Below are 115343 nucleotides of genomic sequence, written 5' to 3' on the forward strand. Positions count from 1 at the left end.
CTCCTGGTCACGCACGCACTTGAACTTCAACCAATTCCTCGAGCGGCCACCGTCATACCTCGATTCGGCGAGCTTGGCGATCACCCCTTCGTCGCCACGTTCGCACGCCGCGCGGTAGGCGGCCAGACCGTCCCCCACCCGATGCGGGGTATACCGCAGCGGATCGCCGAACTCGATCGCCTTGCGCAGCAGCCGCTTACGCCACCGCAGCGGCGCATCCACGGTGGACTTGCCGTCGAGGTGCAGCAGGTCGAAGACGTAGTAGAAGACGCGCACCGGCGACGCCCGGGCCACCGCGGGGTCGGTGATGCCCAGGCGGGCCTGCAACCGGGCGAAGCTGGTGCGCCGCCCCTCGAAAGCCACCACCTCGCCGTCCAGCACGAAGCGCGTGCTGTGCTGGGCGGCGACCGCGTCGACCAGTTCCGGATAGGTTCCGTTGAGCGGCTGGCGGTTCCGCGACAACAGCCGCACCCGGTCGCCGTCGCGAAACGCCAGGCAACGCATGCCGTCGAACTTGCGCTCGAAGATCCAGCCCGGATCGGAGAACCGCTTGTCGGTCAGGGTGGCCAGCGTGGGGGACCGCCAGTCGGGCACCGGCTCGTCGTGCAGCGCCCGGCGCACCGCCTCGGGCAGATCCGCCCCTACGTCGCGCGCCACGTCAGCTCCATCCCCTGGCCCGCCAGCCAGCGGGAAAGGTCGTAGCCGTGGCCGGCCAGGCCCGCCACCGCGGCCACGGCGCACCGCACCGCCCGCTCGGCGACCTCCGGCGTCAGCAAGCCGTGGCGGACGGCCTCCAGCAGTTCGTCGACGTCGGCCAGCTCCGCGCCGTCGCCGGTGCGGACCTCGATGTCGAGGTAGTGGTCTTCCGAACGCCAGACATCGCGACCGGGGGTGTATTCACCCACGTCCAGGTAGTAGTCGAGTTGACGTTCATGGCCGGGATTGAAGTGAAAGACCGTGGCGCGCAAGCCGAGCGACGGCAGCAGCCACGACTCGAGGTAGTGGAACTGCACGCGGCCGGGCGTGGGCCTTGCCACGTACAGGCCCCACGGGCGGACCGCATAGTCGTCCACGGCCCGCACGATGCCCTTGGGATCGGTGTTGGTGCGGGCGAGGAGGTCGAACGTCTCGCGCTTGGGTGGATGGATGAGGCAATCCTAGCGTCGCAGCCGGATTCTCCAGCGCACAAAAGCGGCATAGAACAGCGATAACGCCGCCAGCATGCCCATGTCGAGCAGCCAGACCTTCGACGTGTGCCGCCAGAACCGGTCCTGGGACAGCAGCGAATCGGGCACCAGGTGCCGCAGGTCGACCGTCGACGCCGCCGCGGCGTAGCCCCAGCGCGCGGGCATCGCGAAGGACAGCTGGTCCAGCCCCAGCCGGCCGGTGACCGGGACCATGCCGCCGCAGAGCACCAGCTGGGCCATCACCGTCACCACGAACAACGGCATGATCTGCTCGCTGGAACGGACCAGCGACGAAATCGCCAGGCCCAGAACCGCCGAGGGCACACAGGTCGCCGCGACGGTCGCGAACAGTTCGGCGGTCGCCCCGACGGCCGAATGGCCGAGCAGCACGGCGCCCCGCGTGGGTGCGCTCTTGCCGATCACCACGATCGCGGTGACGACCGCCGACTGCAGGATCGCGAACCCGCAGAACACCGCCGTCTTCGCGAGCAGATACGCCGTGGTCGACAACCCGACCGCCTGCTCGCGCTGGAAGACGGGCCGTTCGCCGACCAGGTCGCGAATGGTCAGCGCGGTGCCCATGAACGCCGCGGCGGGCATCAGCAGGGCCAGGATCTGCGCTGCTTCGTCGGGAGTCCCGGCGTTCGCGCCCGGCAGGTGGAATCCGTTGGCGCCCGGGACGGTCAGCGACAGCGAACCCAGGATGAACGGCAACAGCGCCAGGAAGGCGAAGTAGGCACGGTCGGCGATTACCAGGCGGACCTGCCGCCGGGCGACCGTCGAAATCTGGCGCCGCACACTGGTATGCACCGGCTCGCCCAGGGCGCCCGGCTCACCGGCCTTGTCCGGCAACGGCTTCGACGGCCGCTTCTCGGCGTCCCGCCGCTCCACGAAGCGCCGGTTGGCCTCCTCGGGATCGGCGCCCACCCGGGTGAAGATCTTCGCCCAGTTGGTGGTGCCCATCGCCGCGCCGATCTGGTCGGGCGGGCCGCAGTAGGCCGTCTTGCCGCCCGGGGCCACCAGCAGCAGCTGGTCACAGGTGTCGAGGTAGGACAGCATGTGCGTCACCACGATCACCACCCGACCGGCGTCGGCCAGCTGCCGCAGCATGGTCATGACCTGGTGGTCGAGCGCCGGGTCCAGGCCCGAGGTGGGCTCGTCGAGGATCAGCAGCGACGGGCCGGTGAGCAGCTCCAGCGCCACCGACGCGCGTTTGCGCTGACCACCGGACAGCTTGTCCACCCGGGTGTCGGCGTGTTTGCTCAGGTCGAGCTCCTCGAGGACCTGCGCGACGACCTTCGCCCGGTCGGATTTGCCGGTGTCGGGCGGCAGGCGCAGTTCGGCGGCGTAGCCGAGCGCCTGGTTGATCGTCAGCTGCCGGTGCACCACGTCGTCTTGCGGGACCATGCCGATGCGGCTGCGCAGCGACGCGTACTCGGCGTGAATGTCGTGGCCCTCGAACGTGACCGAGCCGGAGCTGGGCGTGGTGTAGCCGGTGATGAGCCTGGCCAGTGTGCTCTTTCCGGCGCCCGACCCGCCGATGACGGCGGTCAGCGTGCCGGGGCGCGCGATCAGCGAGATGTCGTCGAGCAGTTGTTTGCCGTTGTCGACGACGTACTTGACGTTGCGCACCTCCAGGCCGCCGCCGCGCGTCGCGGCCTCGCTGCGTTCGGCCAGGGTGCCGTCGCGGAAAACGAGGTCGACGTTGCCGATGGTGACGACGTCGTCGTCGGTCAGGATCGCCGACCCGACGCGGGTGCCGTTGACGAAGGTTCCGTTGATGCTGTTGTCCCGGATCTCGGTGCCCAGCGGCGTCTGCACCAACGTCGCGTGCCGGCGGGAGGCCAGCACGTCGGGGACGACGATGTCGCACTCGGCCGCGCGGCCGATCGTCAGGGCGCGGGTGCCCGCGGCCGCCGACGAGCGCGGGGAGAGCAGCTTGACGAAGCGCGTCGACAGGGTCGACACGTCGGCCGTCTCGGCGTCGACCACGGTGAATTCGGCGGGCGGCGTCGAGCCCGGCGGGGACGGCGGTCCGGCGTGCACGACGGTGGTCCGCTCGTCGGGGGGCGCGGCGCGCAGCGGGCTGTGCGGCGCCTGGCGGGCCGGTGAAATGCGCTGCCTGCGCGGGGGATCCGGCGGCCCGGCCGGCTCTGGCCGGCGGGTGCGATTCGTTTGCTCGGGCAACGCCGACCACGCCAGCGTCGGCGGCCCGGGCTGCGGGACCGGCCGGGTCCGGCCCGGCCGGTCGGTGTAGCCCTGTTGCGGCCCGACGGCGAAGGTCAGCCGCGGTCCCCGCGGATTGCCGACGTGAATGCTCTGACCGTCGTGGACGTCGATGACCGGCATCCGATAACCGTTGAGGTAGGTGCCGTTCAGCGAGCCGTTGTCAATCGCCAACCAGCGGCCCTGATCGAAACGCACGATCAGGTGGGCACGCGAGATGCGCGGATCGTCGATGCGCATGTCGGCCTGCATGTCGCGGCCGACGACCACTTCGTGGCCGGCGGCGAAGGATCGTTGGTACCCGTCGTGCCGGATCGTCAGGATGGGCGGGGCGGGGCGGGTCACTATTCAAGTATCGGTGCGCGCGTGGGTGCTTTCCGTTGAGGCGCCTGTGATTTCGCTATGTTTCGGCGGCGGGCACTCATAGCCGTTTCATAGCTTGGTGAGGCGAAGCCCCCACCGGGATCCGGCATGATCTTGAACGTAGGGGGAGACTGCCCGCGCGCCGGGGCGGCTAAGAGGGGGTGAAGTGATCGATGGACGAGGACAAGGACGCCACCCGGCGCATCGGCGCCGGGCGCCGGTTGTTGAGCAACCCGGGTCAGGCCCGCGCGGCGCTGCGCGCGGGCCTTCACTCCGTGCCCGCGGTCACCCTCGCCCACCTGTTTCGTCGCATCCCGCCGGTCAGTTCGGCCCCGAGCGCGCCGGCCGAGGCGGCGTCGCGGCCCGGCAAGGGCGACGGTTCCCGCCCGGCGATCACCGGCGGGGCGCCGTTCGCGGGGTACACGATCTTGCGCCAGCTGGGCGCCGGGGGCATGGCCGAGGTGTATCTGGCGCTGCATCCCCGGTTACCCCGTCGTGACGTCATCAAGGTCCTGGCCGAGGCGGTCACGGCCGACCCCGAGTTTCGCGAAAGGTTCAACCGGGAGGCCGATCTCGCCGCGACGCTGTGGCATCCCCACGTCGTAGGCGTGCACGACCGGGGGGAATTCAACGGTCACCTCTGGATTTCCATGGACTACGTCGAGGGCACCGACGCCTCCCGCCTGGTGAAGGAGCGCCACCGCGACGGGATGCCGATCGACGAGGTGCGCGCCATCGTGCACGCCGTCGCGGGCGCACTCGATTACGCCCACGACCGGGGGCTGCTGCACCGTGACGTCAAACCGGCCAACATCCTGCTCACCCACCCCGATGACGGTGACCGCCGAATCCTGTTGGCCGACTTCGGTGTCGCACGCCACCTCGGTGACATCAGCGGGATCACCGAGACGAACGTCGCCGTCGGAACGGTGGCCTACGCCGCGCCGGAACAGTTGACGGGGTCCAACATCGACGGGCGCGCGGACCAATACGCTTTGGCCGCAACGGCTTTTCATCTGCTCACCGGTGCGCCGCCGTTTCAGCATTCGAATCCGATCGCGGTGATCGGCCAGCACCTGCACGAGGAGCCGCCCCGGCTCAGCGATTGCCGACCGGAGCTGGCCCACCTCGACGGGGTGTTCGCCAGGGCCCTGGCCAAACACCCCGAAGAACGGTTCGAGCGGTGCCGCGCGTTCGCCGCCGCCGTCTGCGAGCCATTCGACGACCTCGCCGCAGCCGGCCCGCGCGGGATGTCGCCGGCGTCGCGGCGCGGCGTCGTGGCGACGATGCACCACCGGCTGTCCGCGCGGACGCGGTGGGCGGTCGGGCTGGTGTGCGCGATGCTCATCGCCGTGGCGGCCACCTGGTCGGCGCTGTACTCATTCGAGCCGGACACGCCGCCGAGCACCCCCGCGCTCGCGTCCAAACCGTCCGTCCCCGCGCCCAGCGCCGCGCCGGCCGGCTCCGGCGGACCCGTGCTCAACGGGACCTACAAGCTGGACTACGACCAGAGCAGGCGCACCACCAACGGCGTCGCGATCCGCCACGACGGCCCGGCCACCGGGTGGTGGGCCTTCCGTTCCGCGTGCACCGCCAACGGGTGCGCGGCCACCGCGGGACGGCTGGACAACGCCACCCATCAGACGGCCGCCGGCCAGACGGACACCTTGCGTTTCGTCGGGAGCTACTGGCAGGGCGCCCCGCAACTGGACCGGCTGGGCTGCACCCCGCCCGACGGGCAGGCCCAGGCCAGCCAGCAGGAGACCCTGGCGCGGTCGCTGGCGCCGCAGGCCGACGGCAGCCTGCGCGGCACCGTGACCGAGACCGTGCTGACCAACGAGTGCGGCGCGCAGGGCGCGGTGGTGCGGGTGCCCGTGGTGGCCACCCGGGTCGGCGACGTGCCGGCCGGGGTGAACCTGGGCGACCCCGCCCAGGCCGTCAGCGCGTCGACGGCGGCAGCGGCCCCGGCGCCGCCCATCCTCGGCGCGGTGTGCGGCGACGTCGGCAAGCTGGCCTACGACCCCACCAACAGCGAGCAGATCGTCTGCGAGGGCAACAGCTGGGCCAAGGCCCCGATCACGATGGGCGTGCACGCCGCCGGCAGCTCCTGCGACCGGCCGGGCACCTCGGTGTTCGCCATGACCACCTCGAACGACGGTTATCTGCTGCAGTGCGATCCCGTCACCCGGACCTGGACCCGTCCGGGGGGATAGGCGGCGGAGTTGGCTACCAATAGGTGACTCGCGAACGTGATATCGGCCGCGCTATCACGTTCGACGGTCGTCTTGTCCTTCTGAACCGGTACTCATGTGACGGGTGTGGCTGCCGCGGCCAGCTCCCGACACTTGTCGGTACACGGCTCTACCCTGGTGGCATGGCTTTCGCCACGGAACATCCGGTGGTCGCACATTCGGAATACCGCGCGGTCGACGAGGTCGTGCGGGTCGGCGGCCACTTCGAGGTCGTCAGCCCGTACGCGCCCGCCGGCGACCAGCCGGCCGCCATCGACGAGCTGGAACGCCGCATCAGGGCGGGTGAGCGCGACGTGGTGCTGCTGGGCGCGACCGGCACGGGGAAGTCGGCCACCACCGCCTGGCTCATCGAGCGGCTGCAGCGGCCCACGCTGGTCATGGCGCCGAACAAGACGCTGGCCGCACAGCTGGCCAACGAACTGCGAGAGATGTTGCCGCACAACGCGGTCGAGTACTTCGTGTCGTACTACGACTACTACCAGCCGGAGGCGTACATCGCGCAGACCGACACCTACATCGAGAAGGACAGCTCGATCAACGACGACGTGGAGCGGCTGCGGCACTCCGCGACGTCGTCGCTGCTCTCCCGGCGCGACGTGGTCGTGGTGGCCTCGGTGTCGTGCATCTACGGTCTGGGCACGCCGCAGTCGTATCTGGACCGGTCCGTGGAACTCGGCGTGGGCACCGAGGTGCCCCGCGACGCGCTGCTGCGGCTGCTGGTCGACGTGCAGTACACCCGCAACGACCTGTCCTTCACCCGGGGCTCGTTCCGGGTGCGCGGTGACACGGTCGAGATCATCCCGTCCTACGAAGAGCTGGCGGTCCGTATCGAGTTCTTCGGCGACGAGATCGAGGCGCTGTACTACCTGCACCCGCTGACCGGCGACGTGATCCGCCAGGTCGACTCGCTGCGCATCTTCCCGGCCACCCACTACGTCGCCGGTCCGGAGCGGATGGCCCACGCCATCTCGACGATCGAGGAGGAGCTGGCGGGGCGGCTGGCCGAGCTGGAGGGCCAGGGCAAGCTGCTGGAGGCGCAGCGGCTGCGGATGCGCACCAACTACGACATCGAGATGATGCGCCAGGTGGGCTTCTGCTCGGGCATCGAGAACTACTCGCGCCACATCGACGGCCGTGGCCCCGGCTCGCCGCCGGCGACCCTGCTCGACTACTTCCCGGAGGACTTCCTGCTCGTCATCGACGAGTCCCACGTCACGGTGCCGCAGATCGGCGGCATGTACGAGGGCGACATGTCCCGCAAGCGCAACCTGGTCGAATACGGGTTCCGGCTGCCGTCCGCCTGCGACAACCGCCCGCTGACCTGGGAGGAGTTCGCCGACCGGATCGGGCAGACGGTGTACCTGTCGGCCACCCCGGGGCCCTACGAACTCAGCCAGGCCGGCGGCGAGTTCGTCGAGCAGGTCATCCGGCCGACCGGCCTGGTGGACCCGAAAGTCGTGGTCAAGCCGACCAAGGGCCAGATCGACGACCTGATCGGCGAGATCCGCAAGCGCACCGACGCCGACGAGCGGGTGCTGGTCACCACTTTGACCAAGAAGATGGCCGAGGACCTCACCGACTACCTGCTGGAGATGGGCGTTCGGGTGCGCTACCTGCACTCAGAGGTCGACACGCTACGTCGCGTGGAACTGCTCCGCCAGCTACGCCTGGGCGAGTACGACGTGCTCGTCGGCATCAACTTGCTGCGCGAGGGCCTGGACCTTCCGGAGGTGTCGCTGGTGGCGATCCTGGACGCCGACAAGGAGGGCTTCCTGCGGTCCTCGCGCAGCCTGATCCAGACCATCGGCCGCGCCGCCCGCAACGTGTCCGGCGAAGTGCACATGTACGCCGACTCGATCACCGACTCGATGAAGGAGGCGATCGACGAGACCGAACGGCGCCGGGCCAAGCAGATCGCCTACAACGAGGCCCACGGCATCGACCCGCAGCCGCTGCGCAAGAAGATCGCCGACATCCTCGACCAGGTCTATCGCGAGGCAGACGACACGGAAACGGTCGGGATCGGCGGGTCCGGGCGCAACGCCTCCCGGGGCCGGCGCGCCCAGGGCGAACCGGGCCGCGCCGTCAGCGCCGGCGTCTTCGAGGGCCGCGACACGACCAGCATGCCGCGCGCCGAACTGGCCGACCTGATCAAGGACCTGACCGAGCAGATGATGGCCGCCGCGCGTGACTTGCAGTTCGAGCTGGCCGCGCGCTTCCGCGACGAGATCGCCGACCTGAAGAAGGAACTGCGGGGGATGGACGCCGCCGGCCTGAAATGAGTTTGCTGGCAGCACATCTCGGATTGGCGGCCCCGAAGACACCCCATACGGTAGAAGGGTGACCGACACCGTGACCGTCACCGGCGGCTGGAATGAGCTGCTGGGGCCGAGGTATCTGCGGACCTCCATCCTGCTGGCCGGTGGGGTGGCGCTGTATGCCACCAACGAGTTCCTGACCACCAGCTTGTTGCCCAACACCATCGCCGAAATCGGCGGGAGCCGGCTCTACGCCTGGGTGACGACCCTGTACCTGGTCGGGTCGGTGGTGGCGGCGGCGATGGTCAATCCAATGCTGCTGCGTGCCGGGGCGAGGTCGTCCTACCTGACCGGACTGGCCGTGTTCGGGGTGTCCAGCCTGGTTTGCGCGTCGGCGCCGAACATGCAGGTTTTGATAGCTGGGCGCGCCCTGCAGGGGGTGGCCGGTGGTCTGCTGGCCGGCCTCGGCTACGCGGTCATCAATTCCGCCCTGCCGCGTACCCTGTGGACCCGCGGGTCGGCGCTGGTGTCGGCGATGTGGGGCGTGGCCACGGTGGTCGGGCCCACGACGGGCGGCCTGTTCGCCCAGCTCGGCTTGTGGCGATGGGCCTTCGTGGCGATGGCGGCGCTGACCGGCTTGATGGCCATGCTGGTGCCCGTCGCACTGACCCGTTTCACGCCCAGCGCCGCCATGCCGCCGATGAAGGTGCCGGTGCGCTCGCTGCTGCTGATCGGCGCCGCCGCGCTCGCGGTCAGCGTCGCCCAGATCCCGCGCAACACCCTGGCGACGTTCGCGCTGCTCGCCGCCGGCATCGCGCTGGTGGGCGTGTTCGTGGTCGTCGACTGGCGCATGCACACGGCGATCCTGCCGCCCAGCGTGTTCGGCCCCGGGCCGCTGAAGTGGATCTATCTGACCATGGGCGCACTGATGGGCGCCGCGATGGTCAACACCTACGTGCCGCTGTTCGGCCAGCGGCTGGCGCATCTGACCCCGATCGCGGCCGGGTTCCTGGGGGCCACGCTCGCGCTCGGCTGGACGGTCAGCGAGATCCTCAGCGCTTCGCTGGAGAGCCCGCGCACGATCGGGCGGGTGATCGTGGCCGCGCCGATCGTCGCCGCCTCGGGGCTCGCCCTGGCCGCGGTCGCACGGCGCGGCGACGCCTCGACCTGGACGGCCGCGCTCTGGGCGGTGGCGCTGCTGGTGGCCGGGACCGGGATCGGGATGGCCTGGCCGCATCTGTCGGCGCGCGCGATGGCCTCGGTCGACGACCCCGCCGAAGGGAGCGCCGCCTCGGCGGCGATCAACACCGTGCAGCTGATCTCCGCGGCGATCGCCGCCGGGCTGGCCGGGGTGGTGGTCAACACCGCCAAGGGCGGCGACGGGATGGCGGCGCACTGGCTGTTCACGGTGTTCACCGCCCTGAGCGCCGCCGGTGTCGCGGTGTCCTACGGCGCGACCCGCGGCGTGCGCGAGACGCAGCCGGTCGGCTAGCCAGCTCTGCATACCCGTCAACTACCCGGGAAATGGCGGTTCACGCCGTCGGCAAAGCCGCAAATCAGCGCGTGGACTTCACCACCTGCGAGTAATGGAACTGCCAACGTTCGACAATGTGGAACCCGAGGTAACTCGGGAATCGATAAGCGGGTGCGCGCCCGAAAGCGGGACCCGGCGGCAATGACGGCCCGGATTGGTGGTCGGGCAGCGACGATTCTTTATTGGTGATGGTCCAGATTGCGGGGCATTTGTTGATTTTTGCGGTCGTCAGCCACACGGCGACGTGGCCGTCCCACAGGGTCCCAACCTTGGGCCCGTACGCCCCGCGCTCGACGTCGATCAGCGACCGGAAGGCCGCCGGCCGGGTGGCCAGCAGGGCGCGGATCGGCCCGGGTCGCCACGGCACGGTGTTGTCCACCATCAGGCAGTCGCCGGGGGCGGCGTGGGAGCCGATCAGGTCGGCCACCTGGCTGTAGTCCCAGCCCTCCTTGGCGTACGGCCAGCGCTGGATGAACAGGTAGTTCGGCACCGCGGCAAGGGCGCAGGCCAGCACCACGCCGGTGATCGGCCAGGGCCTGCGGGCGAGGGTGACGATGCAGACGGCCAGGACGACGGCCATCGCGGGCGCGGTGAAGATCAGGTAGCGCGGGTAGTAGATCGGCTCGTTGACGGCCGAATAGATCACCACGAGCGCGGTGGGGATGACCAGCCACGCCGCGCAGACGATCAGCAGCGTGCGCACGTCGCCGGCCGGGGGGCGAACCCCGGCCAGCCGGGCCGCGGCCGCCGCCACGATGAGGACGGCGGCGCAGATGGCGAACGGAACGCTGTGGTCGAAATACTGGCGCAGGATGATGTCGAACGCGTAATGCCAGCTGACCGGGTAAATCCAATTCACCTGCCACACCTGGCCATGCGCGAACACGATGAACGGCGTCATGGCGGCGACGGCCACGGCGGAACTGATCGCCCACCGAATCACCGGAGCTTTCCGCGCTTTCCGCGGCGCCAGCAGCGGCACCATTACGGCGTAAACGGGCACCAACAGCACCATGTTCAGGTTGAGCAGAATCGAGAGCATCAGCGCCAGCGCATAGCAAACCCACAAGCGCGTGCTGTTGCGCCGGACGGCGGCGACCAGCAATACGGTGAGCCAGATCGCCGCGGCGGCCGCGAAGGCGTACGGTCGCGCCTCCATGCCCGCCCAGGTGGTGCGCGGCAGGATGGCGAACAGCACACCTGCGCAGACCGCGACCGGCCGGGTCGAGAACTGCCGGGTGAACACCGTGACGCCGGCGGCGGCGGCGCCGATCGCCAGGGCGCTGGGCGCCCGCGACCAGAATTCGGTCGGCGGAAACAGCGCGAACCACCCGTGCATCACCACGTAGTACAGCCCGTGGACGGCGTCGATGTGGCCCAGCAGGCGCCACAGCTCCGCCAGCGTCCGGCTCGCCGCGGCGGAGATGGTCGCGCCCTCGTCGAACCACAAGGAGGGCCGACAGGCCCAGGCGCCGCTGACCACAGCCGCGAACGCGGCGATCGCCCACGGGTCGAGCAACCGGCCGGCCGGACGCGGGGGCGCCGGCTCCTCGACTCGGTCCGCGACGCGCTGTTCGACGGTGGGCATGGACATGATGATTGTCACTGTAAAGCTGAATCGCGGAGCCGCGTCACGAATCGTGGGCGGCCAATTTGTCCCCGGCGTCCCCAATCCGCGAAAAACCGCGTTATGCAACGCTTTCCGCCCCGGACCCGCACATTTGAATGTTTTGTCACAGGCGATATTGTCCGTTGACGCGGCGTTGCCCCGCAAATTGTGGACACGCCGCGCCACGCGGTGTCGCTAATCTGTTCCCTCTGCAACGGGCAAACGCGATACTGTCTTGGGTTGGCTGACCAACCGAAACTGGGAGGGTAAATGGGCGCCTATCAGACTGTGGTGGTGGGAACCGACGGCTCGGACTCGTCAATGCGTGCGGTGGACAGGGCGGCGCAGATCGCCGGGCCGGACGCCAAGCTCATCGTCGCCTCGGCGTACCTGCCCCAGCATGAGGACACCCGGGCCGCCGACGTCCTGCGCGACGAGAGCTACAAGGTGTCCGGCACCGCGCCGATTTACGCGATCCTGCAGGACGCCAAGGAGCGTGCGCACAAGGCCGGGGCCAAGAACGTCGAGGAGCGCCCGATCGAAGGCGCCCCGGTGGATGCGCTGGTCAAGCTGGCCGAGGACGAGAAGGCCGACCTGCTGGTCGTCGGCAACGTCGGGCTCAGCACGATCGCCGGCCGGCTGCTCGGCTCGGTGCCGGCCAACGTCTCACGCCGCGCCAAGGTCGACGTGCTGATCGTGCACACCACGTCCTAGCTCGAGGCCCGGTGGTGGCGACCCGCGTCGCCCGGCTACGCCGCGCTCGCGATCGCCACGGGCCCGGCCTCACCAACCCCGCTCGCGCCACTCGCCCAGGTGCGGGCGCTCCGCGCCGAGCGCCGTGTCGTCGCCGTGGCCGGGGTAGATGACGGTGGAGTCGTCGTACACGTCGAACACCCGGGTGGTGACGTCGTCGAGCAGCTGGGTGAAATCGCCCGCCTGCCAGGTCTTCCCGACGCCGCCGGGGAACAGGCAGTCGCCGGTGAACAGCTGGGTGACCCCACCCGTCGCGGGGCCGTCGAGGGCGAGGGCGATCGAGCCGGGCGTGTGTCCGCGCAGGTGGATGACGTCGAACCGCAGCTCGCCGATTTCCACGGTGTCGCCCTGGGCCAGCAAACGGTCCGGTTTGACCGGCAGCCCCTGGGCGTCGATCTCGTTCGCGGCCGTCGGGGCGCCGGTGGCCGCCGCCACGGCCTCCAGCGCCTGCCAGTGGTCGAAGTGCTGATGGCTGGTCACGATCAGCGACAGCTTGGGCGCGTACTCACGGATCAGGCCGATCAGGGTGTCCGCGTCGTTGGCGGCGTCGATCAGCAAGGTCTGCCCGGTCGCGGAACATGTCACCAGATACGCGTTGTTGTCCACAGGGCCCACGGATGCCTTTAGGATCGTGGCGCCGGGTAGGGTCCGGCGCGCCGCGGTACCGGGGTCGACGTGTCCGGTGTAGTTGTCGCTCACCTTGTCGGGGGCAGTCATAGCGGCCACGTTACTGGTCAAACGTTGCTTGTCGGTATGGGCACCTAGCATGGAATGCGCCGTGCGCATCAACGGCTGCAGCACCTAGAAGATCCACTGAGAGAGGGCAGCGTGGCTGACCGCCTGATCGTCAAGGGCGCCCGCGAACACAACCTGCGGGGCGTCGACCTCGACCTGCCGCGCGACGCGCTGATCGTCTTCACCGGGCTGTCGGGATCGGGGAAATCGTCGCTGGCGTTCGACACGATTTTCGCCGAGGGGCAGCGCCGGTACGTGGAGTCACTGTCGGCCTATGCCCGCCAGTTCCTCGGGCAGATGGACAAGCCGGACGTCGACTTCATCGAGGGCCTGTCGCCGGCGGTGTCCATCGACCAGAAGTCGACCAACCGCAACCCGCGTTCGACCGTCGGGACCATCACCGAGGTGTACGACTACCTCCGGTTGCTCTACGCGCGCGCCGGCACGCCGCACTGCCCGGTCTGTGGCGAGCGGATCGCCCGTCAGACGCCCCAGCAAATCGTCGACCAGGTGCTGGCGATGCCGGAGGGCACCAGGTTCCTGGTGCTCGCCCCGGTGGTGCGCACGCGCAAGGGCGAGTTCGCCGACCTGTTCGAGAAGCTGAACGCGCAGGGCTACAGCCGGGTGCGGGTCGACGGCGTGGTGCACCCGCTCACCGACCCGCCCAAGCTGAAGAAGCAGGAGAAGCACGACATCGAGGTGGTGGTGGACCGCCTGACCGTCAAGGCCTCGGCCAAGCAGCGGCTCACCGATTCGGTGGAGACCGCGCTGAACCTCGCCGACGGGATCGTGGTGCTGGAGTTCGTCGATCACGAACACGACGCCCACAACCGCGAGCAGCGCTTCTCCGAGAAGCTGGCCTGCCCCAACGGGCATGCGCTGGCGGTCGACGACCTGGAGCCGCGGTCGTTCTCGTTCAACTCGCCCTACGGCGCATGCCCCGAGTGCACCGGCCTGGGCATCCGCAAGGAGGTCGACCCCGACCTGGTGGTGCCCGACCCGGAGCGCACGCTGGCCGAGGGCGCGGTGGCGCCCTGGTCGACCGGTCACACCGCGGAGTACTTCACCCGGATGATGGCCGGACTCGGCGACGAGATGGGCTTCGACGTCAACACCCCGTGGCGCAAGCTGCCGGCCAAGGCGCGCAAGGCGATTCTCGAGGGCTCCGACCACCAGGTGCACGTGCGCTACCGCAACCGCTACGGCCGAACCCGTTCCTATTACGCCGATTTCGAGGGCGTGCTGGCGTTCCTGCAGCGCAAGATGGCGCAGACCGAATCCGAGCAGATGAAGGAGCGCTACGAGGGCTTCATGCGCGACGTGCCGTGCCCCGAATGCGAGGGGACCCGGCTCAAGCCGGAGATCCTGGCGGTGACGCTGGCCGCGGGGGACAGAGGCGCGAAGTCCATCGCGGAGGTGTCCGAGCTCTCGATCTCGGACTGCGCGGACTTCTTGAACGCGCTCACCCTGGGGCCGCGCGAGCAGGCGATCGCCGGGCAGGTGCTCAAGGAGATCCAGTCGCGGCTGGGCTTTCTGCTCGACGTGGGGCTGGATTACCTGTCGCTCTCGCGCGCGGCGGCCACGCTGTCCGGCGGCGAGGCGCAGCGCATCCGGCTGGCCACCCAGATCGGGTCCGGCCTGGTGGGCGTGCTGTACGTGCTCGACGAGCCGTCCATCGGGCTGCATCAGCGCGACAACCGTCGGCTCATCGAAACCCTCACGCGGCTAAGGGATTTGGGCAACACGCTGATCGTCGTCGAACACGACGAGGACACCATCGCGCACGCCGACTGGATCGTCGACATCGGCCCGCGCGCCGGTGAGCACGGCGGGCGGATCGTGCACAGCGGAACCTACAGCGAGTTGCTGGCCAACACGGAGTCGATCACCGGCGCCTTCCTGTCGGGCAAGGAGTCCATCGCGATGCCGGCGATCCGGCGTCCCGTCGACCGCAAGCGCCAGCTCACGGTCGTCGGCGCCCGCGAGCACAACCTGCGCGGCATCGACGTCTCGTTCCCGCTGGGCGTGCTCACCTCGGTGACCGGGGTGTCCGGCTCCGGCAAGTCGACGCTGGTCAACGACATCCTGGCCACGGTGCTGGCCAACCGGCTGAACGGTGCCCGGCTGGTCCCAGGGCGCCACACCCGGGTGACGGGTCTGGACCACCTGGACAAGCTGGTGCGGGTCGACCAGTCGCCGATCGGCCGCACGCCGCGGTCCAACCCGGCCACCTACACCGGAGTATTCGACAAGATCCGCACCCTGTTCGCGGCCACCACGGAGGCCAAAGTCCGTGGCTACCAACCGGGCCGGTTCTCGTTCAACGTCAAGGGCGGTCGCTGCGAGGCGTGCACGGGCGACGGCACCATCAAGATCGAGATGAACTTCCTGCCCGACGTGTACGTGCCCTGCGAGGTCTGCCACGGCGCGCGCTACAACCGCGAAACCCTGGAAGTGCACTACAAGGGCAAGACCATCTCCGAGGTGCTGGACATGTCGATCGAGGAGGCGGCGGAGTTCTTCGAGCCGATCACCGGCATCCACCGCTACCTGCGCACGCTCGTCGACGTCGGCCTGGGCTACGTCCGGCTGGGCCAGCCGGCCCCGACCCTGTCGGGCGGCGAGGCCCAGCGGGTCAAGCTGGCCGCCGAACTGCAGAAGCGCTCGACGGGGCGGACCATCTACATCCTGGACGAGCCCACCACCGGGCTGCACTTCGACGACATCCGCAAGCTGCTGACCGTCATCAACGGCCTGGTCGACAAGGGCAATACGGTCATCGTCATCGAACACAACCTGGACGTCATCAAGACGTCGGACTGGATCGTCGACATGGGGCCCGAGGGCGGCGCCGAGGGCGGAACCGTGGTGGCCGAGGGCGCGCCGGAGGACATCGCCGCGGTGCCCGAGAGCTACACCGGGAAGTTCCTGGCCGAGGTCATCGGCCGCGCCGCGCCGCCGCAGCGGTCCGGCCGGCGGCGCAAAGTCACCGCCTGAGCCCGGCGTCCGTCGCGACACTGAAACGTCGTACACGACACGCCGAAAAGTGCTGCCGCCGTTTATGTTTCGTGGCCGTCGCGCCGCATGGATTCGCGGATCTGGGCCAAGCGCTCGGCGGCCGCGCGTTCGCGTTCCTCGTACTGTTCCTCGACCGTCCGGCCCTCCGCGGACTCGGCATCGAGCTCGGCGGCACCCTCCGCCGTGGCGTAGCGGCCTTCGATCTTCTCTCGGACGGATTCGAAGGTCGGCACGCCGTCGGCGTCGTACCCGTCATCGGGTGTGCTCGGTTTCTCAGGCGTCGGCACGCTGGCGCTACCGCCGGGCGGGGGAATGGTCGGCCCGGACGACGACCGGGGTGGGCGGCGCGGGCGGGGGAGTGCCGGGCAGTGCGGTCCGTGCGATTCCGGGCGTGCCCAGCCGGCCCGCCAGCCACGGCAGCGCGGCGGTGAACGCCCGGTCCGCGAACGGCCAATCGTGCTTGCCGGGCTGGGGCACCACCGCGCAGTCGATCCCGTTCGCCCGCCCGAGCGCACACAGCGAATAGGCGGCCGCCGTCTGGTTGCCGGGGTCGGCGGCGGCCTCCCGGCCGGCGAGACGGATCGCGCCGATGTCGGCGCCGGGCAGGTCGCGGCGCGGCGCCGGCGGCCCCTCGGAGGAGATCGCGAACCAGCCGGCCACATCGCTGTACGGACCGTGCCGGCTGATCACCGTGGTCGGGTCGAAGGCCGCCCACGCGTCGGCGTTTCCGCCGAAGAGCCGGGCGATGCTCTGGGCCTTGTTCCCGGCATTCGGGAAGAAGTCGCCGGCGACGTCGACGAAAGCGCTGAACATGTCGGGGTGCATGACGGTCAGGTCAAGGGCGCAGGTTCCGCCCATCGACCAACCGGCGATGCCCCAATGGGTCCGGTCACCGCTGACGCCGAATTTGGAAACCATATACGGCACAACGTCTTTGGTCAGATGGTCGGCGGCGTTGCCGCGGACGCCGTTGACGCATTCGGTGTCGTTGTTGAAGGCGCCACCCGAGTCGACGAACACCAGGACCGGCGCCTTGCCGTCGTGGGCGGACGCGAAGTCGTCGATCGTCTTCACGGCGTTGCCCGCGCGCATCCAGTCGGCGGGGGTGTTGAACTGGCCGCCGATCATCATTACCGTGGGCAGCGCCGGCGGCGGGCTGCTGGTGAACCATTCGGGCGGCAGGTAGACCAACTCGCCGCGGTGTTTGAAATGGGATGCGTCGGAAGGGATCACGACGGGCACCACGCTGCCGTGCGGCGGTCGGGCCCGTTTGGCGGCCATGGCGGTGACGGTGGCCGGGTCCGTCTGATCGGGCAGCGGTCCGGAGGTGACCTGGTTCCACGCCGCCTGCACGGTGGGGAAGTAGCCGACCCACAGGTTGAGCACCAGCGCGGCGCACAGGGCGCACAACGGGACGGCCAGCAGCCCGGCCCCGCGCCGCCAGCCCGCAGCGCCGCGCCACCCCAGGACCAGGACCGCGAGGGCCGCACCGGTCAACGTGATCCACAGCCACAGCGAGGGCGGCGCGGGATCGTCGGACAAGCCGCGGTCCACGACGTACCAGTGCGCCAGGTAGGCGACGACGGCACCGGCCAGCGCAGCCGCCGGCAACCACACCGTCCGCCACCGCCGGGTCCGCCAGCCGACGGCCAGCGTCAGCACCACCGCGGTCACCACCTGGATCGTGGTGGGCAGCCAGCCGTGCATGAGGGACGTGTGACTACTTGCCAGCAACTGCGTCGTGGGGTCGGTCGTCGGCGCGGTCACGGCATTCATTGTGAGGCATCGTTAACCGGCCCGGAACACGTTCACCCAATGTTCTCCGTGGACACGGCGCGCGCCCGGGGCCGGCTAGTGGGGCTTGGCCAGCGGGAATGGCAGCGTCTCGCGGATGCTGCGGCCGGTGATGAGCATGACGACCCGATCGATGCCCATCCCGAGCCCCCCGGTGGGCGGCATCGCGTACTCCATGGCTTGCAGAAAATCCTCGTCGAGCTCCATCGCCTCGGGGTCGCCGCCCGCGGCCAGCAGCGACTGCTCCTGCAGGCGGCGCCGTTGCTCCACCGGATCGGTGAGCTCGCTGTAGGCGGTTCCCAGCTCGATCCCCCAAGCCACCAGGTCCCACCGCTCGGCCACGCCGCGCCGGCTGCGATGCGGACGGGTCAGCGGCGAAACGGACGTGGGGAAGTCGATGTAGAACGTCGGCCGCTCGGTCCGGTCCTCGACGAGGTGCTCGTACAGCTCCAGCACCACGGCGCCGGCGTCCCACTGCGCCCGATACGGGATGTGGGCGGCGTCGGAGAGCTTGCGCAACACGGGCAACGGGGTGTCGGGATCGATGTGCTCCCCGAGGGCTTCGGACACCGCGTCGTGCACGGTCTTCACCGGCCAGTCGCCGGAGATGTCGACCGGGCTGAGGTGGCCGCCGTCGGTGCGGGGCCGCAGCACCACCTGCTCACCGTGGGCGGCCTGCGCGGCGTTTTGGATGAGCTCCCGGCAGCCGTCGATCCAGACCATGTAGTCGGCGTGCGCCTGGTAGGCCTCCAGCAGCGTGAACTCCGGGTTGTGGCTGAAGTCGACGCCTTCGTTGCGGAAGGCCCGGCCCAGCTCGAACACCCGCTCCACGCCCCCGACGCACAACCGCTTCAGGTACAGCTCCGGAGCGATGCGCAGGAACAGGTCCATGTCGTAGGTGTTGATGTGGGTGACGAATGGCCGGGCGGTCGCCCCGCCGTGGATCTGCTGCAGGATCGGCGTCTCGACCTCGATGAACCCCTTGGCGAACAGCGTTTCGCGGACCGACCGCAGGACGCTGCTGCGGGCGGTGATCAGCTCGTGGGACTCGGGGTTGACCGCCAGGTCGACATAGCGCGTCCGCACCCGCGCCTCCGGGTCGGTCAATCCTTTCCACTTGTTCGGCAGCGGCCGCAGGCACTTGCCGATCATCCGCCAGTCGCGCACGATCAGCGAGCGGGTGCCGTTCTTGGAAAAGCCCATGTGCCCGGTCATCTCGACGAGGTCACCCAGGTCGATGGCCGCGGTGAAATCCGCGGTGCGGCAATGCTCCAGACGTGAATTGTCAAGCAGCACCTGCAATTCGCCCGACCAGTCCCGCAGCTGCGCGAACAACACCCCGCCGTAGTCGCGGATCCGCAGGATCCGGCCCGATACCGAGATGGTTTCCTGGTCGTCGGCCTCCAGCGCCCGGGCGATGGTGTGGCTGGGCGGCGACCCCACCGGATAGGCGTCGATGCCCTTGCGCCGCAGCACTTTCAGCTTGGCCAGCCGCACCCGCACCTGTTCGGGCAGCCGGGCTCTCGACTCTTCGAGCTCCGCGGCGTCGCGTCGCTGTTGCAACTCGCTCACGTCCGGCGCCGAGCCGTCGTGGTGCAGCAGGCCCGACTCCGCCAGCCTGGGCGGCACGGCGGGGTGGTGGCCGGTGTGCACCCGGTCGCGGCGGGTGAACGGCAATACCAGGAAGCCCTCCGCGATCACCGAGGCGACCCCGACCCGGGGGATCAGTCGCGCGTCCTCGTAGCAGGCGTAGCGCGGAACCCATTCGGGTTGGTACTTCATGTTCGAGCGGTACAGCGTCTCCAGCTGCCACCACCGCGAGAAGAACAACAGCAGCCCGCGCCACAACCGGGCGACCGGTCCGGCGCCGAGCTGGGCGCCCTGCTCGAAGGCCGAGCGGAACATCGCGAAGTTCAGCGAAATGCGGCTGATCCCCAGCTTTTCGGCGGTCAGGGCGAGCTCGCTGACCATGAGCTCGATGGTGCCGTTGGGCGATTGCGGGGAGCGGCGCATCAAATCCAGGGAGACGCCGGTGGTTCCCCAGGGGACCAGCGACAGCATCGCCACCACGGTGCCCTCGCGGTCCATCGCCTCGACCAGCAGGCAATCCCCGTCCGCGGGATCGCCGAGCCGGCCCAGCGCCATGGAGAAGCCGCGCTCGGTCTGGGTGTCGCGCCAGGCGTCGGCGCGGGTGGTCGTCTGGGCCATCTCGTCGGCCGAGATGTCCCGGTGTCTCCGGATGCGCACGGTCAGCCCGGCCCGCCGGGCCCGGGTCACGGCCTGGCGCACGGCGCGCATGTCGGGCCCGGACAGCCGGAAGTCCGCGGTCCGCAGAATCGCCTCGTCGCCCAGCTCGAGCGCGTTCAGCCCGGCCTCCCGATACACCCGCGCTCCCTGCGTGCTGGCGCCCATGACGCCCGGCGCCCAGCCGTAGGTCTGGCACAACGCCAGCCAGGCGTCAATGGCCTGCGGCCACGCCCGGGGGTCACCGATCGGGTCGCCGCTGGCCAGGCACACCCCGACCTCGACGCGGTAGGTGATGGCGGCGCGCCCGCTGCGCGCGAACACCACCGACTTGTCGCGCCGCGTCGCGAAGTAGCCGAGCGAGTCGTTCTTGCCGTACAGCTCGAGGAGCCCGCGGATGGCCGACTCGTCCTCACCCGTGAGCGCGTTTTCCGCGCGCTGGGACTGGAACAGCACGATGGTCGCCATGATCAGCGCCAGCGCGCCGAAAAGGCCGAAGATCGCGTTGAGGAACACGTGCGGCCTGCCGGTGAACAGGTCCGGGTCGGCCAGGGCGAACCCGACCACCCGGTTGGCCACGTAGGGCAGGCGGTCCTGGCGGGTCAGCGTCCCCGGCCACAGCTCCACCAGGCCCCAGGACACCAGGATGCCGATCACGTCCCCGGCGACCAGCACCGCGGCGGCTTTGACCAGCGCGCCTTTGCGGACCTTGGCCCAGAATTCCCGGTAGGCCAGCACCAGCAGGACGATCGCGACGATGTGCACCGCGAATCCGAGGTTCTCCCCGAAGGTCTCTGCCGCGGTGTTGTCCCCGGCGGCCATGTCGGCAGCGTTGACCCCCGCGGCCAGGATCATCTGGCCGAGCAAAAGCAGCCAGGCGACCCGCTTGCGCGCGCTCAGGGCCGCCGCCAGCAACGCCAGCACGAACGACCACGCGATGCTGGTGTCGGGGAAGTTGAACAGGTAGCTGTTGATGAACTCGCGGGGGACCCTGATCAGAAACCGGATCAGCGGGGACACGCTCGCCAGCAACGACACCGTGGCGATGACGCCCACGATCCACCCGGCCGCCGCCGGTACCCAGCGATACCGGGACTGCGACCGGCCGCGGGGTCCCGAACGCGACCCCGAACGAGAGGAAGCGAGTGTCACAGACCGCGAGGATATGCCCTCAGTCCGTGAAAAGCTTGGCGAAGCGCTAAGAGCGGCGAGCAATAATTCGCCCGGTGGCGGGCGTGGGCCGGCGCCGGACGAACGAGGGCGGGGGCTAAGTACGAAAAGCCGCCCCGTGGCTGCTAAACTGACGTCCGCGACCATCCCGGCGAAGGCCAGGAACAGTTAAGTGGAGTCCCACTCCCACCGCGGGCCACGAATTTCTTCAAGGCTTTGCGGTCCGGTCACAGACATCGCGTGTGTCTGTTCCGCGAGCGACGCGGGCGGCTTGACCAATGGCAGGCCGTGATCGGTCGGCATTGGGCCCTGCTACGTGCAGGGCTTTTCTGCTGGTGGTGTGGTGTTTCCGCCGCTGCATTCCGAATCGGACCCAGGCGCTGGCCGTGATGGCACGACACGTATAAGCCCAACAAGGGAGGCCCCATCAGCACTGAGACCCGCGTCAACGAGCGCATCCGCGTACCTGAAGTCAGACTGATCGGCCCCGGGGGAGAGCAGGTAGGCATAGTGCGCATCGAAGACGCACTGCGCGTCGCCGCGGACGCCGATCTCGACCTTGTCGAAGTCGCCCCCAACGCCAGACCCCCGGTCTGCAAGATCATGGACTACGGCAAGTTCAAATACGAGGCGGCGCAAAAGGCGCGCGAATCCCGCCGCAACCAGCAGCAGACCGTCGTCAAAGAGCAGAAGCTGCGACCGAAGATCGACGATCACGATTACGAGACCAAGAAGGGTCACGTGATCCGCTTCCTGGAGGCGGGTTCGAAGGTGAAGGTCACCATCATGTTCCGCGGACGCGAGCAGTCGCGGCCCGAACTGGGCTACCGCCTGTTGCAGCGGCTGGGCGCCGACGTGGCCGAATACGGCTTCGTCGAAACGTCCGCCAAGCAGGACGGCCGCAACATGACGATGGTGCTGGCCCCGCACCGCGGCGCGAAGACCCGCGCCAGGGCGCGGCACCCCGAGGGACCCGGGGACGGCACGGCGCCGGACACCGACGCCTCCGCCGACACCACCCCTTCACCCAACTGACCGGCACGACACAGAACTGATGAAGCAGAAGTAGAGGAAACATGCCCAAGGCCAAGACCCACAGCGGGGCTTCGAAGCGGTTCCGGCGCACCGGAACCGGCAAGATCGTCCGCCAGAAAGCCAATCGCCGGCACCTGTTGGAGCACAAGCCGTCCACCCGGACCCGTCGTCTCGAAGGCCGCACCACCGTGGCGGCCAACGACACCAAGCGGGTCAACGCGCTGCTGAACGGCTGACCATCGCGCCGGACCCGGCGCCCCACCATTTTCTTTTCAACGAGAGTAGGAAACCCCCATGGCACGCGTGAAGCGGGCGGTCAACGCCCAGAAGAAGAGGCGCAGCATTCTCAAGGCCTCGAAGGGCTACCGCGGCCAGCGATCGCGGCTGTACCGCAAAGCCAAAGAGCAGCAGCTGCATTCGCTGAACTACGCCTACCGCGACCGTCGCGCGCGTAAGGGCGAGTTCCGCAAGCTGTGGATCTCGCGGATCAACGCGGCGGCACGCGCCAACGACATCACCTACAACCGGCTGATCCAGGGGCTCAAGGCCGCGGGCGTCGAGGTGGACCGCAAGAACCTCGCCGACATCGCGATCTCCGATCCCGCGGCGTTCACGGCGCTGGTCGACGTCGCCCGGGCGGCGCTGCCCGAGGACGTCAACGCCCCGTCGGATTCCGGAGAGGCCGCCTAGCCCCTGCTGACCGAACGTTCGGCCCGGGTCGCCGCGGCGGTAAAACTGCATCGCCACGTCGGCCGCCGCCGCGCGGGGCGGTTCCTCGCCGAAGGCCCCAACCTGGTCGAGGCTGCCGCCGCCCGCGGCCTCGTTCGCGACGTCTTCGTCACCGAAGCCGCCGGGCAGCGGTATGCCTCCTTGCTCGGCGGGCAGCAGGCGCCGGTCCATCTGGTCAGTGAGCGGGCCGCGAAGGCGCTGTCGGACACCGTCACCCCCGCCGGGTTGGTGGCGGTCTGCGAGATGCCGGCGCCGCGGCTGGCGGACGTGCTGGCCGGTTCGCCACGGCTGATCGCCGTCGCCGTCGAGATCGGTGAGCCGGGTAACGCGGGCACGCTCATTCGCATCGCCGACGCCATGGGCGCGCGGGGCGTGATCCTCGGCGGCCACAGTGTGGACCCGTACAACGGCAAGTGCCTGCGCGCCTCGACCGGCAGCATCTTCTCGATCCCGGTGGTCGAGGAGCCGGACACGCCCGCCGCGCTGCGAGCCGTGCGCGATGCGGGGCTGCAGGTGCTGGCCAGCACCGTGGACGGCGAGACGCGCCTCGACGAGGCCGGCGGGCTGCTCGGGAAGCCGACGGCATGGTTGTTCGGGCCCGAATCACGGGGGCTGCCAACCGAAATCGCGGCGGCGGCCGACCATCGCATGCGCATCCCGATGTCCGGCGGCGCGGAGAGCCTGAACGTGGCCTCCGCTGCGGCCATCTGCCTCTACCAGAGCGCCGCGGCGCTGGGCGTGTTCAAGCGGCCCTGACTCGCCCCCGGGCGGGGCGCAGGCCCGCCAGCGACAGCGTCCCGTGCACCAGCGAGCCGGCGCGCTCCATCAGCGCCTTGGCCGGGTCGAGAGCCGAGCGGGGAGCGAGGCGGGAACGGGGAGGGAAATAGTGCATGGGCAGCCCGCGGCGGTCGCGGGGCGGTGCCATGAACGTCGGCGCCTCCACCAACGGCGCGTCGCTGGGCAGCCGACCCTCGGCGCGGCGGTAGGCGGCCAGCGCGCGCGGGTGCAGCCGGATCTCGTCGGGCACCGCCAGGAAGGCCAGTTCCACGAGCTTGCCGAACAGGCGCAGCAACACCTCGTCGCCCGGCGTCCAGCGCATGCCCGCCTTCTCGCGGACCGCCGGCTCGAACAGGCCCGCGGCGATCCAGCGCTGGCCGGCGACCAGCGGCTTGAACATCTGGTCCCAGACCGGCGTGGGCATCAGCACGAACCTGGGCTTGGGGATCCGGATCTGGAAGATGTCCAGGGTCGCCTGGTTGATCTCCAGTTGCTCGCGGCAGACCCGGTCCCAATAGTTGCAGAACTCCTCCCAGGAGCCGGGCACCGGCCGCATGCTCACCCCGTACATCCGGTACCACCGCACGTGCTCGTCGAACAGCTGCCGCTTCTCGGCCTCGGTCAGGCCGCCGCAGAAGTACTCGGCCACCTTGATCACCAGCATGAAGAAGGTGGCGTGCGCCCAGTAGAACGTTTCGGGATTCAGCGCGTGGTACCGGCGCCCGGACGCGTCGATGCCCTTGATGGTGTGGTGGTAACTGGTGATCTGCCGCCCGGTCGACGCGGCCCGGTCACCGTCGTAGACGACGCCCATGATCGGGTACACCGAGCGGGCCACCCGCTGCAGGGGCTCGCGCAGCAGGATCGAATGCTCTTCGACGCCCGCTCCCAGCTCCGGATACATGTTCTGGATCGCGCCGATCCAGACGCCCATCATTCCGGTGCGCAGATCGCCGAAGTACTTCCAGGTCAGGGAATCTGGCCCGAGCGGATCGTCGGATTTCGCTGGAGTGACAGTCATCTCGGCCTCCTGCGCTCACGATAACTTTGACAACGTGCGTTGTCTACGATTTCGGGCCCGCGCGCCGGTGGGTGTTATCGAGCGTGAACACCGGTGTGGCGCCCCCGTGATCAGGCGATACGTGCGAGCTCCGACACACAGCGGGTGGCCTTCATTGCCCGCCTCCGGCGGGAGGAAATAACCTGGCCGGGTGGAACTCGCGCGTCGCGGTTCGGACTCGGGCGAGCCCGAAGAGCCGACGGTGACGGCATCCGATTCGCCGGGGCGCTCCCCGGTCTCGGTGCACAACGCGACGCAGTGGTTGCACAGCCGGAACCACAGCCCCGGCGCGGTGGCCTTCATCCGCCGGGCGCGACGGCTGCTACCCGGCGACCCCGAGTTCGGCGACCCGCTCTCCACGGCCGGCGACGGGGGCCCGCGCGCGGCCGCCCGGGCGGCCGACCGGCTGCTGGGGGACCGCGACGCGGTGTCGCGGGAGGTCAGTCTCGGGGTGTTGCAGGTGTGGCAGGCGTTGACCGAGTCGGTTGCCCGGCGGCCGGCGAATCCCGAAGTGACGCTGGTCTTCACCGACCTGGTCGGGTTCTCGTCGTGGTCCCTGCAGGCCGGGGACGACGCGGCGCTCAGCCTGCTGCGTCAGGTGGCCCGGGCCGTCGAGCCGCCGCTGCTGGACGCCGGGGGACACATCGTCAAGCGGATGGGCGACGGCCTGATGGCCGTCTTCGGCGATCCGACGGTCGCGGTGCGCGCCGTCCTGGCCGCCAAGGAGGCGCTGAAGTCGGTCGAGGTGGCCGGCTACACGCCGCGGATGCGGGCCGGCATCCACACCGGTCGGCCCCAGCGGCTGGCGGCGGACTGGCTCGGTGTCGACGTCAATATCGCCGCGCGGGTGATGGAGCGCGCCACCAAGGGCGGGGTCATGGTGTCAGGTTCGACACTCGACCAGATCGCCCAGAGCGAACTGGATGCGATGGGGGTCGTCGCCAAACGCGCACGTAAACCCGTGTTTTCGGGAAAGACCACGGGCGTGCCGGCCGACTTGGCGATATATCGTTTGCGGACTCATAGGGAGTTGACAGCGCCGGATCACGGCGCGGAAACAAACCAGCCGACATAATGGATGCAATGTTTGGGGGCATCCTCGCCCGGCTGGCCCGGGTCCAGTTCACGTTGGGTTACGTGGCTGCGCTGCTTGCCGTCAGTTGCGCCATCCTGGTGCTCGGACCGCACGCCCATGACGTGCTTGTCGAGCGCGCCAGCACCAACCTGCACAACCTGGCCCACGGCCACGTGGGCACCCTGCTGGGCAGCGCGCTGGTCGTCGACGCCGGTCCGCTCTACTTCTGGCTGCCCTTCCTGACCTGCCTGCTCGCGCTCGGCGAACTGCACCTGCGCACCATCAGGCTGGTGGTGGCCTTCCTCGTCGGGCACATCGGCGCGACGCTGGTGGTGGCCGCCGCCCTGGCCGCCGCGGTCGAGTTCGGCTGGCTGCCGCTGTCGATCACCCGGGCCAGCGACGTCGGGATGAGCTACGGCGCGCTGGCCGTGCTCGGCGCGATGACCGCGGTGATTCCGCAGCGCTGGCGGGCCGCCTGGGTCGGCTGGTGGGTCTCGGCCGGTTTGGCCTCGGCGATCATCGGCGGCGATTTCACCGACGCCGGCCACACCGTCGCCGTGATCCTGGGTGTGCTGGTGTCGGCCCGGTTCCGCCAGCCTGTCCGGTGGACGCCGGTGCGCTCCCTGATGCTGGCGGCCTCGTCCGGGTTCGGATTCCTGATGCTGGCCCACCACTGGGGGACGATGGCCGCGGCGCCCGCATTCGGCGTCCTGGGCGCGCTGGCGGCGCACAAGCTCGTGCAGTTCGTCAACGGACGGGCGGCGCTGGACGACGCCGCCCTGGCCGTCCCGCAGCCTGCCACCGCGGGCTAGACACCGGGCCGCCCTTACCCCGAAGCGCCCGCCGGGCAGCGCGCACCGCATCACTATGATCGGCACTTGCCGCTGGGCAACTTCCTCCCAGCCCCTCATCCAGCAAGGAGAGTGTCGCCGCGTGGGTGCTCAGCCCGTCGACCTGTCACCGGATGCCCTGGCCAAGGCGGTCGGCGTCGCCCAGGAGGCCATCGCGCTCGCCGGCGACCTGGACGCGCTGGCGCGGGTGAAGACCGAGCACCTCGGCGACCGCTCGCCGCTGGCGCTGGCGCGGCAGGCGCTGGGCGGCGTCGCCAAGGAGGAGCGCGCCGACGCGGGCAAACGGGTCAATTCCGCGCGGACCGAGGTCCAGCGCAGCTACGACGAGCGGCTGGCGGCGCTGCGCGCCGAACGGGACGCGGCGGTGCTGGTCGCCGAAAGCATCGACGTCACGCTGCCCTCGACGCGCCAGCCACCCGGGGCCCGCCACCCGATCACCCAGTTGGCCGAGCACATCGCCGACACCTTCGTCGCGATGGGCTGGGAGCTGGCGGAGGGGCCGGAGGTCGAAACCGAGCAGTTCAACTTCGACGCCCTCAACTTCCCGGCGGACCACCCCGCGCGCAGCGAGCAGGACACCTTCTACATCGCGCCGGACGATTCCCGGCAGCTGCTGCGCACCCACACGTCGCCGGTGCAGGTGCGCACCCTGCTCGCCCACGAGTTGCCCGTCTACATCGTCTCGATCGGCCGCACCTTCCGCACCGACGAGCTCGACGCCACCCACACCCCGGTCTTCCACCAGGTCGAGGGGCTGGCGGTGGACCGCGGCCTGTCCATGGCGCACCTGCGGGGCACCCTGGACGCATTCGCCCGCGCCGAGTTCGGTCCCGAGGCGCGCACCCGCATCCGGCCGCACTTCTTCCCGTTCACCGAACCCTCCGCCGAGGTCGACGTGTGGTTCGTCGGCAAGAAGGGCGGCGCCGGCTGGGTGGAGTGGGGCGGCTGCGGCATGGTGCACCCGAACGTGTTGCGCGCCGCGGGAATCGACCCCGAGGTGTACTCCGGCTTCGCCTTTGGAATGGGCCTGGAACGCACCCTGCAGTTCCGCAACGGCATCCCCGACATGCGTGACATGGTCGAGGGCGACGTCCGGTTCTCGCTGCCGTTCGGGGTGGGTGCCTGATGCGGATCCCCTACAGCTGGCTGCGGGAAGTGGTGGCGGCCGGGGCTCCGGGCTGGGACGCCACGCCCGCCGACCTCGAGCAAACGCTGATCCGGATCGGCCACGAGGTGGAGGAGGTCGTCGCGCTCGGCCCGGTCGACGGCCCGCTCACCGTCGGGCGGGTGACCGGCATCGAGGAGCTCACCGGCTTCAAAAAGCCCATCCGGGCCTGCCGGGTCGACGTCGGCGAAGGGGACGACCGCGACATCGTCTGCGGCGCAACCAACTTCGCCGTCGGCGACCTCGTCGTGGTGGCGCTGCCCGGCGCCACGCTGCCCGGCGGGTTCGCCATCGCGGCGCGCAAGACCTACGGCCGCGACTCCGACGGCATGATCTGCTCGGCGGCCGAACTCGGTTTGGGCGCCGACCATTCCGGGATCCTGGTGCTGCCGCCCGGCACCGCCGAACCGGGCGCCGACGGCGCCGCGGTGCTGGGACTCGACGACGTGGTCTTCCACCTGGCCATCACCCCCGATCGCGGCTACTGCATGTCGGTGCGCGGGCTGGCCCGCGAGGTCGCCTGCGCCTACGACCTGGACTTCGTCGACCCCGCCGGCGCGGAGGCGGCCCAGCCGCCGGCCGGCGGGGAGGCCTGGCCCCTGACCGTCGAGCCCGGGACCGGTGTCCGGCGCTTCGCGCTGCGGCCCGTGACCGGGATCGACCCCGCCGCGGTGTCGCCGTGGTGGCTGCAACGCCGGCTGTTGCTGGCCGGCGTCCGCGCCACCTCGCCGGCGGTGGACGTCACCAACTACGTGATGCTCGAACTCGGCCACCCGATGCACGCGCACGACTGCGACCGCATCTCCGGTGGCCTCGCGGTGCGGTTCGCCCGGCCCGGGGAGACCGTCGTGACCCTCGACGACATCGAGCGCCGGCTGGATCCCGCCGACGTCCTCATCGTCGACGACCGGGCGACCGCGGCGATCGGCGGCGTGATGGGCGCGGCGAGCACCGAGGTGCGCGCCGACTCCACCGAGGTGCTGCTCGAGGCCGCCGTGTGGGACCCGGCCGCCGTCTCGCGCACCCAGCGCCGGCTGCACCTGCCCAGCGAGGCCGCCCGCCGCTACGAGCGCGGCGTGGACCCGGCCATCTCGGTGGCCGCCCTGGACCGGTGCGCGGCGCTGCTCGTCGAGATCGCCGGGGGAACGGTGTCGGACCGGCTGACCGATTGGCGGGGCGAGCCGCCGACGGACGACTGGGCGCTCCCGCCCATCCGGATCGCCGCGGAGCTGCCCGACCGCTTCGCGGGGGTGGCCTATCCGCCCGGGACCGCCGCGCGGCGCCTGGCACAGATCGGGGCGTCGGTGCGCGTCGAGGGCGACACGTTGACCGTGACGCCGCCGAGTTGGCGGCCCGACCTGCTGCAGCCCGCCGACCTCGTCGAGGAGGTGCTGCGGCTGGAGGGCCTGGAGGCCATCCCGTCGGTGCTGCCCGCGGCCCCCGCGGGGCGGGGCCTGACCGCGGCGCAGAAGCGTCGCCGCGCGATCGGCAAATCGCTCGCGCAGTCCGGCTATGTCGAGGTCCTGCCGACGCCGTTCCTGCCCGCCGGCGTGTTCGACCTGTGGGGCCTGCCGTCCGACGACGCGCGGCGCGCCACCACGCAGGTGCTCAACCCGCTCGAGGCCGACCGCCCGCACCTGGCCACCACGCTGCTGCCCGCCCTGCTGGAAGCGTTGGTGCGCAACGTGTCGCGCGGGCTGGTGGACGTCGCGCTGTACGCCCTGGCGCAGGTGGTGCAACCGACCGAGCAGACCCGCGGCGTGCAGGCCATCCCCGTGCACCGCAGGCCGACCGACGCCGAGATCGCCCAGCTGGACGCCTCGCTGCCCCGCCAGCCCCAGCACGTGGCCGCCGTCCTGGCGGGCCTGCGGGAACGCCGCGGCCCGTGGGGCCCCGGCCGCCGCGCCGAGGCCGCCGACGCGTTCGAGGCGGCCCGGATCATCGCCCGCGCCAGCGGGGTCGAGGTGAGCCTGCGGGCGGCCCGGCACCTGCCGTGGCACCCGGGCCGGTGCGCCGAGGTGCTTGTCGGGGAGACCGTCGTCGGCCACGCGGGGCAGCTGCACCCGGCGGTGATCGAGCGTTCCGGCCTGCCGAAGGGCACCTGCGCCATCGAGCTCAACCTCGACGCGATCCCGATCGCGGCGGCGCTGCCGGCGCCCCGGGTGTCACCGTTCCCGGCCGTGTTCCAGGACGTCAGCCTGGTGGTGCCCGCGCACGTGCCGGCCCAGGCGGTGGCCGACGCCGTCCGGGAGGGCGCCGGCGAGCTGCTGGAAGACCTGCAGCTGTTCGACGTCTTCACCGGCCCGCAGGTCGGCGAGGACCGCAAGTCGCTGACATTCGCACTGCGTTTCCGCGCGCCGGACCGCACGCTGACCGAGGACGACGCCAGCGCGGCCCGCGACGCCGCGGTGCGGCGCGCCGCCGACGCGGTCGGCGCCGAACTGCGCGCCTAACACCATCTGGAATGGATTTGCAAACCAATGCATAACCATGCAGAATCGGCGGAATGGCCGACGTATTGAGGGTGGCGGTTGCCGGGGCCAGCGGCTACGCGGGCGGGGAGATCCTGCGGCTTCTGCTCGGACATCCGGCCTACACCGACGGCCGGCTGGCCATCGGGTCGCTGACCGCCGCGGCGAGCGCCGGCAGCACGCTCGGCGAGCACCATCCACACCTGACGCCGCTGGCGCAGCGGGTGGTCGAGCCCACCGACCTCGCCGTGCTGGCCGGGCACGACGTGGTGTTCCTGGCCCTGCCGCACGGGCATTCGGCGGCGCTGGCCGAACAGCTCGGCCCCGACACGCTGATCATCGACTGCGGCGCGGACTTCCGGCTCACCGACGCCGGCGCCTGGGAGCGGTTCTACGGCTCGCCGCACGCCGGCAGCTGGCCGTACGGGCTGCCGGAACTGCCCGGCGCGCGGGAGCGGCTGCGCGGCGCCCGGCGCATCGCGGTGCCGGGCTGCTACCCGACGGCGGCGCTGCTGGCACTGCTGCCCGCGGTCGCCGAGGACCTGATCGAGCCGGCCGTCACGGTGGTCGCCGTCAGCGGCACCTCGGGGGCCGGGCGCGCCGCCAAGACCGACCTGCTGGGCTCGGAGGTGATCGGATCCGCGCGGGCCTACAACATCGCCGGCGCCCACCGGCACACCCCCGAGATCGCCCAGGGCCTGCGGGCCGTCACCGACCGCGACGTCACGGTGTCGTTCACCCCGGTGCTGATCCCGACGTCGCGCGGCATCCTGGCCACCTGCACCGCGCGCACCCGCTCGCCGCTGTCGCAGCTGCGGGCCGCCTACGAACAGGCCTACGACGGAGAGCCTTTCGTGCACCTGCTGCCCGAGGGGCAGCTGCCCCGCACCGGATCGGTGATCGGCAGCAACGCCGCGCACCTCGCCGTCGCGGTGGACGAGGCCGCAAGTGCGTTCGTGGCCATCGCCGCCATCGACAACCTGGTCAAGGGCACCGGCGGCGCGGCGGTGCAGTCCATGAATCTCGCGCTGGGTTGGCCGGAGACAGCAGGCCTTTCGGTGGTCGGAGTCGCGCCGTGACCCGCGCCGGCGACGATGACGCCGGCGCAGCCGGGGTAGGTGGGGGTACCTCCCGCTTGCGGGGGAGAGCGGCGCCATCTGTCGTAGCCACCGGGGCGCGGCTGGTGCGCGAACAGGGCGTCACCGCGCCCGCCGGGTTCCGGGCCGCCGGCATCGCCGCCGGCATCAAGGCGTCGGGCAACCGCGACCTGGCCCTGGTCTTCAACGAGGGCCCCGACTACGCGGCCGCCGGCGTGTTCACCCGCAACAAGGTCAAGGCCGCGCCCGTGCTGTGGACCCAGCAGGTGCTGACCACCGGGGCGCTGCGCGCGGTGATCCTCAACTCCGGCGGCGCCAACGCCTGCACCGGACCGGGCGGCTTCCAGGACGCCCACGCCACCGCCGAGGCCGTCGCGGCCGCGTTGTCCGAGTGGGGGACCGAGACGGGGGCGATCGAGGTCGCGGTGTGTTCCACCGGCCTGATCGGGGACCGGTTGCCGATGGACAAGGTGCTGGCCGGCGTCCGGGCGATCGTGCAGGACATGGCCGGCGGCCTGAGCGGCGGAGACGAGGCCGCCCGCGCCATCATGACCACCGACACCGTGCCCAAACAGGTTGCGCTGCACCACCCGGGCAACTGGACGGTCGGCGGGATGGCCAAGGGGGCGGGCATGCTGGCGCCCTCGCTGGCCACCATGCTCTGCGTGCTCACCACCGACGCGGCCGTCGACGCCGCCGCGCTCGACACCGCGCTGCGCCGCGCCACCGCGCGCACCTTCGACCGGCTCGACATCGACGGCAGCTGTTCGACCAACGACACCGTGCTGCTGCTGGCGTCGGGCGCCAGCGAGATCACGCCGTCGCAGGCCGAACTCGACGACGCCGTGCTGGCGGTCTGCGACGACCTGTGCGCGCAGCTGCAGGCCGACGCCGAGGGCGTCACCAAGCGCGTCACCGTGACCGTGACCGGGGCGGCCTGTGAGGACGACGCGCTGACCGCGGCGCGGGTGATCGCCCGCGACAGCCTGGTCAAGACCGCGGTGTTCGGGTCCGACCCCAACTGGGGCCGCGTGCTGGCCGCGGTCGGCATGGCACCGGTGACCCTGGACCCGGACCGGATCCGGGTGTCGTTCAACGGTTTCGCCGTGTGCGTCGACGGGGTCGGGGCGCCCGGCGCGCGTGAGGTGGACCTGTCCGGCGCCGACATCGACATCACGGTCGACCTGCGCGTGGGCGACGGCTCCGCGGCCGTCCGCACCACGGACCTGTCGCACGCCTACGTCGAAGAGAATTCGGCGTACAGCTCATGACCGTCAACACTCAAGAGTTGCCCACCGCGGTCAAGGCCCAGGTGCTGGCCGAAGCGCTGCCGTGGCTCAAGCAGTTGTACGGCAAGGTCATCGTCATCAAGTACGGCGGCAACGCCATGACCGACGACACGCTGCGGCACGCCTTCGCCGCCGACATGGCCTTCCTGCGCAACTGCGGCATCCACCCCGTCGTCGTGCACGGCGGCGGCCCGCAGATCACCGCGATGCTGCGCCGGCTGGGCATCGAGGGCGACTTCAAGGGCGGCTTCCGGGTCACCACGCCGGAAGTGCTCGACGTGGCGCGGATGGTGTTGTTCGGCCAGGTGGGGCGCGAACTGGTCAACCTGATCAACGCGCACGGCCCCTACGCCGTCGGCATCACCGGCGAGGATGCGCAGTTGTTCACCGCGGTGCGGCGCAGCGTCACCGTGGACGGGGTAGCCACCGACATCGGGCTGGTCGGCGACGTCGAGCGGGTCAACACCGCCGCGGTGCTGGATCTGATTGCGGCGGGCCGCATTCCGGTGGTGTCGACGCTCGCGCCGGACGCCGAGGGTGTGGTGCACAACATCAACGCCGACACCGCCGCCGCGGCGCTCGCCGAGGCCCTGCGGGCCGAGAAGCTGTTGATGCTCACCGACGTCGAGGGCCTCTACACGAGCTGGCCGGACCGCGATTCCCTGGTCAGCGAGATCGACACCGCCACACTGTCCCAACTGCTACCCACGCTGGAGGCGGGCATGATTCCCAAGGTCGAGGCGTGCCTGCGGGCCGTGACGGCGGGGGTGCCGAGCGCGCATGTCATCGACGGAAGGGTCGAACACTGTGTGCTGGTCGAGCTTTTCACCGATGCGGGCACCGGGACCAAGGTGGTGAGCTCGTGAACAATGCCGACACCCTCAAGCACCGCTGGGAAGCCGTGATGATGAACAACTACGGCACCCCGCCCCTGGCCCTGGCCGCCGGCGACGGCGCCGTGGTCACCGACGTGGACGGCAACACGTACCTCGATCTGCTGGGCGGCATCGCCGTCAACGTCCTCGGCCACCGCCATCCCGCGGTCATCGAGGCCGTCACGCACCAGCTGGCGACGCTGGGGCACACCTCCAACCTCTATGCCAGCGAGCCGGGCATCGCGCTGGCCGAGGAGCTGGTGGCCCTGCTGGGTGCGGAAGCCGCGGCGCGGGTGTTCTTCTGCAACTCCGGAACCGAGGCCAACGAGGTGGCGTTCAAGCTGTCGCGGCTGACCGGGCGCACGAAACTCGTTGCGGCGCAGGGAGGTTTCCACGGCCGCACGATGGGGTCGCTGGCGCTGACCGGCCAGCCGAGCAAGCAGGCGCCGTTCGAACCGCTGCCCGGATTCGTCACCCACGTGCCCTACGGCGACGCCGACGCGCTGGCCGCCGCCGTCGACGACGCCACCGCCGCGGTGTTCCTCGAACCGATCATGGGGGAGGGCGGCGTCGTCGTCCCACCCGAGGGATACCTGAGCGCCGCCCGCGACATCACCTCGCGGCACGGCACGCTGCTGGTGCTCGACGAGGTGCAGACCGGAATGGGCCGCACCGGGGCGTTTTTCGCCCACCAGCACGACGGCATCACCCCCGACGTCGTGACCATGGCCAAGGGCCTGGGCGGCGGACTGCCCATCGGCGCCTGCCTGGCCGTCGGTCCGGCCGCCGAGCTGATGACCCCCGGCCTGCACGGCAGCACCTTCGGCGGCAACCCGGTCTGCGCCGCCGCCGCGCGGGCGGTGCTGCGGGTGATCGCCGACCAGGACCTGGTCCGGCACGCTGAGGTGCTGGGCAAGGCGGTGCGCCACGGCATCGAGTCGGTGAACCACCCGCTGGTCGACCATGTGCGCGGCCGCGGGCTGCTGCAGGGCATGGTGCTGACCGCGCCGCGCGCCAAGGACGCCGAAAGCGCCGCGCGCGACGCCGGTTTCCTGGTCAACGCCGCCGCGCCGGACGTCATCCGGCTGGCCCCGCCGCTCATCGTCACCGGGGCCCAGCTCGAGTCCTTCGTCGAGGCCTTGCCGGCCATCCTGGACAGGGCCGCGGCATGACGCCCCGCCACTTTCTGCGCGACGACGACCTGTCGCCCTCCGAGCAGGCCGAGGTGCTGCAGCTGGCCGCCGAGCTGAAGAAGGACCCGTTCAGCGCCCGCCCGCTGGAGGGCCCGCGCGGGGTCGCGGTGCTCTTCGACAAGAACTCCACCCGCACCCGGTTCTCGTTCGAGCTGGGCATCGCGCAGCTCGGCGGGCACGCCGTCGTCGTCGACGCCCGCAGCACCCAGCTGGGCCGCGACGAGACGCTGGGCGACACCGCGCGGGTGCTGTCCCGCTACGTCGAGGCCATCGTGTGGCGCACCTTCGGACAGGACCGGCTCGAGGCGATGGCCGAGGCGGCGACGGTGCCCGTGGTCAACGCCCTCTCCGACGAGTTCCACCCCTGCCAGGTGCTCGCCGACCTGCAGACCGTCGCCGAACGCAAGGGGTCGCTCGCGGGGCTGCGGATGTCCTACTTCGGCGACGGCGCCAACAACATGGCCCACTCGCTGCTGCTCGGCGGGGTGACCGCCGGCATCCACGTCACCGTCGCCGCCCCGGCCGGATTCGCCCCCGACCCCGCGTTCGTGGCGGCCGCCACCGAGCGCGCCGAAACCACCGGCGGCTCGGTCACCCTGACCCCCGACGCCGACGCGGCCGCGGCCGGTGCCGACGTCCTGGTGACCGACACCTGGACGTCGATGGGGCAGGAGGGCGACGGGCTGGACCGCCTCACGCCGTTTCGGCCGTTCCAGGTCAACCAGCGGCTGCTGGGCCTGGCGGACCCGGAAGCCATTGTGCTGCACTGCCTTCCGGCGCATCGCGGCGACGAGATCACCGACGAGGTGATGGACGGGCCGGCCAGCGCGGTGTGGGACGAGGCCGAGAACCGGCTGCACGCCCAGAAGGCGCTGCTGGTGTGGCTGCTGGAGCGGGCGCAATGACCCGCAGCAAGACCACCCCCGAAACCACCCGGGCCGGCCGCCAGGACCGCATCGTGGCGATCCTGTCGTCGGCGTCGATCAGCAGCCAGAGCGAACTGGCCGCCCGGCTGGCCGACGAGGGCATCGAGGTCACCCAGGCCACCCTGTCGCGCGACCTCGAGGAGCTGGGCGCGGTGAAGCTGCGCGGCGCCGACGGCGGCGTCGGCGTCTACATCGTCCCCGAGGACGGCAGCCCGGTGCGCGGCGTGTCCGGCGGCACCGCCCGGCTGTCCCGCCTACTCAGCGAGCTGCTGGTGTCCGCCGACGCCAGCGCGAACCTCGCGGTGCTGCGCACCCCGCCCGGCGGCGCCAACTATTTGGCCAGCGCGATCGACCGCGCGGCGCTACCGTACGTCGTCGGCACCATCGCCGGTGACGACACGGTCTTCGTCGCGGCCCGAGAGCCGATGACCGGCGCCGAGCTGGCCCGCACGCTCGAAAGCCTCACCACAACCTAAGGAGATTGGTTCATGTCAGATCGCGTCATCCTGGCGTATTCCGGCGGTCTGGACACCTCGGTCGCGATCAGCTGGATCGGCAAGGAGACCGGCCGCGAGGTGGTCGCGGTGGCGATCGACCTCGGCCAGGGCGGCGAGGACATGGAGGTCGTCCGCCAGCGGGCCCTGGACTGCGGCGCGGTGGAGGCCGTCGTCGTCGACGCGCGCGACGAGTTCGCCGAGGGCTACTGCCTGCCCACCATCTTGAGCAACGCCCTCTACATGGACCGCTACCCGCTGGTGTCGGCGATCAGCCGCCCGCTGATCGCCAAGCACCTGGTGGCGGCGGCCCGCGAGCACGGCGGCAGCATCGTCGCGCACGGCTGCACCGGCAAGGGCAACGACCAGGTCCGGTTCGAGGTCGGATTCGCTTCGCTGGCACCGGATTTGGAGGTGCTGGCGCCGGTCCGCGACTACGCCTGGACACGGGAGAAGGCGATCGCGTTCGCCGAGGAGAACGCCATCCCGATCAACGTCACCAAGCGCTCGCCGTTCTCCATCGACCAGAACGTGTGGGGCCGCGCGGTGGAAACCGGCTTCCTGGAACACCTGTGGAACGCGCCCACCAAGGACATCTACGCCTACACCGAAGACCCCACCATCAACTGGAACACCCCCGACGAGGTGATCGTCGGGTTCGAGCGCGGGGTCCCGGTGTCCATCGACGGCAAGCCGGTGTCGGTGCTGGCCGCCATCGAGGAGCTCAACCGCCGCGCCGGCAGCCAGGGGGTCGGGCGCCTCGACGTGGTCGAGGACCGGCTGGTGGGCATCAAGAGCCGCGAGATCTACGAGGCGCCGGGCGCGATGGTGCTGATCACCGCCCACACCGAGCTCGAGCACGTCACGCTGGAGCGCGAGCTGGGCCGCTTCAAGCGCCACACCGACCAGCGCTGGGCCGAGCTGGTCTACGACGGGCTCTGGTACTCGCCGCTGAAGACCGCGCTGGAGGCGTTCGTCGCCAAGACCCAGGAGCACGTCACCGGCGAGATCCGCATGGTGCTGCACGGCGGGCACATCGCGGTCAACGGCCGGCGCAGCGCGCAGTCGCTCTACGACTTCAACCTGGCCACCTACGACGAGGGCGACAGCTTCGACCAGTCGGCCGCCAAGGGCTTCGTCTACGTGCACGGGCTGTCGTCCAAGATCGCGTCCCGCCGGGACCTGCGGTGACCTCCTCTGGGCGAGCAGACGCAAAATCGCATAAATTGGTCCGTCTGCGTGCGAGTTTATGTCTGTTCGCGGGGGGAAAGTGAGCACCCGCGAGGGGTCGCTGTGGGGCGGGCGGTTCGCCGATGGCCCGTCGGACGCGCTGGCGGCGCTCAGTAAGTCCACCCATTTCGACTGGGTGCTGGCCCGCTACGACATCGTCGCCTCGCGGGCGCACGCCGTGATCCTGTTCCACGCCGGGCTGCTCACCGCCGAGCAGCGCGACGGGCTGCTGGCCGGCTTGGACAGCCTGGCCGAGGGCGTGGCCGACGGCAGCTTCACGCCGCTGGTGACCGACGAGGACGTGCACGCCGCGCTGGAGCGCGGGCTCATCGACCGGGTCGGCCCCGACCTGGGCGGCCGGCTGCGGGCCGGGCGGTCGCGCAACGACCAGGTGGCCACCCTGTTCCGGATGTGGCTGCGCGACGCGGTGCGCCGGGTCGCCGACGGGGCGCTGGAGCTGGTGGCCGCGCTGGCCGGCCAGGCCGCCGAGCACCCGACGGCGATCATGCCGGGCAAGACGCACCTGCAGTCCGCCCAGCCGGTGCTGCTGGCCCACCACCTGCTCGCGCACGCGCACCCGCTGCTGCGCGACGTCGACCGCATCGTCGACTTCGACCGGCGCACGGACGTGTCCCCGTACGGCTCGGGGGCGCTGGCCGGCTCGTCGCTGGGGCTGGACCCGGACGCGATCGCCGCCAAGCTGGGATTCACCACCGCCGCGGACAATTCCATCGACGCGACCGCCGCCAGGGATTTCGCCGCCGAGGCCGCGTTCATCTTCGCGATGATCGCCGTGGACATCTCGCGGCTGGCCGAGGACATCATCCTGTGGAGCTCCACGGAGTTCGGGTATGTCCGGCTGCACGATTCGTGGTCGACCGGCAGCTCGATCATGCCGCAGAAGAAGAACCCGGACATCGCGGAGCTGGCCCGCGGCAAGTCTGGGCGGTTGATCGGCAACCTGGCCGGGCTGCTGGCGACGCTGAAGGCCCAGCCGCTGGCCTACAACCGCGACCTGCAGGAGGACAAGGAGCCGGTGTTCGACTCGGTCGCCCAGCTGGAGCTGGTGTTGCCGGCGATGGCCGGCCTGGTGGCCAGCCTGACGTTCGACGTCGAGCGGATGGCGGCCCTGGCGCCCGCCGGGTACACGCTGGCCACCGACATCGCCGAATGGCTGGTGCGCCGCGGGGTGCCGTTCCGGGCGGCGCACGAGGCCGCCGGGGCCGCGGTGCGCGCGGCCGAAGGGCGCGCCGTCGGGCTCGACGAGCTGTCCGACGACGAGTTGGCCGCCATCAGCCCCGAGCTGACGCCGCAGGTGCGTGAGATCTTGACGGTCGAGGGTTCGGTGTCGTCGCGCGACCGGCGGGGCGGCACGGCGCCGGTCCGGGTCGCCGAGCAGCTCGAAGCCGTCCTGGCCCGAAGCGAGGAGCTCAAGGCGCGGCTCGGCGGCCGGGCATGAGGACGCCCGTTTACGCTCCGGTCAATTCCAATCGGGCTAGAATTCCGGCTCAAGCGATGCGGCTGAACCTGTCAGACCGAATCCTCGTGACCAAGGGGTGGGACCAATGAGCGTCGTCGCGGGCGTGTCCGGTGCCTTGCCGCCGTATCGCTACTCCCAGCGTGAGCTCACCGACTTCTTCGTCAGCATCCCGGAGTTCGAGGGCTACGAGGACATCGTCCGGCAGTTGCACGCCAGTGCCAAGGTCAACAGCCGACACCTGGTGCTGCCGCTGGAGCGGTATCCCGCCCTGACCGACTTCGGCGTGGCCAACCGGATCTTCATCGACAACGCCGTCGACCTGGGCTGCGAGGCGCTCTCGGGCGCGCTGGACGAGGCGGGCCTGCGGCCCCAGGACCTCGACGTGCTGATCACGACGACGGTCACCGGCCTGGCGGTGCCCTCCCTGGACGCCCGGATCGCCGGGCGGCTGGGGCTGCGCGACGACATCCGCCGGGTTCCGCTGTTCGGCCTGGGCTGCGTGGCCGGGGCCGCGGGCGTGGCCCGGCTCAACGACTATCTGCGCGGGGCGCCGGACGCCGCCGCGGCGCTGATCTCGGTCGAGCTCTGCTCGCTCACCTACCCCGGGTACAAGCCGTCGCTACCCGGCCTGGTCGGCAGCGCGCTGTTCGCCGACGGGGCGGGCGCGGTGGTGGCCGTCGGCGAGCGCCGGGCCGAACGGATGGCCGCCGGCGGGCCCGCCATCCTGGACTCGCGCAGCACCCTGTACCCCGATTCGCTGCGCACCATGGGCTACGACGTCGGCGCGGCCGGGTTCGAGCTGGTGCTGGCCAAGGACCTGGCCCAGGTGGTCGAGGAGCACATCGAGCGGGACGTCACCGGGTTCCTCGGGGCGCACGGGCTGACGACCACCGACATCGGCGCCTGGGTCAGCCATCCCGGTGGCCCGAAGATCATCGACGCGATCAACGCGAGCCTGAGCCTGCCGCCCAATGCGCTGGAGCTGACCTGGCGTTCGCTGGGGGAGATCGGCAACCTCTCGTCGGCGTCGGTGCTGCACGTGCTGCGCGACACCCGGGCCAAGCCACCGCCAAGCGACAGCCCCGGCCTGATGATCGCCATGGGTCCGGGATTCTGTTCCGAGCTCGTCCTGCTGCGCTGGCACTGACAGCTGAGGCGTTCCCTGTTGTCCGAAACATCCGGCCGCGTCCGATGAACAGCGATTCCGATGAGCTGGTCAAGGCCCTCCGTGCGGCGCTCAAGGACAACGAGCGGCTGAAGCGGGAGGCCAGCGAATACCTCGCCGCGGCAACCGAACCCGTGGCGGTGGTCGGGATGGGGTGCCGGTATCCGGGCGGTGTGGATTCGCCGGAGGCCCTGTGGCAGATGGTGGTCGAGGGCCGCGATGTGGTCTCGGACTTCCCGGCGGACCGCGGCTGGAACCTGGCGGGCCTGTTCGATCCCGACCCCGACGCGGTGGGGAAGTCCTACGCCCGCTGCGGGGGCTTCCTGGCCGACGTGGCCGACTTCGACGCCGCGTTCTTTTCCATCGCGCCCAGCGAGGCGCTGGCCATGGACCCGCAGCAACGCCTGCTGCTGGAGGTGTCCTGGGAGGCGCTGGAGCGGGCCGGGATCGACCCCGCCGATCTGCGCGGTTCGGCGACGGGGGTGTTCGCCGGGATCTTCCACGGCTCCTACGGCGGCCAGGGCCGGGTGCCCGGACACCTGGAGCGCTACGGGCTGCGCGGCTCGACGCTGAGCGTGGCGTCGGGCCGGGTGGCCTACTCGCTGGGGCTGGAGGGCCCGGCCGTGTCGGTGGACACGGCCTGCTCGTCGTCGTTGGTGGCCCTGCACCTGGCGGCGCGGTCGCTGCGCGCCGGCGAGTGCGACCTGGCGCTGGCCGGCGGCGTGACGGTGATGGCCACCCCGGCGATGTTCATCGAGTTCAGCCGGCAGCGGGCGCTGGCCGCCGACGGGCGGTGCAAGGCGTACGCCGGTGCCGCCGACGGCACCGGCTTCTCCGAGGGCGTCGGCGTGCTGGTGCTGGAACGGCTGTCCGACGCGCGCCGGTTGGGGCATCAGGTGCTGGCGCTGCTGCGCGGGTCGGCGGTCAATCAGGACGGCGCCTCCAACGGGCTGGCGACGCCCAACGGGCCCTCGCAGCAGCGGGTGATCCGGGCCGCGCTGGCCGACGCGCGCCTGCGCGCCGCGGACGTGGATCTGGTGGAAGGGCACGGGACGGGCACCACCCTCGGGGATCCGATTGAGGCGCAAGCGGTTTTGGCCACCTACGGGCAGGACCGGCCGGCGGACCGGCCGCTGTGGCTGGGGTCGATCAAGTCCAACATGGGCCACACCTCGGCGGCGGCCGGCGCCGGCGGGGTGATCAAGATGGTGCAGGCGGTCCGGCACGGGCTGATGCCCAAGACACTGCACGTGGATGTGCCCACACCGCACGTGGATTGGTCGGCGGGCGCGGTGTCGCTGCTGACCGAGGCGCGGGAGTGGCCCGCGCAGGACCGGCCGCGCCGCGCCGGGGTGTCGTCGTTCGGGATCAGCGGCACCAATGCGCACGTCATCGTCGAGCAACCACCGCTGGAGTCCGAAAGCCCCGCGCCGGCCGGCGATGACGCGCCCGCGCCGTGGGTGCTGTCGGCCCGCTCGGCCGACGCGCTGGCCAACCAGGCGTCCCGGCTGCTGGCGCGGCTGCACGCAGAACCGGGTCTGCGGGTGGTCGACGTGGCCTGGTCGCTGGTGTCGACGCGGTCGCTGTTCGAGCACCGGGCCGTGCTGGTCGGGGACCGCGAGCGCCTGCTAACGGAGCTGGCCGGCCTGGCTGACCTCGCCGCCGGCGCGCCGGGGGCGGGCGCGGTGGTGGGCCGGGCGCAACCGGTGGGCAAGACGGTGTTCGTGTTTCCCGGGCAGGGCTCGCAATGGGTCGGCATGGGATCCGAATTACTCGACACCTCACCGGTTTTCGCCGAACACCTGCAGCGCTGCGAGAAGGCGCTCGCCGAACACGTGGACTGGTCCCTGGTCGACGTCATCCGCGGGGCGCCCGGCGCGCCCGGGCTGGACCGGGTGGACGTGGTGCAGCCGGCCCTGTGGGCGGTGATGGTGTCGCTGGCGGAGTTGTGGCGCTCGCTGGGCGTGGTTCCCGATGCGGTGATCGGTCATTCGCAGGGCGAGATCGCGGCGGCCTGTGTCGCGGGGTCGCTGTCCCTGGAGGACGCCGCCAGGGTGGTGGCGCTGCGCAGCCGGCTGTTGGTGGGGCTGTCGGGCGCGGGCGGCATGGTGTCGCTGGCCTGCGGCCTGGGCCGGGCCGAAGAGCTGATCGCCGCGTTCGGCGATCGGCTGAATGTCGCTGCGGTCAACGGTGTTTCCGCGGTGGTGGTGTCCGGTGAGGTGGAGGCGCTCGACGAGTTGATCCGGCGCTGTGAGGGCGGCGACGTGCGGGCCCGCAGGATCGACGTCGACTACGCCTCCCACTCCCGGCACGTCGACGCGATCCGCGCCGCGCTGACCGAGGCGCTGGCCGGAATCGAGCCGCGGTCGTCCTCGGTCACGCTGTTCTCCACCGTGACCGGCGAGCCGCTGGACACCGCGGGACTCGACGCCGACTACTGGTTCCGCAGCATCCGGCAGACGGTCCAGTTCGAGCGGGCGGTGCGCAACGCGTGCGGCGCCGGGTACGGGGTGTTCGTCGAATCCAGCCCGCACCCCGTGCTGCTCGCCGCCGTCGAGGAGACGCTGGCCGATTGCGGTCGGGACGCGGTGGTGGTCCCCTCCCTGGGCCGCGACGACGGTTCGCTGCACCGGTTCTGGCTTTCGGCGGGTCAGGCCCACGTGGCCGGGGTGCCGGTGGACTGGCGGGCCGCCCTCGCCGGCCTGGGTGGGCGGCGCGTGGATTTGCCGACGTATGGCTTTGCGCGGCAACGGTTTTGGCTGCCAGGCGGGGCCACTGGATCGGGAGACGTGGCCAGCCTGGGGCTGGCGGGCGCGCGGCACGCGCTGCTGGGCGCGGTGGTGGCGCGGCCCGACTCCGGCGGGGTGGTCCTGACGGGCCGGCTGTCGACGGCCGCGCAGCCGTGGCTGGCCGACCACGCGGTGGGCGGCACGGTGTTGTTCCCCGGCGCGGGGTTCGTGGAGCTGGCCGTCCGCGCCGGCGACGAAGTCGGGTGCGGCGTCCTCGAGGAGTTGACGCTGTCCGCCCCGCTGGTGTTGCCGCCCGCGGACGGGGTGCAGGTGCAGGTGGTGGTCGGCGGGGCCACCGAGTCGGGTCGGCGCGAGGTGTCGGTGTATGCGGCCGGGGCGCAGTCGGAGTGGGTGCTGCACGCCCAGGGCCTGTTGGGCGCGGCGGCCGTGGCGCCGGCCGTGGACATGTCGGTGTGGCCGCCGGTGGGGGCCACTCCGGTGGAGGTGGGCGACGCGTACGCGCGGCTGGCGGAGCGCGGCTATGAGTACGGCCGGGCGTTCCGCGGCCTGCGGGCGATGTGGCGGCGGGGCGACGAGATCTTCGCCGACGTCGCCCTGCCGGACGACGCGGGCGCGTCGGACGGTGGCTTCGGCATACACCCGGTGTTGCTCGACGCGGCGCTGCACGCGATCGGCGTGGCCGCCGGGCCGGGCCAGACCGTCCTGCCGTTCTCCTGGCAGGGGGTGTCGCTGCACGCGGCCGGCGCATCGCGGGCGCGGGTCCGGATAGCGCCGTCCGGCGCGGGAGCGGTGTCGGTGGAATTGGCCGACGGCTCCGGGCTGCCGGTGTTGTCGGTGCGCTCGCTGGCGATGCGTCCGGTGTCCGCCGAGCAGTTGTCGCTCGCGGCGGCGCCCGCCGAGGGCCTGTTCGAGGTGGCGTGGTCGCCGATATCCCTGAGCGGCAACGCCTTCGACCCCGACGTCACGGTGTGGGAGCCGGGCGGGCACGGCGGCGACATGGTGCGCTCGGTGCACGCGGCCACGACCGGGGCGCTGGTCGCGCTGCAATCGTGGCTGGGCGAGGCCGGCTCCCCGGTGGTGGCCGTGCAGACCCGCGGCGCGGTGGCGCTCCCCGGCGAGGACGTCACGGACCTGGCCGGCGCGGCGGTATGGGGCCTGGTGCGCTCGGCCCAGGCCGAGCATCCGGGCCGGGTGGTGCTGATCGACTCCGACGGATCGCTGGACCCGCGGGCGGTGATCGGCTGCGGGGAGCCGCAACTGGCGGTCCGCGACGGCGTGGCGTACGCGGCCCGGATGCGGCCGGTGCGCAGGGGGTCGGTGCTCCGGCTGCCGCCCGGGGGCTGGCGGCTGGATGCCGGCGCCGGGGGCACGCTGGAGGACCTGGTGGTGAGCCCGTGCCCGCCGGCGGAGCTGGAGCCCGGCCAGGTCCGGGTGGCGGTGGCCGCGGTCGGGGTGAACTTCCGCGACGTGCTGGTCGCCCTGGGCATGTATCCGGGCGGTGGCCGGCTGGGGGCCGAGGGCTCGGGTGTGGTCGTCGAGGCCGGTCCCGGCGTGACGGGGCTGGCCGTCGGTGACGCGGTGATGGGGCTGCTCGGGGTGGTCGGGTCGGAAGCCGTGGTCGATCAGCGAATGGTGACCCCGGTGCCGCAGGGCTGGTCGCTGGTGACGGCGGCGGGCGTGCCGGTGGTGTTCCTCACCGCGCTCTACGGGCTGTCGGAGTTGGCGGGCCTGCGCGCCGGCGAGCGGGTGCTGGTGCACACCGCCACCGGCGGGGTGGGGATGGCCGCGGTCCAGCTGGCCCGGCACTGGGGTGCGGAGGTGTTCGCCACCGCGAGCCGCGGCAAATGGGACACCTTGCGCGCGATGGGATTCGACGACGACCACATCGGCGACTCGCGGACGCTGGAGTTCGAGCAGAGGTTCTCGGCGGCCACCGGCGGGGCCGGTGTCGATGTGGTGCTCAATTCCCTGGCGGGTGAGTTCACCGACGCGTCGCTGCGGCTGCTGGCCCCCGGCGGGCGCTTCATCGAGATGGGCAAGACCGACGTCCGCGATCCGCACGACGTCGCCGAGCGGTATCGGGGCGCCCGGTATCGCGCCTTCGACCTGATGGAGGTGGGCGCGGACCGCACCGCCGCGATGCTGGCCGAAATCGTGCGACTGCTGCGCGAGGGCGCGGTGAAACCGCTGCCGCTGAAGGCCTTCGACGTCCGCTGCGCCTCGGCGGCGTACCGGTTCGTCAGCCAGGCCCGGCACATCGGCAAGGTCGCGCTCACCCTGCCGTCCGGGCCCGGCGCGGTGCTCAGTGGGTGTGGCGGGCTGGCCGGCGGCAGCGTGGTGATCACCGGCGGTACCGGCATGGCCGGCTCGGCGCTGGCCCGGCACCTCGTCGACCGGTATCGCGTGGCCCACGTGGTGCTGGCCAGCCGCGCGGGCGCCGGGGCTCCGGGGATCGCGGAGTTGGTCGATGGCCTGCAGGAGGCGGGCGCCCGGGTGTCGGTGGTGGCCTGCGATGTCGCGGACCGCGAGGCGGTCGCGGCGATGCTGGCGCAGATACCGCGGGAGTATCCGCTGCGGGCGGTGGTGCACGCGGCCGGCATTCTCGATGACGGACTGGTGTTGTCGCTGACCCCGGATCGGGTGGATGCGGTGTTGCGGGCCAAGGTCGACGGGGCCTGGCACCTGCACGAGCTGACCCGCGAGCAGGATCTGTCGGCGTTCGTGGTGTTCTCGTCGATGGCCGGGATCGTGGGCACCCCGGGCCAGGCCAACTACGCCGCGGCCAACAGCTTCCTCGACGGGCTGGTCGCGTTCCGGCGCGCACACGGGCTGCCGGGTCTGTCGCTGGCCTGGGGCCTGTGGGAGCAGGCGTCGGCGATGACGGCCCACCTCGGCGAGCGCGACAAGGCCCGGATGAGCCGGCTCGGGATCGCACCGCTGTCCACCGAGCAGGCGCTGGAGTCGTTCGACGCCGCCATGCTGGTCGAGGCGCCGGTGCTGATGGCCGCCCGCGTGGATCGGGTCGCCTTGTCCGACAACGCCGCCGCGCTGCCCCCGCTGCTGAGCGAGCTGGGCGCGCGCACCACCCGCCGCGTCATCGACGATGTGGACACCACCGCCCTGACGACCGGTCTCACGGCGCGCCTGCACGGCCTGGCCCCCGAGGCGCGACAGCGGGAGCTGGTCGACCTGGTCTGCGGCAACGCGGCGACGGTGCTGGGGCTGCCGAACCCCGCCGACATCAACGCGGGCCGCGCGTTCGGTGACCTCGGTTTCGATTCGCTCACCGCCGTCGAGCTGCGCAACCGGCTCAAAACCGCTACGGGGCTTACGCTTTCGCCCACGCTGATCTTCGACTACCCGACGCCGTCGGTGCTGGCGGAGCACCTCGACGGCCAGCTGGCCGCCGGCTCGGGCGAGCAGCCTGACCTGATGGCGCGCTTCACCGACATCACCCGCGAACTGCAGGCGCTGCTCGCTCGGCCCGGCTGGGACGCGGGCGACAAATCGGCGCTGCGGGCCCGGCTGCACAACCTGCTCACCGCCCTGGACCCCGACGATCACCCCGACCCCGAAGGCCTGGACGCCGACCTCGATGCCGCCACCGAAAGCCAACTCTTTGCCATCCTCGATGAAGAACTCGGCCGCTGAGACCACGATGCCGGACACCTCGCAGCACGTCGACTACCTGAAGCGCCTGACGGCGGATCTCAGGCGGGCGCGCCGACGCGTCGCGGAACTGGAAGGCAAGCTGTCCGAACCGATCGCGGTGGTCGGCATGGCGTGCCGCTACGCGGGCGGGGTCGATTCGCCGGAAGCCCTGTGGCAGTTGGTCGATGAGGGCCGCGACACGGTGTCGGACTTTCCGGCGGACCGGGGCTGGGATGTCGAGGGGCTCTACGACCCGGATCCCGACGCCGCGGGCAAGATGTACACCCGGCAGGGCAGCTTCCTGCGCGACGCGGCCGAATTCGACGCCGGCTTCTTCGGGGTCGGCCCCAGCGAGGCCCTGGCGATGGATCCTCAGCAGCGGTTGATGCTGGAGATGTCGTGGGAAGCGTTGGAGCGGGCGGGGATTGACCCGCTCGCGCTGCGCGGCTCGGCGACCGGAGTGTTCGCCGGTGTCATCCACGCCGGTTACGGCGGCGAGGTGAAGGGCGAGCTGGAGGGCTACGGGCTGACCGGTTCGACCCTGAGCGTGGCCTCGGGCCGGGTGTCCTATGTGTTGGGTCTGGAAGGCCCCGCGGTGTCGGTGGACACGGCGTGTTCGTCGTCGTTGGTGGCGATGCACCTGGCCGCGCAGTCGCTGCGCTCGGGGGAGTGCGATCTGGCGCTGGCCGGCGGCGTCACGGTGATGGCCACGCCCGCCGCGTTCGTCGAGTTCAGCCGGCAGCGGGCGCTGGCGCCGGACGGCCGGTGCAAGGTGTACGCCGGCGCCGCGGACGGCACGTCGTGGTCGGAGGGCGGGGGCGTCCTGGTGCTGGAGCGACTGGCCGACGCGCGGCGGCTGGGGCATCCGGTGCTCGCGGTGCTGGCCGGCTCGGCGGTGAACCAGGACGGCGCCTCCAACGGTCTGACCGCGCCCAACGGGCCGTCCCAGCAGCGGGTGATCCGCACCGCGCTGGCCAACGCCGGGTTGACCGCCGCGGACGTCGACGTGGTCGAAGGCCACGGCACGGGCACGGTGTTGGGCGACCCCATCGAGGCCCAGGCCCTGTTGGCGACGTACGGGCAGGACCGGCCGGCGGACCGGCCGCTGTGGCTGGGCTCGATCAAATCCAACATCGGTCACACGTCGGCCGCGGCCGGGGTGGCCGGGGTGATCAAGATGGTGCAGGCCATGCGGCACGGGGTGATGCCCAGGACGCTGCACGTGGATGTGCCGTCGCCGCATGTGGACTGGTCGGCGGGCGCGGTGTCGCTGTTGACCGAGCCCCGGCCGTGGCCGGCGCGCGACGGCCGGCGCCTGGCGGGCGTGTCGTCGTTCGGGATCAGCGGAACCAACGCCCACGTGATCGTCGAGCAGCCCCCCGCGGAGCCCGCAGCCGTTGTGGCGGAGGGTGATTCGCCCGAAGCGGTGGTGGCGTGGGTGGTCTCGGCCCGGTCGGCCGACGCGCTGGCGGCGCAGGCCGCGCGGCTGTCGGCCCACCTGGACGCCGAGCCGGGGCTGCGCCCGGTGGACGTGGGCTGGTCACTGGCCACCACCCGGGCGGCCCTGGAGCACCGCGCGGTGCTGGTGGGCGCCGACCGCGAGACGCTGCTGGCGGGGCTCGCGGGCGTGGCGTCCGGGGAGCCCGGCGCGGGTGTGGCGGTCGGGCGCACCCGCGCGGTCGGTAAGCGGGTGTTCGTCTTTCCCGGTCAGGGCGCGCAGCGGCTCGGGATGGGACGCGAACTGTATCGACGCTTCCCGGTGTTCGCCGAGGCGTTCGACGAGGCGGTGGCGGCGGTGGACGCCCACGCGCGGCTGCCGCTGCGCGACGTGATGTGGGGCGGCGACCCGGAGTTGTTGCAGAGCACGGAGTTCGCCCAGCCGGCGTTGTTCGCGCTGGAGGTCGCCCTGGCGGCGCTGTGGCGGTCCTGGGGTGTGACACCCGATGTGGTGATCGGCCACTCGGTCGGCGAGATCGCCGCGGCCTGCGTGGCCGGGGTGCTCTCGCTGCAGGACGCGGCGCGGGTGGTGGCGGCCCGTGGCCGGCTGATGGCGGCACTGCCGGACGGCGGGGTGATGGTGGCGGTGACCGCCGCCGAGGCCGAGGTCGCGCCGCTGCTGAACGGCGGCGTGAGCATCGCGGCGGTCAACGGCCCGGACGCGGTGGTGCTGTCCGGCGACCGGGCCGCGGTGACGGCCGTGGCGGATCGGCTGGCCGACCGCGGGCGGCGGGTGCGGCAACTGGCCGTCTCGCACGCCTTCCACTCGCCGCTGATGGAGCCAATGATCGCGGAGTTCTCCGCGGTGGTGGCCGCGGTGTCGCCCCGCGCGCCGCGAATCGACTTGGTGTCCAACGTGACCGGGCAACTGGCCGGGCCCGGGTACGGGTCCGCCGACTATTGGGTCGAGCACGTGCGCCGGCCGGTGCGGTTCGTCGACGGCGTGCGGTGCGCCGAAGCGCTGGGCGCCGGCGCGTTCCTGGAGGTGGGACCGGGCGCGGCGCTGACGGCCGCGGTGGAGGAGTCCTTGGCGGCCGAGCCGGCCGTGTCGGCGGTGTCGATGCCCAAGGACCGCCCCGAGGTCGATTCGGTGCTGCTGGCGGCCGGGCGGTTGTTCGCCTCCGGCGCCGACGTCGGCTGGGCCGCGGCGTTCGCCGGCCTGGCTGCCGGCCGGGTCGACCTGCCGACGTACGCCTTTGCGCGGCGCAGGTTTTGGTTGTCGACCGAGTCGGTGGGTGCCCGGGACACCGCCGGCCTGGGCCTGGTCCCGGCCGAGCACGCCCTGTTGGGCGCGGTGGTGCAGCGCCCCGATTCGGGCGGCGTGGTGCTGACGGGCCGGCTCTCGACCGCGGCCCAGCCGTGGCTGGCCGATCACGCGGTGACCGGGACGGTGTTGTTCCCCGGCGCCGGGTTCGTGGAGCTGACGCTGCGGGCCGGCGACGAGGTCGGCTGCCCGGTGATCGAGGAGCTCACGCTGTCGGCCCCGTTGCCGCTGCCGGCCGCCGGCGCGGTGCGCGTGCAGGTGGTGGTCGACGCGGCCGGCGACACCGGATCCCGGGCCGTCGCGGTGTATTCGCAGGCCGGCGCGGAGTGGACGCTGCACGCCCAGGGCGTGTTGAGCGAAGGCACACCCGCACCGGAGGCGGACCTGTCGGTGTGGCCGCCCATCGGGGCGACCGCGGCCGACGTGACCGGCGCCTACGACGATCTGGCGGCGCGCGGCTACGGGTACGGCCCGGCCTTCCGCGGGCTGCGCAGGGTGTGGCGCCGGGGCGCCGAGACCTTCGCCGAGGTGGAGGCCCCGCAGCAGGCCGGGGTGACGGTGGGCGGCTTCGGGATTCACCCGGTGGTGCTGGACGCCGCCCTGCATGCCCTGGCGGTCGCCGGCGAGCGGGGCCAAACCGTCCTGCCGTTCTCGTGGCAAGGCGTGTGCCTGCATGCGGCCGGGGCGTCGCGGGTCCGGGTGCGGCTGGCCCCGGCGGGCGAGGGCGCCGTCTCGGTCGAACTGGCCGATTCGTCGGGCGTGCCGGTGCTGTCGGTGCGCGAGCTGGTGACGCGTCCGGTCTCGGCCGCGCAGCTGTCGGCGGCCGTGGCGGCGCGATCCGGCGGCGGTGAACTGCTGGAGGCCGTGTGGTCCCCGATCACGTTGCCGGACAACGACTTCGGGGCGGAACCCGAGGTGTGGCGGCTGCCGGTGGACGCTGCGGGGGTAGTCGGGTCGGTGTACAGCGCCGCCCATGAGGCGCTGCGGGAGTTGCAGTCCCGGGCCGAGGGCGCCCCGCCGCTGGTGGTGCTGACCCGCGGGGCGGTCGCGCTGCCCGGCGAGGACGTGTCGGATCTGGCCGGCGCGGCGGTGTGGGGGCTGGTGCGGTCGGCACAGGCCGAGCAGCCGGGCCAGGTGGTGCTGGTCGACTCCGACGGGTCGCTCGACCTCGGGTCCGTGATCGGCTGCGGCGAGCCGCAATTGGTGGTACGCGAGGGCGTCGCCTACGGCGCCCGGCTCAAGCCGCTCAAGGCGCAGCCGGTGTTGCAGTTGCCCGAGCCACCGTCGGTCTGGCGGCTGGCCGCCGGCGACGCCGGCACGCTGGAGGACCTGGCGGTGCAGTCCGCCCCGCCGGCCGAACTCGCCGCCGGTCAGGTGCGGGTGGCGGTGGCGGCGGCCGGGGTGAACTTCCGCGACGTGTTGGTGGCCCTGGGCATGTACCCGGGCGCGGCGCAGCTGGGCGCCGAGGGCGCCGGGGTGGTGACCGAGATCGGGCCCGGCATCACCGATGTGGCCGTGGGCGACCCGGTCATGGGGATTCTGGGCCTGACGGGGTCGGAGGCCGTCGTCGATCGGCGGCTGGTGACGCGGGTGCCGCCCGACTGGTCGTTCACCGACGCCGCGGGCGTGCCGGTGGTGTTCCTCACGGCGTACTACGGGTTGTCGGTCCTGGGCGGCCTGCGGGCCGGCGAGCGGGTGCTGGTGCACGCCGGAGCCGGCGGGGTCGGCATGGCCGCCGTGCAGCTGGCCCGGCACTGGGGCGCCGAGGTTTTCGCCACCGCCAGCCGCGGCAAGTGGGACACCCTGCGCGCCATGGGTCTCGACGAGGAACACATCGCGGATTCGCGGACGCTGGAGTTCGAGGGCGAGTTCTCCATCGCGACGGGCGGCGCCGGGATGGACGTGGTGCTCAATTCGCTCGCCGGCGAGTTCACCGATGCCTCGCTACGGCTGCTGGTCCCCGGTGGGCGCTTCATCGAGATGGGCAAGACGGACCTGCGCGACCCGGAGGCCCTCACCGGCGTCCGATACCGCGCGTTCGACCTGATGGAGGCCGGACCGGACCGCATCGCCGAGATGCTGTCCGAGTTGATGCGATTGTTCGCCGACGGGACGCTGAAGCCGTTGCCGGTCAAGGTGTTTGACGTGCGGCGCGCCGCCGACGCCTACCGGTTCGTCAGCCAGGCCCGCCACATCGGCAAGGTCGTGCTCACCATGCCCGACGGGCCCGCCGGGCTGGGCGGTGGCACCGTGCTGATCACCGGCGGGACGGGCATGGCGGGCGCGGCGGTGGCTCGTCACCTGGTCGACCGCCACCGGGTGCCGCACGTGATGTTGGTCAGCCGCAGCGGCGAGCTGGCCGACGGGATGTCCGGGCTGGTCGCCGAGCTGCGCGACGCCGGGGCCCGGGTGTCGGTGGTGGCCTGCGACGTCGCCGATCGCGACGCCGTGGCGGGGGTGCTGGCACAGGTGCCCGCGCAGCTGCCGCTGCGCGGGGTGTTCCATGCCGCTGGCGTGCTGGACGACGCGGTGATCGCGTCGCTGACCCCGGAGCGCATCGACACGGTGTTGCGGTCCAAGGTCGACGGCGCGTGGCACCTGCATGAGCTGACCCGGGGGCTGGATCTGGCGGCGTTCGTGGTGTTTTCGTCGATGGCGGGGATCGTCGGCGCGCCGGGTCAGGGCAACTACGCGGCGGCCAACAGCTTCCTCGACGGCCTGGCGGCCTACCGCCGGGCCCACCGGTTGCCCGGCCTGTCCATCGCCTGGGGGATGTGGGAGCAGGCGTCGGCCATGACCCAGCACCTCGGCGACCGCGACAGGGCCCGGATGAGCCGCGCCGGGCTCGCCCCGCTGTCCACCCGCCAGGCGCTCGACCTGCTCGACACCGCGCTGCTGGCCGAGCCCCCCGTCGTGGTGGCCACCCGGCTCGACACCGCCGCGCTGGCGCATGCCGGCGCCGCGCTGCCGCCGCTGTTGCGCCAGTTGGCATCTCGGCCGGCCCGGCGCGTCCTCGACCCGACCGACATGGTGTCGTTGACGGGCCTGCGGGCGCGGCTGGACGGCCTGGCCCCCGAGCAGCGGCGCCGCGAGCTGGTGGAGCTGGTGTGCGGCAACGCCGCCACCGTGTTGGGTCACAGCACCGCCGACGTCGACGCCGAGCAGGCCTTCGCCGATCTGGGCTTCGACTCGCTGACCGCCGTGGAGCTGCGCAACAGGCTCAAAATAGCGACCGGACTGACCCTTTCGCCCACGCTGATCTTCGATCACCCGACGCCGGCGGCGCTGGCCGAGCATCTCGACGCGCAGCTGTCCACCGGGACGAACGGCGAGCCGCCGGATCGCATGGCCCGCTTCGACGACGTGCTCCGCGAGATGCAGGCGCTGCTCGGCCAATCCGACTGGAGCCCCGGCGACAAAGCGCAGCTCGCCGCCCGGCTGGAGGGCCTGCTGACCGGCCTGACCGGTCCCGCGCCCGTGCCGTACCCCGAACATCCCGACGATCCGTTCGACGACGACATCGCCACCGCCACCGAGAGCCAGCTCTTCGCCATCCTCGACGACGAGATGGGCCCTTAGCATGACCGACGTCGCGATCATCGGTCTCGCGTGCCGATTTCCCGGCGCGGAGAACCCGCGCGACCTCTGGGGTGTGCTCCGCGACGGGCGGGAGGCGGCGCGGCTGCCCGGCGACGTCGCGGAGTTCGACGCCGATTTCTTCCATCTCTCCCCGCGTGAGGCGGGCGCGATGGATCCCCGCCAGCGGCTGGCCCTCGAATTGGCCTGGGAAGCCTTCGAAGACGCGTTCGTGGTGGCGGAAAACGTGCGAGGCGAGTCGGTTGCGGTGTACGTCGGGGCGATGGCCGACGACTACGCGGTCCTCACGCTGCGCGACCTGGCCGACAACCTCGACCACCACTCGTTCGCCGGCATCAGCCGGGGGATGATCGCCAACAGGGTGTCCTATGCCCTGGGGTTGCGCGGGCCCAGCATGACCGTCGACTCCGGGCAATCGTCGTCGCTGACCGCCGTGCACCTCGCGTGCGAGAGCCTGCGTTCGGGCGAGTCGGCGCTGGCGCTCGCCGGCGGCGTCCACCTCAACCTGGCCGACGAAACGGCAATGTTGGAGCGCGAATTCGGCGCGCTGTCGACCTCGGGTCACACCTACGCGTTCGATCGGCGCGCGGACGGCTACGTCCGTGGCGAGGGCGGCGGACTGGTGCTGCTCAAGCCGTTGCCGGCGGCCCTGCGGGACGGGGACCGCATCCACGCGGTGATCCGGGGCAGCGCCGTGGGCAATGCGGGGCACAGCGCCGCGGGTCAGACGGTGCCCTCGGTCTCCGCCGAGGCCGACGTGATCCGCCGCGCGCTTGCCGCCGCCGGCCTGGGCGGCGGCGACATCGACTATGTCGAGGCGCACGGCACCGGCACGAAGGTCGGCGACGCGGCGGAGGCGCAGGCGCTGGGTGAGGTGTTCGGCGGGCGCGCGCGCCCGGTGAACGTGGGCTCGGTGAAGACCAACATCGGGCACGCCGGGGCCGCCGCGGGCATCGCGGGCCTGCTCAAGGCCGTGCTCGCCGTGCGGCATTCGGTGATTCCGCCGAGCCTCAACCACGCCGGCCCCGACCCCGAGCTCGATCGCCTCGGGCTGCGGGTCAACACCGACGCCCTGCCGTGGCCGGCGGCCGAGCGTCCGCGCCGTGCCGGGGTGTCGTCGTTCGGCATGGGCGGCACGAACGCGCACGTCGTCGTGGAAGAGGCTCCCGCGCAACCGGATACACCCGCCGACGCGCCCGACGGGCCGGTTGCGTGGGTGCTCTCGGCGCGCTCCGCGCAGGCCCTGGCCAACCAGGCGCGGCGACTCGCGGCGTGGGTGGCCGACTCGGAGCTGACCGCGCCCGACGTGGCGTGGTCGTTGGTGACCACGCGTTCGGTGTTCGACCATCGGGCGGTGCTGGTGGGCCGCGATCGCGAGGCGCTGACCCGCGACCTGGCCGGCGTGGCGGCCGGCGAGGCGGCCCCGGGGCTGGTGGTCGGCCACGCCGGGCCGGCGGCCAAGACGGCCTTCGTGTTCCCGGGCCAGGGTTCGCAATCGCCGGGGATGGGTCGCCGGCTGCATGACCGATTTCCGGCGTTCGCCCGCGCGTTCGACGAGGCCGCCGCGGCGATGGACGCCCACCTGCGGGTGCCGTTGCGCGAGGTGATGTGGGGCGACGACGCGGAGTCGTTGCGGGACACCGGATTCGCCCAGCCGGCGTTGTTCGTGCTCGAGGTCGCCCTGGCCGCGCTGTGGCGGTCCTGGGGTGTGATACCCGATGTGGTGCTGGGCCACTCGGTGGGGGAGATCGCGGCGGCGTGTGTGGCGGGGGCGTTGTCGCTGGATGACGCGGCGCGCATCGTGGCGGCGCGCGGAGAATTGATGGCCCGGCTGCCGGCGGGCGGGGTGATGGTGGCGGTGGACGCCGGCGAGGCGGAGGTGACCCCGATGCTGGGCGCGGACGTCAGCATCGCGGCGGTCAACGCTCCGAACGCGGTGGTGCTGTCCGGTGAGCGCGCCGCGGTGGGGGCGGTGGCGGACCGCCTGGCGGACACCGGCCGTCGGACGCACCGATTGGCGGTCTCGCACGCCTTTCATTCGCCGTTGATGGAACCGATGCTCGACGAGTTCGCGCATCGGATCTCCGGCATCCAACCGCGCCAGCCCCGAATTTGCCTGATCTCCAACGTGTCCGGCGAGCCCGCCGGCCCCGGGTACGGATCCGCGCGATACTGGGTCGAGCATGTGCGCCGGCCGGTGCGGTTCCTCGACGGCGTGCGCGCCGCCGAGGCTCTGGGGGTGACGGCGTTCGCCGAGATGGGCCCGGGCGGTGGGCTGAGCCCGGCGGTGGACCAGTCCCTGACCACCCAGCGGCCGATCTCGGTGGTGACCATGCCCAAGGACGGTCCCGAGGTCGGGTCGCTGCTGTACGCGGCCGGCCGGCTGTTCACCGCCGGTGTGGAGGTACGCTGGCCGGTCGTGCTGGCCGCCCCCGGGACCCGCCGGGTTGACCTGCCGACGTACGGCTTTGCGCGGCAACGATTCTGGCTGGGGGATGCGCGGGATGCGGTGCCCGCCAAGGCGAGCCGGTCGCCGGACCTGGCCGAGCGGTTGCACGCCCTGGCGCCCGCGGACCGGCGGAGGCGGCTGGTCGAGCTGGTCTGCGAGCACGTCGCCGCCGTCTCGGGACACCCGGACGGCAGCGCCATCGACCGCGACCGCGCCTTCGCCGACCTCGGGTTCGATTCGATGACCGGCGTCGAACTGCGCAACCGGCTGACGACGGCGACCGGCCTGGCTCTGTCGCGGACCCTGATCTTCGACTATCCCACCCCCGCGGCGCTGGCCGATCACCTGCGGCAGCAACTGTTCCGCGGGGAGGACGACCGATCCGACGAGGACAAACTGTGGTCGTCGCTGCGCAGCATCCCCGTCGCCGAGCTCCGCAGGACCGGATTGCTCGACAAGCTCCTGCTGCTCGCCGGCGGACCGGAAAGCGTTGCCGCCGAACCGGTGATCACCGGCGATGAGATCGATTCCCTGACCCCCGACGCGTTGATCGCGATGGCGCTCAACGCGGGTGACGACGAGAGCGACGGACGATGAAACCCCAAAGCAATGACACACACGTCGAATACGTCAAACTTTTGCCGGGATGTCGCGAACCGCATAAGCTTCGGGGATCGGTGAAAGTCCCATTCGAGCTGGGATGCAAGCAAGAGGGTTGGGCATGAGCGTCATTGCGGGTGTGTTCGCAGTATTGCCGCCGCATCGCTACAGCCAGGCCGAAATCACCGACCAGCTCGTCGAATTGCCCGCCCTCAAGGAGCACGAGGCGGTCGTCCGGCGGCTGCACGCCGCCGCCAAGGTCAACTGCCGCCACCTCGTCCTGCCGCTGGAGCGCTACCCGTCGCTCACCGATTTCGGTGAGGCCAACGAGATCTTCATCGAGCACGCCGTCGAGCTCGGCTGCCAGGCGCTGCTGGGCGCGCTCGACGAGGCCGATCTGCGACCCCAGGACATCGACATGATCGCCACCACCACGGTGACCGGCGTGGCGGTGCCGTCGCTCGACGCGCGGATCGCCGGGCGGCTTGGGCTGCGCCCGGACGTGCGCCGGGTGCCGCTGTTCGGGCTGGGCTGCGCGGCCGGGGCGGCCGGTGTGGGCCGGCTGCACGACTATCTGCGCGGGGCGCCGGACGGCGTCGCGGCCCTGGTCTCGGTCGAGCTGTGTTCGCTCACCTTCCCTGCGGTCAAGCCCACGGTGTCGGGCCTGGTCGGCACCGCCATGTTCGGCGACGGGGCCGCCGCCGTGGTCGCCGTCGGCGACCGTCGCGCCGACCGGTCGACCCCCGGCGGGCCCGACATCGTCGACTCCCGCAGCCGCCTGTATCGGGATTCGCTGCACGTCATGGCCTGGAACGTCAGCCCGGCCGGGCTGCACCTGGTGATGTCCCCGGAGCTGACCGACTTCATCGACCGCTACCTGCCCGGCGACGTCAGCCGATTCCTGGGCGCCCACGGCCTGACCAAGGACGACATCGGCGCCTGGGTGGCGCATCCCGGCGGCCCCAAGGTCATCAACGCGATCGCCAACAGCCTCGAGCTGCCGCCCGATGCCCTCGAGCTGACCTGGCGCTCGCTGGGTGAGATCGCGAACTTGTCGTCGGCCTCGGTGCTGCACATCCTGCGTGACACCATCGCCAAGCCGCCGCCCGGCGGAGGCCCCGGGCTGATGCTCGCGATGGGCCCGGGGTTCAGCTCCGAGCTCGTGCTGTTGCGCTGGCGCTAGCCGGTCAGCCCGCCGCCGGCGAGTCCAGGAAGCCTTGAACGGCCTCGGTGAGGATGCGGCCGCCGCGGGTGTTCAGGTGGATGCCGTCGATGTGGAACTCCCATCCGTTCATCCGTGAGATGTCATCGAAGCTGCGGCGCAGCACCGCCTCCCGGATCAGATAGTCGCGGTAGAACGACCGGAACGAGAACCGGGTGAACGGCTTGGCGGTCTGCGCGCGGACCAATTGGTCCTGGAACGCTTCGAAGAAGGCGATGTAGTCCGTGCCCTCCCGCGCCGCCACCGCCCGGATCGCGACGTTGTAGGCGGCGCACTCGTCGTTCAGGCGAGCCTGGACGGCGTGCGTCGACTGCGGGTCTTCCCCCACGGGCGCGAGGGAACTCAGCGCGATCCTGGCGTCGGTCTCCAGCCGCAACCGGCGCGTGATGAGTTCGAGGTTCTCTTCGAACCGCCGCGCGGTCGGCTCGGCGGGCAGCCCCTTCCACACTCGCACCACCCGGCGGAAGTTGGGGAAGACGCCGGCCAGCATGTCGTTGGTGCCGATCAGGACGATCACCCGGTCGGGCCGGACGGCGGTCACGCGGCGCAGCCGCCGGATCGTGTGGAAGGACAGGTCGCCGCCCACGCCGAAGTTCACGAACCGGAATCGCTTGTTGCGCGGCCGATTCTGCAGTTCGTCGATCCAGCGGTAGGTTCCCTTGGACGCGGTGGTGCTGGAACCGACGCAGGCCACGGTTTCGGTGGGGCCGCAAGTCACAGTCGCATTATTCGAGGATCTCCGACAGCTCCAGCCACCGGCCCTCCGTCGAGGCGACCTCGTCGTCCAGGGCCCGCAACTCCCCGGTGAGCCGCGCGATGCCGACATGGTCGGCCTGGTCGTGCTCGGCCAGCTCGCGGTGTTTGTCGGCGATCTGGTCGGCCAGGCGCGCGAGCCGGCGGTCGAGGCCGGCCAGCTCTTTTTCCGCGGCCCGCCGTTCGGCTCCCGACATCCCCGCCGTCTCGGGCCGTGCCGGCTGGGCGCCGGCGCCGGCCTTCGGCGCGGCCAGCCGCAGGTACTCGTCGATGCCGCCGGGCAGGTGGCGCAACCGGCCGTCGAGAATGGCGTACTGCTGGTCGGTGACCCGCTCGAGCAGGTAGCGGTCGTGCGAGACGACGATCAGGGTGCCCGCCCACGAGTCGAGCAGGTCCTCCATCGCGGTCAGCATGTCGGTGTCGACGTCGTTGGTGGGCTCGTCCAGCAGCAGCACGTTGGGCTCGGACAGCAGCGTGAGCATCAGCTGCAGCCGCCGCCGTTGCCCGCCGGAGAGTTCGCCGATCCGGGCGGACAGCTGGCCGCGACCGAAGCCGAGCCGCTCGAGCAGCTGCGCCGGCGTCACCTCCCGGCCCTCGACCTCGTACCCGCCGCGCAGCCCGCCCAGCACGTCGGCGATCCGGTCGTCGGTGAGCCCGGCCAGGGCGTCGCCCTGTTGGTCCAGCACGGCCAGCCGCACGGTCTTGCCGCGCTTGACCCGCCCGGTGTCCGGCTTGACGGTTCCGGCGATCAGCCCCAGCAGCGTCGACTTGCCGGCGCCGTTGGCCCCGACGATGCCGGTGCGTTCCCCCGGGGCGATCCGCCACTCGATGTCGCGCAGCACCGGGTGGCCGTCAAATTCGACCGACACGTCGAGCAGGTCGATGACGTCCTTGCCCAGCCTGGCCGTCGCCAGCTTGGCCAGCTCGACGGTGTTGCGCAGCGGCGGCACGTCGGCGATCAGCTGGTTGGCCGCCTCGATGCGGAACTTGGGCTTCGAGGTGCGGGCCGGCGCGCCGCGACGCAGCCACGCCAGCTCCTTGCGCATCAGGTTCTGCCGCTTGGCCTCGGTGGCGGCGGCCATCCGGTCGCGCTCGACGCGCTGCAGCACGTACGCCGCGTAGCCGCCCTCGAACGGCTCCACGATGCCGTCGTGCACCTCCCACGTCGTGGTGGCGACCTCGTCGAGGAACCAGCGGTCGTGCGTCACCAGCAACAGCCCGCCGGTGTTGCGCGCCCAGCGCTGTTTCAGGTGCTCGGCCAGCCAGGTGATGCCCTCGATGTCCAGATGGTTGGTCGGTTCGTCGAGGGCGATCACGTCCCACTCGCCGACCAGCAACTCCGCCAGCTGGACCCGGCGGCGCTGGCCACCGCTGAGCGTGGCTATCGTTGCGTCCCAGGCGATGTCGGACACCAGGCCGGCGACCACGTCGCGGACCCGCGCGTCGCCGGCCCACTGGTGTTCGGCCGCCTCGCCCACCAGCGTCCAGCCCACCGTGCGGTCCGGTTTCAGGGTGTCCGCCTGGCTGAGCGCGCCGACCCGCAGGCCGCTGCGGCGGGTCACGCGGCCGGAGTCGGGTTGCAGCTGGCCCGTCAGCAGCCGGAGCAGGCTCGACTTGCCGTCGCCGTTGCGCCCGACGATGCCGATGCGCGCGCCGTCGTTCACGCCCAACGTGACCGAGTCGAAGACCAGCTGGGTCGGGTATTCGAGGCGGATGGCCTCGGCCCCCAATAGGTGCGCCACCGGCCCGACCCTACTGCCGCTACTGGAGGGTCAGCAGTGCCCGGTCGATTTGGCTCTGGGTCTCCGCCGACGCCTCGCTGGCAAGGGCGTCCAGGAAGCGGCCGGCGAGGTCGCGCAGTTTCAGGTTGGTCTCCTGGGAGCGCCACACCAAAATGTCGAACGCCCGCTCCGCGGAGATGCCGTAGGCGGCCATCAGCACGCCCTTGGCCTGTTCGATCCGGGCGCGGGCGTCGGCCACCGCCGACAGCACGTTGTTGATGTCGGTCTGCAGCGAGTCGGTGACGTCGACGTAGAACCCCGACGCTCCGATCAGGTTGCCGTCGTCATCGAGCATCCGGTCGCCCGCGACGACGACGCAGTGCGTGCGCCCGCCGGTGTCGATGATGCGGTGGCGGCTGCTGAACGGCTTGCCCCGCATCACCCGGTCCAGGACGGCGTCGACGCGTTCGCGGTCCTCGGGGTGCTTGTGCTTGAGCAGCAGTTCCGTGGTGGGCTGCACCTGGCCGGGCCGGTAACCGTGCATCCGGGCGACCGCGGCCGACCACTCCCAGCGGTGGCCGTCGAGGAAGAACCGGAACCGGCCGACGTTCTGCGGCTCGCCCAGGCCCAGGACCAGGTCGACCGCGTTCAGGTCCTGTTGGTCGACGGCGTCGGACATGAACGCCTCGCACGCGGAGGCCGCCGCGTCGTCATCGGGGCGGTTCCCGTCGCGCCCCCGCACTGCTTCGTCCTCGAAGTTCACGGTCATCGGTCGCTGTCCTTCAGATCCGTAACTATGTCCTCCGCATATCAATGCCCATTTTTGCGCGAGTCCATTCATGGATCAGGCTTTCCGATACGGTTCCGCGTCGGCGCGTTTGAATTCGAGGCCCAGCCCCGGCCGGCGCAGATCCGGCCGCAGCGCGCCGCACTCGGGGGACAGCGCGCCGTCGAACACCATGTGCTCGATGCGGTGGTGATCGTGGAAGTACTCCAGGTGGCGCAGGTTGGGGATGGTGCTCGCCACGTGGGCGTGCAGGTTGGGGGCGCAGTGCCCGGACACGTCGACGTTGTGGGCGGCGGCCACGGCGGCGGCCCGCAGCCAGTCGGTGATGCCGCCGCAGCGGGTGACGTCGATTTGCAGGCAGTCGACCGCCCCGGCGGCGAGCATCCGGTTGAAGTAGGCCAGGTCGTAGCCGTATTCGCCGGCCGCGACGTCGGGCGTCACCTGGTCGCGGACTTCCCGTAACCCGTCCAGGTCGTCGGACGAGACGGGCTCTTCGAACCAGGTGACGTCGTGGTCGGCCATGGCGTGGGCCACCCGGATCGCCTGCTTGCGGCGGTAGGCGCCGTTGGCGTCGACATAGAGCTCGACGTCCGGCCCGATCACCCTGCGGGACAGCGCGATTCGATCGAGGTCGCGGCGCTCGTCGGATCCCCACGACTCGCCGATCTTGATCTTGACGCGCGGGATCTTCCACTCGTCCACCCAGCGTTCGAGCTGGGCGCGAGTCTGACGCTCGTCATAGGTGGTGAACCCGCCGCTGCCGTAGATCGGGACCGCGTCGTGCGCCATGCCGAGCAGCCGGCACACCGGCAGGTCCAGCAGCTTGCCCTTGAGGTCCCACAGGGCGGTGTCGACCGCCGAGATGGCGCACGACACCAGCCCCGGCCGCCCGTTGTTGCGCATCGCCCGGACCATCGCCTGCCACCGGCCGGTGATGTCCAGGGCGCCGTGTCCGGTGAGGGTGCCGGCCAGCGGACCGTTGATCAGGTCCGCGCACGCGCCGTCGGCGTAGGTGTAGCCGATCCCGCGCCGCCCGTCCGCGGCAACCTCGGCCAGCACCAGCGTGGTCGACGACCACGGCAGGGTGCCGTCGGCCTCGGGTGCGTCGGTGGGGATTTCGTAGGCCTGGGCGGTGACGTCGTCGATGCGTGCGTCGACGCTCATCGGGCCCACCGGCGCGCGGCGAGCCACCCGCCCAGTCCCGCCGCACCGAGCGCGCCGGCGCCGCTGAGCATCGCGTGCTGCGACGCCCACAGTTGCGGGCTCAGCATGTGGGATTTGTCGTCGAACCCGCCGTGGGCGCCGTGGTCGCTGCCCGGCTCCTCGTCGAGCGGCTGCCACAGGTTGTGCGGGCGACCGGCGCTGACCTGCTCCTCGGTCTGCTGCGAGTCGTACCCGGTGCGGCCCAGGTAGCGGTCCAGCAGCGGCGCCACGAACTTCTGCGCCAGCAGCGTCACCGCGGTGCTGTCACCGACCCAATATTGTTTGCGACCAGGATGATCCGCGGCGTACAGGACGCCGCGGGCGGCGACCTCGGGCTGGTAGATCGGCGGCACCGGTTGGGGGTGGCGCGGCAGCCGGGACAGTACCCAGGAGAACTGCGGGGTGTTGACGGCGGGCATCTGGGCCACGGTGACCCGCACGTTCGAGCCCTCGTGCAGCAGTTCGCAGCGCAGCGATTCGGTGAAGCCGTTGATGGCGTGCTTGGCGCCGCAGTACGCCGACTGCAGCGGGATGGATCGCTGGCTGAGCGCGGAACCGACTTGCACGATGGTGCCGCGGTCGCGCGGCCGCATCTTGGCCAGCGCCGCCATGGTGCCGTGCACGTACCCGAGGTAGGACACCTCGGTCACGCGTCTGAACTCCTCGGCGCTGATCTCGTGGAACGGCGCGAACACGGAGGTGAACGCGACGTTGACCCAGACGTCGATGGGGCCGAAGGCCGCCTCGGTCTCGTCGGCGGCGGCGACGACGGCCGCGTGGTCGGCGACGTCGGTGGGAATGGTCAGCGCCTTGCCGCCACCGGCTTCGACGTCGCGGGCGGCGCCCTCGAGGCCCGCGGATCCGCGGGCGAGCAGGGCGACGTTCGCCCCGCGCTGACCGAACAGCTGGGCGGTGGCGCGGCCGATGCCGGCGCTCGCTCCGGTGATCACAACTGTTTGTGGGGTCGGTGTCATCGCTGGAATCTCCTCTCGTTCAGTCATGGTGGGCGTCGTCGGCGAGGGTGGCCGTGCATTCCAGCATCAGCGCGTGCGCGAAGGCCTGGGGGAGGTTGCCGCGCAGCTGGCGCTGCCTGATGTCGTATTCCTCGCAGAACAATCCGGGGGGCCCGCACGCGGCGCGGTTGCGTTCGAACCAGCGCATCGCGCAATGGGCGTGCCCCAGTTGGTGTTCGGCGAGCGCCATCATGAATCCGCAGAGCAGGAAGGCGCCCTCGGCGTCGCCGAGGTCACGCTCGTCGTGCCGGAAGCGGTAGACGAACCCGTCGTTGCTGAGCTGCCTGCGGACCGCATCCAGCGTGGCCCGGGTGCGCGGGTCGTCGGCGGGTATGGCCCCGCGCACGGGAGGCAGCAGCAGCGAGGCGTCCACCCCGGGCAGCCGCGGGCTGCGTTGCCAGTAGCCCTGCGGGTGCAGGCTGCCGGCGGCGGTGTCGGCCAGGATCGCGTCGGCGAGCGAGGCGCTGGCAGTCACCTCGGGGCCGCCGCCCGCCACCTTGGCGATGGCGCGCAGCCCCGCCACACACGCCAGCCGGGACTGCGTCCAATGCTCGTTCTCGGTCTCCCAGATCCCCGCATCCGGCTCGCGCCAACGCTTTTCGATCGCCCCGATGGCGGCCTGCGCGGCGCGCCAGCCCTCGACGTCGAGCCGGCCGGCGTTGCCTGCGCACGCCAGCAGCTGCAGCGCCTCGCCGAAGACGTCGAGCTGGAACTGCTGGTTGACCCAATTGCCCACCTTGTCGGTGCCGCCGGGGTAGCCGGGCAGGTCCAGGGTTTCCTCGCTGGGCACGGTGCCGCCGGTGACGGTGTAGGCCGGCTTGAGGTCCGGCCCGTGTTCCAGCAGCCGGGCGCCCACGAATTCGACCGCGCGGTCCAGCAATTCGGTCGCGCCGACGGTCGCGGCGGCGATGCCGGCGTAGACCTGATCCCGGATCCACGCGTAGCGGTAGTCGTAGTTCTGGTTGGTGTGCGCGCGCTCGGGCAGGCTCATCGTGGCGGCGGCGACCATGCCGCCGCCGCTGCTGGTCAGCCCGCGCAGCACCGCGTAGGAGTGGCGCGCGTCGCGCGGCGCGATGGTGCCGTTCAGCTCGGGCATGCTGCGGTGCCACGCGGCCTCGGTTGCGTCCCAGGTGATGTGGGGGTCGGGCGGCTGGTCGGGGAGCGCGCGTTCGGAGAGCTCCAGGACGAAGTCGTGCTGACCGCCCTCGTCGACGGTGACCTCGCAGGCGAGCAGGTCGCCGTGGCCGTGCGCCGCTTTGACGGCGCGCGCGTCGCAGCCGCCGCGCCAGCGCCACCGCAACCGTCCCGACGTCCCGCTCCAGACCCCGTCGTCGACGCTCAGGTCGCCGGCGCCGTGCCGGCCGAACGCGGCGCTCGGCTGCAGTAGCAGGCGCACCCGGGTGGTCCCGCGGCAACCCATCAGCCGGCGCAGCAACACCACCCGGTCGGGATCGCCGGGGAAGGCCAGCGCCTCGCGGCATTCCACGATGCCGTCGCGGGTGATCCAGCGATTGCGCCAGATCAGGGTGCCGGGCTCGTAATAGCCGCCCCACACGTGCCGGACATCGGTCGGGGTGACCGCGTAAACCCCGTCGCCGCCAATGAGATTGGAGAACACGGCGTCGGAGTCCCACCGCGGCGCGCACAGCCACGCGACGTCACCCTGGGGGCCGATGAGGGCGCCCCGCTCGCCGTCGGCGAGCAGCGCGTACTCGCGCAGCACCCGCGGCGAGAAGGTCGCCTCGACATCGATCCTGCGGTCAGACACGGACCCCCGCCTTTGCCGGCCGGCTCGCCGAGGCTTCCCTGCCGATCTTGCCCGTCGCCATCCGTTCGGCCAGCCGCGAGGCCAACGCCATGATCGTCAGCGCCGGGTTCGCCGAGCCCTGCGTCGGGCACACCGAGCCGTCGGTGAGGAACAGGTTCGGCACGCCCCACACCCGGTGATCGGAGTCGACCACGGAGTTGTCCGGGCGGGTGCCCATCCGGGCGCCTCCGATCAGGTGGGCGAAACGTTGGATGGTCAGCACGTCCTGGGCGCCGGCGGCGTGCAGGATGTCGCCGATCACCTTGGTGGAGTAGGACATGTTGGCCTTGTCGTTGTCGCACAGCGTGTAGTCGAACCGGGCGACCGGGATGCCGTACGGATCCGTCTCCTGGGCGAGGGTGACCCGGTTGTCCGGCAGCGGCAACAGTTCGTTGAGCACGCCGATGGTCGCCCAGTGGTTGTAGTCGCGCATGTACTCCCGCAATGGCCGGCCCCAATGCCCGTCGGCGAGCACGTGTTCGGCCCAACCGATGGGCAGCGGCGAGACGGTCTGGATGGAGAAGCCGCGGGCGAACCCGCGCGACGGGTCCGTCTCGTAGAACTGTTCCGAGGACACCTCCGGGGGTGGGGCCTTGTACATCCTGACCTCGTCCGACCACCGGCCCGCCGACTGCGTGGCGCCCTGCACCATCACGTAGCGGCCGACCTGATCGTCGTTGTTGCCCAACCCGTTCGGGAAGCGCTCGCTGACGGAGTTGAGCAGCAGCCTGGGCGTTTCGATCGAGTAGCCGGCGATGGCAACGGCTTTCGCCCGCTGCAAGCGTTCGCTGCCGCCCGTCTCGTCGTAATACACGACCCCCCGCGCGGCGCCGGTCTCGTCGAGCTCGACGCGCGCCGCCATGCAGTTGGCGCGGATCTCCACCGCGTGGGCCAACGCGTCGGGCAGGTGCGTGACGTACGGGCTGGCTTTGGCGTTGACCTTGCAGCCCTGCAGGCAGTAGCCGCGGTAGATGCAGTGCGGGCGGTTGCCGAAGGTGCCGTTGACGATGCCGACGGGCCCGACCCGCATGTCGATGCCGAGTTGCATCGCGCCCCGCCACAGCTTGGCAGCCGCGCCCGAGATCGGGTGCGGGGAAAAGGAATACCGGTGCGGGTAGCCCCACGGCCAGTTCTGCCCGGCCACCGGCAACTCGAGCTCGATCCGCTCGTAGTGCGGGCGGACGTCCTCGTAGCGGATCGGCCAGTCCGCCCCGACACCGTCGACGGTGTAGGTGTGAAAGTCGCTGGGATGAAACCGCGGCGTGTAGCCGGCGTAGTGGACCATCGAGCCGCCCACGCCTCGCCCGGAGTTGTTCTTGCCCAGCTCGATCGGGTCTTCACCGCCGATGATGCGCTTTTGCGTCCAGTACAGGGGGTGCGAACCCGCCTCGTCGGACACCCAGTCCTCGTCGGGGTGCCAGAACGGCCCCGCCTCGAGGATGACGACCCGCCAGCCGGCCCGCGCCAGGCGCTGGGCGAGCACCGACCCGCCGGCGCCGGCGCCGACGACCACCAGGTCGACCTCGTCGTCGTCGCCGTAGCGCTGCATCGTCTTCTCGCCGGGCAGGTCACGCGAGTGCACGTCGAGCAGGAACCGCGATTCGTTGTCCTTGGGCCCGACGGCTCCCTTGAGCAGTCCGCGGAGTCGGTCGCCCATCACAGCTCGCCCCGTTGCACCACGCGGACCGGGTCCTCCTCCGTGGCGCCCCTCGTCTCGTATGGTTCGCGCGCCGCGGCGTCCCCGGTGGCGCCGCCCAGGCGCATGAACCCGCGCGGGTAGGCCGGGCCGCCGAACCCGATCTCGTTCCACGCCCAGGGGTGGGAGTAGAACCCGGACAACACCATTCGCATGCACACCGACCATGCGCGTTTGACGTTCAGGCGCTCCCAGGCGCCGCCGTCCAGGTCGCCCTGGCAGAACTGGTCGACGATCGCCTCGCGGGTGCCGGGGTCCGCGTTGGCGAACGAGGCCTTGCCGTAGCGGCTGGACGCGGTCTCGTTCAACGCCCGCAGCACCAGCCGCCACGTGTCGCGGTCGTCGGGCATGTCGGCGTACTGGTAGCCGTCGAGCCGGCCGTCGGCGAGCTTGGAGTCGACCGACTCGGGCACAGGTACCCGCGGCTCGGCGTCCTGGGCGAGCACGGTGTCGCAGAACGCGCGCAGGCAGGGCTCCTCCTCGGTGGTGAAGAACCGCAGCGGCCCGGGCGGCTCCAGCCTCGCCAGCACCACCTTCTTGGTGGCCTCGTCCCAGGTGTCAACCGTCTCCAGCACGTCGTAATCCGGGTAGCGCCCGATCATTTGGGGCGTGGTCCCGCGGCGTTGTCTGGGCAGCCAGGACGGGTGCGGGGGTTGGCGATCCGCTCGCAGGTTGGGCAGGTGGTCGGGGCGGGTGGTGTCTGCCATCGCGCTCAGCCCCGGAACCGCTCGCGCCGCAGGATCGAGGCCAGCAGCCCCATCCCGCCGACCATGCACATCAGCCCCGGCGCCGCGATGGGCGGGCCCATGGGCACGTTGTAGGACGCGTTCTTCCATCCGCCCGGCTTGCGGGCCACCCCGCGGGCGTGCAGGTACTCGCCCATGAGGCCGTTGGCGGTGTAGATGCCGGCCGTGATCGGCAGCCACAGTTTGGCCCAGCGCCGGGAGAACACCCCGCCGACTCCGGCCACCACCACCGGCGGGGTGACCACGATCGGGCTCCACATCCACTTGTTGCCGAAGCTCGCCTTGTAGTGCTCGAAATAGATCTCGGCCGTGGTGACCAGGGCCGCCATGGCCGTCAGCCCGGACAGCGAGCGTTCGAAGCGGCCGTGCGCGACGTCGTACAGGGCCCGCTCGCCCAACTGCATCGCCTCGCTCTTGCGTCGTCCGCCGTTGCCTAACAACAACATTTGATTTGCCTTCCTGGCTCGTGGGCTCGTGGGCTCGTTGGTTGTTCCGGGTTAGGGGATGACGCGAGCGAGCGGACGCCCGCCCACCGAGACCGACGCCATCGCGTCACGGTCCGCGGCCGATAGACCCATGCGTCACCTCATTTCTGGACTGAAAACACGCTCAGGCAGCCATGCCGCGATGACGACTCGCGATGGCTGCCCAGAGAACTGGTGAGCGCCCAGCTGTGTGTTTCAACCGAGGTGGTCCCGACGGCGCGCCGTGACCGAAGCGCATTCGGTGCGTACCCGGTTTGGATAGGTGCAAACCGTCCGCGATCGGCCGGTTGACGCCGGTTCCCGCACGTGTCAGACCCCCCACCTAGTATCGAAACTATGTTCGAATACGCCGACGCTTCGCGGTCGACGCCGGAGTCGGCCGCGCTGCTGACCCGGGTGCGCGAGGCGGGGCGCGCGGAGGCGCGGGCCGCCGCGGAACGCCTTGTGGCAGTGGGTGACTTGCTGGTGCTGCGGTGCCGCGATTCGGGGGAGCGGGCGGACTGGGCGGCCGATGCGTGGGAGGCGGCTGCCGCGCAAGTCGGCGCGGCGCTGGGATGCAGCCTGGCGATGGCGCACACCTACCTGCGTTATGCGATGGCGATGCGCGAGCGGCTACCGGAGGTCGGTAACGCGTTCCGGGCGGGCGAGATCGACTATCGCTCTTTTCAGACGGTCGTCTACCGCACCGATCTGATCACCGACCCGGACGTCATGGCGCGCGTGGACGCCAGGTTGGCGGCGTTGCTGTCGCGGCGCCCGTCGTTGACCCGGAGCGGGCTGAGCGCTGCCGTGGATCGAGTGGTGGCCCTGGTGGATGCCGACGCGGTGCGCCGGGCCAAGGAGGCGGTCGCCGATCGGTTCGTCGATGTGCAAGACAACGAGTCGGGGACGGCCTGGCTGACCGGAAGCCTGCTCGGCGCCGACGGGCATGCGCTGGATCGGCGGCTCGAGGAAATGGCGCGCAGCGTGTGTGCCGCCGACCCGCGCACCCCCCGGCAGCGGCGGGCCGATGCACTGGGCGCGCTGGCCGCCGGCGCGGATCGGTTGAGGTGCCTGTGCGGAACGCCCGAGTGCACCGGCGGCGGACACACCCCGAGCAATGTGGTGATCCATGTCGTGGCCGAGCAGGCGACGGTCGCCGGCCGCGGAGCGTCCCCGGGTGCGCTGCCCGGCATCGACGGACTCATCCCGGCCGAGGTGATCGCCGAGCTCGCCCGCTCGGCCAAACTGGTCCCGCTGAGCATCCCCACCGAGCCCGAACCGCGCTACACCCCCTCGGCCCGGCTGGCCGACTTCGTGCGCTGCCGGGACCTGACCTGTCGGGCGCCGGGGTGTGACCGGCCTGCCGCCGACTGCGACATCGACCACACGATCCCGTACGCCGAGGGCGGCTTGACGCATCCGTCCAACCTGAAATGTCTTTGCCGCCAACATCATCTGCTGAAAACGTTCTGGGGCTGGCACGACGAACAGCTGCCCGACGGAACCGTCATCTGGCGGCTGCCCGACGGCCACAGCTACGTCACCACACCCGGCAGCGCGTTGCTGTTCCCCGGCTTGTGCGCGCCCACCGGCGACGTGCCCGCCCCGACACCGCGCGAGCGCAGCGGTGAACGTACCGCGCGGATGCCGCGGCGGACCCGCACCCGCGCCCAGCACCGCGCCCGACGCATCGCCACCGAACGCCACCGCAACCGCCGAGCCCGGCTGGCGGCTCAAACCGCCCAAACCGGCCCGGCACCACCGGACGACGAACCCCCGCCGTTCTGATCAGACGGTCTTGGTGACGCCGACGTAGGAAAGCACGACGTCGGATTCGTCGGTCATCTGGGTCAGCGTCGCGTAGGACCGGATGAAGGACTGGCCCACGCACCCGTCGATCTTGACGTGGAAGCCGGTGACGATGACCCGGGGATTCGCGCCCTTGAAGTCCTTCCTGGCAACCGGTACGACGACTACGACGCCGGGCTTGAGGCCCACGGTGACCACCCCGTTCAGCGGGACGGTGACCAACGGCACGGCTATGGGCGTACCGGCCCCCAGGCCCGCGATGCCAATGCCCGGGCTGACGCCGGCGCTGCCCGCGATCGTGACGCCGTTGGATGTGCTCATGTCGATCCCGCAGCCGATCTCGTAACCCACCTCGAGGAGCCCGCGGGGCTGTTCGAGCCCGTCCAGCGAACCGAAGAACGTTCCCCGGGTGAGGTATTCGCGAGACGAGACCGCGGTCGTCAACGGCGCTATGGGGACTAGCGACTCGTCCTTCGCGCCCAGGGTCAGGTTCCAGCCCTCCGGCGTCGTGTAGGTCACCGGATCGGACGAGGGCACCTGCCCCTCGTCGGGCGCCGCCACGGTCGCCGCCGCGTTTTCGGCGTCCGGATCGGCGGCCGTCGGAGGCGCCGAGATCACCGACAAGGCGACGCACAACGCGACGATCGCACCGCGACGGACGACCACGGGTACCGGCCACACGTGCGACACCGTACGTACCGCCCGAGCGCCGACGCGAAATTTGCTTGCCGGCCCGCCGAAGTCGTTGTGCGTTCGTAACCGTTATGGGATACGGGCCAGGGAGTCCTTGAGTGGGCCGGGTCGCGCTCACCGGAACGGGCCGGAATTCCCGCCTCCACCTCGTTTGCCGGGCCGGTAGAATCGTTGTCCTGGACAACCGTCCCGGGAGCGGCAGAGAGGGAGACGATGAGAAGTCACATCCGCGCTCTCGGACTGCTCGCCGCGGCGGCTGCCGCCATGGCCATCTTGGGCGGCACCGGCGTGGCGCACGCGGATTCCGACCCGGCGGGTCCACCGGGGCCGGGCATCATCAATCAACTCATCACGTCGACTCCGGCGCTGGCTCCCGACCCGGCCGACGAAGACGGTCCGGCGGTGGGCTCGAACGCCGTCGGGATGTATTGCGAGAACCGATTCGCGCGGTGTCATTAGCCGCACGGCCGACCACCTTCGAGCAAATAGCCTGGCCAGAACCGCGGACCCCGCTGATGTGCCATGATGTCGGAGCTGTCAAGACATAGGGGAGCGGCCGTGGATCTCAACTTGTCGATCGTCACGCGACCGGTGGAGCGCCTGATAGCTACGGCGCAGAACGGGCTGGAGGTCGTCCGGCTGGGGGGCCTGGAAACGGGTAGCGTGCCGTCGCCGTCGCAAATCGTCGAGAGCGTGACGATGTACAAGCTGCGGCGTTATTTTCCGCCCGACAACCGGCCGGACAAGCCGCCGGTGGGTCCGCCGGTGCTGATGGTGCACCCGATGATGATGTCGGCGGACATGTGGGACGTCACCCGTGAGGACGGCGCGGTCGGCATCCTGCACGCCAACGGGCTCGACCCCTGGGTCATCGACTTCGGCGAACCCGACAAGGTCGAAGGCGGCATGCGCCGCACCCTGGCCGACCACATCGTCGCGCTCAGCCAGGCCATCGACACCGTCAAGGACGTCACCGGCAGCGACATCCATCTGGTCGGCTACTCCCAGGGCGGCATGTGGTGCTACCAGGTCGCCGCCTACCGGCGGTCGAAGAGCCTGGCCAGCATCGTCACCTTCGGCTCGCCGGTGGACACCCTGGCCGCCCTGCCGATGGGCATCCCGCCGAACTTCGCGGCGCCGGCCGCCAACTTCATGGCCGACCACGTCTTCAGCCGGCTGGCCATCCCCAGCTGGATGGCGCGCACCGGCTTCCAGATGCTCGACCCGCTCAAGACCGCCAAGGCCCGCATCGACTTCGTCCGTCAGCTGCACGACCGGGAGGCCCTGCTGCCGCGCGAACAGCAGCGCAGATTCCTCGAACGCGAGGGCTGGATCGCCTGGTCCGGCCCGGCGATCTCCGAACTGCTCAAACAGTTCATCGCCCACAACCGGATGATGACTGGCGGCTTCGCCGTCAACGGCCAGATGGTCACCCTCACCGACATCACCTGCCCGGTGCTGGCCTTCGTCGGCGAGGTGGACGACATCGGGCAGCCGGCGTCGGTGCGCGGCATCAGGCGCGCGGCACCGGACGCCGAAGTCTACGAAAAGCTCATCCGCACAGGTCATTTCGGCTTGGTGGTCGGATCCAAGGCGGCGCAGCAGAGTTGGCCGACGGTCGCCGAATGGGTGAAGTGGCTCTCCACCGGCGGCGACAAACCCGATGGCATCGACCTGATGGCCGACCAGCCCGAGAAGCACACCGACAGCGGTGTCGCGTTGAGCTCCCGTGTCGCACACGGCATCGGGGAGGTGTCCGAGGCGGCGCTGGGCGTGGTGCGCGGCGCGGCCAACACGGTGGTCGCGGCCAACAAGTCGATGCGCACCCTGGCCGTCGAAACGGCCCGCACGCTGCCGCGCCTGGTCCGGCTGGGGCAGATCAACGACCACACCCGCATCTCGCTGGGCCGCATCATCGACGAGCAGGCGCACGACGCCCCGCAGGGCGAATTCCTGCTGTTCGACGGTCGCGTGCACACCTACGAGGCCGTCAACCGGCGCGTCAACAACGTCGTCCGGGGCCTGATCGAGGTCGGGGTGCGCCAGGGCGACCGGGTGGGCGTCCTGATGGAGACGCGGCCCAGCGCGCTGGTCGCCATCGCCGCGCTGTCCCGGCTCGGCGCCGTCGCCGTCGTGATGCGACCCGACGCCGACCTGGCCGCGTCGGTCCGGCTCGGCGGAGTGACCGAGCTGCTGACCGACCCCACCAACCTGGAGTCGGTGCTGTCGTCGGACCGCCAGGGGTTGCAACAGGTGCTGGTGCTGGGCGGCGGTGAGGCTCGGGATCTGCACCTGCCCGACGACAGCGACGTCATCGACATGGAACAGATCGACCCGGACGCCGTCGAACTGCCGGGGTGGTACCGGCCTAATCCCGGACTCGCCCGGGACCTGGCATTCATCGCGTTCAGCGCGGCCGGCGGCGAACTGGTGGCCAAGCAGATCACCAACTACCGCTGGGCGGTGTCGGCGTTCGGGACCGCCTCGACGGCCGCACTGGACCGCCGGGACACCGTCTACTGCCTGACCCCGCTGCACCACGAGTCGGCGCTGCTGGTGAGCCTGGGCGGCGCGGTCGTCGGCGGCACCCGCATCGCGCTCTCCCGCGGCCTGGACTGCGACCGGTTCGTCCAAGAGGTGCGGCAGTACGGGGTCACGGTGGTGTCCTACACCTGGGCCATGCTCCGCGAGATCGTCGACGATCCCGCGTTCGTGCTGCACGGCAACCACCCGGTGCGGTTGTTCATCGGTTCGGGCATGCCGACCGGGTTGTGGGAGCGGGTCGTCGACGCCTTCGCGCCCGCCCACGTCGTCGAGTTCTTCGCCACCACCGACGGACAAGCGGTGCTGGCCAACGTCTCCGGCGCCAAGGTCGGCAGCAAGGGCCGCCCGCTGCCGGGCGCCGGGCGCATCGAGCTGGGCGCCTACGACGTCGACCACGACCTGATCCTGGAGAACGACCGCGGCTTCGTCCAGGTCGCCGAGCCGAAACAGGTCGGGGTGCTGCTCGCCGCGTCCAACGGTCCCATCGACCCGACCGCGTCGGTCAAGCGGGGCGTCTTCGCCGCCGGCGACACCTGGATCTCGACCGAGTACCTGTTCTACCGCGACGACGACGGCGACTACTGGCTGGCGGGCCGGCGGGGCTCGGTGGTGCACACCGCGCGCGGCCCCGTCTTCGACGAACCGGTCACCAACGTGCTCGGCTGCGTCAACGGCGTCGATCTCGCGGTGACCTACAACGTGCCGATGGGTGACCGCCAGGTCGCGGTCTCGGCGGTGACGCTGCTGCCGGGGGCCAGCATCACCGCGGCCGACCTCACCGACGCCCTGGCGAAGATCCCCATCGGCGTCGGCCCCGACATCGTCCACGTGTGTCCGGCGATGACATTGAGCGCGACCTACCGTCCGACCGTCAGCGCGCTGCGCGCGGCGGGCATTCCGAAGCCGGGCCGCCAGGTCTGGTACTTCGACGCCGAGGGCAGCTTCTTCCGGAAGCTGACCCCCGGCGTGCGATCCGAACTGATTGGGCGCGAACATGATTGACGATTCACTGCTCGCCATCCTGGTGTGCCCGGCCGACCGGGGCCCGTTGCTGCTCATCGACGACGAGCTGCTGTACAACCCGCGGCTGCGGCGCGCCTACCGGATCGAGGACGGCATCCCGGTGCTGCTCGTCGACGAGGCCCGCGACGTCGACGACGACGAGCACGCCCGGCTCATGGCACGAGCCCGTCCGGCAGATCCCCGGTGAGGTAGCGCTGCAGGTTCGGCGCGATGGTCTCCGCGACCTGCTGGGCCGGCAGCGACGCGAACGGCTCCAGCTGCAGGATGTAGCGGGCCATCACGACGCCGACCAACTGCGACGCGACGAACTGGACGCGGATGACCCCGCTTCCGGGCGGATGGTCAACGCGCGGGCCGACTTCCACCGCGATCACATCCTCGATGAACGTGCGGAACAGGTTGATCTCCGAGCCGGCCAGGATGGACCGCAGCGTGGCGATGAACCCCGTGCCCAGGTCGGAATCCCACAGCGGCAACAACATCGACGGCAGCCGGTAGCCGACTTCCTCGATCGGCACGTCGCGCAGCGGGCCGATGATGTCCATGGGGTCGATCGGGATGTGGACGGCCGCGGCGAACAGCTTCTCCTTGGTGCCGAAGTAGTGATGCACCAGCGCCGAATCGACGCCGGCCGCCGCCGCGACCGCGCGGATCGAGGTGTTGCGAATGCCATTGCGCGCAAAGAGTTCTCTAGCGCTTGTCAGGATTCGGTTGCGGGTGTCGGAGCTGCCGGCGGGCCGCCCGGGTCGCCGGCGCCCCGCGCGTGCGATCGCCACTAGGACCCTCCGTGGCGACCCGCCACGCCCGGCTCCGCCGCGCTTGCGATCGCCACTAGGGCGTCCGTCGCCGCAGCGTCGCCGCCGCCAGGCACAGCGCCGCGAGCGCGAAGCCCAACACGGCGACGACGTCGCGCACCGCGATGTAGGTCAGCCCCGGGTGCGTGCCCACCTGTTGCAGGGCTTCCAGTGCGTAGCTGGCCGGCATCGCGTTGCTGACCCACTGCAGCCAGTGCGGCATCAGCGTCCGCGGAACGATGATTCCGGCCAGCAGCAGCTGCGGCACGATCACCAGCGGGATGAACTGGACGGCCTGAAACTCGGTGCGGGCGAACGCACTACACAGCAGGCCCAGCCCAACGCCCAGCACGGCGTTGACGATCGCGATGACGAACACCCACACCGGGCTGCCGGCGGTGTCGAAGCCGAGCAACCAGAACGACACGATGCAGGCCAAGACGGCTTGCGCCGCAGCGGCAATCGAGAATGCGGTGCCATAGGCGATCAGCAGGTCGAGCCGGCGCAGGGGAGTGGTCAGAATGCGCTCCAGCGTCCCGGAGCCCCGCTCGCGCTGCATGGTGATGGCGGTGATGATGAACATCACGAAAAACGGAAAGAGTCCCAGCAGGATGAGGCAGGCGTTGTTGAACGGGGACGGCGTCCCCGGGCGATGCGGGGCGTTTTGGAACATGAAATACATCAGCGTGATGACCAGGATCGGCACGATCAGGACGAGCGCGACGCTGCGGTGATCGGCGGCCAGCTGACGCAGAATTCTGGTCGTGGTGGCCGCGTAGTTCTGCGGGCTCAGCCGGCTGCGGGCATGGTGGTGGTGCGTCGGATGATCGACAGGAACGCTTCCTCTAGTGACGTGCATTCCGTCTCCTTCCGTAACTGATCTGGCGTGGTGTGCGCCAGCAGGCGGCCTTCGCGCATCAGGAGCAGATCGCCGCAGCGGTCGGCCTCGTCCATCACGTGGCTGGACACCAGCAGCGTGATGCCGCGCCGCGCCAGCGCCACGAACTGTTCCCACAGCTCCACGCGCAGCACGGGGTCCAGGCCGATGGTCGGCTCGTCGAGCACCAGCAGGTCGGGGCGTCCGACCAGTGCGCAGGCCAGCGACACCCGGGCGCGTTGCCCGCCGGACAGGTTGGCGCAGCGGGTGGTGCGGTAATCGGTCAGGTCGACCGATGCGATGACCTCATCGGCGGCCGAACCGTCGGCCCCACAGAGTTGGCCGAAATAGCGGACGTTGTCGATCACCCGCAGGTCGTTGTAGATCGTCGGATCCTGTGGCATGTAGCCGACCCGCCGCCGCAGCTGACGTGACCCGCCCGGGTGGCCGAGCACCGTCACCGAGCCCCCGGCGACGATCTGGGTGCCGACGATGCAGCGCATCAGCGTGGTCTTTCCGGATCCGGAGGGACCCAGCAGCCCGGTGATGGTGCCCCGGGCAATCCGAACGGAAAGATCTTGCACCGCAGGCAGTTTGCCGCGCACCACGCGCAGATGCTCGATGGTGACCGCGGGCGCGGCGCCGTCCCGCAGTAATTCATCACTCGATGAACTCATCATATGATGAATAATCGCTCCCCCATGGGGGGTTGTCAAGGGCCCTCGACTCGCTAGCTGCTCAGCGTTCGGGCGAGCCGGGGCGGCGTTGGGGCAGGTGCCCGTGCACGCCCTCGGCGTAGGCCGTCTCCGCGTGCTGGGTGAGGTCCACGCCGGTGGTCTCGTCTTCCGCGCTGACCCGGAAGCCCATCAGCCGGTCGATCACCTTCGCGAGCACGAATGACACCGCGAACGCATAGAGCGCGACGACGACGATCGCGAACGTCTGCCTGCCCAGTTGGGAAAAGCCGCCCCCGTAGAACAGGCCCCGCGGACCCGACGTCATGACCGCCGTGGCGAGCAGCCCGATCAGCGACACCCCCACGACGCCGCCGACGAAGTGCACACCGACCACGTCGAGTGAATCGTCATAGTTGAAGCGGAATTTCGCGCTGACCGCGAAGGAGCACACGGTGCCGGCAGCGAGCCCGACGACCGCCGCGCCGAACGTGTTGACGGTTCCGCACGACGGCGTGATGGCGACGAGCCCGGCCACCACGCCGGAGGCCGCGCCGAATGTCGTGGGCCGGCCGTCGCGGATCTGTTCGACCGACAGCCAACCCAGCATGCCCAGGCATCCGGCGACGAGCGTGTTGAGGAAGATGGCGGCGGCGGTGCCGTTGGCGGCCAGGGCGGAACCGGCGTTGAACCCGAACCAGCCGAACCACAGCAGACCGACGCCGAGCAGCACCAGCGGCAGATTGTGTGGCCGCATGGCGTCCTTCTTGAAGCCGATGCGCGGCCCGAGCACCAGGGCCAGGGCCAGGGCCGAGGAACCGGACACGATCTCCACGACCAGGCCGCCCGCGTAATCGAGCACACCGAGCTTGGCCAGCCACCCGCCGGGCCCCCACACCCAGTGCGCGACAACCGAATACACGACCACAGTCCACACCGGGACGAACACCATCCACGCGGCGAACTTCGCGCGGTCGGCGATCGCGCCGCTGACCAGGGCGGCGGTGATGATCGCGAACGTGAGTTGGAAGGTGGCGTAGAGCAGCTCGGGAACCGCCCCGTGGGCGGTGTCCGGGGTGATGCCCAGCATCCCGATGTGCCCGAGGTTGCCGAGCAACCCGCTGGTCCCGTCGTCGGAGAACGCGAGGGTGTAGCCGAGCAGCAGCCACGCCACCGTGACCAGCGGAATGGAGATGAAGCTCATCATGATCATGTTGAGCACCCCGGTGGTGCGGACCATGCCGCCGTAGAAGATGGCCAGACCGGGAGTCATCAGCAGCACCAGCGCGGTGCTGGCCAGCAGCCACGCGGTGGCGGCGGGGTCGATCGGATGCATGACGTGTGCTCCTTCGCAGGTCCAGGACACCGGGATACTGCCATGGCAGCGCCGCCGGTAGGTTCGGTGGGTGGCCGCACGCCAGCTGCTCGTCGACCCCGTCGCTGCTGCCCAACGGCTACTCGGCGCCACCCTCACCGGGCGGGGCGTCAGCGCCGTCGTCGTCGAAGTCGAGGCCTACGGCGGCGTTCCCGACGGTCCCTGGCCGGACGCCGCGGCGCACTCCTATCGCGGCATCAGCGGGCGCAACGCGGTGATGTTCGGGCCGCCCGGGCGGCTCTACACCTACCGCAGCCATGGAATCCACGTCTGCGCCAACGTTTCCTGCGGGCCGGACGGTACCGCGGCGGCGGTGTTGCTGCGCGCCGCCGCCCTCGACGAGGGTACCGAGACGGCGCGCGCCCGGCGCGGCGAGCTGGTGCGCGGGGCCGCGCTGGCGCGGGGCCCGGGCAACCTGTGTTCGGCCCTGGGAATCACCATGGACGACAACGGCATCGACCTTTTCGACCCTGCCAGCCCGGTGACCCTCGAACTCAACGAGCCGCTGACCGCCGCGTCCGGCCCGCGCGTCGGGGTCAGCCAGGCCGCCGACCGGCCGTGGCGATTCTGGCTCGCGGGCCGGCCGGAAGTCTCGGCGTACCGGCGCAGCCCGCGCGCACCGGCCCCCGGGGCCAGCGACTAGCAGCTAAGCCGCGGCGGGTGCGTCGGCGCGGGCGACGGCGCGAAAGGCCGGGTCCACCCGCCGCGCGAGGAACACGAACGTCACCGCCAGCAGGGGTGCGACGGCGCTGTACACCGCGGGCGGCATGGCCATTTCGGCGCTGTTCAGCAGCTGCGGGCTCAACGCGACGCCCATCGCCACGACGGCGTTGTGCATCCCGACCTCCAGGCTGACCGCGACGGCCTGCCGGGGAGCCAGCCGCATGAAGCGCGGCGCCAGGTAGCCGACCGTCAGGCTCACGGCGCAGAAGGCCACGACGGCCCCGCTGAGCACGCCGAAGTGTTGCCACAACGTCCTTCGCCCCCCGGCGACCGCGCCGAGCACCGCGACGACCAGCAACACCAACGCGACGATGCGGACCGGCTTCTGCAGTCGCTGGGCGAGCCCCGGGAAGCGGTGGCGGAAGGCGACCCCGATCGCGATCGGGATGAGCACCAGGCCGAACACCGTGAAGAACTTGTCCACCTGAAGCGGAAGGAACCGGCCTTGTCCGAGGAACCAGGTCATCGACACCGCCAGGATCGCCGGCAGCGCGACGATCGACAGCACGGCGTTGATCGCGGTCAGCGTCAGGTTGAGCGCCAGGTCGCCGTTGAACAGGTGGCTGAGGATGCTCGACATCGTCCCGCCGGGGGTGGCGGCCATCAGCATCAGCCCGACCGCCAGGTGCGGTTCGAGGTCGAAGGCCTCGGCGATCGCCAGGCACAGGGCCGGGAGCAGCAGCGACTGGCAGATCAGTGCCACCGTCAGCGGTTTGCGCATGGTGGCGGCCCGCTTGAAGTCGGCGACCGTGAGCGTCAGCCCGAGGGCGAGCATCACCACCACGACGACCAGCGGCCAGTAACGGTTGTCCATAACGCTCCACGTCGTCGGTGCGCTCAGCGGGGAAGGCGGTGCGCCGCTCGGTTAGCTTGCCTTATCTCGCAGCGCAGGGGCGAATCGCGGCCGCGCGAGCGACTAAAGTCGGCGGCGATGTCTTCCGGGATCCTTGACGAGCTGGGCTGGCGCGGGCTGATCGCGCAGTCCACCGACCTCGACGCGCTGGCGGCCGAGGCGCAGCGCGGGCCGATGACCGTGTACGCCGGTTTCGACCCCACGGCGGCCAGCCTGCACGCGGGGCACCTGGTGCCGCTGCTGGCGCTGCGCCGGTTTCAGCGCGCCGGCCACCGCCCGATCGTGCTCGCCGGCGGCGCGACCGGCATGATCGGTGACCCGCGCGACGTCGGCGAGCGCACCCTGAACGAGGCGGACACCGTCGCCGAATGGACCGAGCGCATCCGCGGGCAGCTGGAGCGCTTTGTCGACTTCGACACGTCCCCGACCGGCGCGGTCGTCGTCAACAACCTGGACTGGACTGCCCCGCTGTCGGCCATCGAGTTCCTGCGCGACCTCGGCAAGCACTTCTCGGTCAACGTCATGCTGGACCGCGACACGATCCGGCGGCGGCTGGACGGCGAGGGCATCTCCTACACGGAGTTCAGCTACATGCTGTTGCAGGCCAACGACTACGTCGAACTGCACCGCCGGTACGGCTGCGCGCTGCAGATCGGCGGCTCCGACCAGTGGGGCAACATCATCGCCGGGGTCCGGCTGGTCCGCCAGAAGCTGGGTGCGACGGTGCACGCGCTCACCGTGCCGCTGGTGACCGCGGCCGACGGCACCAAGTTCGGCAAGTCCACCGGCGGCGGCAGCCTCTGGCTCGATCCGGCGATGACCACCCCGTACGCCTGGTACCAGTACTTCTTCAACACCGCCGACGCCGACGTGGTCCGCTACCTGCGGTGGTTCACCTTCCTGTCGGCCGACGAGCTGGCCGAGCTGGACCAGGCGACGGCCGAGCGCCCGCAGCAGCGGGCCGCCCAGCGCCGGCTGGCCCGCGAGCTGACCGTCCTGGTGCACGGGGAGGCCGCCACCGAGGCCGTCGAGCACGCCAGCCGCGCGCTGTTCGGGCAGGGCGAACTGGACCGCCTGGACGAGGCGACGCTGGCGGCGGCGCTGCGCGAGGCGTCGGTCGCCGAGCTCAAACCCGGCGGCCCGGACGGGATCGTCGACCTGCTGGTGTCCAGCGGCCTGTCCGAGAGCCGCAAGGCCGCCCGCCGCACCCTCAACGAGGGCGGTGTGTCGGTCAACAACGTCCGCATCGACAGCGAGGAGTGGACTCCGCAGCCCTCGGATTTCCTGCACGGCCGGTGGCTGGTGCTGCGCCGCGGCAAGCGCACCGTCGCCGGGATCGAAAAGGTCTAGAACGCACCCGCAAAACGCGGTGGTGCGCAAATCTTTACCGCACCGTGTTGCGGCTGTGACCCGCATTGGCCAGGGTGGTCACGGTGATATCCCTCAGGCGTGTGGAATGGATCCTGCTGCGTGTGCTGGGGGTGGGGGCGTGCGTGGCCGGGCTGGCCGCGCCCCTGGCGGCGCCCGTGCGCGCCGACATGCGGGAGAACGCGTTCCTGATGGCGCTGAGCAACGCCGGTATCACTTATCCGCACCCGGAGAGCGCCCTGGCGCTGGGTCAGTCGGTGTGCCCGATGCTGGTCACCCCGGGCCAGTCCTTCGACTCGGTCGCCGACGAAATGGCCCACCGCAGCGGCCTGGGCTACGAGTCGGCCGGGCTGTTCACCATCGTCGCCGTGGCCAACTACTGCCCGGCGGTGATAGCGCCGTTGCTGCAGAACCGGCTCACGGCGTACTAGCGGACGGGCCCCCGTATCCTCGGCTGCGTGGTCGACGACAGGCAGCGGCAGCGGGGCGAACGGCGCCCCCGCCCATCCGGCCCTTGGTCGGGTCCCGGCCGTGCGCGCCCGGCCCAGCCGCAGCAGCCCGAAGGCCGCCGCACGCCGGAGCCGGGCCCGCCGATACCGCCCGGCGTGGACGCCCGCCAGCTGGCGCCCGAGATCCGGGGCGAACTGAGCACCCTGGACCGCGCCACGGCCGACGCGGTGGCGCGCCACCTGGTTGCCGCCGGTGAGCTCCTCGACGAGGACCCGGAGGCGGCGCTGAGCCACGCCCGCGCCGCCCGCGCCCGGTCCAGCAGGATCGCCGCCATCCGCGAAGCCGTCGGAATCGCCGCCTACTACTGCGGCGACTGGGCGCAGGCGCTGGCCGAATTGCGCGCCGCCCGCAGGATGGGCAGCAAGTCCAACCTGCTGGCGCTGATCGCGGATTGCGAACGCGGGCTTGGCCGCCCGGAGCGCGCGATCGAGCTCGCGCGCGGGCCCGAGGCGGCCCGGCTGGAAGGCGACGACGCCGACGAGTTGCGCATCGTCGCCGCGGGCGCCCGCGCGGACCTCGGCCAGCTCGAGCAGGCGCTGACCGTCCTGTCCACGCCGCAACTGGACCCGGCCCGCACGGGCTCGACAGCGGCGCGGTTGTTCTACGCCTACGCCGACACGCTGCTGGCGCTGGACCGCAATGACGAAGCGCTGCAATGGTTCCTACGCTCGGCGGCCGCCGATGTCGAAGGCGTCACCGACGCCGAAGACCGGGTCAGCGAGCTGGGCTGAGATGACGAGCGTTGCGCGCCAATACGATTGCCTGCTGCTCGACCTGGATGGGACGTTGTTCCGCGGCCGCCGGCCCACCGAGGGCGCGGTGCAGGCGCTGGCCGAGCTGCGCAGCCGCGCGTTCTTCGTCACCAACAACGCGTCGCGCAGCGCGGCCGAGGTCGCCGCGCACCTGACCGAACTCGGCTTCACCGCCACCGCCGACGACGTCGCCACCAGCGCGCAGAGCGCGGCCCGGCTCCTGGCCGGGCAGCTGCCGGCCGGTGCACCGGTGCTGATCGTGGGCACCGACGCCCTGGCCGACGAGGTGGCGGCCGTGGGCCTGCGTCCGGTGCGCCGGTTCGACGACGACCCCGTCGCCGTCGTGCAGGGCCTGTCGCTGACCATCGGCTGGCCGGACCTGGCCGAGGCCGCGCTGGCCATCCGGTCCGGCGCGCTGTGGGTCGCGGCGAACGTGGACGTCACGCTGCCCACCGAGCGCGGCCTGCTGCCCGGGAACGGATCCATGGTCGCCGCCCTGCGCGCGGCCACCGGTGCCGAACCCCAGGTCGCGGGGAAACCGGCACCCGGATTGCTCACCGACGCGGCGGCCAGAGGCGATTTCCGCGCCCCCCTGGTGGTCGGCGACCGGCTGGACACCGACATCGAGGGCGCCAACGCGGCGGAGCTGCCCAGCCTGATGGTGCTCACCGGCGTCAGCTCAGCGCGGGACGCGGTGTACGCCAAACCCGCCCATCGGCCCACCTACATCGGCCACGACCTGCGGGCGCTGCATCAGGACGGCGAGCGGCTGGCGGTCGGGCCCCAGCCGGGCTGGCGCGTCGACGTCGGCGAGCGGGCGGTGACCGTCAGCGGCGACGGAGCCGACGACGGCGACGGGCTCGCTATCGTGCGGGCGGTCGCCGCCGCGGTATGGGGTGCCGCGTCGGACGGGGAACCGATCGGCATCGAGGCCGGCGACGCGCGCGCCCGCGAGGCGCTGCAGCGCTGGTCTCTGGACTAGCGTAGAAGCGCAATGACTATCGATCCTGAACAGATTCGCGCGGAAATCGACGCCCTGCTCGCCCGGCTGCCCGAGCCCGGGACGCCGGAAGGCTCCGGCAACGACCCGTCGCTCACCGAGCTCGAAGACATAGCGCGTCGCCTGTCCGAGGCGCACGACGTGCTGCTGGCCGCGCTGGAGTCGGCGGAGAAGGGCTGAGTGCGCGCATGTCTCGCCGCGCCCGCGTCGACGCCGAGCTGGTTCGGCGCGGCCTCGCGCGATCGCGGCAACAGGCCGCGGAGTTGATCGGCGCCGGCCGGGTCAGCATCGACGGGCTGCCGGCCCGCAAGCCGGGCACCGCCGTCGCGCTCACCGCGGCCCTGACCGTCGCCGACGACGGGGAACGGGGCTGGGTGTCGCGCGGCGCGCACAAGCTCATCGGCGCCCTGGACGCCTTCGGGATCGATGTGGCGGGCCGCCGCTGCCTGGACGCCGGCGCGTCGACGGGCGGGTTCACCGAGGTGCTGCTGGACCGCGGCGCCGCCGAAGTGGTCGCCGTGGACGTCGGGTACGGCCAGCTGGCGTGGTCGCTGCGGTGCGACCCCCGGGTGGTCGTCGTCGAGCGGACGAACGCCCGTGACCTGTCCCGCGAGCTTATCGGCGGGCCGGTCGACGTGGTCGTGGCCGACCTGTCGTTCATTTCGCTGGCCACCGTGTTGCCCGCGCTGGCTGGATGTGCTTCGGACACTGCGGATATCGTTCCCATGGTGAAGCCGCAGTTCGAGGTGGGCCGGGGCCAGGTCGGCGCCGGCGGGGTGGTGCACGACCCGGGCCTGCGCGCCGACGCCGTCGTGGCCGTGGCGCGCCGCGCCGGCGAGCTGGGCTGGCACACGGTCGGCGTCACCGCCAGCCCGCTACCGGGCCCGTCGGGCAACGTCGAGTACTTTCTGTGGTTGCGCGCCCAGACGGGATTGGCGGATGACGAGTTGGTGGCAGCGGTGCGGCGCGCGGTGAGCGAGGGGCCCCAGTGATCGAACATCGCACGGTGCTGATGGTGGTGCACACCGGCCGCGAGGAAGCCACCGAAACCGCGGCCCGCGTGCAGAAGGTCCTGAGCGACAACGACATTGCTCTACGCGTCCTGTCCGCCGAGGCGGTCGACCGCGGCTCGCTGCGGGTGGCCCCCGACGACATCCGCGCGATGGGCGTCGAAATCCAGGTGGTCGACGCCGATCCGCGCGCCGCCGACGGCTGCGAACTGGTGCTGGTGCTCGGCGGCGACGGCACGTTCCTGCGCGCTGCCGAACTGGCCCGCAACGCCGGCATCCCGGTGCTGGGCGTCAACCTCGGCCGCATCGGCTTCCTGGCCGAGGCCGAAGCGGAGCACATCGACCAGGTGCTGGACCACGTCGTCGCCAAGGACTACCGGGTGGAGGACCGCCTGACGCTGGACGTGGTCGTGCGCTCGGGGGGCCGCGAGATCGAAAACGGCTGGGCGCTCAACGAGGTCAGCCTGGAGAAGGGCCCGCGGCTGGGCGTGCTGGGGGTGGTCGTCGAGATCGACGGCCGGCCGGTGTCGGCGTTCGGGTGTGACGGCGTGCTGGTGTCGACCCCCACCGGGTCGACCGCCTACGCGTTCTCCGCGGGCGGGCCGGTGCTGTGGCCGGACCTCGAGGCAATCCTGGTGGTGCCCAACAATGCTCACGCGCTGTTCGGCCGGCCGATGGTCACCAGTCCCGACGCCACCATCGCCATCGAGATCGAGGCGGACGGGCACGACGCCCTGGTGTTCTGCGACGGCCGCCGCGAAATGCTGATCCCGGCCGGCAGCCGCATCGAGGTGAGGCGTTGCGACACACCGGTGAAATGGGCGCGGCTGGACAGCGCCCCGTTCACCGACCGCTTGGTGCGCAAATTCCGGTTGCCGGTGACGGGTTGGCGCGGGAAGTAAACGGCGGGTGCTCACCGAAATACGCATCGAGTCGCTGGGCGCGATCAGCGCGGCGGTCGGGGAGTTCGACCGTGGCCTGACGGTGCTGACCGGTGAAACGGGCACCGGCAAGACCATGGTGGTGACGGGGCTGCATCTGCTCGGCGGTGCCCGCGCCGACGCCACCCGCGTGCGCTCGGGCGCCGACCGGGCGGTGGTCGAAGGGCGTTTCACCACAACCGATCTCGAAGACGCCGTGGTGGGGCAGCTGGACGACATGCTGGACGCGTCCGGCGCGGAGCGCGACGAGGACGGCAGCGTGATCGCGCTGCGTTCGGTCAGCCGCGAGGGGCCGTCGCGGGCGTATCTCGGGGGCCGCAGCGTGCCCGCCAAGTCGCTCGGCGACTTCACCGCCGAGTTGCTCACCCTGCACGGGCAGAACGACCAGCTGCGGCTGATGCGGCCCGAGGAGCAACGCGGCGCCCTGGACCGGTTCGCGAAGGCCGGGCCCGCGCTCGAGCGCTACCGCAAACTGCGCGACGCCTGGCTGACCGCGCGGAACGACCTGGCCGACCGCCGCAGCCGCATGCGCGAACTCGCGCTGGAATCCGACCGACTCAACTTCGCGCTCAACGAGATTGACGCCGTCGACCCGCAACCGGGCGAGGACGACGCGCTGGTCGCCGATATCGTCCGGCTCTCCGAACTGGACACCCTGCGGGAGGCGGCGATGACCGCGCACGCCGCGCTCTCCGGGGCGCCCGACGACGCCGAAACGTCCGGGCACAGCGCCGCAGACGGGCTGGGGCGCGCGAAGGCCGCGTTGGAGTCCACCGACGACGCGAAGCTGCGGGCGCTGGCCGGGCAGGTCGGTGAGGCGCTGACGGTGGTCGCCGACGCGGCGGGCGAGCTGAGCGGCTTTCTGGACGAGCTGCCGGTCGATGCCAGCGCGCTGGAAGCCAAGTTGGCCCGGCAAGCCGAGCTGCGCACGCTGACCCGCAAGTACGCCGCGGACGTCGACGGGGTGCTCCGGTGGGCCCAGGAGTCGCGCCAACGGCTGGCCCAACTCGACGTCTCCGAGGAGGGGTTGACGGCGCTGGCCGCCCGGGTGGACGAGCTCGCGCGTGAATTGGCCCAGGCCGCCGTCGATCTCAGTGGCATCCGGCGCAAGGCGGCCAAGAGACTGGCCAAGGAGGTCACCGCGGAGCTGTCCGGGCTGGCGATGGCCGACGCGCAGTTCAGCATCGAGGTGAGCAACGACGTGGCCGCCGACGAGGATCCGGCCGCCCTCGCGCTGCCGACGGGCGAGTTCGCCCGGGCCGGTGCCGACGGCGTCGACCAGGTCGAGTTCGGTTTCGCCGCGCATCGCGGGATGGATCAGCTGCCGCTGGCCAAGAGCGCCTCCGGCGGCGAGCTGTCCCGGGTGATGCTGGCGCTGGAGGTGGTGCTGGCGGCCTCGGCGGCGGGCACCACCATGGTGTTCGACGAGGTCGACGCCGGCGTCGGCGGCCGGGCCGCGGTGCAGATCGGGCGGCGGCTGGCGCGGTTGGCGCGCACGCACCAGGTCATCGTCGTCACGCATCTGCCGCAGGTGGCGGCGTACGCCGACGTGCACCTGGTGGTGCACAGCGCCGGCCCCAAGGGGACCAGCGTCGTGCGGCGCGTCACCGGCGACGAGCGGGTCGCCGAGTTGGCCCGGATGATGGCCGGGCTGGGCGAGTCCGACAGCGGCCGCGCGCACGCCCGCGAGCTGCTCGACGCGGCCCAGCGCGACGAGATCTGACCCGAAGCCCCAGGGGCACCCCCGGCGCGTGAGCGCGCGTGTGCACGGCGACACGCCGACCAGACCGTGTAACTGCGCACCTTCGCGCGATCAACCCGTTAGGGGCTTGTGACTAATGGGACTCTAGATAACTTATGAGGCTAATGTTACGGCGCGCCTCCACGCCCCATCCGGGCATCACCGACAGAATCGCCCCCATGAAGATGTCAGGCCTGCTTACCCGTAACACCGCCCGGCCGGGCCTCGTCGGCACCGCGCGGGTGGACCGGAACATCGACCGACTGCTGCGCAGGGTGTGCCCCGGGGACATCGTGGTGCTCGACGTCCTGGATTTGGACCGCATCACGGCGGACGCCCTGGTGGAGGCGGACATCGCCGCGGTCGTCAACGCCTCGCCGTCGGTGTCGGGCCGCTACCCCAACATGGGGCCCGAGGTGCTGGTCAACAACGGGGTCACCCTGATCGACGAGGCCGGGCCCGACATCTTCAAGAAGGTCAAGGACGGCGCCAAGATCCGGTTGCACGAAGGCGGGGTGTACTCCGGCGACCGCAGGCTGGTCCGGGGCACCGAGCGCACCGACCACGACATCGCCGACTTGATGCGGGAGGCCAAGAGCGGCCTGTCGGCGCACCTGGAGGCGTTCGCGGGCAACACGATCGAGTTCATCAAGAGCGAGAGCCCGTTGTTGATCGACGGCATCGGCATCCCCGACATCGATGTCGACCTGCGCCGCCGGCACGTGGTCATCGTCGCCGACGAGCCCAGCGCCGAAGAGGACCTGAAGTCGCTCAAGCCGTTCATCAAGGAGTACCAGCCGGTGCTGATCGGCGTCGACACCGGCGCGGATGTGTTGCGCAAGGCCGGGTATCGCCCGCAGATCATCGTCGGCGACCCCGACAAGATCAGCGCCGACGCCCTCAAGTGCGGAGCCCAGGTCGTGCTGCCCGCCGACGCCGACGGCCACGCGCCCGGGCTGGAACGCATCCAGGACCTCGGTGTCGGGGCGATGACGTTCCCGGCCGCCGGCTCGGCGACCGACCTGGCCCTGCTGCTGGCCGACCATCACGGCGCGGCGTTGCTGGTGACCGCGGGCCACACCGCCAACATCGAGACGTTCTTCGACCGCACCCGCGCGCACAGCAACCCCTCGACGTTCTTGACCAGGCTTCGGGTGGGGGAGAAGGTGGTGGACGCCAAGGCCGTGGCCACCCTGTACCGCAACCACGTCTCGGCGGGGGCCATCGCCCTGCTGGCGTTGACGATGCTGATCGCCGTCATCGTCGCCCTGTGGGTGTCCCGCACCGATGGCGTGGTGCTGCACTGGGTCACCGACTACTGGAACCACTTTTCCCTCTGGATTGCCCACCTAGTGTCCTAGGGCCTCGATGATCTCGTTACGCCAACACGCGATATCGCTGGCCGCCGTCTTCCTGGCGCTGGCTGTGGGAGTCGTGCTCGGTTCGGGTTTCCTGTCCGACACGCTGCTGTCCAGCCTGCGTGCCGAGAAGCGGGACCTGCACACCCAGATCGACGGGCTCAACGACCGGAACAACGTACTGAACGAAAAGCTCAGCGCGGCAAACAACTTCGACACCCAGCTGGTGGGCCGCATCGTGCATGACACGCTCGGCGGCAAGTCGGTGGTGCTGTTTCGCACCCCGGACGCCAAGGACGACGACGTGGCCGCGGTGTCGAAGTTCATCGGTCAGGCCGGCGGCGCGGTGACCGGAACGGTGTCGCTGACCCAGGAATTCGTGGAGGCCAATTCCGCGGAGAAGCTGCGGACGGTGGTGAACTCGTCGATCCTGCCGGCCGGACAACAGCTGAGCACCAAGCTCGTCGACCAGGGATCGCAGGCCGGCGACCTGATGGGCATCGCCTTGCTGATCAACGCCAACCCCGCGGTCCCGCCCGTCGACGAGCCGCAGCGCGACACCGTGCTGGCCGCGCTGCGCGACACGGGGTTCATCACCTATCAGCCGAGCGAGCACATGGGCGCGGCGAACGCCGCGCTGGTAATCACCGGCGGCTCGCTGCCCCAGGACGCCGGTAATCAGGGGGCCAGCGTCGCCCGGTTCGCCGCCGCGCTGGCCCCGCACGGGTCGGGCACCCTGCTCGCCGGGCGGGACGGCTCGGCGACCGGCGGCGCGGCCGTCGCCGTGACGCGGGCCGACGCCGCGATGAACACCGCGGTCAGCACCGTCGACGACGTCGACAGCGCGCCGGGCCGCATCACCGCGGTGCTCGGCCTGCACGACCTGATCAACGGCGGCCACGCCGGGCAGTACGGCACCGGTCACGGCGCCACATCGATCACCGTGCCGCAGTAGCGGGCGTGTTCGGCACGACACCCCGGCGGTGGGTGTTAGGGTGGGTTTCCGTGGGTCGGCAGGCCCAACTAGTTATTCACTAGCAAAAATTCGACGCCCTGCCCGTCTTCACGGAGGTCGCCTGTGCGAAAGCACCCGCAATCCGCCACCAAGCACCTCTTCGTCAGCGGGGGCGTCGCGTCCTCGTTGGGCAAGGGTCTCACCGCGAGCAGCCTCGGTCAGCTGCTGACGGCCCGCGGGTTGTACGTGACGATGCAAAAGCTCGATCCGTACCTCAACGTCGACCCGGGCACGATGAACCCCTTCCAGCACGGCGAGGTCTTCGTCACCGAGGACGGCGCCGAGACGGACCTCGATGTCGGCCACTACGAACGGTTCCTGGATCGCGACCTGTCCGGCTCGGCGAATGTGACGACGGGACAAGTGTATTCGACCGTCATCGCCAAGGAGCGGCGCGGGGAATATCTCGGCGACACCGTCCAGGTGATCCCGCACATCACCGACGAGATCAAGCGCCGGATCATGGCGATGGCAGAACCGGACGCCCAGGGCAACCGTCCCGACGTGGTCATCACCGAAATCGGCGGCACGGTGGGCGATATCGAGTCGCAGCCCTTCCTGGAGGCCGCGCGCCAGGTCCGCCACGACCTGGGGCGGGAGAACGTCTTCTTCCTGCACGTCTCGCTGGTGCCGTACCTGGCGCCCTCGGGTGAACTCAAGACCAAGCCCACCCAGCATTCGGTGGCCGCCCTGCGCAGCATCGGTATCACCCCGGACGCGCTGATCCTGCGCTGCGACCGGGACGTCCCCGAAGCGCTGAAGAACAAGATCGCGCTGATGTGTGACGTCGACATCGACGGCGTCATCTCCACCCCGGACGCACCGTCGATCTACGACATCCCGAAGCGGCTGCACCGCGAGGAGCTCGACGCGTACGTGGTGCGCCGGCTCAACCTGCCGTTCCGCGACGTCGACTGGACCGAGTGGGACGACCTGCTGCGCAGGGTGCACGAGCCGCACGAGACGGTGCGAATCGCCTTGGTGGGCAAGTACGTTGAGCTTTCCGACGCCTACCTTTCGGTCACCGAGGCGCTGCGCGCCGGCGGGTTCAAACACCACGCCAAGGTGGAGATGCAGTGGGTGGCCTCCGACGACTGTGAGACCGGGGCGGGCGCGGCGGCGGCGCTGGGCGACGTGCACGGCGTGCTGATCCCGGGCGGCTTCGGCATCCGCGGCATCGAGGGCAAGATCGGCGCCATCCGGTACGCGCGGACGCGCGGGCTGCCGGTGCTGGGCCTGTGCCTCGGACTGCAGTGCATCGTGATCGAGGCCGCGCGTTCGGCGGGGCTCGCGCAGGCCAACTCCGCCGAATTCGACCCCGACACACCGGATCCCGTCATCTCCACGATGGCCGATCAGGTCGACGCCGTCGCCGGTCAGGCTGACCTCGGCGGCACCATGCGGCTGGGCGCGTATCCCGCCGTGTTGCAGGCGGATTCGATTGTCGCCCAGGCCTACGGCACCACCGGAGTGTCGGAGCGGCACCGGCACCGCTACGAGGTCAACAACGCCTACCGCGACAAGATCGCCGAGAGCGGCCTGCGGTTCTCCGGCACCTCGCCCGACGGGCATCTGGTGGAATTCGTCGAATATCCGCCCGAGGTGCACCCGTTCATCGTGGGCACCCAGGCCCACCCCGAGCTGAAGAGCCGGCCCACCCGGCCGCACCCGCTGTTCGTCGCGTTCGTCGGGGCGGCCATCGACTACCAGTCGGGCGAGCTGCTGCCGGTGGAGATCCCCGAGCACGCCTCCAACGGCAACCAGCAGCGGGACGGCGTCAGCCACTCGCTACCCGAGCCCGCGACCCGTGGCTGAGCACGTCTTCGAGACGGCGTCATCCGAAACGCTGTACACCGGAAAGATTTTCGCGCTGCGCAGCGATCGGGTCCGGATGCCCGGCGGTGCCACCGCGATTCGTGAAGTCGTCGAGCACTACGGGGCGGTCGCCATCGTGGCGTTGAACGAGGACAACAACATCGCAATGGTGTACCAATACCGCCACGCCTTCGGCCGGCGGCTGTGGGAGCTTCCGGCCGGGCTGCTCGACATGGTGGGGGAGCCGCCACAGGCGACCGCGGTCCGTGAGCTCCAGGAGGAGGTCGGCCTGCAGGCCGGAACCTGGCAGGTGCTGGTGGACCTGGATTCCGCGCCGGGCTTCAGCGACGAGTCGGTGCGGGTGTACCTGGCGACCGAGCTGACCGAGGTGGCCCGGCCCGAGGCGCATCACGAGGAAGCCGACATGACGATGCGCTGGTTTCCCGTCGCCGACGCGGTGAGCGGGGTGTTCAGCGGCGAGATCGTGAATTCCATTGCCATTGCCGGGATCCTGGCCGCCCACGCGGTGACCGAAGGCGTCGCCGAGCCGCGGCCGGTGGACAGCCCGTGGCCCGACAAGCCCAAGGCTTTTGCCGCTCGAAAAGGGGGGCAGGCCGCCCGATGACAACGGCGCTCACGCTCGACACCCAACTGCAGGGCTACCTGGACCACCTCGCCATCGAGCGCGGCGTCGCCGCCAACACGCTCAGCTCGTATCGCCGCGACCTGCGCCGCTACACCAAGCACCTGTCGGACCGCGGAATTCAGGACCTGGCCAAGGTCGGCGAGGACGACGTCAGCGAGTTCCTGGTCGCGCTGCGCCGCGGCGACCCCGACTCGGGGACCACGGCGCTGTCCGCGGTGTCGGCGGCGCGCGCCCTGATCGCGGTGCGCGGCCTGCACCGGTTCGCCGCGGCCGAAGGGCTGGCCGAACTGGACGTGGCGCGGGCGGTCCGCCCGCCGACGCCGGGCCGCCGGCTCCCCAAGAGCCTGACCGTCGACCAGGTGCTGGCGCTGCTGGAGGGTGCGGGCGGGGACAGCGCCTCCGACGGCCCGCTCACGCTGCGCAACCGGGCGCTGCTGGAGCTCCTGTACTCGACCGGGGCGCGCATCTCGGAGGCCGTCGGCCTCGACGTGGACGACATCGATACCCGGGCCAGGTCGGTGCTGCTGCGCGGCAAGGGCGGCAAGCAACGGCTGGTGCCCATCGGGCGGCCCGCGGTGCAGGCACTGGACGCCTATCTGGTGCGCGGCCGCCCCGACCTGGCCCGCCGGGGACGCGGGACGCCGGCCATCTTTCTCAACGTGCGTGGCGGGCGGCTGTCGCGGCAGAGCGCGTGGCAGGTGCTGCAGGACGCCGCCGAGCGCGCCGGAATCACGTCGGGGGTGTCGCCGCACATGCTGCGGCACTCGTTCGCGACCCACCTGCTCGAGGGCGGTGCCGACGTGCGCGTGGTGCAGGAGCTGCTGGGACACGCCTCGGTGACGACGACGCAGATCTACACGATGGTGACCGTGCACGCGCTGCGCGAGGTGTGGGCCGGCGCCCACCCGCGGGCGCAATAGGCAGCGGCGGCCGTCAGCTCAGGTACTCGGACTCCAGCACCAGGTCGGACACCAGCGACTGGTATTCCAGGTGCGCCTTGTGCTCGACGGTGTTCCATTGCTTGCCCTGCGCCCGGCGCATGTACTCGCGGTATTTCGGGGCGCCCGGCACCCGGACGTTGTCGGCGACCACGATCGCGCCCGGGCGCAGCCAGCCGCGCGCCACGATGCTGTGCAGGTCGTCCAGGTACGCGTCCTTGTCGTGGTCGAGGAACGCGAAGTCGAGGGCGCCGGGGGCGAACCCGTGCTCGTCGGCCAGCGCGTCCAGCGTGCGCCCGCCGTCGCCCACCGTGCCCACCACACACGTCACCCGGTCGGCGACGCCGGCGTGCGCCCAGATCCGCCGCGCGTTGGCGGCGTTGGCCTCGGCGAGTTCGACGGAATACACCTTCGCCCTCGGGGCGGCGCGGGCGATGCGCAGCGCGCCGTATCCCACGTAGGTGCCCAGCTCCAGCGCCACGGCCGGGTCGGCACGCCGCACCGCCGCGTCGAGGATCTGCCCCTTCTCGTCGCCGACGTTGATCAGCATCGACTTCTCGTAGGCGAACTTGTCGATGGCGGCCAGCACGTCGTCGATGTCGCCGGCCCTGGCGTTTCCCAGGACGTAGTCGACCGCGGCGGCCTCCCGTCCGTCGCCGATCTGGCCCGTCGTGGTGATGTTGCGCACCCCCGTCGCCATCCGCCAGACCGACCAGCGCAGCAGGGGAATCCGTCGCTTGAGATCCATGACGCCACAGTAGTGCGGGCGGCGGCCGGGCCGCGGGCGCCGAGATTGCCACCAGGGTCGTCGCCGCGGCGGGAATCGCAACCCTCACGGCGATCTCGGCGCGGCGTCGGCGCCGCGATATCGCCCGCGATATCAACTTTGGAATCCGCCCACCACCTCCCCGGTGATGCTGGTGTGACTGCTGTTAATGATCACCGCCGCCACGCGCGCTACCAGCGCAAATCCGGCGAAATTGGCCGGTGAATTGCCTGCGGGTCGCCCGGCTTCCGCCCGCAAACCCGTTAGACTTTCGGTCGATGTTCATCTCCCGAACACCCCCGCCATGATGACCGAGCAGCCGGATAACGGCGTCGAGCTCGGCCTGACCGGGCGGCCGCCGCGGGCGATCCCGGAACCGCAGCCGCGCACCTCGCACGGCCCGGCCAAGGTCGTCGCGATGTGCAACCAGAAGGGCGGCGTCGGGAAGACCACATCGACCATCAACCTGGGCGCCGCGCTCGCCGAATACGGCCGGCGGGTGCTGCTGGTGGACATGGATCCGCAGGGCGCGCTGTCCGCCGGGCTCGGCGTCCCGCACTACGAGCTGGAGAAGACGATCCACAACGTGCTGGTCGAGCCGCGGGTGTCGATCGACGACGTGCTGCTGCAGACCCGGGTCAAGTATCTGGACCTGGTGCCCAGCAACATCGACCTGTCCGCCGCCGAGATCCAGCTGGTCAACGAGGTGGGCCGGGAACAGACCCTGGGCCGGGCGCTGCATCCCGTGCTGGACCGCTACGACTACGTCCTGATCGACTGCCAGCCGTCGCTGGGGCTGCTCACCGTGAACGGGCTGGCCTGCGCGGACGGCGTGGTCATCCCCACCGAATGCGAGTTCTTCTCGCTGCGTGGCCTGGCGCTGCTCACCGACACCGTCGACAAGGTCCGCGACCGGCTCAACCCGAAGCTGGAGATCAGCGGCATCCTGCTCACCCGGTACGACCCGCGCACGGTCAACTCCCGCGAGGTGATGGCCCGCGTGGTGGAGCGGTTCGGCGATCTCGTGTTCGACACCGTGATCACCCGAACCGTCCGGTTCCCGGAGACCAGCGTGGCGGGGGAGCCGATCACCACCTGGGCCCCGCGGTCGACGGGCGCCATGGCCTACCGCGCCCTGGCCCGCGAGTTCATCGACCGATTCGGCGCGTGACGGCCAGCGCAAACGGTGAGGCGCCACCCAAGAACGGTTTTCAAGTCCGCCTGACCAATTTCGAGGGTCCGTTCGACCTGCTGCTGCAGCTGATCTTCGCCCACCGCCTCGACGTGACCGAGGTGGCACTGCATCAGGTCACCGACGACTTCATCGCCTACACCCGCGAGATCGGCTCCCAGCTGGACCTGGAGGAGACCACCGCGTTCCTGGTGGTCGCCGCGACCCTGCTCGACCTCAAGGCCGCCCGGCTGCTGCCGGCCGGGCAGATCGACGACGAAGAGGACCTGGCGCTGCTGGAGGTGCGCGACCTGCTTTTCGCCCGGCTGCTGCAGTACCGCGCGTTCAAGCACGTCGCGGAGATGTTCGCCGAGCTGGAGGCCACCGCGCTGCGCAGCTACCCGCGGGCGGTGTCGCTGGAGGACCGGTTCACCGAGCTGCTGCCGGAGGTGATGCTGGGTGTCGACGCCGACCGGTTCGCCCAGATCGCCGCGATCGCGTTCAGCCCGCGTCCCGTGCCGACGGTGGGCCTCGGGCACCTGCACGAGGTGGCGGTCTCGGTGCCCGAGCAGGCCAAGAAGCTGCTGGCGATCCTTCAGGCGCGCGGCAGCGGCCAGTGGGCCACGTTCTCCGAGCTGGTCGCCGACTGCGAGGCGCCGATGGAGGTGGTCGGGCGCTTCCTGGCGCTGCTCGAGCTGTATCGGAGCCGGGCGGTAGCATTCGACCAGTCGGAGCCGCTTGGTGTGCTCCAGATTTCTTGGACCGGGGAACGTCCGGCCAGCGAAGCCTTGCTAGAAGTGCGGGACGAATGATGAGCGAAAACGTGCCTGACGTCGATCTCGACGCCGGCATCCCGGACATCGCCGAGGCGGTACCCATGGACGCCGAGGAACTCGGCTCGGTGCTGGAGGCGCTGCTGCTGGTGGTCGACACCCCCGTCTCCGCCGAGGCGCTGGGCGCGGCCACGCAGCAACCCGTCTACCGGGTCGCCGCCCGGCTGCAGCAGATGGCCGACGAACTCACCGAACGCGACAGCGGCATCGACCTGCGCCAGACCAGCGAGGGCTGGCGGATGTACACCCGCGCGCGGTTCGCGCCGTACGTGGAGAAGCTGCTGCTGGACGGCGCGCGGTCCAAGCTGACCCGCGCCGCGCTGGAGACCCTGGCCGTGGTGGCCTACCGCCAGCCGGTGACCAGGGCGCGGGTGAGCGCGGTCCGCGGCGTCAACGTGGACGCCGTGATGCGGACGCTGTTGGCGCGCGGCCTGATCACCGAGGCCGGGGTGGACGGCGACACCGGCGCCGCGACGTTCGCGACCACCGATCTGTTCCTGGAGCGGTTGGGGCTGACGTCGCTCGCCGACCTGCCCGACATCGCGCCGCTGCTTCCCGACGTGGACACGATCGAGGATCTGAGCGAATCCCTGGACAGCGAGCCGCGTTTCATCAAACTGTCGGGCGGTCAGGCGCCCGAGCAGGCGCTGACGTTCGACGTGGACCACGATTGATGGTCGATACCGAAGGGGTCCGCCTGCAAAAGGTGTTGTCGCAGGCGGGAATTGCGTCGCGGCGCGCCGCGGAGAAAATGATCATCGACGGCCGCGTCGAGGTCGACGGGCAGGTGGTGACGGAGTTAGGCACCCGGGTGGACCCGGATGCCTCGGTGATCCGGGTCGACGGCGCCAGGGTGGTGCTCGACGAGTCGCTGGTGTATCTGGCGCTGAACAAGCCGCGGGGCATGCACTCCACCATGTCGGACGACCGGGGGCGCCCGTGCATCGGCGACCTGGTGGAACGCAAGGTGCGCGGCAACAAGAACCTGTTCCATGTCGGGCGGTTGGACGCCGAGACCGAGGGGCTGATCCTGCTCACCAACGACGGCGAGCTGGCGCACCGATTGATGCATCCCTCCCACGAGGTGCCCAAGACCTACCTGGCGACGGTGACCGGTTCCGTCCCGCGCGGGTTGGGCAAAAGACTGAAGGCGGGAATCGAATTGGACGACGGCCCGGCGCGCGTCGACGAATTCGCCGTGGTGGACGCCATTCCGGGCAAGACGCTGGTGCGGGTGGTGTTGCACGAAGGGCGCAACCGCATCGTGCGCCGGCTGCTGGGCGCCGCGGGCTTCCCGGTGGAGTCGCTGGTGCGCACCGACATCGGGCCGGTGGCGCTGGGCAAGCAGCGGCCGGGCAGCATCCGGGCGCTGAGCCACGGCGAGGTTGGGCAGCTGTACCAGGCGGTCGGGCTGTGAACGTCGTTGTCGCCATCGACGGGCCCGCCGGGACCGGGAAGTCCTCGGTGTCAAGGGGATTGGCGCGTGCGCTGGGCGCCCGCTACCTGGACACCGGGGCGATGTACCGGATGGTGACGCTGGCGGTGCTGCGCGCGGGCATCAACCCGACGGACGACGAGGCCGTCGGCCGCATCGGGTCGACGGCGCCGCTGTCGGTGGACTATCACGCCGACGGCGACCGGTACTTCCTTGCCGGAGAAGATGTTTCGGCCGAGATCCGCGGCGACGAGGTGACCCGCGCGGTCTCGGCGGTGTCGGCGGTCCCCGCCGTGCGCGCCCGGCTGGTCGGGCTGCAGCGCGAGATGGCCGAGGGGCCCGGCAGCGTCGTCGTCGAGGGCCGCGACATCGGCACCGTCGTCTTGCCCGACGCCCCCGTGAAGATCTTCCTGACCGCCTCGGCCGAAACCCGCGCGCGGCGCCGCAACGATCAGAACGTCGCGGCCGGCCTGACCGACGACTACGACGCGGTGCTGGCCGACGTCCGTCGGCGCGATCACCTGGACTCCACCCGGGCGGTGTCGCCGCTGCGCGCCGCCGCCGACGCGGTGGTGGTCGACACCAGCGAGATGACCGAGGCGCAGGTGATCGACCGCCTGCTGGAACTGGTCGAGCAGCGAAGCGGGGCGGTGCGATGACTTCCGACGGCACCTGGACCGACGAAAGCGATTGGGACTCGGTCGAATCCGAGCTCGAAGAGCAAGCAGAGGCCGGCCCCGCGCCCGTCGTGGCGATCGTCGGGCGGCCCAACGTCGGCAAGTCCACGTTGGTCAACCGGATCCTGGGACGGCGCGAGGCGGTGGTGCAGGACATTCCCGGTGTGACCCGCGACCGGGTGTCCTACGACGCGCTGTGGACCGGCCGCCGGTTCGTCGTGCAGGACACCGGGGGATGGGAGCCCGACGCTAAGGGTCTGCAGCAACTGGTGGCCGAGCAGGCGTCGGTGGCCATGCGCACCGCCGACGCGGTGATCCTGGTGGTCGACGCCACCGTCGGCGCCACCGCGGCCGACGAGGCCGCCGCCCGGATCCTGCTGCGCTCGGGAAAGCCGGTCTTCCTGGCCGCCAACAAGGTTGACAGCGAAAAGGGTGAAGCGGACGCGGCGGCGTTGTGGTCGCTGGGGCTCGGCGAGCCGCACGCGATCAGCGCGATCCACGGTCGCGGCGTCGCCGACCTGCTCGACGAGGTGCTGGCCGCGCTGCCGGAGGTGTCCGAAGCCGCGCCCGCGCCGGGCGGCCCGCGCCGCGTGGCGCTGGTCGGCAAGCCGAATGTGGGCAAGAGCTCGCTGCTGAACAAGCTGGCCGGGGACGAGCGCTCGGTGGTCCACGACGTCGCCGGGACCACCGTGGACCCGGTGGACTCGCTCATCGAACTGGGCGGCAAGGTATGGCGGTTCGTCGACACCGCGGGCTTGCGCCGCAAGGTCGGTCAGGCCAGCGGGCATGAGTTCTACGCCTCGGTGCGCACGCGTTCGGCGATCGACGCGGCCGAGGTGGTCGTGGTGCTCATCGACGCCTCGCAGCCGCTGACCGAACAGGATCAGCGGGTGCTGTCGATGGTCATCGAGGCGGGCCGGGCGCTGGTGCTGGCCTTCAACAAGTGGGATCTGGTGGACGAGGACCGGCGCGAACTCCTCGAGCGCGAGATCGACCGCGAACTGGTGCAGCTGCGGTGGGCGCAACGGGTCAACATCTCCGCCCGGACGGGACGCGCGGTGCAGAAGCTGGTGCCCGCGATGGAGACGGCGTTGGCGTCGTGGGACACGCGCATCCCGACGGGCCCGCTCAACGCGTGGCTGAAAGAGGTGGTGGCCGCGACGCCGCCACCGGTGCGCGGGGGCAAGCAACCGCGCATCCTGTTCGCCACCCAGGCCACCGCCAGGCCGCCGACGTTCGTGCTGTTCACCACCGGCTTTCTGGAGGCCGGTTACCGGCGCTTTCTGGAGCGGCGGCTGCGCGAGGCCTTCGGTTTCGAGGGCAGCCCGATCCGGATCAACGTGCGGGTGCGCGAGAAGCGTGGGGCCAAGCGGCGCTGAGCGCCATGGGGTGATGCCTGCCCATGTGCCTACAGGGGCGCGGTCACAATGGCAGACAGGACAGCTACGAGTTCCCGGGTCGCCCGCGTGCGCGCTCGCGAGGAGATGAGTTCACCGCGGCGCTCGTAGTCGGCCATCAACGCGAACATCGCGATGGTCATCAGGTGGATGCGGTGAGCCTGCTTGCGACGGTCGCTGGGCGGCAGGCAGTTTCGTAGCAGCCGCGTCAGCGCGATCACCGTCGGGTAACTCTCGCCACGCGGAACCAACTGTGCCATCACGGGATGGGTCTGGATTTGTTCGACGAAGCGCGCGTAGTGGGTAGCCCCCTGCTGGTAGGGAATGGTCAACGCGGGGGCGACGATCGCCTCGACGACGTCGGCGACGGTGCGGTCCGGTCGGCCTTGCAAATTTCGCAGGAGCTCGCCGCGTCGCCGCTCGAGGTGGGTCATGCGCCGATCGAAGGTGGCCTGGATGAGCCCGTCGAGATTGCCGAAGTGATAGATCACCGCCGAGTTGTTGCCATGACCAGACTGCGCCGCGATCTCCCGCGCGCTGACATCGAGGCCTCGTTCACCGATCAATCGTTCGGCGGTGTCCATCAGTGTTTCGCGTGCCGCGGATGCGCTCGTCATGGCCGCGCCGTTCGGCACGGAGCAGGGCGATTCATGACTACCGATTAAAGCATATGCTTTGTTGACAGGATAAAGCACCCGCTTTACGGTTGCCGCTATGCCGGAACGCCAAGCGATCCCCATTGAGCCGGAGGAATTCACCGCACCGCTCGTACAGCGCCTGATCAACACCAAGCATCCCGATGTGGTCGTCGAGCGGGTCCGCGTCGTCGATGCGGCTCTCGCCAGCGATGGCGAGGAGCGGGTGTCGACGGCTCGCAGGATCGCGGTGGAGGCCGACTACGGTGCGGGCGGCGAACGTCTGCCACGGCGACTCATGATCAAAGTCGCACGGCCCGGTCTGGGCGATATTCCGTTGTACGACAACGAAGTGAACGTGTACGCCAAAGTCGGCGACGAGTTGCCTGTGAACACCCCCCGTTGCCTGGGTGCGCTCCGCGATGCGGCTACCGCCAGCTTCGGCCTGGTGCTGGAAGATCTGCGGCCCCTGGGTGTTTCGTTCGCCTCCGTCGCGACCCCTATCGGACCGGAGGGGATGAAGAAGCTGCTGGACCAGCTCGCGGCGCTGCATGCCACCTACTGGGAGTCCCCGCGTTTCGACTCCGACCTGGCTTGGGTTCTTCCGCACATCAGCGGTCCCATTCATGAGCTGTTCAGTCACCAGGCCGGTGTACCGATGTTGATCAAGTGGGAAGTACAGAGCCGGCAATTCAAGCGAGAGCTCGTGGAATCGGTCGATGAAACGGCAGAATCACTGCTGCGCAACGTTGCCCGCGCGCAGGCGCACCAGGCTACGTTGCCGTTGACCCTCGTGCACGGCGATGCGCACGCCGGCAACACCTATCTGTTGCCCGACGGGGACAGGGGTTTGGTCGACTGGCAATTGACCGCGCGGGGTTATTGCATGCATGACGTGACCTACATTCTGCTGACCGGATTGTCGGTGGATGAGCGTCGCCGACACGAGCGCAGCTTGATCGATTACTACCGGCGCCGTCTCATCCAGGAGGGCGTCAGCGATGTGCCGTCACTCGAGGAACTCATCTTCGAGCATCGCCTGGCCGCGGCATGGTGCTTGTGCATCGGATGGTTGACCACTCCGATCGAGAATTACGGATGGGAAATCAACGCCGCCAACCATGTCCGGCTGGCTACTGCCTATCGCGACTTGGACTCCCACGGGGCGTTCTCCGAACTGAGCTGACGCGACGTGAGGCCGGGCGTTGCGACGCGGCTCTCCCGAACCGATTGATGCCCCTCGAATCCGATAGCGCCGGCGATATCACGGTTGCGAATCGCCGCACCGTACTGCCGCGGTGGTACGTGATCCCACGATACGGCATGTGAAAGCTGTATCACAAGAATCTACGTTGACTTCCTCTCCTCAACGGACCTATCGTTCTCGTATAGCGGGTTGCAGGACCCGTATTGCGGGACATGGAGGCAGGGTGAACGTGGCACAGCAGGCGCCCACCGCCGCGCGCTTCAGCGTCGAAGACAAGTCGATCCTGATCACCGGGGCGAGCGGTGCGCTGGGCAGCGTTGCCGCCCGGGCGCTGGCCGGCGCCGGCGCGCGACTGACGGTGGCGGGCGGCAACGCCGCCGCACTGGACGACCTCGGCATCGACAACGCCGCGTTGGTCGCCCGCCGCCCCGACACCCCCGCCGACGCCCGGGCCATGGTGGAGGCGGCGCTCGCCCGCCATGGCCGGCTCGACGGCGTGCTGGTGGCCTCGGGCATGAATCACGTCGCGCCCATCACCGAGATGGCCGTCGAGGACTTCGACAAGGTGATGGACGCCAACGCCCGGGGCGCCTGGCTGGTCTGCCGGGCGGCCGGGCGGATCCTGCTCGAACAGGGCGATGGCGGCAGCGTCGTGCTGGTCTCGTCGGTCCGCGGATCCCTCGGCAGCCCCGCCGGCTATAGCGCCTACTGTCCGTCCAAGGGTGCCACCGACCTGCTCGCCAAGTCGTTGGCGGCCGAGTGGGGCGCGGCGGGCATTCGCGTGAATGCGGTCGCGCCCACGGTGTTCCGTTCGCAGCTGACGGAGTGGATGTACGCCGACGACGAGAAGGGCCGCGCCGCCCGCGAAGCGGTGTTCGCCCGGATCCCGTTGCGGCGCTTCGCCGAACCGGAGGACTTCATCGGCGCGCTGATCTATCTGCTCAGCGACGCATCCAGCTTCTACACCGGCCAGGTGATGTACCTGGACGGCGGATACACCGCGTGCTGAGAGGAAACACCATGAGCATCACCTGGCCGCTCGGCGAGGCCGAAGCGGCGTTGGAGTTCTACGACCTGTCGCACCCGTGGGGTCACGGGGCGCCCGCGTGGCCGTACTTCGAGGACGTCAAGATCGAGCGCCTGCACAACATGGCGCGAAGCCGGGTGCTCACCCAAAAGATCACCACCGTCATGCATTCCGGCACGCACATCGACGCGCCGGCACACGTCGTGGAGGGCACGCCGTTCCTGCACGAGATCCCGCTGAGCGCCTTCTTCGGCACCGGCGTCGTGGTCTCGATCCCCAAGGGCAAGTGGGGAGTCGTCACCGCCGAGGACCTGGAGAAGGCGACGCCCGAGATCCGGCCGGGCGACATCGTCGTCGTCAACACCGGCTGGCACCACAAGTACGCCGACAGCGCGGAGTACTACGCCTACTCCCCGGGCTTCTACCGGGAGGCCGGCGAGTGGTTCGCCGACAAGGGCGTCAAGGCCGTCGGCACCGACACCCAGGCGCTGGACCATCCGCTGGCCACCTCGATCGGACCGCACGGGCCGGCCGAACACACCGGCGGGCTGTTGCCCTGGGCGGTAAGGGAATACGAGGAGGAGACCGGACGCAGGGTGCTCGACGACTTTCCCGAGTGGGAGCCCTGTCACCGGGCCATCCTGTCCCAGGGGATTTACGGCTTCGAGAACGTCGGTGGCGACCTGGACAAGGTCACCGGCAAGCGGGTCACGTTTGCGGCGTTCCCGTGGCGCTGGGTGGGCGGCGACGGGTGCATCGTGCGGCTGGTGGCGATCGTCGACCCCACGGGTAACTACCGCATCGAGACGGGCCGGGCGGCATGAGCGTCGTCGCAGAGGAGGCCCGTGGCAGCGGGATTCAGGTCATCGCCCGCGCGGCGGAGATGCTGCGGCTGCTGCAGGCGCACCCGGGCGGGCTCAGCCAGGCCGAGATCGGCGACCGGCTGGGCATGGCGCGCTCCACGGTCAGCCGGATCCTCAACGCGCTGGAGGACGAGGGGCTGGTCGCCTCGCGCGGGGGCCGCGGCGGGTACCGGCTGGGACCGGAGATCGCGCGGATGGCCAACACCGTGCGCCTCGGCATCGTGATGGACGTGCACCCGTTCATGGAGGAGCTGTCGCGGGAGTTGGGGGAGACGGTCGACCTCTCGATCCTGGACGGGGACCGCGCGACCTTCGTGGACCAGGTCGTCTCGCCACACCGGTTGCGGGCGATCAGCGCGGTGGGCGAGTCGTTTCCCCTGCACTGCTGCGCCAACGGCAAGGCGCTGCTGGCCGGCCTGCCGCCCGAGCAGCTGCCGAGCCGGCTGGCCCGGCTCACCCCCAACACCATCACCAGCCCGGCGGCGCTGCGCGCCGAGCTCGAGCGGGTGCGCGCCGAGGGCGTCGCCTATGACCGCGAGGAGCAGACCGAGGGTATCTGCGCGGTGGGCGCGGTGCTCAAGGGCGTGGCCGGGCACGCGGTGGCGGTCAGCGTGCCCGTCCCTGCGCAGCGGTTCTACGGCCGCGAATCCCAACTGGCGCAGGCGCTGCGGGCGTGGGTGGAGAACGTCGACGCCTGGTTGGCGGCGCAGGGATGAATCGGGCCGGGCCGCCCCGGTTGTGCGTTGCAGCGGTCCGCCGCTACGACGCCTACGAGGCCCGGCCGTCGATTTTCTTGTCGACTGCGTTCACGAACTGTGGCACCGCCGACCCCGACACGCTTCGTCCGCAGAGATCAAGGTCGATGACGACGTTCTTCCGGGCGCTGAGGGCGCGCTGGCAGTTCCAGCCCTGAGCCTCTTGAACCATGTCCATCGCGAGGATGCCGCCGGCCCGCGACACCGATCCCGTCGTCCAAAACACGTTGCGGGGATCATCCTTATTGACGTTTCGGGTGTTGAGCTCGCGATTGGCGCACCTCTGCCACTCCGTCGCGGCGTTGCCGACGAAGTTGTTCGCAGATTCCGCGTCCGGGAAGGACACGACCGCTTGAATCAATCGCCATCCCTTGGCGGGAGCGTCGCCAAGCTCCTGCGTCTGAACCGCAGTCCAACCGGTCTTCCCGTACGCCTTCTGCTCGGCAGCTTTCAACACACCCACGCAGTCCTCGTCAACGATGGGTGTGTCGGCCAGCTTGTCTTGAACCGGTTCGCCGGACAACGTTTCGGCGCCCACAGCGTGGGCGGCTTCCTCCGCAGTCAACAGAACATCCGGGAGTGCGGAGGCGGCGACGGTTCCGCCGCCCCGGTGGGTCGGCTGGTACACGATGACCGCGACCAATAGCCCGACCGTCAGCAGCGCCGCGGCGCTCGTCAGCCACCACCACCGGGCGAGCGACTCACCGAAACGACCCGGGGGCGCCGCCTGGTTCGGCCAGAAGGCGCCGGGGCCGGGCGGAGGCAGCTGTCCGGGCGCGCCCTGGTAACCGAACGGTGGCGCATATCCCGGGCTTGCCGGTGGCGACGGTGGGTGACCGGCATAGGCCGGCGCGCCGGAAGTGGTTTCCTGCCTGCCTCCCGGGCCGCTGCCCCGGTCGCCCGGAACGCTCATGCCTTACCCCCTGGGCTGTTCACGAGGTGGGGATCCGGGAGGCGACTTTGTTGACGAGTTCGGCGGCTTGATCGCTGCCGCCGTAGTCGCACACCCTCATGTCGATCACAACGTTGCTGCGCGGCATCAGGGCACGCTGGCAACCCCAGCCGGTTCCGCCGGTCTTCTCCCAGGAGACCATCAGCGTGTTGTCGACGACCTTGGGGTCGCCGACGGCGATGGTGCCGCCCTCGTGGCGGTTCACCAAAACCTCGGTTCGAGCGCAGTGATCCCACTTCCTCGTGAGGTCCTCGAAGACGGCGCCGGCGTCTTTCGCGGTCGGAAAGGCCACCAGCGACTGCAGGGTCAACTTCACGTACACGTCACCCGGTCCGTGAAGTTCGGCCGACTGCGCGTCGATGAAGCGGGTGTCGCGATAGACCTGCGCCATGCCCGGGGCCCAGATGCCGGCGCATTCGGGCGGGTCGGCGGTATCCATGAACAGGCCGTTGTTGCTCTGGTAGAGCGTCATTCCCGGCACGTGCAGGATGTCGCCGGCCTCGGCGGGACTCAACAGACGATTCTTCAGGTCTTCCGGATGGACCAAGCCCGGTGTCATGGGCACCGACAGCCCGGGCGGCTCACGGTGTGAAGACGCCGCCGCCGATGCACCCGAGGTGATCGCGCGGCTGATGAGGACGACGCCCAACGCGGCCGAGGCGACCGTAAGAATGGCCGTCGTGAGCATCAGCCATCGTTTGGCGCCACGGGATGGGGCTGGCCTCGGGCGGGGAGGCCACGGAGGCGGTGGGCCGGCCGTGCTCGGCTGGTAGCCGCTCCACGGCTGTCCCGGCGCATATGGAGCGCCGGGTGGGCCGACGTGGTAGCCGCCGGGCGGCGGCAGGGCATTGCCCTGATTCGGCGGCGGTTCACTACCTGCCACGCGCCGGACCGTTCGCCATCATTGCGGTCGTCCCCCGAAGTGTGTGGGCGAGCACAGCAGCCCGCCGGCGTTCGTGAGCAGGATTCTAGATGGCGACGCGGATTGGAGTTTGCGGTTTCCCTGCCCGCAGCTGTCGCCGGCTTGGTCGGAGGCCGCATCGCTGCGTTCGGGGTCGTCTGCGGTAGGCTTTCGACCTGCTGCCGCCGATTCGGGCGGCATCCGGGCTGTGGCGCAGTTTGGTAGCGCACTTGACTGGGGGTCAAGTGGTCGCAGGTTCAAATCCTGTCAGCCCGACGCAGGTAAAAGGCGCTTTCCGACGATACGGGGGGTGCCTTTTTCCGTTCGATACGCCAACCTGTACGCCAACACGCGCGCGTTCACCGCTGTCCGCCCGCGTCCACTAGCCCTAATCGTCCGGCCAATGCGTCGACCGCGGCCCGCGCGGTGTCGTCGCTGGTGTGGCCATAGACGTCGCCTGTGATCGCGATGGACGAGTGCCCCAGCAGATCCGCAACGGCCTTGATGTGGACACCCGACTCCAACCACGCCACGGCCGCGGAGTGCCGCAGGGTATGCACACCGACCCCATCGACCTTCGCCGCCCGTGACGCCACCTCGATCACGCGTAGCAGGTTCCGCGGGTCGACCGGGCCGCCGAGTTCGGTAGTGAATACCAAGCCCGAGTTCTGCCATTGGTTCGCCGCCCGCAACCGCTCCGCCGCTTGGGCCGCCTTGTGCCGTCGCAGCATCGAGACCACGGCCGGATTCAACGGCACCGGTCGACGTGACCGCGCCGACTTCGGCTCCGTAATCACTAAGCGGCCACCAACCCGGCTAATGGTCGCCGCGACGCGCAGCACCCCGGCGTCGAGGTCGACCGCATCCCACGACAACGCCAACGCCTCACCCTTGCGTAGGCCGGTCGACGCTATCAACACCAGCGCTGGGTAGTAGCGCGACGTTTCAGCGGCCCGTAGAACGGCCGTCACCCCCTCGGTGTCCAAATGGTGCGCCTCTCTCCGCTCGACACCCGGACGACGAACCTGAGCGGCCGGATTGCGGGCCAGTAGCCCGTCGCGCACCGCGCCGTCGAGCGCCGACCGGAGGACGGTGTATGTGCTTCGGATCGTCGAATCGGACAACGCGCGTACCGGATTGCCCGGAGTGCCGTCGGCGTCCTTCGGTCCGGGCTTGGTCTTGGCGCGCAATCGGAGGATTAGGGCCTCGACGTCGGACGGCCGCAGCTTGTCGAGGGGGGTTGCGCCGAACGGCGCAGGTTCAAGGTGCTGCCGCGCCAGCGTGTTGTAGAGCGAACGGGTCGATTCCTTGCGATCCGATGCTGCGAGAGTGGTTGCGCGCCAATGTCCTAACCAGTCGCCTACAGTGGTGCTCGCATCTTTGACCGGCGCGCCAGCATCGACGCGTTCCCGCGCCTTTTTCATCTCGGCGCGGGCAGCCTTGGCGGTCTTCGCATAAAACGACACACGCCGGCGGGCACCGGTCCCGGGGTCGACGTAGCTCATGCGGGCCTCCCAGGTGCCGTTGGCCCGCTGGTAAACGTTGCCCTCACCATTCGCCCGCTTGCCCACGCTGGTCACCCTTTTCCGATTCCTCGACATCGCCGGTCTCGCCACGCGCAATTGGGTACATCTACCTTCACACTGTGCCCAACCTGGACCCCCGGTCGCTGCATCCCGCGTAATGCCTAGTCAGCCACACAGGTTACCCCGGCCACGCCGTTCGAGCGGACAACTACGGACAACGGATTGCGTTGATAAAGCGCCAGTATCGCGCGCCTTTTAACCCGGCCGTGTCATCGGAGCTCGGGAAGATTCACCTGCCCGCGCGGTGACGTGCGGACAGCTACGTCCACTAGGGCCACATCGGAGGTAATACCAATGGAAGACGCTGCCAACGGCCAACTTCTTGTGCCGATCACCGACACCTGCACCCGCCTTGGCGGCATCAGTCGGACCACGGTCTACGAACTCATCAACCGCAGCGAACTCGTCAAGGTAAATATCGGAGCACGCGGGTTCATCACCGCGGAATCGATTGCGGCATATGTAGATCGGCTCAAGCGGGCCGCAGCTACGACATCATGAGTCGGGCGTTCAACGGGCGTGCGACGTTCAACAAGTTCGCCTGGTTGAAGGTTTTGCAGTCCGATACGACTCTGCCTGACACCGCGTTTCGTCTGGGCGTTGCTATTTGCACGACGTTCACCCGCGCCGATGGCACCGGGTGGGCGTTCGGGCTCGACGACCTCGCAGCAGAGATCGGTAGGACGTTTGCGCAGAACACTGTGAAGGGGGCAGTTGGGCAGTTGGTGTCGCGCGGGTACGTGAACGAAACATATCGGTCGCAAGGTGGGCGTGGCTGCCGATGGCGCGCCTCGTTTGACCTGAAACTCGTTCGTCTAGACGTGCGGGTAACTGCAGAACCCGCATGTTCAGACGTGCGGGTATCGGGTGGAAACCCGCACGTTTGCACGTCAAAACCCGCACGTTTAGACGACGAAAAGCGCACGTTTACACGAACGGAAAATCCGCCTGACCGGCGCGTAGGCCCCCCTACAGGTACTTCATCAGAGATTTCTACAGGGGCCGCGTGCGCGCGCGGGGCGTCGCCGACAACCGAACGCGACCAGTCCGGCGACGATCCGCCCGAAGATCAATCCACGATCGAGGACACGCCCATACCGCCGGCCGCAGCTAACGCCGCGCCGCCGGACCTGAGTGCCCTTCCGCTGCCGCTGATCCACTGGCCGGACGACTACGCCGAGCCCGAACCACCCAAACGCTGCCCGGCGCACGTCGGCTGGGACACCGATCGGCAGGGCAGGGTGCCCAGCTGTCGCCCGTGCGGCGATGCCCGCAAGGCCCATGAGGCATGGGTGGTCGCGGTTGCGGCATGGCGCAAAGCTCGCTTCGACGCCAACCAGGCGTGGATCGCCGAATGCGATCACTGCGACGAGGCGGGCTGGCTACAGGATGACCCCGAGGACGGCCTGCCGGCGATGAAGTGCCCTCACGCCCCGAACTGGTTGGCCTGGTGGCAGCTACAGCAGCAGACCACCACCGACCAGCCGAGGGCGTCGTGAAGCGAGAGGGGCACGGCAACCGTGTCGGATGTGCTGTCGGAGACCAGCTGCCGCTGTGGTGGTACTGCGACGTCTGCGGGTGCCCGCACTACTGGCTGCAAGACACGTGGCTACGCCGGGTGCAGCACCGCCATTGCGGTACGGCGATGGACCGGTGGTTCCGATCGGATAACCGCGACGACTGGATCAACGAGCCGAACCGAGCCGTCCTGTGAGGTTCAACTGTGATTACGTCTGCCCGGCTTGTGTGCAAGGGACAAGCCGATGAGCTCCGCCGAAGATGGCGAGGCGGTGGCCGCCGTGCGGCGCGCCGAATGGTGCCAAGGCCACGCCGCGGCGATGGCCGCATGGTGGTGCCTAGCAGGCATAGACCCAGGTATCGAGGCGGCCGTGAACCTCGCGGCCATGGGCGGAACCGGCATCGACAAACTGCCCCTCGCCGTCGCGCAGGCGATCGCCGCCAGCGTCGACAGAACACTCGACTGCGACACGGTCCGGGTCGCCCTAGAGGCGATCGCCGACCGAGCCCAGGTAGTCGACCGGGTGGGTGCCGAAGCGGCCGTGATCAGCATGACCCGCGCGGCCGCGCAATTCCTGCCCGAAGGTGCACGCGAACGATTGACGCAGCGACTCGTCGGCGGCGACAGCGATTTTCCTCTGCGATGCCGGCGTGCCGCGGCGATGGCCGCCCTCGGCCGGTTGCGCGACGACCACGAAATAACTGCCGCCGCAACCGAACTTGCGCTCCGGGAGTGCTACGAACGGCCCGCGCTCACCCTGCGCGTGTTGTTCTGCGTCGTCGGCCCGATCGTCCACACGCATACCGACGCTGACGGCACCATCGACCGGAACGCCCTGGACGCGGCGCTGGTAGCCGAACTCGCCTACGTCACTGGCGCGATGCTGTACCCGGACGCCATCATCGGCGGCACGTCGTGACCATCCAACGGTTTTCGGGCGTACTGCTCGACCTCGACGAAGCCGACTACCTGGCCGATGTGTTGGAGCACGCCGCCCGCCTCGGCCGGCCATCCGCGCGGGTCGATGATCTCATCCGTCGTTTGCGCCGCGAAGTGGGCAAATCGGAAGCGCCTAGCGCAGACGCAAACAAAAACGTAAGCGCACGTGCGAATCAGCCGGATCCGGGGCAAGTTCGGGCGCATGACCTACTTACGGCGGCAGAGGCAGCGGCCGTCATCGGGTGCTCCGGCGCGAACGTCCGATACCTGCGCGCGCATGGCCACCTGCCCGCGCACCGCGCCGGCTCCCGTTGGCTCTACCCGGCCGCCCCAGTCGTCGAATACGCCGAACACCGCGCATCCAAGCGGCGGTAGCTATGCCCGTTGACGTTGTGTCGATACCCGGGGTCGAACTCGTCCGCGTCGGCATCCACGAAATCAGCACCGGCACATGGGCAGTCAGCCGCGAGGACCTGACCGATGCCGTCGCCGCGCACAAGGCCGGCGCCGTCCGCGATGCCGTAGTCAAGCTGGGCCACGAAGGGCCGCTGGCCGGCGGCGCGCCCGCGCTGGGCCGGGTCCGCAACCTCCGCACCACCCAAGGCGGTGATGTGCTGCTCGGTGACTTCACCGACGTGCCGCGCGCCCTGGCGGCGGTGATGCCCAAAGCGTGGCCGCAGCGCAGCGTCGAGGGCCTCGTCGACTTCGTCGCCGACGACGGCACCACTTACGGATTCGTCCTCACCGCGGTCGCCCTGCTCGGCGCCGTCATGCCCGGCGTCGACGGCCTCGCCGACATCGCCGACGTGGCCGCGCTTTACGGCGTTGCTGCCTGGTCCGGCCGCCGCGTCGTGGTCGCCTCTGTACCAGCGGGCGCCGGCGTCCCCGATTCCCAGCGTGCCCGCGCGGTAGCGGTTGCTCGCGCGCGACGCACCCGAACCCACCGACTTACGACCATCGCAGCCACACCGGCCTGACACGAGAAGGGCACGAACCATGTCAACCACCCTCGCCACCCCGTTCGTTTATGCGCCCGGGCAAGACATCCCCGCCGTGGCGACCGCTGACATCACTAGCCGCCAGTTCGTCGCGGTCAGCGCCGACCGGGATCCAGGCACCGGCAACGTGTCCGTGGCACCGGCTGCGGCTGGTAGCCGCGCGCTCGGCGTGGCCGCGTGGAACGCCGCGACTGGCCAGCTCGTCCATGTCGCCCGGGGCGGCGTGCTGAAAGTTGTTGCCGGCGGCCCCATCACGGCCGGTGACGCGATCCAGGTCGGCGTCAGCGGAACCGCAGTCACCGCGACGACCGGTGTCGTCGTCGGCCAAGCCATCGCATCCGCCCCCAACGGCGGAATCGCCCAGGTCGCCTTCCCCGCCTAAGTACGAGAGGAACTGACAAGCCATGACCAATCCCGTTACCAGCCCGCTTATCCCGTGGCTGACCGGGCGGACCCTGACCGTCGACGCCGCGCTGAACACGCCGACGATCATCCGTAACCAGATCGCCAAGCTGGCCGACCCACAAATCCTGCTACCCAAGTTCTTCCGCGAATACGGCGCCAAGGTACAAGGCGGCGGAATCCTCTACAACAGCGTGCAGGCCAGCGACTTCTTCATGGCCGGCAACCTTGAACAGCGCATCCCAGGCGCGGAGTATGGCGTGGTCGAGGGCGTGGACCCGGACCCCAAGCTGGCAGTGGTCGAGGATTGGGGCGGGAAATTTTCCGTGCCCGAGGAAGCCATCCTGCGCAACAACGTCAACTTCCTCGACCAGCAGACGACGCAACTCGCCAACACCATTGTCCGCAAGTTGGACACCCGCACCGTGGACGCGTTGGGGGTCGCCGACATCGGCAGCCTGGCAACCGCCACAACTTGGGACGGCCTGGTGTTCGTCGGCCCGCTGGACCAAATCACTCCCTCGGCTAACCGCCCGACCGCGCACTTCGCGGAGGTGCAGGAGCTGGCCGACCTTGAGGAGCTCGGCGTCACCCACGACCTGCTGGTGGTTCATCCCGAACAGGCCAAGCAGCTACGCACCGCCTACGCCGACCGGCTCGACGACATGCTCGCCAGCGCTGGGTTCAGCAACGGCATGTTCGTCAACCCCCGCCTGCCCGCCGGGACGGCGTACGTCTGCCAGAAAGGCAACGTCGGGACGGTGGGCTTCGAGGTGCCGCTGACCGTCGAGACGTGGCGCGAACCTGGCACCCGGTCCTGGTGGGTCCAGGCTTTCGCGGTACCCGCGTTCGCCGTCGACCGGCCGTTCGCCGCGAAGAAAATCACTGGCCTGTCATAGCGAAAAGAACTGATACACAATGGCTCTCACATTTGATGACACTCAGGCTGCGGTCCTGCTCACACTTCTCGGCCTGCCCGAGGACACCGACGACCTGGCGCTGGTGATCGACACCATCAAGGACGTCACCCGCGACCCGATGCTGCCCCTGCCCGACGACGCCGCAGCATCCCAGGTCGCCGCGGCCGCGAAGAAACACGGCCTCGAACTACTCGACACCGACACGGCCGACGCACTGCGCCGCGACGCCGCAGAGGGCCGGAAAATCGCGGCCGCCGCGGCCAAGGCGAAGGTCGAGGCCGCCGTCGATGACGCGGTGAACAGGGGCAAGATCACCGCCGCACGCCGCAAGCACTGGGTGTCACTTATCGAGGCCGACCCAGGGATGGCCGACGTGTTGGCCGCTGTCCCCGACGAGACGGCAGTGCCGTTGTCGGAGATGGGGCACAGCGCCGACACGAGTCGTGACAGTACCGGCGGCGGCCAGTGGTTCTACTGAGCGGCCGAAAGCTAAAGGCGCAAAGCGTGAGCTGCTGGGCAATTTTCTAATTGAAAATGTGAAAATTGCGGCGCCGCGTCCTGGCTTCGGGTAGACATACCGGCGTGCCAATCACTACGGCAGGGATCAACTTTCCGGAGACCACTAGGGGCTGACGTTGGAGCAAACGCCGGAGGTTGCCGCTACTGCGTCTCGAAAGATGAGTACCGCCAACAGGATCCGTCTCTTGCAGACGGGCCTTGCCTCAGCTGTCGCTGCTTTCGCTATATCGGTCGTGGTGGCCGGTCACTGGTGGACCACGCCACCGCCGCCCCCACCGCCCGCGCCGACGGTCAACGTTCCCATATTGAAGATCCGGGTCGTTGAAGCACTGAGGGATCGGTTGAACACCGATGACGCGTTTAAGGAGTACGGGATCACGGTGGACCCTGACTTGACGCTGATAAATACCGACCTCAACAAATACGACGGGCTCGCAACCGTGCACACGCGCAAGGGCACCCAAAAGTTCCTGGCGGTCACGGTGGAGGCGGATCCAACTGGCGCGATGATTTATCGGATGGACGCACCGTCGGCTGCAGCCCTGATCGACGCCGCACGGACGGAGAAGCAGAACGGTTAGAGGCAGGGCCGCCGCCCTGCTTCACTTTTAGTCTCATGGGGCGAGGACTGCTGATCCGGGAAACAGGAGAAGAGATGCGTTGCTCGAACTGCGGGAAAGACGTCCCGTTCGCCGGCAAGGTCTGCCCCTACTGTCACGCAGACAAGAGTTCAGACCAGCAGAAGCAGGTTTTCGGTGTGTTCTTCGGCTTGGTCGGCGGCGCTTTGGGATGGTTCATCCACGGCATCCTTGCCGCTTTGATAGGCCTATTCGTTGGCGTGATCGTTGGGCTTGTCGTCGCCAGCAAGGCGCAGTCGTAGCGATCCCTTGGGCCATCGACACCAGCCCAACCGCCGCCGACGTACTGAAGGCGCTACGTCGGCACCAGTCGTCATGATGGGGACCGTCGGCGGGCAGTGTCACCCTCCGGCCCCGGTGACCCCCCACCCCCGAAAAATCCGACCACCTCGGCGGCTGACTCCGCCCCGTGGTAGTCATGATTTTTTTGTCACCGCCCATAGGAATGCTGAGGTCAACGAATGAGATCAGGTCTGGGGTTCGAAAGATGAACGAGGAAGTATGCAGATTGGCGGAAGAGCTTGAGGAAGTGGCGAGGGCGGCGTTAACGGCTCCGGGTAGCCTTCCAACATGCTGAGCGTGCGGCAGGACACCGACGGACTTGTTGAGCAAGTCCCGTCGTCGCCGCGTGCCGGACGGCGCTTTGAGCCGAAGGGAGAGCGGCTGCTAGACGGCGATTTGAAGCGTCTCGCAACCAGGCTCCCCGGTGCCAGCGGTGGCGTCATCATCAGTACAGAATTCCCAGGGCCGCGAGGCGTCGCCGATCTTGTCGCGATTACGCAACCGTTCGACGATCTGCGTTCGCGACTCGCTCTCGGACTCCCGTTCCTCACCAACGTCACGGACTGTCTCGTCGTCGCGGCAACATCGCCGAATCGCGTTCGGACGACCCCCACGCTAGCGCGTTTAACGGGTATGAGCGTGGAACAGGCAGAGCGTCGCCTTCGCTCACTGGCGTCCGATGGCTACCTATCGCGAATGGGAAGTGGGTTTGTTCGGAACCCCGGCCTCAAGCCGGTCGGAAGGGCGTACGCGCTTGAGGCCAAGGTCAACGATTGGAGAAAAGGCTTAAGCCAAGCGGTGAGGTACTCCAGTTGGTGTGATGCGGGAGCGGTGGTGCTGCTCGACGCGCCTCGCGACCTGTCCGACGCGATGGATCGCAGCAGGCGTCTCGGGATAGGCTTGGCCGTCCGATCCCGATGGGTGGTGCGTCCGAGGATCGGCCGACCCCAGCCCGGTTTTCGACTAGCAATGTCTGAGCAGCTCGCCCGTAGTTTCAGTGCTCAGAAGCCCTCGGCCTGAGCATATGATTCGAGAATGTCGGCCGGAGCCGTCGCCCACGCATACTTGTCTCGATCCTGAACAGTTCGAGGCAACGCGTCGCGCAACACGTCGAATTGTGCGCTCGCCGTTTGATACCTATTGCGCAACAGGTTAATTCGGTTCTGGCGGGATCCGGCGGCGGTTAAACCAAGCACAGCACTCCGGAGTTGGTTGAGATGGTGCATCCGCTGAACCTGATCACTGGCAGGCATCGGCCCACCTCTGATTGTGAGCGCTGCAGCGGGGTCCCATCGTTCGATTGCCTCTGCGGTGTCGCGACGGAGCACGGCGTGCAAAGTTCCTTGAGTCACGTAGGAAGCCGGGATGCGGATTCCGGGATCGGAATCGATTCGAAAGCTGTTGGGATCGAACGTTCGTTGCGACCGGTCCCATCCGCTGCCGACGGTGTCAGCACCCGCTGCAACCGCTGGTAGGCCCGCGTAATCCGCGTGGGAAATGATCACCCTTGAGCGCATCGACAATGAGTGAACCGTTCGGCATAGTCCCGAAAAGGCCAAGACATCCGTCAAGTCGGGGACTTGGTCGACGACTATTTCGTTGCTGACGGTCAGAACCCAGACTGGCGCGCGCAGCGCTACGAGGGCGCCGACGTACGCGTCTAAATTGACGCCAGACGCCCAGAATGCGCGCGTACCAGCGAGAGATTGCCACGCGCCCGAATCGACGCCGCGAGCAGTCCGCGCTAGTTCTCGGGCAAAGGACGCATCCTGAGTCAGAGGGGATTGGAGCGATAGCGTCGGCGCGAGGTGCGGACTACCGACCGCGTCTTGGCGTTGAAATACCCTCTCCACGTGGGCTAGTCGCTGCTGCGGAGTTGCTACGCCTGGGCCGGCAGATCCCCACAACTCCCAGTCGTCATAGAAATCCGTCCGATTCACGCCCGCCAAAAAACGAGCGTGGGTCATTGCGTCGAAGATCACTTCACCGCCGACACCATTTACATCTGCAGCAACTTGCTGTGCACTCGGATGTCGTGGAACGGAGAGACGAGGTGTCGAGAATGGGCTCAGGACAACGCCATCGGCGTAGCCGGAGTTGATCGCATCTGTTGCCCATTTACGATGGGCGATCCTGCGCCCATCGTGAATCAACACGCCGGACATCAGCTGCACCGCCCAAGGCTGGTTAGTTCGCTGAGCAACTCAGCGCCGTCAATGAATCGTCGTGCCGACTGCCGCTGCAAACAGCGGTCGATCACGGCCGCCAAATCATCGGAAATGTTTGGCGCGAGCTGCTTTACCGGCGGCGCTTGCGACTCCAGAAGCCGTCGGTCGTAGTCGGCCTGGTCACCGCTGGGATCGATGGGGAATGTTCCCGTAAGCGCGTAGTAGGCCAAGATGCCCAACGCAAAAATGTCGCTGGCCGGGATCGGCTCGCCACCCGGCACATGTTCCGGGGATCGCCACCCCTTAGTGCCCGGTTGAAAGCTGCCCGTGAGCGCGGTCTTGGCTAGGTGGCGGGCCAACCCTGGGTCCATGAGGACAAAGCGGCCACCTGCCGTGCGGCGAAGATTGCCGGGGGATAGATCCCTATGGACGACCTCAAGGTTGTGGCACGCGTCGATCGCCTTCGCTGTGTCGCACAGAAGTCGCCAGACATCGTCTTCCTGCCAGGTGGCGGTGAGGTGCGTCGCGAGATCCTCGCCGTCGAGCCGTTCCTCGACCCAGCAGACTGCGACCGGCGGATTTTCAATCTCGACGGCGTCGGTCAGCACCTTCACGACGTAGTCGGAGTCGACCGCCCCGAGCAATTCGACTTCACGGTGTGCCCGCTTGAGAGTCAGGTCGGCGTTCGGTCCACTCGGCAGTAAGACCACTTTTGCAATTGCGGGTGTGCCCGACATGGTAGCGGTGAGCACCAACTTCTGTCCGCCCTGAGTCAACGGTGTGACGTTGTCCAGGCCCAGCGCACTCTCCACGTCGGCCAGGAGCTTTGCAATATCCACGTGAACCTCTCGAAGCTGTCGACCCTGACAGGGAACAAGGCGTACGTCGGATTGCGTGGCTCGGCAATTCCACGCCGTGCACGCCCCTACCTACCCAACGTAGCTTGCTCGGCAGGTTTCGACGCGAGTGCAACGCCGGGACCAACGCGCGACCACAGGACGTGCCGTACGCCAACG

General features: G+C 70.2%; 94 protein-coding genes, 1 tRNA gene and 1 pseudogene (1 of these 96 running past the window's edge). 65 read left to right on the plus strand and 31 right to left on the minus strand.

The features are described 5' to 3' along the window. From ligD to AWC03_RS00595, 3 genes are all read right to left on the minus strand, one after another. A protein-coding gene (gene ligD, locus AWC03_RS00585) for a non-homologous end-joining DNA ligase (RefSeq protein ID WP_085238583.1) crosses the window boundary here: on the minus strand, positions 1 to 657 show its 5' portion. Its footprint begins 351 nt before the window's first position; 657 of the gene's 1008 nt are visible here — the first part of the coding sequence; it begins with the start codon at positions 655 to 657; its stop codon lies beyond the left edge, outside the window. After that, positions 642 to 1082, minus strand: coding sequence for a ribonuclease FAU-1 family protein (locus AWC03_RS00590; protein ID WP_085238584.1), 441 nt, complete (start codon positions 1080 to 1082; stop codon positions 642 to 644). Before AWC03_RS00590 ends, ligD begins: the two co-directional genes overlap by 16 nt. 75 nt (positions 1083 to 1157) lie before the next feature. Further along, on the minus strand, positions 1158 to 3761 hold the full coding sequence (locus AWC03_RS00595) for an ATP-binding cassette domain-containing protein (RefSeq protein WP_085238585.1): 2604 nt from the start codon (positions 3759 to 3761) through the stop codon (positions 1158 to 1160). Positions 3762 to 3949: 188 nt separating this feature from the next. On the opposite strand from AWC03_RS00595, the gene AWC03_RS00600 reads away from it, so the two are divergent. The 3 genes from AWC03_RS00600 to AWC03_RS00610 all read left to right on the plus strand — a co-directional run bounded on the left by AWC03_RS00600 (position 3950) and on the right by AWC03_RS00610 (position 9778). After that, positions 3950 to 5989 (plus strand): serine/threonine-protein kinase, encoded by a 2040-nt coding sequence (locus tag AWC03_RS00600; protein ID WP_085238586.1) that lies wholly within the window; start codon positions 3950 to 3952, stop codon positions 5987 to 5989. Between the two features lie 161 nt (positions 5990 to 6150). Beyond that, a complete protein-coding gene (gene uvrB, locus AWC03_RS00605; protein WP_085238587.1) occupies positions 6151 to 8310 on the plus strand; it encodes an excinuclease ABC subunit UvrB in 2160 nt (719 codons plus the stop codon). A gap of 58 nt (positions 8311 to 8368) precedes the next feature. Beyond that, complete coding sequence (locus AWC03_RS00610) at positions 8369 to 9778, plus strand: MFS transporter (protein WP_085238588.1); 1410 nt, start codon at positions 8369 to 8371, stop codon at positions 9776 to 9778. A 64-nt stretch (positions 9779 to 9842) separates the two neighbouring features. Here AWC03_RS00610 and AWC03_RS00615 read toward each other — a convergent pair whose 3' ends face one another. Further along, positions 9843 to 11414, minus strand: a complete 1572-nt coding sequence (locus AWC03_RS00615; RefSeq protein WP_085238689.1) for a mannosyltransferase — start codon at positions 11412 to 11414, stop codon at positions 9843 to 9845. Positions 11415 to 11699: 285 nt separating this feature from the next. Here AWC03_RS00615 and AWC03_RS00620 point away from each other — a divergent pair, with 285 nt between their 5' ends. Then, a complete protein-coding gene (locus AWC03_RS00620; protein WP_085238589.1) occupies positions 11700 to 12143 on the plus strand; it encodes a universal stress protein in 444 nt (147 codons plus the stop codon). 69 nt (positions 12144 to 12212) lie between these two features. Here AWC03_RS00620 and AWC03_RS00625 read toward each other — a convergent pair whose 3' ends face one another. Beyond that, a complete protein-coding gene (locus tag AWC03_RS00625; RefSeq protein ID WP_085238590.1) occupies positions 12213 to 12899 on the minus strand; it encodes an MBL fold metallo-hydrolase in 687 nt (228 codons plus the stop codon). Positions 12900 to 13010: 111 nt separating this feature from the next. Between AWC03_RS00625 and uvrA the strand changes: the two genes are divergently transcribed. Continuing rightward, entirely contained in the window at positions 13011 to 15914 is a 2904-nt protein-coding gene (uvrA, locus tag AWC03_RS00630) for an excinuclease ABC subunit UvrA (protein WP_085238688.1), read from the plus strand. Positions 15915 to 15976: 62 nt separating this feature from the next. Here the strand turns inward: uvrA and AWC03_RS00635 are convergent, their stop codons facing one another. From AWC03_RS00635 to lysX, 3 genes are all read right to left on the minus strand, one after another. After that, entirely contained in the window at positions 15977 to 16222 is a 246-nt protein-coding gene (locus tag AWC03_RS00635) for a hypothetical protein (RefSeq protein WP_085238591.1), read from the minus strand. 7 nt (positions 16223 to 16229) lie between these two features. Further along, complete coding sequence (locus AWC03_RS00640) at positions 16230 to 17711, minus strand: alpha/beta hydrolase (protein WP_211279195.1); 1482 nt, start codon at positions 17709 to 17711, stop codon at positions 16230 to 16232. Positions 17712 to 17786: 75 nt separating this feature from the next. Further along, positions 17787 to 21140, minus strand: coding sequence for a bifunctional lysylphosphatidylglycerol synthetase/lysine--tRNA ligase LysX (gene lysX, locus AWC03_RS00645; RefSeq protein WP_420845630.1), 3354 nt, complete (start codon positions 21138 to 21140; stop codon positions 17787 to 17789). Between the two features lie 429 nt (positions 21141 to 21569). On the opposite strand from lysX, the gene infC reads away from it, so the two are divergent. From infC to AWC03_RS00665, 4 genes are read left to right on the plus strand one after another with little or no spacing between them, the layout of a single operon-like run. Further along, positions 21570 to 22178 (plus strand): translation initiation factor IF-3, encoded by a 609-nt coding sequence (infC, locus tag AWC03_RS00650; protein WP_085238593.1) that lies wholly within the window; start codon positions 21570 to 21572, stop codon positions 22176 to 22178. Between the two features lie 41 nt (positions 22179 to 22219). Beyond that, positions 22220 to 22414, plus strand: a complete 195-nt coding sequence (rpmI, locus tag AWC03_RS00655) for a 50S ribosomal protein L35 (RefSeq protein ID WP_085238594.1) — start codon at positions 22220 to 22222, stop codon at positions 22412 to 22414. A 58-nt stretch (positions 22415 to 22472) separates the two neighbouring features. Next, on the plus strand, positions 22473 to 22868 hold the full coding sequence (rplT, locus tag AWC03_RS00660; RefSeq protein WP_085238595.1) for a 50S ribosomal protein L20: 396 nt from the start codon (positions 22473 to 22475) through the stop codon (positions 22866 to 22868). A gap of 3 nt (positions 22869 to 22871) precedes the next feature. After that, on the plus strand, positions 22872 to 23663 hold the full coding sequence (locus AWC03_RS00665; protein ID WP_085238596.1) for a TrmH family RNA methyltransferase: 792 nt from the start codon (positions 22872 to 22874) through the stop codon (positions 23661 to 23663). On the opposite strand, the gene AWC03_RS00670 is transcribed toward AWC03_RS00665, so the two are convergent. Then, positions 23650 to 24705, minus strand: coding sequence for an oxygenase MpaB family protein (locus AWC03_RS00670; RefSeq protein ID WP_085238597.1), 1056 nt, complete (start codon positions 24703 to 24705; stop codon positions 23650 to 23652). The genes AWC03_RS00665 and AWC03_RS00670 overlap by 14 nt on opposite strands. 190 nt (positions 24706 to 24895) lie before the next feature. On the opposite strand from AWC03_RS00670, the gene AWC03_RS00675 reads away from it, so the two are divergent. The 17 genes and pseudogenes from AWC03_RS00675 (at position 24896) to AWC03_RS00755 (ending at position 57046) form a co-directional block, all read left to right on the plus strand. Continuing rightward, positions 24896 to 25819: an adenylate/guanylate cyclase domain-containing protein gene (locus AWC03_RS00675; RefSeq protein ID WP_085238598.1), complete on the plus strand. Its 924-nt coding sequence runs from the start codon at positions 24896 to 24898 to the stop codon at positions 25817 to 25819. 8 nt (positions 25820 to 25827) lie between these two features. Further along, complete coding sequence (locus AWC03_RS00680; protein ID WP_085238691.1) at positions 25828 to 26631, plus strand: rhomboid-like protein; 804 nt, start codon at positions 25828 to 25830, stop codon at positions 26629 to 26631. Between the two features lie 121 nt (positions 26632 to 26752). Further along, positions 26753 to 27796: a phenylalanine--tRNA ligase subunit alpha gene (pheS, locus tag AWC03_RS00685; protein WP_085238599.1), complete on the plus strand. Its 1044-nt coding sequence runs from the start codon at positions 26753 to 26755 to the stop codon at positions 27794 to 27796. Beyond that, on the plus strand, positions 27796 to 30288 hold the full coding sequence (gene pheT, locus AWC03_RS00690) for a phenylalanine--tRNA ligase subunit beta (protein WP_085238600.1): 2493 nt from the start codon (positions 27796 to 27798) through the stop codon (positions 30286 to 30288). Before pheS ends, pheT begins: the two co-directional genes overlap by 1 nt. Before the next feature lie 37 nt (positions 30289 to 30325). Next, positions 30326 to 31385, plus strand: a pseudogene (gene argC / locus AWC03_RS00695) (N-acetyl-gamma-glutamyl-phosphate reductase). Between the two features lie 56 nt (positions 31386 to 31441). After that, positions 31442 to 32674 carry a bifunctional glutamate N-acetyltransferase/amino-acid acetyltransferase ArgJ gene (gene argJ / locus AWC03_RS00700; RefSeq protein WP_085238692.1) on the plus strand — a complete coding sequence of 411 codons (1233 nt, stop codon included), beginning with the start codon at positions 31442 to 31444 and terminating at the stop codon, positions 32672 to 32674. Further along, positions 32671 to 33558: an acetylglutamate kinase gene (gene argB, locus AWC03_RS00705; RefSeq protein WP_085238602.1), complete on the plus strand. Its 888-nt coding sequence runs from the start codon at positions 32671 to 32673 to the stop codon at positions 33556 to 33558. The genes argJ and argB overlap by 4 nt, the downstream gene beginning before the upstream one ends. Beyond that, on the plus strand, positions 33555 to 34739 hold the full coding sequence (locus AWC03_RS00710; RefSeq protein ID WP_085238603.1) for an acetylornithine transaminase: 1185 nt from the start codon (positions 33555 to 33557) through the stop codon (positions 34737 to 34739). Before argB ends, AWC03_RS00710 begins: the two co-directional genes overlap by 4 nt. Beyond that, positions 34736 to 35665: an ornithine carbamoyltransferase gene (argF, locus tag AWC03_RS00715; protein WP_085238604.1), complete on the plus strand. Its 930-nt coding sequence runs from the start codon at positions 34736 to 34738 to the stop codon at positions 35663 to 35665. The genes AWC03_RS00710 and argF overlap by 4 nt, the downstream gene beginning before the upstream one ends. Beyond that, positions 35662 to 36162 (plus strand): arginine repressor, encoded by a 501-nt coding sequence (locus AWC03_RS00720; protein WP_085238605.1) that lies wholly within the window; start codon positions 35662 to 35664, stop codon positions 36160 to 36162. The genes argF and AWC03_RS00720 overlap by 4 nt, the downstream gene beginning before the upstream one ends. A 12-nt stretch (positions 36163 to 36174) precedes the next feature. Then, a complete protein-coding gene (locus AWC03_RS00725) occupies positions 36175 to 37371 on the plus strand; it encodes an argininosuccinate synthase (RefSeq protein ID WP_085238606.1) in 1197 nt (398 codons plus the stop codon). Positions 37372 to 37450: 79 nt separating this feature from the next. After that, positions 37451 to 38869, plus strand: a complete 1419-nt coding sequence (argH, locus tag AWC03_RS00730) for an argininosuccinate lyase (protein ID WP_085238607.1) — start codon at positions 37451 to 37453, stop codon at positions 38867 to 38869. Between the two features lie 106 nt (positions 38870 to 38975). Continuing rightward, on the plus strand, positions 38976 to 40037 hold the full coding sequence (locus AWC03_RS00735; RefSeq protein ID WP_085238608.1) for a type III polyketide synthase: 1062 nt from the start codon (positions 38976 to 38978) through the stop codon (positions 40035 to 40037). Positions 40038 to 40081: 44 nt separating this feature from the next. Then, entirely contained in the window at positions 40082 to 46456 is a 6375-nt protein-coding gene (locus tag AWC03_RS00740; protein ID WP_085238609.1) for a type I polyketide synthase, read from the plus strand. A gap of 7 nt (positions 46457 to 46463) precedes the next feature. After that, positions 46464 to 52796 (plus strand): SDR family NAD(P)-dependent oxidoreductase, encoded by a 6333-nt coding sequence (locus AWC03_RS00745; RefSeq protein WP_420845631.1) that lies wholly within the window; start codon positions 46464 to 46466, stop codon positions 52794 to 52796. Position 52797: 1 nt separating this feature from the next. Next, a complete protein-coding gene (locus tag AWC03_RS00750) occupies positions 52798 to 55860 on the plus strand; it encodes a type I polyketide synthase (RefSeq protein WP_085238611.1) in 3063 nt (1020 codons plus the stop codon). A gap of 124 nt (positions 55861 to 55984) precedes the next feature. Beyond that, on the plus strand, positions 55985 to 57046 hold the full coding sequence (locus AWC03_RS00755) for a type III polyketide synthase (protein WP_085238612.1): 1062 nt from the start codon (positions 55985 to 55987) through the stop codon (positions 57044 to 57046). Positions 57047 to 57050: 4 nt separating this feature from the next. Here the strand turns inward: AWC03_RS00755 and AWC03_RS00760 are convergent, their stop codons facing one another. The 9 genes from AWC03_RS00760 to AWC03_RS00800 form a co-directional block, all read right to left on the minus strand. Continuing rightward, positions 57051 to 57803 (minus strand): SGNH/GDSL hydrolase family protein, encoded by a 753-nt coding sequence (locus AWC03_RS00760; protein ID WP_158089935.1) that lies wholly within the window; start codon positions 57801 to 57803, stop codon positions 57051 to 57053. Between the two features lie 7 nt (positions 57804 to 57810). Beyond that, complete coding sequence (locus AWC03_RS00765; RefSeq protein WP_085238614.1) at positions 57811 to 59580, minus strand: ABC-F family ATP-binding cassette domain-containing protein; 1770 nt, start codon at positions 59578 to 59580, stop codon at positions 57811 to 57813. Between the two features lie 19 nt (positions 59581 to 59599). Then, positions 59600 to 60328 (minus strand): PAS and ANTAR domain-containing protein, encoded by a 729-nt coding sequence (locus tag AWC03_RS00770; protein WP_085238615.1) that lies wholly within the window; start codon positions 60326 to 60328, stop codon positions 59600 to 59602. A gap of 75 nt (positions 60329 to 60403) precedes the next feature. After that, positions 60404 to 61510, minus strand: coding sequence for an enolase C-terminal domain-like protein (locus AWC03_RS00775; RefSeq protein WP_085238693.1), 1107 nt, complete (start codon positions 61508 to 61510; stop codon positions 60404 to 60406). Further along, positions 61507 to 62523 (minus strand): SDR family oxidoreductase, encoded by a 1017-nt coding sequence (locus tag AWC03_RS00780; RefSeq protein WP_085238616.1) that lies wholly within the window; start codon positions 62521 to 62523, stop codon positions 61507 to 61509. The genes AWC03_RS00775 and AWC03_RS00780 overlap by 4 nt, the downstream gene beginning before the upstream one ends. Positions 62524 to 62542: 19 nt before the next feature. Further along, positions 62543 to 64330 (minus strand): glycoside hydrolase family 15 protein, encoded by a 1788-nt coding sequence (locus tag AWC03_RS00785; protein ID WP_085238617.1) that lies wholly within the window; start codon positions 64328 to 64330, stop codon positions 62543 to 62545. Beyond that, positions 64323 to 66026 (minus strand): GMC family oxidoreductase, encoded by a 1704-nt coding sequence (locus tag AWC03_RS00790; protein WP_085238618.1) that lies wholly within the window; start codon positions 66024 to 66026, stop codon positions 64323 to 64325. The genes AWC03_RS00785 and AWC03_RS00790 overlap by 8 nt, the downstream gene beginning before the upstream one ends. After that, positions 66026 to 66772, minus strand: coding sequence for a gluconate 2-dehydrogenase subunit 3 family protein (locus tag AWC03_RS00795; protein WP_085238619.1), 747 nt, complete (start codon positions 66770 to 66772; stop codon positions 66026 to 66028). Before AWC03_RS00795 ends, AWC03_RS00790 begins: the two co-directional genes overlap by 1 nt. Before the next feature lie 5 nt (positions 66773 to 66777). After that, a complete protein-coding gene (locus AWC03_RS00800; RefSeq protein WP_085238620.1) occupies positions 66778 to 67257 on the minus strand; it encodes a hypothetical protein in 480 nt (159 codons plus the stop codon). Positions 67258 to 67632: 375 nt separating this feature from the next. Here AWC03_RS00800 and AWC03_RS00805 point away from each other — a divergent pair, with 375 nt between their 5' ends. Beyond that, complete coding sequence (locus tag AWC03_RS00805; protein ID WP_085238621.1) at positions 67633 to 69066, plus strand: HNH endonuclease signature motif containing protein; 1434 nt, start codon at positions 67633 to 67635, stop codon at positions 69064 to 69066. On the opposite strand, the gene AWC03_RS00810 is transcribed toward AWC03_RS00805, so the two are convergent. After that, a complete protein-coding gene (locus tag AWC03_RS00810) occupies positions 69067 to 69753 on the minus strand; it encodes an MspA family porin (protein ID WP_085238694.1) in 687 nt (228 codons plus the stop codon). 240 nt (positions 69754 to 69993) lie between these two features. On the opposite strand from AWC03_RS00810, the gene AWC03_RS00815 reads away from it, so the two are divergent. From AWC03_RS00815 to AWC03_RS00825, 3 genes are all read left to right on the plus strand, one after another. Then, positions 69994 to 70239 (plus strand): hypothetical protein, encoded by a 246-nt coding sequence (locus AWC03_RS00815; RefSeq protein WP_141659238.1) that lies wholly within the window; start codon positions 69994 to 69996, stop codon positions 70237 to 70239. Between the two features lie 99 nt (positions 70240 to 70338). Beyond that, positions 70339 to 73326 carry an acyl-CoA synthetase gene (locus AWC03_RS00820; RefSeq protein ID WP_085238623.1) on the plus strand — a complete coding sequence of 996 codons (2988 nt, stop codon included), beginning with the start codon at positions 70339 to 70341 and terminating at the stop codon, positions 73324 to 73326. Next, positions 73319 to 73534: a Trm112 family protein gene (locus AWC03_RS00825; RefSeq protein WP_085238624.1), complete on the plus strand. Its 216-nt coding sequence runs from the start codon at positions 73319 to 73321 to the stop codon at positions 73532 to 73534. Before AWC03_RS00820 ends, AWC03_RS00825 begins: the two co-directional genes overlap by 8 nt. Here the strand turns inward: AWC03_RS00825 and AWC03_RS00830 are convergent. Genes AWC03_RS00830 through AWC03_RS00845 form a run of 4 tightly spaced genes read right to left on the minus strand, consistent with a single transcriptional unit; the run spans position 73500 to position 77028 of the window. Next, entirely contained in the window at positions 73500 to 74123 is a 624-nt protein-coding gene (locus AWC03_RS00830; protein ID WP_085238625.1) for a TetR/AcrR family transcriptional regulator, read from the minus strand. The genes AWC03_RS00825 and AWC03_RS00830 overlap by 35 nt on opposite strands. A 55-nt stretch (positions 74124 to 74178) precedes the next feature. After that, on the minus strand, positions 74179 to 75000 hold the full coding sequence (locus AWC03_RS00835) for an ABC transporter permease (protein ID WP_208859400.1): 822 nt from the start codon (positions 74998 to 75000) through the stop codon (positions 74179 to 74181). Beyond that, the gene (locus AWC03_RS00840; protein WP_085238626.1) at positions 74931 to 75698 is read right to left on the minus strand and encodes an ABC transporter ATP-binding protein; all 768 of its coding nucleotides are present in this window, start codon (positions 75696 to 75698) and stop codon (positions 74931 to 74933) included. The genes AWC03_RS00835 and AWC03_RS00840 overlap by 70 nt, the downstream gene beginning before the upstream one ends. Positions 75699 to 75756: 58 nt before the next feature. Then, positions 75757 to 77028 carry an ammonium transporter gene (locus tag AWC03_RS00845; protein ID WP_085238627.1) on the minus strand — a complete coding sequence of 424 codons (1272 nt, stop codon included), beginning with the start codon at positions 77026 to 77028 and terminating at the stop codon, positions 75757 to 75759. 70 nt (positions 77029 to 77098) lie between these two features. Between AWC03_RS00845 and AWC03_RS00850 the strand changes: the two genes are divergently transcribed. Beyond that, positions 77099 to 77710, plus strand: coding sequence for a DNA-3-methyladenine glycosylase (locus AWC03_RS00850; protein ID WP_085238628.1), 612 nt, complete (start codon positions 77099 to 77101; stop codon positions 77708 to 77710). A 3-nt stretch (positions 77711 to 77713) separates the two neighbouring features. On the opposite strand, the gene AWC03_RS00855 is transcribed toward AWC03_RS00850, so the two are convergent. Then, a complete protein-coding gene (locus AWC03_RS00855) occupies positions 77714 to 78604 on the minus strand; it encodes a bile acid:sodium symporter family protein (protein ID WP_085238629.1) in 891 nt (296 codons plus the stop codon). Positions 78605 to 78721: 117 nt separating this feature from the next. On the opposite strand from AWC03_RS00855, the gene tyrS reads away from it, so the two are divergent. The 13 genes from tyrS (at position 78722) to xerD (ending at position 91719) form a co-directional block, all read left to right on the plus strand. Next, entirely contained in the window at positions 78722 to 79993 is a 1272-nt protein-coding gene (gene tyrS / locus AWC03_RS00860) for a tyrosine--tRNA ligase (RefSeq protein ID WP_085238630.1), read from the plus strand. Between the two features lie 74 nt (positions 79994 to 80067). Next, the gene (locus tag AWC03_RS00865) at positions 80068 to 80442 is read left to right on the plus strand and encodes a DUF732 domain-containing protein (protein ID WP_085238631.1); all 375 of its coding nucleotides are present in this window, start codon (positions 80068 to 80070) and stop codon (positions 80440 to 80442) included. Positions 80443 to 80469: 27 nt separating this feature from the next. Continuing rightward, the gene (locus tag AWC03_RS00870) at positions 80470 to 81252 is read left to right on the plus strand and encodes a hypothetical protein (protein ID WP_085238632.1); all 783 of its coding nucleotides are present in this window, start codon (positions 80470 to 80472) and stop codon (positions 81250 to 81252) included. A 1-nt stretch (position 81253) separates the two neighbouring features. Beyond that, the gene (locus tag AWC03_RS00875; protein ID WP_085238633.1) at positions 81254 to 82255 is read left to right on the plus strand and encodes an HAD-IIA family hydrolase; all 1002 of its coding nucleotides are present in this window, start codon (positions 81254 to 81256) and stop codon (positions 82253 to 82255) included. A gap of 12 nt (positions 82256 to 82267) precedes the next feature. Then, entirely contained in the window at positions 82268 to 82453 is a 186-nt protein-coding gene (locus AWC03_RS00880; protein WP_085238634.1) for a hypothetical protein, read from the plus strand. Positions 82454 to 82461: 8 nt separating this feature from the next. After that, a complete protein-coding gene (locus AWC03_RS00885; protein WP_085238635.1) occupies positions 82462 to 83265 on the plus strand; it encodes a TlyA family RNA methyltransferase in 804 nt (267 codons plus the stop codon). Continuing rightward, a complete protein-coding gene (locus tag AWC03_RS00890) occupies positions 83262 to 84185 on the plus strand; it encodes an NAD kinase (RefSeq protein ID WP_085238636.1) in 924 nt (307 codons plus the stop codon). The genes AWC03_RS00885 and AWC03_RS00890 overlap by 4 nt, the downstream gene beginning before the upstream one ends. Before the next feature lie 7 nt (positions 84186 to 84192). Next, positions 84193 to 85947: a DNA repair protein RecN gene (recN, locus tag AWC03_RS00895; RefSeq protein ID WP_085238637.1), complete on the plus strand. Its 1755-nt coding sequence runs from the start codon at positions 84193 to 84195 to the stop codon at positions 85945 to 85947. Positions 85948 to 86144: 197 nt separating this feature from the next. Continuing rightward, a complete protein-coding gene (gene steA / locus AWC03_RS00900; RefSeq protein WP_085238638.1) occupies positions 86145 to 87326 on the plus strand; it encodes a putative cytokinetic ring protein SteA in 1182 nt (393 codons plus the stop codon). 7 nt (positions 87327 to 87333) lie between these two features. Continuing rightward, complete coding sequence (locus AWC03_RS00905; RefSeq protein ID WP_085238639.1) at positions 87334 to 88278, plus strand: copper transporter; 945 nt, start codon at positions 87334 to 87336, stop codon at positions 88276 to 88278. 123 nt (positions 88279 to 88401) lie between these two features. Continuing rightward, positions 88402 to 90153 carry a CTP synthase gene (locus tag AWC03_RS00910; protein WP_085238640.1) on the plus strand — a complete coding sequence of 584 codons (1752 nt, stop codon included), beginning with the start codon at positions 88402 to 88404 and terminating at the stop codon, positions 90151 to 90153. Continuing rightward, positions 90146 to 90778, plus strand: coding sequence for an NUDIX domain-containing protein (locus AWC03_RS00915; RefSeq protein ID WP_085238641.1), 633 nt, complete (start codon positions 90146 to 90148; stop codon positions 90776 to 90778). Before AWC03_RS00910 ends, AWC03_RS00915 begins: the two co-directional genes overlap by 8 nt. After that, positions 90775 to 91719, plus strand: a complete 945-nt coding sequence (xerD, locus tag AWC03_RS00920; RefSeq protein ID WP_085238642.1) for a site-specific tyrosine recombinase XerD — start codon at positions 90775 to 90777, stop codon at positions 91717 to 91719. Before AWC03_RS00915 ends, xerD begins: the two co-directional genes overlap by 4 nt. A 13-nt stretch (positions 91720 to 91732) precedes the next feature. Here xerD and AWC03_RS00925 read toward each other — a convergent pair whose 3' ends face one another. After that, the gene (locus AWC03_RS00925) at positions 91733 to 92485 is read right to left on the minus strand and encodes an O-methyltransferase (protein WP_085238643.1); all 753 of its coding nucleotides are present in this window, start codon (positions 92483 to 92485) and stop codon (positions 91733 to 91735) included. 325 nt (positions 92486 to 92810) lie between these two features. Here AWC03_RS00925 and AWC03_RS00930 point away from each other — a divergent pair, with 325 nt between their 5' ends. Genes AWC03_RS00930 through der form a run of 6 tightly spaced genes read left to right on the plus strand, consistent with a single transcriptional unit; the run spans position 92811 to position 97998 of the window. Beyond that, positions 92811 to 93674 (plus strand): ParA family protein, encoded by an 864-nt coding sequence (locus AWC03_RS00930; protein WP_085238696.1) that lies wholly within the window; start codon positions 92811 to 92813, stop codon positions 93672 to 93674. Then, positions 93671 to 94486, plus strand: a complete 816-nt coding sequence (locus AWC03_RS00935; RefSeq protein WP_085238644.1) for a segregation/condensation protein A — start codon at positions 93671 to 93673, stop codon at positions 94484 to 94486. Before AWC03_RS00930 ends, AWC03_RS00935 begins: the two co-directional genes overlap by 4 nt. Further along, the gene (scpB, locus tag AWC03_RS00940; protein WP_085238645.1) at positions 94486 to 95181 is read left to right on the plus strand and encodes an SMC-Scp complex subunit ScpB; all 696 of its coding nucleotides are present in this window, start codon (positions 94486 to 94488) and stop codon (positions 95179 to 95181) included. The genes AWC03_RS00935 and scpB overlap by 1 nt, the downstream gene beginning before the upstream one ends. Next, positions 95181 to 95924 carry a pseudouridine synthase gene (locus AWC03_RS00945; RefSeq protein ID WP_085238646.1) on the plus strand — a complete coding sequence of 248 codons (744 nt, stop codon included), beginning with the start codon at positions 95181 to 95183 and terminating at the stop codon, positions 95922 to 95924. Before scpB ends, AWC03_RS00945 begins: the two co-directional genes overlap by 1 nt. After that, complete coding sequence (gene cmk, locus AWC03_RS00950; RefSeq protein ID WP_085238647.1) at positions 95921 to 96601, plus strand: (d)CMP kinase; 681 nt, start codon at positions 95921 to 95923, stop codon at positions 96599 to 96601. The genes AWC03_RS00945 and cmk overlap by 4 nt, the downstream gene beginning before the upstream one ends. Next, on the plus strand, positions 96598 to 97998 hold the full coding sequence (der, locus tag AWC03_RS00955; RefSeq protein WP_085238648.1) for a ribosome biogenesis GTPase Der: 1401 nt from the start codon (positions 96598 to 96600) through the stop codon (positions 97996 to 97998). The genes cmk and der overlap by 4 nt, the downstream gene beginning before the upstream one ends. Before the next feature lie 29 nt (positions 97999 to 98027). Here der and AWC03_RS00960 read toward each other — a convergent pair whose 3' ends face one another. Beyond that, positions 98028 to 98651: a TetR family transcriptional regulator gene (locus AWC03_RS00960; protein WP_085238649.1), complete on the minus strand. Its 624-nt coding sequence runs from the start codon at positions 98649 to 98651 to the stop codon at positions 98028 to 98030. A 79-nt stretch (positions 98652 to 98730) separates the two neighbouring features. Between AWC03_RS00960 and AWC03_RS00965 the strand changes: the two genes are divergently transcribed. The 4 genes from AWC03_RS00965 to AWC03_RS00980 all read left to right on the plus strand — a co-directional run bounded on the left by AWC03_RS00965 (position 98731) and on the right by AWC03_RS00980 (position 102464). Further along, on the plus strand, positions 98731 to 99837 hold the full coding sequence (locus AWC03_RS00965) for a phosphotransferase (RefSeq protein ID WP_085238650.1): 1107 nt from the start codon (positions 98731 to 98733) through the stop codon (positions 99835 to 99837). A gap of 244 nt (positions 99838 to 100081) precedes the next feature. Further along, the gene (locus AWC03_RS00970; protein ID WP_085238651.1) at positions 100082 to 100867 is read left to right on the plus strand and encodes an SDR family NAD(P)-dependent oxidoreductase; all 786 of its coding nucleotides are present in this window, start codon (positions 100082 to 100084) and stop codon (positions 100865 to 100867) included. An 11-nt stretch (positions 100868 to 100878) separates the two neighbouring features. Then, positions 100879 to 101709 (plus strand): cyclase family protein, encoded by an 831-nt coding sequence (locus AWC03_RS00975; protein WP_085238652.1) that lies wholly within the window; start codon positions 100879 to 100881, stop codon positions 101707 to 101709. Continuing rightward, positions 101706 to 102464 (plus strand): IclR family transcriptional regulator, encoded by a 759-nt coding sequence (locus AWC03_RS00980; RefSeq protein ID WP_085238653.1) that lies wholly within the window; start codon positions 101706 to 101708, stop codon positions 102462 to 102464. Before AWC03_RS00975 ends, AWC03_RS00980 begins: the two co-directional genes overlap by 4 nt. Before the next feature lie 52 nt (positions 102465 to 102516). Here AWC03_RS00980 and AWC03_RS00985 read toward each other — a convergent pair whose 3' ends face one another. Then, complete coding sequence (locus AWC03_RS00985; protein WP_158089936.1) at positions 102517 to 103146, minus strand: sensor domain-containing protein; 630 nt, start codon at positions 103144 to 103146, stop codon at positions 102517 to 102519. Positions 103147 to 103435: 289 nt separating this feature from the next. After that, positions 103436 to 104143, minus strand: a complete 708-nt coding sequence (locus AWC03_RS00990) for a sensor domain-containing protein (RefSeq protein ID WP_085238655.1) — start codon at positions 104141 to 104143, stop codon at positions 103436 to 103438. Positions 104144 to 104558: 415 nt separating this feature from the next. Between AWC03_RS00990 and AWC03_RS00995 the strand changes: the two genes are divergently transcribed. Continuing rightward, positions 104559 to 104632: transfer RNA gene (locus tag AWC03_RS00995), tRNA-Pro, on the plus strand. Between the two features lie 83 nt (positions 104633 to 104715). Here AWC03_RS00995 and AWC03_RS01000 read toward each other — a convergent pair. Continuing rightward, the gene (locus AWC03_RS01000) at positions 104716 to 105936 is read right to left on the minus strand and encodes a tyrosine-type recombinase/integrase (RefSeq protein ID WP_249025795.1); all 1221 of its coding nucleotides are present in this window, start codon (positions 105934 to 105936) and stop codon (positions 104716 to 104718) included. A gap of 300 nt (positions 105937 to 106236) precedes the next feature. Here AWC03_RS01000 and AWC03_RS01005 point away from each other — a divergent pair, with 300 nt between their 5' ends. The 10 genes from AWC03_RS01005 to AWC03_RS01055 all read left to right on the plus strand — a co-directional run bounded on the left by AWC03_RS01005 (position 106237) and on the right by AWC03_RS01055 (position 112119). Continuing rightward, entirely contained in the window at positions 106237 to 106443 is a 207-nt protein-coding gene (locus tag AWC03_RS01005; RefSeq protein ID WP_085238656.1) for a helix-turn-helix domain-containing protein, read from the plus strand. After that, positions 106440 to 107441, plus strand: a complete 1002-nt coding sequence (locus AWC03_RS26640; RefSeq protein WP_142278284.1) for a hypothetical protein — start codon at positions 106440 to 106442, stop codon at positions 107439 to 107441. The genes AWC03_RS01005 and AWC03_RS26640 overlap by 4 nt, the downstream gene beginning before the upstream one ends. 264 nt (positions 107442 to 107705) lie before the next feature. Continuing rightward, positions 107706 to 108380 (plus strand): hypothetical protein, encoded by a 675-nt coding sequence (locus AWC03_RS01020; protein ID WP_142278285.1) that lies wholly within the window; start codon positions 107706 to 107708, stop codon positions 108378 to 108380. Beyond that, positions 108377 to 108775, plus strand: a complete 399-nt coding sequence (locus tag AWC03_RS01025) for a helix-turn-helix domain-containing protein (RefSeq protein WP_085238660.1) — start codon at positions 108377 to 108379, stop codon at positions 108773 to 108775. Before AWC03_RS01020 ends, AWC03_RS01025 begins: the two co-directional genes overlap by 4 nt. 2 nt (positions 108776 to 108777) lie before the next feature. Continuing rightward, positions 108778 to 109377, plus strand: coding sequence for a hypothetical protein (locus tag AWC03_RS01030; protein ID WP_085238661.1), 600 nt, complete (start codon positions 108778 to 108780; stop codon positions 109375 to 109377). A gap of 19 nt (positions 109378 to 109396) precedes the next feature. Next, positions 109397 to 109780 carry a capsid cement protein gene (locus AWC03_RS01035; RefSeq protein ID WP_085238662.1) on the plus strand — a complete coding sequence of 128 codons (384 nt, stop codon included), beginning with the start codon at positions 109397 to 109399 and terminating at the stop codon, positions 109778 to 109780. 22 nt (positions 109781 to 109802) lie between these two features. Continuing rightward, positions 109803 to 110699, plus strand: coding sequence for a major capsid protein (locus AWC03_RS01040; protein WP_085238663.1), 897 nt, complete (start codon positions 109803 to 109805; stop codon positions 110697 to 110699). Positions 110700 to 110718: 19 nt separating this feature from the next. Continuing rightward, complete coding sequence (locus tag AWC03_RS01045) at positions 110719 to 111198, plus strand: hypothetical protein (RefSeq protein ID WP_085238664.1); 480 nt, start codon at positions 110719 to 110721, stop codon at positions 111196 to 111198. Between the two features lie 199 nt (positions 111199 to 111397). Continuing rightward, the gene (locus AWC03_RS26645; protein WP_142278286.1) at positions 111398 to 111820 is read left to right on the plus strand and encodes a hypothetical protein; all 423 of its coding nucleotides are present in this window, start codon (positions 111398 to 111400) and stop codon (positions 111818 to 111820) included. 35 nt (positions 111821 to 111855) lie between these two features. Beyond that, a complete protein-coding gene (locus AWC03_RS01055) occupies positions 111856 to 112119 on the plus strand; it encodes a hypothetical protein (protein ID WP_142278287.1) in 264 nt (87 codons plus the stop codon). Positions 112120 to 113160: 1041 nt separating this feature from the next. On the opposite strand, the gene AWC03_RS26650 is transcribed toward AWC03_RS01055, so the two are convergent. Both AWC03_RS26650 and AWC03_RS01060 read right to left on the minus strand, forming a co-directional pair. Further along, positions 113161 to 114333: a hypothetical protein gene (locus tag AWC03_RS26650; RefSeq protein WP_142278288.1), complete on the minus strand. Its 1173-nt coding sequence runs from the start codon at positions 114331 to 114333 to the stop codon at positions 113161 to 113163. Next, positions 114324 to 115166 carry a serine/threonine-protein kinase gene (locus tag AWC03_RS01060; RefSeq protein WP_085238667.1) on the minus strand — a complete coding sequence of 281 codons (843 nt, stop codon included), beginning with the start codon at positions 115164 to 115166 and terminating at the stop codon, positions 114324 to 114326. Before AWC03_RS01060 ends, AWC03_RS26650 begins: the two co-directional genes overlap by 10 nt. Positions 115167 to 115343: the final 177 nt, after the last annotated feature.

Origin of the sequence: Mycobacterium europaeum (genome assembly GCF_002102155.1) — a bacterium.
Classification (GTDB): Bacteria; Actinomycetota; Actinomycetes; order Mycobacteriales; family Mycobacteriaceae; genus Mycobacterium; species Mycobacterium europaeum.

Excerpts from the sequence above, each read along its gene's own strand:
- AWC03_RS00990 (WP_085238655.1), bottom strand. The coding sequence starts at position 104,143 with ATGCTCACGACGGCCATTCTTACGGTCGCCTCGGCCGCGTTGGGCGTC.
- AWC03_RS00880 (WP_085238634.1), top strand. The coding sequence starts at position 82,268 with ATGACTATCGATCCTGAACAGATTCGCGCGGAAATCGACGCCCTGCTC.
- AWC03_RS01040 (WP_085238663.1), top strand. The coding sequence starts at position 109,803 with ATGACCAATCCCGTTACCAGCCCGCTTATCCCGTGGCTGACCGGGCGG.
- AWC03_RS00775 (WP_085238693.1), bottom strand. The coding sequence starts at position 61,510 with ATGAGCGTCGACGCACGCATCGACGACGTCACCGCCCAGGCCTACGAA.
- AWC03_RS00600 (WP_085238586.1), top strand. The coding sequence starts at position 3,950 with ATGGACGAGGACAAGGACGCCACCCGGCGCATCGGCGCCGGGCGCCGG.
- AWC03_RS00925 (WP_085238643.1), bottom strand. The coding sequence starts at position 92,485 with ATGGATCTCAAGCGACGGATTCCCCTGCTGCGCTGGTCGGTCTGGCGG.
- AWC03_RS00855 (WP_085238629.1), bottom strand. The coding sequence starts at position 78,604 with ATGGACAACCGTTACTGGCCGCTGGTCGTCGTGGTGGTGATGCTCGCC.
- uvrB (WP_085238587.1), top strand. The coding sequence starts at position 6,151 with ATGGCTTTCGCCACGGAACATCCGGTGGTCGCACATTCGGAATACCGC.
- AWC03_RS01030 (WP_085238661.1), top strand. The coding sequence starts at position 108,778 with ATGCCCGTTGACGTTGTGTCGATACCCGGGGTCGAACTCGTCCGCGTC.
- der (WP_085238648.1), top strand. The coding sequence starts at position 96,598 with ATGACTTCCGACGGCACCTGGACCGACGAAAGCGATTGGGACTCGGTC.
- AWC03_RS00840 (WP_085238626.1), bottom strand. The coding sequence starts at position 75,698 with ATGATGAGTTCATCGAGTGATGAATTACTGCGGGACGGCGCCGCGCCC.
- AWC03_RS00670 (WP_085238597.1), bottom strand. The coding sequence starts at position 24,705 with ATGACTGTCACTCCAGCGAAATCCGACGATCCGCTCGGGCCAGATTCC.
- AWC03_RS00625 (WP_085238590.1), bottom strand. The coding sequence starts at position 12,899 with ATGACTGCCCCCGACAAGGTGAGCGACAACTACACCGGACACGTCGAC.
- AWC03_RS00930 (WP_085238696.1), top strand. The coding sequence starts at position 92,811 with ATGACCGAGCAGCCGGATAACGGCGTCGAGCTCGGCCTGACCGGGCGG.
- AWC03_RS00780 (WP_085238616.1), bottom strand. The coding sequence starts at position 62,523 with ATGACACCGACCCCACAAACAGTTGTGATCACCGGAGCGAGCGCCGGC.
- AWC03_RS01045 (WP_085238664.1), top strand. The coding sequence starts at position 110,719 with ATGGCTCTCACATTTGATGACACTCAGGCTGCGGTCCTGCTCACACTT.
- AWC03_RS01005 (WP_085238656.1), top strand. The coding sequence starts at position 106,237 with ATGGAAGACGCTGCCAACGGCCAACTTCTTGTGCCGATCACCGACACC.
- AWC03_RS00980 (WP_085238653.1), top strand. The coding sequence starts at position 101,706 with ATGAGCGTCGTCGCAGAGGAGGCCCGTGGCAGCGGGATTCAGGTCATC.
- AWC03_RS00825 (WP_085238624.1), top strand. The coding sequence starts at position 73,319 with ATGATTGACGATTCACTGCTCGCCATCCTGGTGTGCCCGGCCGACCGG.
- AWC03_RS00755 (WP_085238612.1), top strand. The coding sequence starts at position 55,985 with ATGAGCGTCATTGCGGGTGTGTTCGCAGTATTGCCGCCGCATCGCTAC.
- scpB (WP_085238645.1), top strand. The coding sequence starts at position 94,486 with ATGAGCGAAAACGTGCCTGACGTCGATCTCGACGCCGGCATCCCGGAC.
- AWC03_RS00815 (WP_141659238.1), top strand. The coding sequence starts at position 69,994 with ATGAGAAGTCACATCCGCGCTCTCGGACTGCTCGCCGCGGCGGCTGCC.
- AWC03_RS00750 (WP_085238611.1), top strand. The coding sequence starts at position 52,798 with ATGACCGACGTCGCGATCATCGGTCTCGCGTGCCGATTTCCCGGCGCG.
- AWC03_RS00790 (WP_085238618.1), bottom strand. The coding sequence starts at position 66,026 with ATGGGCGACCGACTCCGCGGACTGCTCAAGGGAGCCGTCGGGCCCAAG.
- AWC03_RS00945 (WP_085238646.1), top strand. The coding sequence starts at position 95,181 with ATGGTCGATACCGAAGGGGTCCGCCTGCAAAAGGTGTTGTCGCAGGCG.
- AWC03_RS26640 (WP_142278284.1), top strand. The coding sequence starts at position 106,440 with ATGAGTCGGGCGTTCAACGGGCGTGCGACGTTCAACAAGTTCGCCTGG.
- AWC03_RS00885 (WP_085238635.1), top strand. The coding sequence starts at position 82,462 with ATGTCTCGCCGCGCCCGCGTCGACGCCGAGCTGGTTCGGCGCGGCCTC.
- AWC03_RS00965 (WP_085238650.1), top strand. The coding sequence starts at position 98,731 with ATGCCGGAACGCCAAGCGATCCCCATTGAGCCGGAGGAATTCACCGCA.
- AWC03_RS01035 (WP_085238662.1), top strand. The coding sequence starts at position 109,397 with ATGTCAACCACCCTCGCCACCCCGTTCGTTTATGCGCCCGGGCAAGAC.
- AWC03_RS00845 (WP_085238627.1), bottom strand. The coding sequence starts at position 77,028 with ATGCATCCGATCGACCCCGCCGCCACCGCGTGGCTGCTGGCCAGCACC.
- AWC03_RS00795 (WP_085238619.1), bottom strand. The coding sequence starts at position 66,772 with ATGGCAGACACCACCCGCCCCGACCACCTGCCCAACCTGCGAGCGGAT.
- steA (WP_085238638.1), top strand. The coding sequence starts at position 86,145 with ATGAAGATGTCAGGCCTGCTTACCCGTAACACCGCCCGGCCGGGCCTC.
- AWC03_RS00875 (WP_085238633.1), top strand. The coding sequence starts at position 81,254 with ATGACGAGCGTTGCGCGCCAATACGATTGCCTGCTGCTCGACCTGGAT.
- AWC03_RS00800 (WP_085238620.1), bottom strand. The coding sequence starts at position 67,257 with ATGTTGTTGTTAGGCAACGGCGGACGACGCAAGAGCGAGGCGATGCAG.
- AWC03_RS00640 (WP_211279195.1), bottom strand. The coding sequence starts at position 17,711 with ATGAATGCCGTGACCGCGCCGACGACCGACCCCACGACGCAGTTGCTG.
- AWC03_RS00620 (WP_085238589.1), top strand. The coding sequence starts at position 11,700 with ATGGGCGCCTATCAGACTGTGGTGGTGGGAACCGACGGCTCGGACTCG.
- AWC03_RS00770 (WP_085238615.1), bottom strand. The coding sequence starts at position 60,328 with ATGACCGTGAACTTCGAGGACGAAGCAGTGCGGGGGCGCGACGGGAAC.
- AWC03_RS00805 (WP_085238621.1), top strand. The coding sequence starts at position 67,633 with ATGTTCGAATACGCCGACGCTTCGCGGTCGACGCCGGAGTCGGCCGCG.
- AWC03_RS00835 (WP_208859400.1), bottom strand. The coding sequence starts at position 75,000 with ATGCACGTCACTAGAGGAAGCGTTCCTGTCGATCATCCGACGCACCAC.
- argB (WP_085238602.1), top strand. The coding sequence starts at position 32,671 with ATGACCGTCAACACTCAAGAGTTGCCCACCGCGGTCAAGGCCCAGGTG.
- AWC03_RS01020 (WP_142278285.1), top strand. The coding sequence starts at position 107,706 with ATGAGCTCCGCCGAAGATGGCGAGGCGGTGGCCGCCGTGCGGCGCGCC.
- argF (WP_085238604.1), top strand. The coding sequence starts at position 34,736 with ATGACGCCCCGCCACTTTCTGCGCGACGACGACCTGTCGCCCTCCGAG.
- AWC03_RS00975 (WP_085238652.1), top strand. The coding sequence starts at position 100,879 with ATGAGCATCACCTGGCCGCTCGGCGAGGCCGAAGCGGCGTTGGAGTTC.
- AWC03_RS00615 (WP_085238689.1), bottom strand. The coding sequence starts at position 11,414 with ATGTCCATGCCCACCGTCGAACAGCGCGTCGCGGACCGAGTCGAGGAG.
- AWC03_RS00725 (WP_085238606.1), top strand. The coding sequence starts at position 36,175 with ATGTCAGATCGCGTCATCCTGGCGTATTCCGGCGGTCTGGACACCTCG.
- rplT (WP_085238595.1), top strand. The coding sequence starts at position 22,473 with ATGGCACGCGTGAAGCGGGCGGTCAACGCCCAGAAGAAGAGGCGCAGC.
- pheT (WP_085238600.1), top strand. The coding sequence starts at position 27,796 with ATGCGGATCCCCTACAGCTGGCTGCGGGAAGTGGTGGCGGCCGGGGCT.
- AWC03_RS00905 (WP_085238639.1), top strand. The coding sequence starts at position 87,334 with ATGATCTCGTTACGCCAACACGCGATATCGCTGGCCGCCGTCTTCCTG.
- rpmI (WP_085238594.1), top strand. The coding sequence starts at position 22,220 with ATGCCCAAGGCCAAGACCCACAGCGGGGCTTCGAAGCGGTTCCGGCGC.
- AWC03_RS00735 (WP_085238608.1), top strand. The coding sequence starts at position 38,976 with ATGAGCGTCGTCGCGGGCGTGTCCGGTGCCTTGCCGCCGTATCGCTAC.
- xerD (WP_085238642.1), top strand. The coding sequence starts at position 90,775 with ATGACAACGGCGCTCACGCTCGACACCCAACTGCAGGGCTACCTGGAC.
- AWC03_RS01055 (WP_142278287.1), top strand. The coding sequence starts at position 111,856 with ATGGGGCGAGGACTGCTGATCCGGGAAACAGGAGAAGAGATGCGTTGC.
- AWC03_RS26645 (WP_142278286.1), top strand. The coding sequence starts at position 111,398 with ATGAGTACCGCCAACAGGATCCGTCTCTTGCAGACGGGCCTTGCCTCA.
- AWC03_RS00740 (WP_085238609.1), top strand. The coding sequence starts at position 40,082 with ATGAACAGCGATTCCGATGAGCTGGTCAAGGCCCTCCGTGCGGCGCTC.
- AWC03_RS00720 (WP_085238605.1), top strand. The coding sequence starts at position 35,662 with ATGACCCGCAGCAAGACCACCCCCGAAACCACCCGGGCCGGCCGCCAG.
- AWC03_RS00745 (WP_420845631.1), top strand. The coding sequence starts at position 46,464 with ATGCCGGACACCTCGCAGCACGTCGACTACCTGAAGCGCCTGACGGCG.
- tyrS (WP_085238630.1), top strand. The coding sequence starts at position 78,722 with ATGTCTTCCGGGATCCTTGACGAGCTGGGCTGGCGCGGGCTGATCGCG.
- AWC03_RS00680 (WP_085238691.1), top strand. The coding sequence starts at position 25,828 with ATGTTTGGGGGCATCCTCGCCCGGCTGGCCCGGGTCCAGTTCACGTTG.